We start from the raw sequence: 114,190 nt of genomic DNA on the forward strand, positions 1-114,190 counted from the left end.
CGATTTTGAAAGCCGGCTAGGCGAAAACCGCAGTCGTAGCCATAGCTACGGCGAGGATTTTCAACGACGCGGGCTTTCAAAAGCGCCCGGCCCTTAAAGGGTGCGGCTGGAATGGCCGCCGAGGGCGTCAAAATCCTCGCGCGATGCTACGGCATCGCTCTGCGGTGTTTTCCTACTCGGACAGCCATTCCAGCACGCATCATATGAGTCCTAATCATTGACTCTTGGTATGAGACGCGGAAGCGGCCGGAAGGGAAGCCCCGCCGGCCGCGACTTTTAAGGATAGAGATAGTATTTATCCCACTGGGAACGCGGAATTTCGGCGCCGATCCTGAAGCTGAAATCCTTTATCTTCAGCTCGCTCCGGTCGGTCGTGCAATGATAGCTGAGGTGGTACCAGTGCTGATGCGTGCGAAACACGGCGCCGTTGGCATCGATCGTATCGCCCTTCACCACCGGCGGCTCGAACGTATAGGCGATTACCTTATCGGGGTTCATGTCCTTGCGGGCGGCATCGATTCGCGAAAGCGCCTCGACATCACAGCGCTGTTCCAGTTCCTCTTCCGGATCAAGACGCTGAAGCTCGGCGGCAACACGCTTGTTGAGCGCAAAGGCCGGCAGGCCGGTCATCATCACAAGGGCAGCCACCAGAACAGTTCTGAACACGCATATTCTCCCGATTGGACGTAACACTATTACTCTCATATGCACAATGATGCGGGCTGAGGCAAGTCTTCGTCCGGCTGCTTGATGTGACGGGTCAGCCGCCTTATCTTCCGGCAACCTGAAAACAACAAGGCCCGCCACCGTGACTGAATTCAAGAACCTTCCCGCCCCGCCGAAAGCCGCAGCAAGGCCCGTGACCGATACCCGCCACGGCAAGACCCGCACGGATGAATATGCGTGGCTGCGCGCGGAAAACTGGCAGGCGATGTTCAAGGATCCGTCCATCCTCGAAAGCGACATCCGAAACCATCTGGAAGCCGAAAACGCCTATATGAAGGCGGCCATGGTCGATACCGAAGCGTTTCAGAAAAAGCTGTTTGCCGAAATGCGCGGCCGGATCAAGGAAGACGACAGCTCCGTGCCGATGAAGGACGGCGCCTATGCCTATGGCACAGCCTATCGCACAGGCGGCGAGCAGCCCTATTTCTTCCGCATCCCGCGCGATGGCGATCTGCATGACCCGGACCAGCGTTCGGTTCTGCTGGACGGCGACAAGGAGAGCGATGGCAAGGCCTATTTCGACCTCGGCGGTTTCTTCCACACCACCGACCATGCCCGCGCGCTGTGGAGCTACGACGACAAGGGCTCGGAATTCTACACCATCAAGGTGCGCGATCTTGCCGGCGGGCATGACCTTGACGACGTGATTGAAAACACCGGCGGCGGCGGTGTCTGGGCGCCGGACGGCAACAGCTTCTTCTATACCGAGGTCGATGAAAACCATCGCCCGTCCAAGGTCTACCACCATGTCCTCGGCACCGCGCAGAGCGAGGACCGGCTGGTCTATGAGGAAAAAGACCCCGGCTTCTTCGTCGGCATCGGCGGTTCGCTGCTCGATGATTTCATCTTCATCGATGTCCATGATCACCAGACCTCGGAAGTGCACATCATTCCGACGACCGACCTCAAGGCCGCGCCGCATGTCATCGCCCGGCGCGAAACCATGGTCGAATATGACGTCACCGAAGGCGGCGACGTCTTCTTCATCCTCACCAATGACGGCGACGCCAAGGATTTCAAGATCATGGAAGCGCCGGTCTCAGCCCCCGGCAAGGAAAACTGGAAAGAGGTCGTGCCCCATCAGGAAGGCCGGCTGATCCTCTCCCATATGGCCTTTGCCGGTCACCTCATCTGGCTGGAACGGTTCGGCGGCCTGCCGCGCATCGTCATCCGCGACCGCAAGACCGGCGAGGAACATGCAATCGCCTTTGACGAGGAGGCCTATGCGCTGGGACTTCAGGGCGCGCAGGAATATGAGACGGATACGATCCGGTTTTCCTATTCCTCGATGACAACGCCGAGCCAGCTTTACGACTACAACATGGTGACGCGCGAACGCACCTTGCTGAAAACCCAGGAAGTGCCTTCCGGCCACAATCCGGGCGACTATGTGACCCGGCGCATTCAGGCGAAGGCGGAAGACGGCGAACTGGTGCCCGTCAGCCTCGTCTACCGCAAGGATACGCCGCTTGATGGCTCCGCCCCCTGCCTGCTTTACGGCTACGGCGCCTATGGCATTTCCATTCCGGCATCGTTTTCCACCAATTGCCTGTCGCTGGTGGACCGCGGTTTTGTCTACGCCATCGCCCATATTCGCGGCGGCAAGGACAAGGGCTTTGCCTGGTATGAAAACGGCAAGATGTTCTCCAAGAAGAACACCTTCTCCGATTTCGTCGCGGCCGCCGATGCGCTGGTGGCCGATGGCTTTACCTCCTACGGCAATATCGTTGCCGAAGGCGGTTCGGCCGGCGGCATGCTGATGGGCGCCGTCGCCAATATGGCGCCGGAAAAATTCTCCGGCATTATCGCCGCCGTTCCGTTTGTCGATGTGCTGACCACCATGCTGGACGATACCCTGCCGCTGACCCCGCCCGAATGGCCGGAATGGGGCAACCCCATCGCCTCGGAAGAGTCCTACGACTACATTGCAAGCTACAGCCCCTATGACAACGTGGCCGAGAAGCCCTATCCCGCCATTCTGGCGCTTGCGGGCCTCACCGATCCGCGGGTAACCTATTGGGAACCGGCGAAATGGGTCGCCCGACTGCGCGACAAGACCACCGGCACCGCCCCCATCCTGCTCAGAACCAACATGGATGCCGGCCATGGCGGCGCGTCCGGACGCTTCCAGCGGCTGGAGGAAATCGCGCTCGAATATGCCTTCGCGCTGAAGGTTTCAGGCAAGGCGGAGAGCTGAACCGGAAGAATTTGCCGATGACCGTCTTCACCGGACTGTTGAGGGCGGTCAATGTCGGCGGCACCGGAAAGCTTGCCGGGCTTTCTGCGGGAACCGCACGCAACCTCAACACGTTGCACAAGCTGGAGGCTATGGCAAAGGCTGTGGTTGCCGGTTGACCGGCATTGTTCTAGTCATAGAAAGCGACACCGGCAGGAGACGTGACACGCGATCCTGCCGACGATCCTGATCAGTCCGGGAAATCCGCCCTGACAGAAAGAGTGCCATGAAACTTCAGCTGTCCCGGCGGTTATGGGTCCTGTCCCAGGTGATGCGGCAATTGTGGTTCGTTGCCGCAATCTACTGTATCGCCGGCATCGCAACGGCGCTTCTCGGCATCCTCCTCAACCCCTATATTCCCGAAGGTGTCGGCGAGGCGATCGGCGTCGATTCCGTCGGTTCGCTGTTGTCGATCATCGCCAGCAGCATGCTGACGGTGCTGATCTTCTCGCTCAACACCGTGGTGCAGGCCTCGTCTGCGGCCGCTAGCAGCGCGACCCCGCGCGCCGTCGGCACGCTTCTGGAGGATCGCACGGCGCAGGCGGCGCTTTCGACCTTCCTCGGTTCGTTCATCTTCAGCCTGGTCGGGCTGATCGCGCTCAATACCAATCTCTACGGCACCGGCGGACGGCTGGTGCTGTTTGTCGCGACCATTGCCGTCATCGTCCTGATCATCGGCATTCTGCTGCGCTGGATCAACTATCTCGGACGTCTCGGCAAGGTCAGCCGCACCATCGAGCAGGTCGAAGATCAGGCGATTACATCGATGCGCAATTACCGGGCCGAACCGTTTCTGGGCGGGACAGAGTTTGACGGACATATGCCCGGCGGGCTTCAGCTGATCGATCCGCCGGAAACGGGTTATCTGCGCTTCGTCGACATGGCGGCGCTGGATGCCGTTTCCCGCAGGCTCGACGCTGATATCTACGTTCTGGAACGTCCCGGCGCATTCATGGCGGCCGGACGGCATATTGCCGGCATCGAACTTCCGCTGGACAGCAAGGTCGCCGGCGAGGATATCATCGCCGAAATTGCCGGGGCATTTACCATCGGCCACGAACGCAGCTATACGCAGGATCCGCTCTACGGCCTGACGGTGATGTCGCAGATCGCCCTTCGCGCGCTGTCGCCCGCCGTCAACGATCCCGGCACAGCGATCGACGTCACCACCCATCTGGTGCGTATCATGGAGGCAGGCGAGCGGCCGGATGCCGATAGCGAGCCGCGCTATTCCCGCATTCATATGCCGGCGATCAGGGCGGAAGAATTCTTCGACGCCGCCTTCACCGCCATGTCGCGTGACGGCGCGAACATGGCCGAGGTGGTCATCCACCTTCTGCATGCCTGTCGCGCGCTCGGCCGGACGGAAATTCCGGAGTTTTCGGAAATGTCGCGCAAGTTTTCCACGCTGACTGTGGCGCGGGCGCGCGAAACCCTGCGCTTTCAATCGGATATCGAACGTATCGAGCGGGCGGCCGATCGCAACAACGCAAGCTCGCCGGTCACCTTGCGGAAAAACTCGCCGGAGCAATAGCGCTTCAATGAAATTGGCAGCCACCCGGCGGTGCCGGCAGAACCTGCATGCAGGAATGATTCGGCGGCGCGAAAGCCTCGACATCGAACGCGCGCGAGCGCGTCCATCTTGTCATTTCAACACAACGACCGAAGAAAAAGAGAATGGTACGGTTGGGTGGGGTCGAACCACCGACCTCAGGTGCCACAAACCTGCGCTCTAACCAACTGAGCTACAACCGCACAAGGACGATGCGCCTTGGCATCGCGGCTCACATAAAAGGCCTGACAGGATTTTGCAAGCCCCTTGGTGCGCGATCTGCAAAAATCGTATCCTTGCCCACACCCGGGAAGACATCGGCGGCACGCAAATCCGCGTATTAACTGTGCGAAACGAAAAGGCCGCGCGCGATCTGGACCACAATCGCCATAATTATTATTAAGAAAGCGTAAAGGGAAGATGCGTCAAAAGCCGCAGGAAAACGCGTCGACCAGCCCCGAACCCGCAACGGACCGAAATGCCATGAGCACGGCAATTCCCCACTACCTCGCCTTTGCCACCCACCCCGCGCTGCGCGGGCGTTCTCTGGCCGGCAAGGCCATGCTGGCCGTCGATGCCGAGGAAAGGCACGTGGTTTTTGCCAATGCGGCCGGAGCGCGGCTCCTTGGGCAAAGCCTGATTTCGGCTGCAATCGGAACCGATGCGGCGGAAAACATACTTCTGCGCCAGTTCATGGCGGTGGCGGGGCGGCTGGCAGAACCGGGCGACACCCGCAATTTCACCGTCAATATTCCTCAACGTTTTCGAAGGGTTGCCCGGCAGGCCGTTGCAAGCCTTCTCGTTCTCGGCGGACGGCGCTACCTGATTCTGGAATGCGAAAACGATATTGCCGACGATGTCATGCAAGACCTTGTCAGCGGTTTCGGCGAGGATGAAGCGCAGCTGGCACTGGTTGACGGCAAAGGCACGGTCACGCACCGCTCCGCCGGTTTTGACCGCACGGGCCTCGACAGCACGGAGATCGGTCCGGTCATAGAGAGCCTTGCAGCGGGTCCCGAATATTATACCGAGCGGCTTGCGACGACCCAAACCGGCATATGGCCGCTGGCGCTTGGGCGGCTGTCGCGCGCGCCGGGACTGTTCCTGCTGTTTGTATCCGAAGATCTGTCCGCAGACCTGAACCCGGTTGATGAAACAGCCGGGGAAGATGCTGCCCCGGATACCAACATCCGTTCTGCACGCGATGTGATCGCAACAATCGATGAAAGCCTCGGCGCCCTGCTTGGACAGGAAGACACGGCTGCGCAGCCCGCTGAGACGCAAAGCCCCGTCGTACGCCGGCAACCGGCCGATGCCGTCGAAAAGGAGGCGCTGCAGCAGGCTGCGGAAACCAGGCACGCCGAAGCAGACACCCGCCGTCCCGCGCGCTTCGTCTGGCATACGGATGCCGCAGGACGGCTCATCGATGTTTCCGATGAACTGGCCGACGCCGTCGGGCCCGATATGGCCGCGGTCACCGGCCTTGATTTCGCCGAGATCGAAACCCGGTTCAAGGTCGCAGGCGGCAGCGCGATTGCGCGTCTTCTGCAAAGCGCCGACACTTGGTCGGGCCATACGGTTCACTGGCCCGTCTCGGGCACGAACATGGCTGTCCCCGTCGACCTTGCCGCTCTTCCCACCTATACCCGCGAGCGTCATTTCGACGGTTTCCGCGGTTACGGGCTGATCAGGCTCGGCGAGGAAACCCAGGTGCCCGACGCAGCGCCGGCCGCCGCCCATACGGCTGAGCGCACCAAGCAGGCACAGCAACTGACGGAAGCAGAGCGCCACACGCTTGACGAAATTGCCAGCCAGCTTCGCTCGGCAGATACGCAGCCCGTGTCGGCGCCCACCGAACCGGCGGACGTCGAAGAAGAAGCCCCTGCCCCGGCACGGGCTCCGGTTATCCTGCGCCGAACAGCCGAACATGCCCCGCGGAACGCAAGCGGCGCGGAAGATCATGCCTCGGCAATAGACGACAGAAAGGATGCGATTCTCATCCAGTCCGGTGAGCGCATTCTGCACACCAATTCCGCATTCCTGTCGCTTGCGGGCTATGGATCGCTGGATGCAGTCATCGCTGCCGGCGGCACCGATGCCCTTATCGAACGCGGGACGGACGACCGGCTGTTCCTGCATACCGCCGATGGCGGTCGGCTGCCGGTATCCCTGCACCTGCAGGCCATTGTCTGGCATGGCGGACGCGCACTGGCGCTGACATTGCGGCCGGAACATGAAACAGCCGGCAGGACCGACCTGCCGGTCTTCAAACAAGACGCGGACAAGGCCAGCGATGACCCCAAAATGCTGCAGGACGGCGATGTCGCCGAGCTGCATGCCATTCTGGACACATCCACCGACGGTATTCTGATCTTCGATGAAAAGCGGCATATCCGTTCGCTTTCGTCCTCAGCTTCAGCTCTTTTCGGCGTCGAAAGCCAGGATGTGATCGGCGAGGATGCCGGCCTGCTGTTTGCCGAAGAAAGCCACAACGATCTCGAATCCCATCTGGAACGGCTGATCGACGGGCATGGCGGCGATGTCATGCATGAAGGGCTGGAAGTCATTGGCCGGGAAGCGGGCGGCGGGCTTATCCCGCTGTTCATCACGCTTGGCCGTCTGCCCCAGTCGGGCGGCATCTGTGCCATTTTGCGTGATGTCACAGCCCTGAAACGCAGAGAAGAGGATTTGCGTTCGGCCAAGCGGGCAGCGCGTGAGGCCGAGGACGAGCGCGACAGCCTCCGTTCGGCCCTGCGCTATGAGCTGAGCCAGCCACTCGATGCCATTATCTCGCTCTCCGAGACCATGGATCACCAGCCCTTCGGCGCGCTCGGCGATAGTCGTTATCACGGGCTTGCCCGCGAGATTGCAAGCAAAAGCCGCCATGCACGCGGTGTTGTCGGCAGGCTGCTCGAGGAGCCGGCGCCAACAGAGCCGTCCGAAGCCGCCCCCGATCCCGGCGAACTTCTGCCCGAAGAGCAGGTCGCGCCCGCAGCGCACGAAACGGCACAGATCAACGATGCCGTCGCCGAAGCCGTGAGCCTTGTTCAGCCGCGCGCCAATGCCCGGCGGATCATCATTCGCGCGGCCTTGTCTCCGGCTCTTGCCAGAACGCCGAGTGATGCGGAAACGCTGAAGGAAATCGCCTTGCAGCTTTTGCAGGGCGCCGTGCAGTTTACCCCTGCCGGTGGTCAGGTCGTGGTTTCAACGGCGGTCGCGGCAAGCGGAGAAACCGTGCTGCGCTTTCGTGACAACGGCATTGCGCCCGCCAGACGGCGCGCCGCCGGTCAGCATGCGGGAGACACCGCCCCCCAGGAAGAGAACCCGCACCTGCAAAAGGCCCGCAAACTGGCCGAAAGGCTTGGCGCGCGCTTCCTCGTGCATGCCGTTCCAAGCGAGGGCATGCTGGTGGAAGTGTTCCTGCCGATCAGGGAAACACGGCCGCTTCATTACTAGACCGGTTCGTTTCCGTTCCGACCGGTCCGATGTGTCCCTTCCGACACGTCCTTTTCCGCTGACACACCGGGCGCGCCTCAGACAGGCGGCATGCGGCCATATTGCGCAATGCGGCAACAGGCAATAAAACCGGTCGGAACCTGTCCACTTTGGCATTTCGGGCTGATGGCGGGGCTGAGATCAGACACGACCGGAGTAGCATGGCCACCGACCACGCCGCTGAAAGCGCGCCCCTTCCCCGCCCGGCACGGCGTCGTATGCCGCATCCCCTGCCGCTGGCAGCAGGTATCATTTGTGCATTGATGCTGCTGCCACTGGCGGCCATCTGCTGGCTGGCCTTTTCTTCGGATTTCTCCGCCATATCCCACCTTGTCGAAACCGTTCTGCCGCGCGTGGCGGGGCGAACCTTGCTGCTTCTCGTCTTCAATGCCCTCGTCACCGGCACGGTCGGCGTGATCACCGCATGGCTGGTGGTGTCCTTTGATTTCCCGTTCAGGCGGCTGTTTTCGGTTGCGCTCGTGCTGCCGCTTGCCATGCCGATCTATCTGGCGGCCTATGCCTTCGGCGAATTCTTCGATTTCACCGGCCCCGTTCAGACCCTCTACCGCTCCGTCTTCGGCTATCAGTCCGCAAGGGACTATTATTTCCCGGATATCCGCTCGCTTGGCGGCGCGGTTCTGGTGATGTCGGCGGTGCTCTATCCTTATGTCTATCTCACCGCCCGTTCGGTGTTTTCCATGCAGGGGCGCAACGCGGCGGAAGTGGCGCGCACACTTGGCGCCGGACGTTTGCGGGTGCTCAGGGCCGTGCAGCTGCCAATGGCGCGCCCGGCCATCGTCGTCGGCCTGACACTGGTGATGATGGAGAGCCTCAACGACATCGGCGCGGTCAAATATCTCGGCGTCAACACGCTGACATTTTCGATCTACGAGACCTGGCTCAATCGCGGCAACCTGGCAGGCGCTGCCCAGCTTTCCGCGATCATGCTCGTCTTCGTGCTAGCGCTGATCCTGCTTGAGCGGGTCGCCCGGCGCAACCAGCGCTACAGCGCCGGACGCTCGGTGACCGGACAGCCCGAACGGCAGCGCCTTTTGGGCGCCAGAGCCCTTACCGCAAGCCTTGCCTGCCTGTTGCCCGTGCTCATTGGTTTCGCAATTCCCGCACTTGTTCTCGCCGGTTTTGCACTCAGGCGGCTCGATGAATTCCTCTCCGAACGCCTTCTCGATGCGCTGATGACCAGCATCGCGGTCTCGGGTCTTGCCGCGGCTTTCGCCGTCTTGTTCGGGCTGACGCTTTCCTATGCAGTCAGAACCCATCCGGGCCGTAAAATCCGCTCGGTGACCCGCCTGGCATCGCTTGGATACGGCATTCCAGGCACGGTGCTGGCCATCGGCGTGCTGATCCCGCTGGCAGGCCTCGACAACGCTCTCGACGGGGCGCTCAGGGCAAATTTCGGCATTTCCAGCGGTCTGCTGCTCTCCGGCAGCGGTTTTGCCATCGTCTATGCCTGCACGGTGCGGTTCCTCGCCATGGCGGAGGGAAGCGTCGATGCCGGTTTTCACAAGCTCTCGCCCAGCCTCGACATGGCCGCACGCACGCTTGGCCGTTCACCGGCAAAGGCGCTCGTCTCCGTGCTTTTGCCGAACATGCGTCCCGCATTGTGGACGGCAGCCCTTCTGGTGTTCATCGAAACCCTGAAGGAACTCTCGGCAACCATCCTGCTGCGCCCCTTCAACTTCAACACGCTCGCCACGCTCGTCTACGAGGATGCCTCCCGCGCGCTGGTCGAAAGCGCCTCGGTGCCTGCCATGATCATCATTCTCGCGGGCCTCGTGCCGGTGCTGCTGGTCTCGCGCTCGATGGATCGCCGGGCGTAAAAAAGCCGCCGCACAAAGCGACGGCCTTCAACTTCAAACATGCTCCGCGCAGCGTTCAGCCGATCTTCGGGGACAGAGAGCCGTCGGCGTAGCGCTTTGCCATATCCGACAGCGGGATCGGCTTGATCTTTTCGGCGTGGCCTGCCGTGCCAAAGGCCTCGAAGCGCTCGATGCACAGCTTGGTCATCGCCTCCATGGCGGGTTTGAGATATTTGCGCGGGTCGAATTCCGAGGGGTTTTCGGCAAACACCTTGCGGATCGCGCCGGTCATGGCCATGCGGTTGTCGGTGTCGATATTGACCTTGCGCACGCCGTGCTTGATGCCGCGCTGGATTTCCTCCACCGGAACACCCCAGGTCGGCTTCATCTCGCCGCCATATTTATTGATGATCTCCTGCAGTTCCTCCGGCACGGAGGACGAGCCGTGCATGACGAGATGGGTATCCGGCAGGCGGCGGTGGATCTCCTCGATCACGTTCATCGCCAGCACTTCGCCATCGGGCTTGCGGGTGAACTTGTAGGCGCCGTGGCTGGTGCCCATGGCCACGGCCAGCGCATCCACCTGCGTGTCCCTGGCGAACCGGACGGCCTGATCGGGGTCGGTCAGCAGCTGGTCATGGTCGAGCTTGCCCTCGAAGCCGTGACCGTCCTCCTTCTCGCCCTCGCCGGTTTCCAGCGAACCCAGCACGCCGATTTCACCTTCAACCGACACGCCGGCCCAGTGTGAAAAATCGCAGACACGCTTGGTCACGCCGGCATTGTATTCATAGTCAGCCGGGGTCTTGCCGTCGGCTTTCAGCGAACCGTCCATCATCACCGATGTGAAACCGTACTGGATCGCCGTCATGCAGGTCGGCTCGGAATTGCCGTGGTCGAGATGCATGACCAGCGGAATATCGGGGTAGAGCTCGGCAAGCCCGTCGATCAGCTTTGCCAGGATCAGGTCGTTGGCATAGGCGCGCGCGCCGCGGCTTGCCTGGATGATCACCGGCGACGACGTCTTCGCCGCGGCTTCCATGATCGCCAGCCCCTGTTCCATATCATTGATGTTGAAGGCCGGCACGCCATAACCGTATTCGGCGGCGTGATCGAGCAATTGTCTCAAGGTAACCCGTGCCATCGCAAATTCTCCTGTTGCCTGACCAACGCCATAGCGGACGCCGGTCTGAAAGTGATTGCCAAGCGTCAAGCCGGCGCCGGCGCCCATGGCTTTATTCTGCAATGATGATAATGCGGGAATGCGAAATCACAAGATTATTTTACAAATATCATATTAATTGTTATTTTAATCGTTTCTATATGTGATATATACCATAATTCATGCTGTTATATCAAAATTGCGGAAACATCGGACTGAGGAGAGGGCTTTGAGGGCGGACGAAAGACGGGCGGCAATGATGGCGCTGCTGATGGAGCGCGGCCAGGCAGGCGTGGAAGAACTCAGCCAGCGTTTTCACGTGTCGAAGATGACGGTTCACCGTGATCTCGACGAGCTGGAAGCCTCCGGCCAGCTGCGCAAGGTGCGTGGCGGCGCCTCGGTTCAGTCTTCCGCCATGTTCCAGGCCGATTTCCGCTATCGCCAGAAGATCGCGGCGAGCGAAAAGGCGCGAATCGCTGCCGCGGCGGCCGCGTTCATCGAGCCCGGCATGACCATGATGATCGACGACTCTTCCACCGCCGCCAACCTTGCCGGACACCTGCCCCAGCGCCTGCCATTGACTGTGATATCTAACAATCTGAGTGTTATTTCTGAACTGGCCGGTATCGCCGGCATCGAACTGATGGCGCTTGGCGGCCAGTACAGCCGCAAGTTCAACGGCTTTTTCGGGTTGCTGACCGAGGATGCGCTGCGCGGGCTCAGGGCCGATATCAGCTTCATCTCTGCCTCCGCGATCTATCAGGGTGAAGCCTTCCATCAGGACCCCGAAGTGGTGCAGACCAAGCGGTTGATCGTGAAGGGTGCCGAACGCCGCGTGCTTCTGGCCGACCACACCAAATTCGGCCGCCCGGGTCTGCACTTCCTCACAGGGCTCGAGACCTTCAGCGCCGTCTTCACCGGCGACGAACTGGACCCGGCGCAAAGAACCGTGCTGACCGAAAAAGGCGTATCGCTCCATTGCATCCCCGCCTGAAATGTTTACATCGGGAATAGTGTCAACGATCCGGGCAAACGCTTATGAACGCGAGGGAAACGATCAGCCTTTACGAGGCCATCGGTGGCGCCGAGGCGGTCAGGCGTCTTGCCCATCGTTTCTACGAGCTGATGGACAGTCTGCCGGAGGCCGCGCATTGCCGGGCCATCCACCCGGCGGACCTTTCAGGCTCTGAAGAAAAATTCCGCGATTATCTGACAGGCTATCTCGGCGGGCCGCCGGTCTATGTCGAAAAGCACGGGCATCCACGGCTCAGAATGCGCCACATGCCCGCCCCCATCGGACCGGACGAACGCGACGAGTGGCTGCTGTGTTTCCGCCGTGCGCTGGACGAAACAGTGCCGGACATCAAGCTGCGCGCCCTCATCCTGCCGCCGGTCGAAAAGCTCGCCTACCACATGCAGAACAAGGCCTGACCATGAACGCCCTGACAATTTCCGCACGCATCCTGCTGTTTTTCGCGGGCCTGACGGGGGCAGCGGGCATCATGCTTGCAGCAGCGTCCTATCATGGAGACAGCGCGGTGTTGCTGTCGGCCGCGCTCGTATGCCTGGCCAACGGCCCTGCGCTGATCGCGCTGGCGCTGCTTTCCATGCGCACCGCCACGGGCCTTGCCGCCGGCATTCTGATGATTTTCGGAACGGTCTTGTTTGCCGGCGATCTCGTGGCCAGAAACTATGCCGGTTTCGGCTTCTTTCCCATGGCGGCCCCGGTCGGCGGCACGTCGGTGATTGCAAGCTGGCTGCTCGTCGCCCTTGCCGCCATCATGCCGGTGCGCAAAGGCTGACCGGCAACCGTTTGCGACCGGCCTAGTCCCGCTATCAGGGAATGCGCCCGAACCGCAGCAGATTGCCATGCGGATCGTAAACGTAAAATTCCTTCATACCCCAGTCGCGCTCTTCAAAACCGCGCTCATGCACGATGCCGCGCATCGAAAACTCCGAATAGAGCGCATCAACGCCTCCGCCACGGATATAGACCGAACTGTTTTCACAAAATGACCGATTGTCCGTCAGCCAGAAATGCAGTTCGATCCCCGGACGTCTGAGGATCAGATAGTTTTCGGCTGAATGCACGACTTCGGACAGGCCGAGTTTTTCCGTATAAAACGCCTTGGTCTCATCGAGATCGAGCGACGGCAGAACCGGCAATACGGCAATGTCGGCAGGGTCAGCCATTCAAGCACCTTCGACGCTGCTGAACCCTTCGAAGGCCGGATGGCCGAGATAGCTCACATTGCTCTGGCCCGCATTCTTGTGGGCGTCGCGGAACTGCTCGGATTTGGTCCAGGCGGTAAAGGCGTCCTCGTTTTCCCAGACGGTATGCGAGGCATAGAGCGTATAGCCTTCATCCTCGAACGTCTTGCCCTTCAGCAGGTGAAAGGACACGAAGCCGGAAAGCTCGGAAAGCCGCGAATCGCGCCCTTTCCACACATCTTCGAATTCCTGTTCGGATCCGGTGGCAACTTTGAAACGGTTCATCGCGACATACATCTGGGCACCTCAGGCAGTTTCTTTATCGGGAACAATGTGGTTGCGCCAGCGGGCAAGGTCAATCACCGCACCGCAGCGTTTGCCGCCGGATGGCGGTCTTCTGTATCTGGAAACGGGAAAGTCGAGAATGGTGGCGCTCTGCCCGCTCGTGGCAGACAGGCTGTCACCCTGAAGCGTCAGCCCCGCACATCCGCCCGGCCGGTGCAGCCCGATCAGCCCCACCGTGGCACCTTGATAAACGCCGCTGATCAATTGCTGCGCTCACTCATCGTCTGCAGTGCACGCTCGAGCGAGGATTTCGAGCCGTTGCGCAGTGGAATGAAAGCCTTCTTGAACTTCTTGCAGCCACTTTTCACCCGCACACAGGCATCATGACTGATACAGTCGATCGGACAGAACACACAGTCGACCGAGGGCAGAACCCTGTCGATGCGCGACACAGCCTCACGCAGGCCGCCGTCGTGATGGACGAGCTCGGCGCCGTAATCGTCGGCCACCGCCCGCAGATGCGCGACCTGGCAGTCTCGCCCGCCGACATAAAGAAAACTGCGGCCATTCAGCCCCACAGGCGCTTCGGCGACGCGTGTCACATCGTCCTGCCGTTGGTTCGACCGGTTCTTGGTCGACTTGCGCTTGTTTTTCTTCGCCATTTTCACCCTCCCGGTCCAGGCCGATTTGTTGATGACAAAAGGACCCTATAAAACATGATAAAAAAGGTAAAGTATAAATATGACCTTTTTTCTCATGTTTTAATCAATGGGCAAACGGGCCTAAACGGACAAACAGTGAAAGCCGTATCCCCGATCAAGCGTGTTTCGCTGGCATTCGCGCTCGGCCCGCGCTAAAAGAACGCAAAAATGGAGGCCTTATATGCTCGAAAAGATCGAAGACCTGCCGGACAACATCATCGGTTTCACAATTCACAAGGCGCTGAGCGCAAGCGATTATCAGAACGTGCTGCTGCCCGCACTTGAGGAGCACAGCACCCGCGACGACGGATTGCGGCTGCTGCTAGTCACCGCGACGGATTTCGCAGGCTCGGATATCGGCACGGCCATGGGAGGCCAGCCGTTTCGGCGCTCGGAACCGCTCAACTTCAAGAACATCGCGATCGTCAGCGACAATCGCGGTTTTGCCCAGGCCGTCCAGATGTTCGGCATGCTGTTCCACGCCGAGGTGAAGGTCTTCGAAGCCGAACAGGAAGAGGCTGCCGTCACCTGGCTCGAAACGTAGAACTCAGCGGCAGTAGCGATAGCCGCGGCTGCGCTCGATGACATCGAGATGCATGTGATCCTGATGGGTCGCATCGCTGCCGGGGGAAAGAACAGTCGAGAAGAACAGGCATGCAGATGCACTTGCCGTGCGCTGAAACGCGCCGGTAAAGCTGCCGTCCTTGGTGCGCGGCACCATGTCGACCGTCTTGCCGTTCGAAAAACTCAGCGAGCGGATATCAACGGCATTGCCCTTGGCGTGTTCTGAAATCTTGCCATCCGCGCGGCTGTTGCGGTTGCGGCAGACATAGGTCGAGGCCTGGCGCACCTCCGTCAGTTTCGTGTCCGCGCCAAAGGCCAGCGCGGCCGTCGGCTCGACATAGCCGGAAAGCCAGCGGGCGAGCGCAAGCGCAGTCTTGCAGCGCATGGTCCCCGCCGGCTTCAGCGGAACCCCTTCAAGCACCTCGGTAACCTCAAGCGGGCGGCCGATGCCGCACTGCCCCGGGTCGTCGATCGGGTCCAACACCGCGTATTGCGCGCCAAGCGCCGTCAACGCCGCCGTGCAGCGGGCAAAGTCGCCGGTCCCTTCCTTCGATGGCGCCGGATCTGCGGGAGCCTGCTCTGCGGCTTTTTCCGTCTGCGCCTCGGCCGCGGGGGCTTCCCCATCGGGTCGCGGTTCGGGAACCGGCGGATTTTCAGGCATATCGAAGCTCATGGTCACAAGACTTGCTGCAACGAGGATCGGGAGCACGGATAGCGGACGAACAAGCTTCACGGCAATTTCCTCATGATCAATCGTGTTGGTTGAACGCGGAGGCCCGGCGGAGGTTCCCGTTCGCCGACAGTGCAGACAGAAAAACGCCCCGGTCCTATCACAGACCGGGGCGTTGATCACGCGTATGCGAAAACGGTCACTCTATCGACTTGACGATGTCTTCCGTCATCTTCTTGGCATCGCCGAGCAGCATCATCGTGCTGTCCTTGTAAAACAGCTCGTTGTCGATGCCGGCATAGCCGGAGCCGAGCGAGCGCTTGACGAACAGGCAGGTCTTGGCCTTGTCGACATCGAGGATCGGCATGCCGTAGATCGGCGAGGTCTTGTCGTCGCGGGCGGCCGGGTTGGTGACATCATTGGCGCCGATCACATAGGCAACATCGGCCTGCGCGAATTCGGAGTTGATGTCTTCCAGTTCGAACACCTCGTCATAGGGAACGTTTGCTTCGGCCAGCAGCACATTCATATGGCCCGGCATGCGGCCGGCAACCGGATGAATGGCATAGCTCACTTCCACGCCCTTTGCCTTCAGCACGTCGGCCAGTTCACGCAGCGCGTGCTGGGCCTGGGCAACCGCCATGCCGTATCCCGGCACGATGATCACCTTGGAGGCGTTCTCCATCAGGAAGGCGGCATCATCGGCCGATCCGGTCTTGACGTTTCGCTCGACATGTTCGCCGCCGCCGGCTGCCGCGGTTTCACCGCCGAAGCCGCCGAGAATGACCGAGATAAACGACCGGTTCATGCCTTTGCACATGATGTAGGACAGGATCGCGCCGGATGAACCAACCAGAGCGCCGGTCACGATCAGCGCCATATTGCCGAGCGTGAAGCCGATGCCGGCGGCCGCCCAGCCCGAATAGGAGTTCAGCATCGACACCACGACCGGCATGTCGGCGCCGCCGATGGGCACGATGATCAAAACGCCGAGCACCAGCGCGACGATGACAATGAGCCAGAAATGCACCGGGTTTGCCGTGGCCGAAAGCGACACCACAAAGACGATCAACGCCGCCAGAAGCGCGATATTGATCACATGGCGGGCCGGCAGCAGGATCGGCTTGCCGGACATGCGGCCATCGAGCTTCAAAAAGGCGATAATCGACCCGGTAAAGGTGATCGCGCCGATCGCCGCACCGATGGAAAGCTCGATCAGTGCGCGCAGGTGAATGTCGTCCGGCACGCCGATATTGAAGCTTTCCGGCGAATAGAGCGCGGCAGCAGCCACCAGCACGGCGGCAAGGCCGACGAGCGAATGGAAGCCCGCCACAAGCTGCGGCATCGCCGTCATCGGAATGGTGCGAGCGATATAGGCGCCGATACCGCCGCCGATCGCCAGCGCCAGAACGATGAAGATCAGCGCCGAGAAGCCGGGTTTTGCCAGCAGCAGCGTGGTGCCGATGGCAATCGCCATACCGACCATGCCGTAGATATTGCCCTTGCGGCTGGTCGAGGGATGCGACAGGCCACGCAATGCGAGAATGAAGAGAACCGCTGATACGAGGAACAGCAAGGCTGCGAAATTGACTGACATGTTCTGACCGCCTTACTTTTCCTTTTTCTTGTACATCGCCAGCATGCGCTGGGTGACAAGAAATCCGCCGAAAATATTAATAGCGACGAGAATCAGCGCCACAAAACCGAAACCGGTCGCAAGGCCGCTCGCCGAAAGGCCGACGGCCAGAAGCGCGCCGACGACGATGACCGAGGAAATGGCATTGGTGACGGCCATCAGCGGCGTGTGCAGCGCGGGCGTGACCGACCAGACCACGTAATAGCCGACAAACACGGCCAGCACGAAAATCGCCAGCTGGAACACGAATGGATCGATCACCCCACCCGTGGCGCCATGGGCAAGCGATGCCAGCGAACCGTCCTCGAAATTGCCGAGCGCGGTCTTGGCCTGTTCCAGCGAGATGATTGCATCATTGATGGAGGTGGTGACATCTTCAAAAGCCATCAGGCCTCTCCCCCGGCGGCCGCACCGCCGAATTTCGGATGAACGACCGCGCCCTCATGCGTCAGAAGCGTGGCGGCGATGAGCTCGTCCTCCCGGTTGATATTGATTGCTCCGCTTTCCTTGTCGACCAGCGTCTGGAAGAAGGTGAGCAGGTTCTTGGCGTAAAGCAGCGATGCGGATGCGGCGATCCGGCCGGGCAGGTTGAGATAGCCGACAACCGAAACGCCATCGACCTCGACAATCCTGTCCGCTTCGACGCCCTCGATATTGCCGCCGCGTTCCACTGCCAGATCGACGGCGACGGAGCCGAGCTTCATCGACGACAGCATCTCGCGTGTGACCAGCCGCGGCGCCGGACGCCCCGGAATGAGCGCGGTGGTGATGACCACATCCTGCTTGGCGATATGATCGGCGACCAGTTCGGCCTGTTTGGCCTTGTATTCGTCCGACATTTCCTTGGCGTAACCGCCTGCGGTTTCGGCCGCCTTGAACTCGTCGTCCTCGACAGCGATGAACTTCGCGCCGAGCGAGGCGACCTGTTCCTTGGCTGCGGGGCGCACATCGGTTGCAGACACCACGGCGCCAAGCCGGCGGGCCGTGGCAATTGCCTGAAGGCCTGCAACACCGGCGCCCATGACGAACACGCGGGCAGCCGGCACCGTGCCTGCCGCCGTCATCATCATCGGCATGGCGCGGTCGAACACGGAGGCTGCCTCGATCACGGCCTGATAGCCGGCAAGGTTTGCCTGAGAGGAAAGAACGTCCATCGACTGCGCGCGCGTGATGCGCGGCATAAGCTCCATCGCGATCGTCGAAATTCCCTTTTCAGCCATCGCCGCAAGCGCGTCTTCATGGCCATAGGGGTCCATCAGCGCCACAATGATGGCGCCGCTTTTATAGGCGGATAATTCCTGCTCTTCCGGCCGGCGCACCTTGAAGATCACATCGGCTGTCGATGCCGCGTCCGACCCGGCAATTTCGGCACCGGCATTGCGGAACGCATCGTCATCAATCCCCGAGGCAAGGCCCGCGCCGCTTTCGATGACGATATCGAGGCCGAGCGCTTTCAGTTTTTTCACTGTGTCGGGTGAGGCCGCCACCCGCGTTTCCGCGGCGGCCGTCTCTTTCGGCACAAATAATATCTTGCTCAAGCTTGTCTCCCAAAGACAGATCGAAACGCGCAACAAAGGTCGGCAGCAATGCGTCTGTCTTGCCGCGTTTCAAAGAAAAGATACGTCCGGACGGACGCTCAACGAAGAATATAGATGCCGATGGCACTGATGAGAATGAAAATGATCAAGCTGCTGACAAAACCGAACGGCCCCACAAGCCCGGCCGCCATGGCCACCAGCAGCGCGGCCACCAGAACCGTCCCGTATTTAGCACCGCTCAAAAACAGCTTGTAGGTGTTTGCGTGTTCCGCATAATCGACCTCGTCAGCCGGTTGCGTGGCGTTGGTTTCGGCATTGCGCATGAAGTCCCTCCTGTTCGGTTCGGTGACGCACCCCTCCATGGTCAGCGCGTCACACGGACAAACGTCCCGATCCCTTCTCCGATTACCACACAGGGCGCGCGTGCGGCAACATTGCACTCAAACGGGTCACGTCGCAAAAACAGTGCCAGAAGGAATTTAATGTCGGCGTGCCGGTGCAAAACAGATGTAAAAATACAATCCGGCAGGCGTTTTCATCCCATATTGTACCAAAGGCAGGTTGCGTGGCCTTGACAACTTCCATTAAGGAAGTCGGACGGTATGGAGGCCCCAATGAAACCACTGATAACAATAAGCCGTACCATCGACAGGCTGAATGAAATCATCGGACATTCCGTGTCCTGGCTGCTTCTGGTGGCCGTCCTCGTCAGCGCCGGCAATGCGGTGAGCCGAAAGCTGTTTTCGCTTTCGTCAAACGCCATGCTGGAACTGCAATGGTACCTTTACGGCGCCGTTTTCATGCTGGCTGCCGCCTATGCGCTTTTGAAAAACGAGCATATCAGGATCGACATCCTGTCGTCTTCGTGGAGCAAGCGCACGCGCGACTGGATCGACCTAGTGCTGCACATCATCTTCCTCGTGCCCTTCGCCGGGATGATGGTCTATCTCGCCTGGCCCTGGTTCTGGCGCTCGTTCGAGAGCGGCGAACATTCGACCAATGCCGGCGGGCTGATCCTGTGGCCGGCGAAATCCTTCATCCTGATCGGTTTCATCCTGCTTCTGCTCCAGGCTTTCTCCGAAATCATCAAACGCGTCGCCGTTCTCTCCGGACACCTCAAGGAAGATGAGGAGCTTTATTCCGAAGCCGGCAATGCCGCACACATGATGGCAGAGGATATGCCGAATGACTGATCTCATCGCGCACAACCTCGCGCCCATCATGTTCGTCACCGTGATGGCCTTGCTGCTTTTAGGCTATCCCGTTGCCTTCACGCTCGCCGCCGGCGGTCTTGCCTTCTTTGTCCTCGGCGTTGAATTTTCGTCGATCTCGCCTGAAATCCATCTGTTCTGGCCGCTCCTGCAATCCCATCCCGACCGCTTCTTCGGCGGCATCATGTCGAACGAGACGCTGCTGGCGGTGCCCTTTTTCACCTTCATGGGCATCATTCTGGAACGCTCGCGCATGGCCGAGGACCTGCTGGACACGATCGGCCAACTTTTCGGCCCGGTGCGCGGTGGCGTGGCCTATGCCGTGGTTCTCGTCGGCGCGCTGCTTGGCGCGACCACCGGCGTTGTCGCCGCTTCGGTGATGGCCATGGGGCTGATCTCGCTGCCGGTCATGCTGCGCTACAGCTATGACCGCTCGTTTGCCACCGGCACGATCGCGGCCTCCGGCACGCTGGCGCAGATCGTTCCGCCGTCGCTGGTTCTGATCGTCATGGCCGACCAGCTCGGCCGTTCGGTGGGCGATATGTATATCGGCGCGCTCTACCCGTCACTGCTGGTGATTGCCGCCTACTGCCTCTATGTCTTCGTGATGACGCTGATCCGCCCCAAGGCGGCGCCGGCCATGCCGGCGGAAGCGCGCACGCTCGGCAACGGCGTCATCTCGCTGTTCGTGATGGTTGCCGTTGCCGTCGCGCTCTATTTCATCGGCTATCATTTCCTGTTCACCACACTTGGCGATGCCTGGCGGCTGGTGGCGGCCATGGTCTTCGGCGTTCTCGTCGTCTATCTCGTGGCGATTGCCAATGACCGGATGAAGCTCAACCTGCTGTCGCGGCTCAGCCAGCAGGTGATCATCGTTCTGGTGCCGCCGCTGGCGCTGATCTTTCTAGTGCTGGGCACGATCTTTCTCGGGATCGCAACCCCGACGGAAGGCGGCGCCATGGGCGCGACTGGGGCGCTTATCCTGGCGCTCGCCAAGGGCAGGCTCGATCTCAGATCACTGAAAAACGCCCTCGACAGCACCACCAAGCTTTCCGCCTTCGTGATGATGATCCTGATGGGCGCGCGCGTCTTCAGCCTCACTTTCTACGGGATCAACGGCAATGTCTGGATCGAGGACCTGCTCACCGGCCTGCCCGGCGGCGAATACGGCTTCCTGATCGTCGTCACCATCATCGTCTTCATTCTCGGCTGCTTCCTCGATTTCTTCGAGATCGCCTTCATCATGGTGCCGCTTCTGGTGGCGCCGGCACAGGCGCTGGGGATCGACCTGATCTGGTTCGGCATCATTCTCGGTCTCAACCTGCAAACCTCGTTCCTGACGCCGCCCTTCGGCTTCTCGCTGTTTTACCTGCGTTCGGTCACGCCGGCCGGCGAATGGACCGACAAGGGAACGGGACGGATCATGCAGGGTGTGCGCACGCTCCAGATCTACAAGGGCATCATTCCCTATATCGCGATCCAGTTCCTGGTCATCCTGGCCGTGATCTTCTTCCCGAAGCTCGTGACCCACTACAAGGATGATGTGGTGACCGTCGATCCCGATTCCGTCACCATCGAGATGCCCTCCTTCGGCGGCAATGTCGATGACCCGTTCAGCCTCGATTTCGGCGACAGCTCCGAAGGCAGCGGCGGCGACGATCCGTTCGCACTGCCGGACCTCGGCGACAGCCCGTCCGACAGCGGTGCGGGCAGCGATGACGGTTTCAATCTGGATGACCCGCCAAGCCTCAACTTCAACTGAGGTCTCCAGACAAGCAAAACGACCAAAACCCCGGAAGCAACCGCTCCCGGGGGTTTCGTTTATTGACAATAATTGTCCCCTTGCGCTGCGTCATCCTCGTGCTTGACACGAGGATCCAGGCCACTCGGCAGAGGGGACGAAAAGTATTCAGTCGTTCAATGGTTCAAGCCGCATGGATGCTCGGGTCAAGCCCGAGCATGACACAGGGGAACGAAGTGCCGAGGACAACATGAGCGGCAAAAAACCCGGAAGCGGTCGCTTCCGGGTTTTGTTTTAATCGCGAGGCCCTCCGGGATCAGCTCAGTGGCTTGATCTGGCCGGCGTTCTGCAGCGCCATCATGAACTGGTCATAACGGAATTCGCAGGTCTTCAGCCAGCCATAGGCGGCGTTCTTGTACTCGGTCTGATCGTTGTAGATCTTCTTGAATGTCGGGTTTTCGGCGCCGAGCTCGGCATAGACTTCCATGGCCGCATTGTAGCAGGCCTGCATGATCTCGGTGCTGTAGCCCTTCATGACCGCGCCGTCGCCGATCAGCTCGCGGATCGCAACCGGGTTTTTGACGTCGTATTTCGCCATCATGTTGGTATTGGCGAAGGCACAGGCGTCGTCGAGCGCGGCCTGATAATGTTTCGGCAGTTCCTGGTACTTCTGCTTGTTGAAGAAGGCGTGGATCGCCGGGCCGCCTTCCCACCAGCCGGGATAGTAGTAGTATTTGGCGACCTTGTAGAAGCCGAGCTTCTGGTCGTCATAGGGGCCGACAAATTCGGCGGCATCGATCGTGCCTTTTTCAAGAGCGGGATAGATATCGCCGCCGGCAATCTGCTGGGGAACGACGCCGACCTTCTCCATGACCCGTCCGGCGATACCGGCGATGCGCATCTTCAGGCCTTTCAGGTCTTCTACGGTGTTCACTTCCTTGCGGAACCAGCCACCCATCTGTGCGCCGGTGTTGCCGGCCGGCAGGCCGTAGACGCCGTAACCGTCATAGAACTCGTTCATCAGCGTGTTGCCGTTGCCCTGATAGAACCAGGCATTGGTCAGGCGCGCGTTGAGGCCGAAGGGAATGGCCGTGCCAATGGCGAAAACCGGGTCCTTGCCCCAGAAATAGTATGAGCAGGTGTGCGCGGCTTCCACCGTGCCGCTCTGCACGGCGTCGAGTGCCTGCAGGCCACCGACGATCTCGCCGGCGGCATAGCACTGGATTTCGAAGTTGCCGCCCGTGGCAGCCGAAACGTGATTGGCGATGTCTTCCGCACCGCCATAGATCGTGTCGAGTGACTTCGGAAAGGACGACGTCAGGCGCCATGTCACTTTCGGGTTCTCCTGCGCAATCGCAGGCGCGGCAAGCGCACTGGCCGCAGCAGCGCCGACGCCACCGGCGCCGACCTTCTTGATGAATGAACGACGGTCCATAGATACCTCCCATATATGGTGCGTCCGCGCAACTTCTCCTCCGGCGGACATGCCGGCGAGCAAAGCACTTTGGTCGGTCCGTTTCAACTCCCGCCTGCAAGGGACCGGCGCTTTTGTGACTCCAAACAGGCTCCCCTACGACCAATGTCTAATGCCTCAGGATTGCCGGTAGCTGCCACCAGGCGAAAAACGGTCGCCGGCAATATCGCGGTTTCGTTTGACAGAACCCCGGCAAGGCGACATCACTTCGGAAAAACGTTTGCCGGAGTCCCCATGTCAAAGCCGATCATCGCCGTTCCCGCCGATACCCGTTTTTTCCAGAACACCACCTGGCATGCCGCCCAGCAGCAATATATCGGCGCGGCACTCGACGTCGCCGGCGCGATGAGCTTCATCATTCCCGCTCTCGGCGACGCTCAGGACATCGACGCCATGCTTGACCGGGTTGACGGGGTGATGATTACCGGCTCGCGCTCCAATGTGTCGCCGGCGCTTTACGGCAAGACACCGGAGGAACGGGACGGCCCATTCGACCCCGGCCGCGACGCCACCACCCTGCCGATGATCCGCCGCGCGATCGAACGCGGCCTGCCGCTGTTGTGCATCTGCCGCGGCATTCAGGAGCTCAATGTCGCGCTCGGCGGCACGCTGGTCAGCGAGGTGCAGGAACTGGATGGGCGGATCGATCATCGCCAGCCGCCCGAGGGGGACCGCGATGCGCTGTTCGTCATCCGCCAGCCGGTTCACATCGGCGAAGGCTCCTGTCTTGCCGGCATTCTCGGCGCCGGAGAGGTGCAGGTGAATTCGCTGCACCGGCAGGCAATCAGCGATGTCGCGCCCGGCCTTGCCGTCGAAGCCATCGCCCCGGACGGCACGGTCGAGGCTGTCTCGGTCATCGACGCCAAAAACTTTGCCGTCGGCGTCCAGTGGCATCCGGAATACTGGGCCAGAACCGACGATACATCACGCAAGCTGTTTGAGGCCTTCGGCGAGGCGGTGCGGGCCAGTCAGGCGGCCCGCACCGCGCCCTGATGTTGTGTCTTATCCCTTGAGCGGAACCGGCGTCTCCGGCACAGGCGTTACCGGGCGCTTTTCGGCAAACCAGCCTTTCAGATTATCCGCGACCAGTTGCGCCATGCCCTGCCGTGTCGGAACCGAGGCGGAAGCCACATGCGGCAGCAGGCTGACATTGTCGAAGGCCAGCAGCTTTTCGGGGACATGGGGCTCGTCGTAAAACACGTCGAGACCTGCCCCGCCGATCGTACCGGCCTCAAGGGCTGCGATCAGGGCATCTTCGTCAACGCTCCAGCCACGCCCGACATTGATGAGAATGCCTTTCGGCCCCAGCGCCGACAGGATTTCGGCATTGACCACCTTGTGGGTCTCGGGCGTTTTCGGAACGATGCAGATCAGCGTATCGACGGCTTCGGCAAGCGATGCCAGTGTCGGATGATAGGCATAATCGACACCCTTTTTCGGGCTGCGCGTGTGATAGGCGATCTCGACCTTGAACGGCTCCAGCCGGCTTGCAATCTCAAGACCGATCCGGCCGAGCCCGTAAAGGCCGACCTTGCGGCCTTTCACGGAAAAGGGCGAAAGCGGGAAGCCGCCTTCGTTTTCCCAACGCCCCTCGCGCAGCCATGTTTCGGCGGCATAAAAACGGCGGACCGTGTTCAACATCAGCGCCACGGCGGTATCGGCCACCTCGTCGTTCAACACATTCGGCGTGTGGGTGACGACAATGCCGCGTTCGGCAGCATGCGCGGTGTCGATGCCGTCATAGCCGACGCCCGGGCAGGTGACGATTTCCAGATTGGGCAGCTCATCCATCTGGGCAGCGGAAAAGCCCCCGAAAGCCACAACGGCCTTGATGTCGGCCGCCTTGTCGCCGAGTGCGGCGGGGCCGCCCTGCGGCATGGTGACCAGATCGTAGTCGTCCTTCAGCAGGCTCTGAACATAAGGGTTCAGGTTTTGCGAAAGCATGACCGCTTCTTTGGACATGGTTTGTCTCCCAAAATATCTCTGGTGATCGGAAAGAGGATGATGAATAAAACTGCGGCTTACAGCGTGAGATAGCTTTCGGCGGTCTCGCGGTATGGCCCGGTCGACTGGCGGATGCGCATTTCCGGCTTGATGAGATGCATGCCGTTTGGCGCGCTGGAGCCGGCCAACCTGTCGAGCAGCGCGCGCGCGGCAAGCCTGCCGACCTCGGCCTGACCGTTCCAGACGGTGGTCAGCGAGGGCGTGGAAATCGAGGCTTCCTCCAGATCGTCATAGCCGGTCACGGAAATATCCGCCCCCGGCGTCAGCCCGGCGCGCGAAATCCCGTTCATCAGGCCAATGGCGACCAGATCGTTCCAGCACACGGCCGCCGTCGGCTTTTGCGGCAGCGACAGAAAATGAACCGCCGCCTCAAAGCCCCCCTGCTTGGTGCGCGGGCCCGGAATGCGCAATCCCGGATCAACGGCGATTCCGGCCTTTTTCAGGGCGTTGACATAACCGGCATAACGATCCCGCCCGGTCGACGTCTGATCCGTACCGCCAATCATCGCGATGCAGCGATGCCCGAGGCCGATCAGATGGTTGGTCGCAAGCGCAATGCCATAGCTGTCGTCCCCGCGATAGGTCGGCAGGTCCAGTTCTTCCATCGAGCGGGCCACGAAAATGGCCGGCATGCCATTGTCTTCCGCCAACTGGACATCGGCCGGCGGCGTGCCGATCGCGGGAGACATGATGACGCCATCGCCACCGAGCTGCAGCAGCGTTTCGATGAAATTACGCTGCTTTTCGACCGAGTCGTAATGATTGGACAGGATGAAGGTGTGCTGGTTGCGGTCCAACTCGCTTTCGATCGCCTTGAGGATTTCGCCGTAAAACGGGTTCATGATGTCGTGAACGACAACGCCGATAATGCCTGACCGCGAGGTTCTCAGACTGGCCGCACGGCGATTGTAGATATAGCCGAGTGCACGGGCCTGTTCCTTGATGCGTTCGCGCGTCGCGCTCGCCACCAGCGGGCTGTCCCGCAGCGCCAGCGAGACAGTCGCGGTCGAAATCCCGAGGGATTCGGCGATTGTGGAGAGTTTGACTTTCTGGGCCACGGCATGCCTCCCGATGAATGAACGCCTGGCGCATCGCGCTTCGGTTTCTGATTTAAAAATTTAATTCAAAAACCATCAGGATTTCAACATAAAAGGCACAATCGGTTTAAATTCGTCGAAAAATGACAGCGGAAAAGCTCATACATGTCATAACGCAAGCCAGCATTCCGCCCGCCTTGCTGCCCGCCGCCATCATCCTTATATAGGCGGAAAATCCTTTAAAGGAACGATCATGACTGATACGCAAGCAGCTTCGCCCATCCCCGTTACTGTGCTTACAGGTTATCTGGGATCGGGAAAAACCACCCTGCTCAACCGGATCCTCTCCGAAAATCACGGCAAGCAATATGCGGTCATCGTCAACGAGTTCGGCGAGATCGGCATCGACAATGACCTGATCGTGGAATCCGACGAGGAAATCTACGAAATGAACAATGGCTGCGTGTGCTGCACGGTGCGCGGCGACCTGATCCGGGTTGTCGAAGGCCTGATGCGGCGCCCGCGCTTCGATGGCATCATCGTGGAAACCACCGGCCTTGCCGATCCGGTTCCCGTTGCCCAGACCTTCTTCATGGATGATGACGTGCGGGCGAAAACCGCACTCGACGCGGTCATTGCGCTGGTCGATGCCAAGCACCTGCCGCTGCGCCTGAAGGACAGCCGCGAGGCTGAAGACCAGATCGCCTTTGCCGATATCGTGCTTCTCAACAAGACCGATCTCGTCAGCGCCGAGGAACTGGCCGAAGTCGAAAGCCTGGTTCGCGCCATCAATCCGGCCGCCCGGATCTTTCGCACGGAACGCTCCGGCATCGAGCTTGAACGGATCCTGAACCAGAATGCCTTTGATCTGAAGCATGTTCTGGAAGATGACCCGCACTTCCTCGATCACGACCATGATGATCATGTCTGCGGTCCCGATTGCGACCACGACCATCATCACCATGATCATGACCACCACGATCATGATCACCACCATCATCATGGCCTCTCCGACCATCACGATGTCACGGTGCAGTCGGTGTCGTTGCGCGGCGGCCAGCTGGATCCGAACCGGTTCTTCCCGTGGATCCAGTCGGTCACCCAGAACCAGGGGCCGAATATCCTGCGCCTGAAAGGCATTCTGGCTTTCAAGGGGGATACCGACCGCTATGTGGTCCAGGGCGTCCACATGATCATCGAGGGCGACCATCAGCGCCCTTGGAAGGAAGGCGAGAACCGGGAAAGCCGGCTGGTGTTCATCGGCCGCGATCTTGACCGTGAAAAGCTGGAGAAAAGCTTCCGCGCCTGCGAGGTTCAAAACTGATGCCGAGCGTTGCGCCCGTCGATATCGATGATCACGTCATCGCCGCCGCCTTTCTGGGCGGCGTCCCGTTCTTCGCCACGGCAGCGGGAAACATTCACCGGCTCGATGAGGGTGAAAAGGTCACAGAGGCCCATGACGGCCTGCTGACCTGCATTCGCGATCCCTTCAGTCAGTCGCTGCTGACCGGCGGCGAAGACGGCCGGGTGCTGCGCATTTCAAAGGACGGTTCGACCGAAGAACTGGCAAGCGTGCCGCGCAAGTGGATTTCGGTGGTCGCAGGCGGGCCGCACGGCGCGGTTGCCTATGCCGTCGGCAAGGAAACCCGTGTCATCGCCAGCGGGGCGACGCACCTTTTCGCAGAGGAACGCAGCGTCGAGGCGGTGACCTTCGCGCCCAAGGGTCTCAGGATTGCCGCCGCGCGCTACAACGGCGCCTCGCTGCACTGGGTCGCAGGTTCGGCGCCACCGGTCGATCTGGAGTGGAAAGGCGCCCATATCGGCATCACCTTTTCGCCGGACGGACGCTTTCTCGTCACCTCAATGCAGGAAAACGCCCTGCATGGCTGGAAGCTCGACAGCAAGCTTTCGGCCGAAGCGCGCCACATGCGCATGAGCGGCTACCCCGCCAAGGTCAAATCCTGGTCGTGGTCGCCGAAGGGCAAATGGCTTGCCACCTCCGGCGCGCCGGCGGCCATTGTCTGGCCGTTTTCCGGCAAGGACGGGCCAATGGGCAAGGCGCCGCTTGAGCTTGGCACCCGCGCCAATATCATGGTCACCCAGGTTGCCTTTCACCCGTCGGAAGAAATGCTCGCCATCGGCTTTATCGATGGCATGGTACTGGCCGTGCGCATCTCCGACAGCAAGGAGGCGCTGCTGCGTCGCCAGGGCAAGGGCGCAATCACTGCACTTTCCTGGGACGAATCCGGCCAACGTCTGGCCTTTGCCTCGGAAGCGGGCGACTGCGGCATCGTCACGATCGCCGGCTAACGAGCATCAGGCCTTGCGCCGGAAGACCGCGGCAATGCCGCGGTTATATCTTCCGCCGGCGCCGGTTTTCCGTTAAAATACCCCTGCACGGCATCGGCTCCGTGGGCACAGACCCAGTCGAACTGCTGCTTGTCCTCAATGCCCTCGGCAACTGTTTTCATACCCAGCACCCGACAGAGTTTCAGGGTCGAGGCGACGATCTCCTCGCTTTGCGGATCGGTTCCCAGACCCGAAATAAACCCTCGGTCTATCTTGACCCTGTCAAACGGCAGCTCCCTGAGTTGTCGCAGACTGGAATAGCCCGTACCGAAATCATCAAGCGCAATGCGAATGCCGGCGGCCTTCAACTTGCTGATGTTCTTTCGCGTCATGTCCAGTTCCACAACAAGCGCATCTTCCGTGACCTCGATCTCGAACCGCTGTGGCGAAAGCCCATTCTCGCGCAGAATTTTGAGGACACCGGCGGCGAAATTGCGATCGCTCAGTTGATACGGCGTGACATTGACGGCAATGGATGTGGTGGCCGGCCAGGCACGCGCATCCCGGCAGGCCTGTGTCAGGATCACGGTGAAGAGTTCCGGTATCAATCCGGCCGCTTCAGCATGTGGGATAAAATCGCTCGCACTCAATACGCCAAGTTCGGGATGTTTCCAGCGCGCCAGCACCTCGAGCATCACGATCTCGCCCGAACTGCAACTGCGGATCGGCTGATAATAGGGGATGATCTGACCGGATGACAAAGCCGCCGGCAGATCAAGCTCCAGAGCCTGTGCGGTCCTGGAACCGCTGTCCACTTCGGGATCGAAGGAAATAATGCGGCGACGCCCCTCTTCCTTGGCCCGGTACATGGCCGAATCGGCCTTTTTCAAAAGAGTCTCACGGTTTTTCCCGTCTTCCGGATACCGCGCTATGCCGATGCTGGCCGAAGGAAAAATCTCGCGGCCAAGAAGCACCGCCGGTTTCGAAATTTCCGTCAACAGTCTGGAGGCAATCTGTTCGAACGACGGTCCGCCGGCAGCGTCCTGAACGATAATGGCGAATTCATCGCCGCCGAGACGGCCCAGAAAATCATCCGAACGAACGCTTTTTTTCAGCCGTTCCGAAATGATCTGTAAGAGCCTGTCTCCGGTCTCATGCCCCAGTTTGTCATTGATCTGCTTGAAACGGTCGAAGTCGATGAACATCAGCGCAAAGCGGTCGGACTGCCGCCGGGCACGCGCCAGCCGCCGCTCGCATTCCTCTTCGAAAGAGCGCCGATTGGCAACACCGGTCAGCGAGTCCTGCCGCGCCAGCGCAAGCGCCAGCCGTTCGGCCTCGCGACGGCGTGTGATTTCCTCACGCAGCGCCCGAGACCTGCGGAACAGGAGAACGGACAACCCCAAACTTGCGACCATGAAGGCAGTGAAGAACTCGTCGATCTCCCAGTTTTCATGAGCCCGTGAAAACTCGTAGAGATGTTCAAAAGACTCGACCGAAATCAGGACCACCAGAGCGAAAACGCCAATGATGATCGCGACCGTCATATCGCTAAGGTTCCTAAGCTTCAGCAACCAGTTCTTCAATACCGCACCTTTTCACCGGTTTTACCAATATTACCGACATCAACTTAATCGCGCCCGGCAGGTTCCACTATTCTTCGCGTATACGGCCGGCAAAAGCTGCCAGATGACAAGATTATGTCAAAAAACGAAAAAAGCCGCAGCAAAATCGCTGCGGCTTCAATCAAAATACTATTTGTCGTTAACAGGTCAGCCCGGCAGAACTGTCTGGTTGAGATGCGTCAACTCGTTCATCATCTGCTCAATGGCGCTCTTGTGATCGCTATGGCTTGCATCATCCAGTTCCTTGCGCAGCGTCTTGATGCGATGCTCGATCGCATCAGCAGCTTCACCGATCGGAACTGCGGTTTCAGCCAGAAGCGTGCAGGCATTGCCCTGAACATCTGCAAAGCCGTGAAACACCAGAAACTGGAATTCCTTGCCTTCGCGGTTCTTGAACTTCACCACGCCGGGACGGATCGTTGTCATGGTCGGCGCATGATCCGGCATGACCGTCATCTCGCCTTCCGTTGCCGGAATGACAATCCCATCCGTTTCAGCAGAGGCCAGAAGCTTTTCGGGGGTCACCAGCTCGAAAATCATCGTATCAGCCATGACATTCCAATCTCTTGTCTTTCAAAACGCACCGGTCGCGAAGGGCGGCGCTCAGGCCGCCCGCCGCAAGGGATCAGGCAGCTTCGGCGAGCTTCTTGGCCTTTTCGACGGCATCGTCGATCGTGCCGACCATGTAGAAGGCCGCTTCCGGAAGGTGGTCGTATTCACCTTCGACCAGACCCTTGAACGAGCGGATCGTGTCTTCCAGCGAAACCAGAATGCCCGGCGAACCGGTAAAGACTTCAGCAACATGGAACGGCTGCGACAGGAAGCGCTCGATCTTGCGGGCGCGGGCAACCGTCAGCTTGTCCTCTTCGGAAAGCTCGTCCATGCCGAGGATGGCGATGATGTCCTGAAGCGACTTGTAGCGCTGCAGCGTCGACTGAACCGCACGGGCAACTTCGTAGTGCTCTTCACCGACGATCATCGGGTCGAGCATGCGCGAGGTCGAATCGAGCGGGTCAACAGCCGGGTAGATACCCTTTTCAGCAATCGAGCGCGACAGCGTCGTCGTTGCGTCCAGGTGAGCAAACGAGGTGGCCGGCGCCGGGTCGGTCAGGTCGTCGGCAGGCACGTAAATGGCCTGAACCGAGGTAATCGAACCCTTGGTCGTCGTGGTAATGCGCTCCTGCAGGGCGCCCATGTCGGTGGCCAGCGTCGGCTGATAGCCCACAGCAGACGGAATACGGCCCAGCAGAGCCGAAATTTCGGAACCGGCCTGGGTGAAGCGGAAGATGTTGTCCACGAAGAACAGCACGTCCTGGCCCTCGTCACGGAAGTTTTCCGCAATCGTCAGCCCGGAGAGCGCCACGCGGGCACGTGCGCCGGGCGGCTCGTTCATCTGGCCGTAGACCAGCGCGCATTTCGAACCTTCGGCCGAACCGTTGTTTTCGGCCGGGTCGACGTTCACGTTGGACTCGATCATTTCGTGATAAAGGTCGTTGCCTTCACGCGTACGCTCGCCAACGCCGGCGAACACGGAATAACCGCCGTGCGCCTTGGCGATGTTGTTGATCAGTTCCTGAATCAGAACCGTCTTGCCCACGCCGGCGCCGCCGAACAGGCCGATCTTGCCGCCCTTGGCGTAAGGCGCCAGCAAGTCAACAACCTTGATGCCGGTGACCAGAATTTCGGCTTCCGTCGACTGATCGACATAGGGCGGAGCGTCCTGGTGGATACCGCGCTTTTCCTTGGTCTTGATCGGGCCGACTTCATCCACCGGCTCACCGATGACATTCATGATGCGGCCGAGTGTCTCGACACCAACCGGAACCTGGATCGACGATCCGGTATTCTTGACTTCCTGGCCACGAACCAGACCTTCGGTCGCGTCCATGGCAATGGTGCGGACTTCGTTCTCGCCGAGGTGCTGTGCGACCTCGAGAACCAGCCGGTTGCCGTTGTTTTCGGTTTCAAGCGCATTCATGATGGGCGGCAGTTCGCCGTCAAAGGCAACGTCCACAACGGCGCCAATAATCTGCGTCACTTTACCGATAGAGGCCTCAGCCATGATAAAACCCTCTTTTCAAGCTCTTACAGCGCTTCCGCGCCGGAAATAATTTCAATCAGTTCCGTGGTGATCTTTTCCTGGCGCTGACGGTTGTAGGAAAGCGTCAGCTTGTCGATCATCTCGCCGGCGTTGCGCGTCGCATTGTCCATTGCGGTCATCTTCGCGCCCATCTCACCTGCGGAATTTTCCAGCAGAGCGTGGAAAATCTGCACGCGGATATTCAGCGGCACGATTTCGGAAAGAATGGTTTCCGCATTCGGCTCATAGTCGTAAAGCGCCGTTTCCGAACGCTTTTCCTGACCCTCGGGAGGCGCAGCCGGAATAAGCTGAATGTCGGTCGGAACCTGCGAAATCACCGACTTGAACTCGGAATAGAACAGGGTGCAGACGTCGAATTCGCCTGCGTCGAACATTTCCGTCACGCGATTGCCGATATCCTCGGCATTCTCGAAGCCGATCTTGCGGACATCGCGCAATTCGACACGTTCGACGATCAGGTCGGCGAATTCGCGGCGCAGTGCGTCATAACCCTTGCGGCCGACGCAGAACAGCTTGACGGTCTTGCCTTCCGAAATCAGCTTGCGCGTATGCAGCCGGGCGTGACGCGCGATCTGCGCGTTGAAACCGCCGCAAAGGCCGCGTTCGGCCGTGCAGACCACCAGAAGATGAACGTCATCCTTGCCGGTTCCGCTCATCAGCTTCGGCACTTCCTCGCCCTCGCCGACAGCAGCCGTCAGGTCAGCCATGACGGTGGCCATACGTTCGGAGTAAGGCCGGGCGTGTTCCGCGGCCTCCTGCGCGCGACGCAGCTTCGCCGCGGCGACCATCTGCATCGCCTTGGTGATCTTCTGCGTCGCCTTCACCGAGGCAATGCGAAGCTTCAGATCCTTCAATGAAGCCATGGGTATAAAATCCCCGCTAAGATTACCTGGTTACTTGGAGAAGTTCTTCGCAAAAGCGTCGATTGCCGCTTTCAGCTTGCCCTTCAGATCGTCACTCAGCGCCTTTTCGGTGCGAATACCGTCCAGCACGTCGCTGGCCTCGCCACGCACATAAGACAACAGGCCCTGTTCGAACTTGCTGACATCGCCAACCGGCAGCTTGTCGAGATAACCGTTCACACCGGCGAAGATCACAACAACCTGCTCTTCCGTCTTCAGCGGCGAGAACTGCTGCTGCTTCAGAAGTTCGGTCAGACGCGCACCGCGGTTCAGCAGGCGCTGGGTCGCGGCATCAAGGTCGGAACCGAACTGCGCGAAGGCGGCCATTTCACGATACTGGGCAAGCTCGCCCTTGATCGAACCGGCAACCTGTTTCATCGCCTTGATCTGGGCCGACGAACCAACGCGCGACACCGACAGACCGACGTTAACAGCCGGACGGACGCCCTGGTAGAACAGGTCGGTTTCCAGGAAGATCTGACCGTCGGTGATCGAGATCACATTGGTCGGAATAAAGGCCGAAACGTCGTTACCCTGGGTTTCGATCACCGGCAGAGCCGTCAGCGAACCTCCGCCGCGCTCGTCGGAGAGCTTGGCAGCGCGCTCCAGAAGACGCGAATGCAGGTAGAAAACATCACCCGGATAGGCTTCACGGCCCGGCGGGCGGCGCAGCAACAGCGACATCTGACGATAGGCAACGGCCTGCTTGGAAAGGTCGTCGTAAGCAATCAGCGCATGCATGCTGTTGTCGCGGAAATATTCACCGATGGCGCAGCCGGCAAACGGCGCGATGTACTGCATCGGAGCCGGATCGGAAGCGGTCGCGGCGATCACGACGGAATATTCAAGCGCGCCGCGCTCTTCCAGGGTCTTCACGAACTGGGCAACGGTCGAACGCTTCTGACCAACGGCGACATAGACGCAGTAAAGCTTGTCATTGTCCGGGCCGTTGTCGTGGATCGGCTTCTGGTTCAGGAAGGTGTCGAGAATGATCGCGGTCTTGCCGGTCTGACGGTCGCCGATGACCAGCTCGCGCTGGCCGCGGCCGATCGGGATCAGCGCATCGATAGCCTTGAGGCCGGTCGACATCGGCTCATGAACCGACTTTCGCGGAATGATGCCGGGCGCCTTGACGTCGACAGTGGCGCGCGTATCCGAAGCAATCGGGCCCTTGCCGTCAATCGGATTGCCGAGCGCGTCGACAACGCGGCCGAGCAGGCCGGGACCGACCGGAACGTCCACAATGGCACCGGTACGCTTGACCACATCGCCTTCACCGATCTCACGGTCGGAACCGAAGATAACGACACCGACATTGTCGCTTTCGAGGTTCAGCGCCATGCCGCGCACACCGCCTTCGAATTCGACCATCTCGCCGGCCTGGACATTATCGAGACCATAGACGCGGGCGATGCCGTCGCCGACCGAAAGCACCTGACCGACTTCCGAGACCTCAGCCTCGTCGCCGAAATTTTTGATCTGCTCTTTCAGAATTGCGGAAATTTCCGCGGCCCGGATATCCATCAGCCAACCTCTTTCAGTGAAAGCTTAAGTTTGGAGAGTTTCGTGCGCAGCGACGTGTCGATCTGACGCGAACCGACCTTGACGATCATTCCGCCGAGAAGCGACGCATCTTCGGTAATATGAAGGGTCACATCCTTGCCCGTCACATCCTTCAGCGCAGTCTTCAATTCCTGTTGTTGTTCGTCAGACAGGGCATGCGCCACTGCCACTTCGGCCGTCATCTGTCCGCGATGGGCAGCAACCTCGCCGCGATAGGCCAGGATCATGCCAGGCAGGACAAACAGACGGCGGTTTTTCGCAACCAGCTTGACGAAATTGGCGACATAGCCGCCGATCTTCGCCTTGGCGAGAATGGCGGTTACAGCCTTCAGCTGCTCGTCCGCGCTGAACACGGGACTCACCACCAGACGCCTGAAATCGTCGCTTTCGTTCAACAGCGTCTCGACTCGGTCGATATCGGCGCCCAACGCGTCGATGCTGTCTTCATCCTTGGCAAGTTCGAACAGGGAGACAGCATAACGCTGCGCAACGTTCGAAACAGATTGGGATAGGTCTGCCACAGGCACAAATTCCCCTTAAAAATCGGCTCGGGCGGTATCCATGACAGGCACTGCCCGAAGCCCTCAAAACTTCACGATATCCCCGGGAAACAGCATAAAAACATGCTGGCCCTCCCAATAGTTGGGGTTCGTCTAGCACAGGTAAAAGCTCTCCGCAACACGCTCAAAGCCCGTTTGGAGCATTGGCCTGCGTTTCTTGTCACAAAGTCTGAAATCCCTGAAACGCAGTACTTTTGAAAGCCTTGCCGTTCACGCCCAGCCAAGACCGTAGAGCAGCATGAACACACCCGCTACCGCCTGGCAGACGAGGAATATGCCGCCCTTGATCGACCGGCTTCCCGTCGTGGCCATCCACAACAGCCTTGTCAGGAATCCGAAGATCAGCGCCAGACCGAATGTGCGGTAGATCATCGGCTGATCGAACAGCAGCGCCATCAGCGACATCGCCGCATAGGTTCCGCCGATCATCGAGCGGATATGAATGCTGGCGCCGCTTTCCTCCTTCAGTCCCGAAAAACCGGCCAGCCCCATCAGTTTCAATGGCGCAAGCGCCACCACCAGCCCCCAGATCAGGATGACCACCGCCATGAACAGGGCGACCTGCCCGACAAAACTCTCCGGCCAGTAAAAACTCATCTGAAAGCTCCTTCCCATCGTCGGCACGCGATACCGCACGCCTTTCAGCTTATCTAGAGAAAGCTCTGCGGGTCAATGTCAAGCTGCACACGGACCGTGCCACGTTGTCGCGGCCCGTTTTCGAGCATTTCCCTCAAAAAAGCCTGGATATCATCCGCGCGGCTGCCGTGAACAAGCAGGCGGAAACGGTAGCGCCCGCGCACCAGCGCAAGCGGCGCCTCGGCAGGTCCCAGCACCGATATCGAGCGACCGGCAGGCGCTGCCGCCCTCAGCCCCCGCGCATGCGCCTCGGCATCGCCACGGTTATCGGCGGAAATGATGACGGCGGCAAGCCTGCCGAAGGGCGGCAATCCGCTCTTTTCCCGCTCGGTGATCTCGCGTTCGTAAAACGCATCGGCTTCACCGGAAACAATTGCCTGCATCACCGGATGGGCCGGCTGGTAGGTCTGGATCAGCCCCTTGCTGGCAAGCCCCGTGCGCCCGGCCCGCCCGGTCACCTGCGCAAGCAGTTGAAATGTGCGTTCGGCCGCGCGCGGATCGCCGTTTGCAAGGCCGATATCGGCATCGACCACGCCGACAAGCGTCATCAGCGGAAAATTATGCCCCTTGGCCACCAGTTGCGTGCCGATGATGATGTCCGCCTCGCCATTGGCAACTGCCTCCAGCTCGAGCCGCAACCGCTTGACGCCGCCGGCCATGTCCGATGACAGGATGATCGTGCGCTTTTCCGGGAAATGCTGCTCGACCTCCTCGGCGATCCGCTCCACCCCCGGCCCGCAGGCCACGAGATGATCGAGCGTTCCGCATTCGGGGCAGGCCTCCGGCACCGGCTCGGCATGGCCGCAGTGATGGCACATCAGCCGCCCGCGAAACCGGTGTTCAACCAGCCAGCTTGAACAATTGGGGCACTGGAAGCGATGACCGCAGACCCGGCAGAGCGTCAACGGCGCATAGCCGCGACGGTTCAGGAACAACAGCGCCTGTTCACCGCGCCCGACGGTCTTGTCGATCTCCGACAGCAACATCGGCGACAGAAACCCGCCGCGCTTCGGCGGATCGCGCCTGAGGTCGACCGTCTTCAAGCTTGGCAACGCCGCTTCGGCAAAGCGGCCCGGCAGATGGATGCGCTGATACCGCCCGGCCAGCGCATTGACCTGGCTTTCCACAGACGGCGTGGCCGAAGCGAGAACGGCCGGAAATCCGCCGATGCGGGCGCGCACCACCGCCATATCACGGGCATTGTAGAACACCCGGTCTTCCTGCTTGTAGGCGGTATCGTGTTCCTCATCGACCACGATCAGGCCGAGGTCCTCGAAGGGCAGGAACAGCGACGAACGGGCACCGGCGACGACGCGGACAGCCCCTTCGGCCGTCTGCCGCCAGACCTTTTCGCGCATGCGCGGGGCGAGATCGGAATGCCATTCGCCCGGACGTGTGCCGAAACGCGCCTCGAACCGGTCGAGGAAACTGGCGGTGAGCGCGATTTCCGGCAGAAGGATCAGCACCTGCTTGCCCTTGGCAAGGGTTTCGGCCACGGCCTCGAAATAGACTTCCGTCTTGCCGGAACCGGTCACGCCGTCAATCAGCGTCACATGAAAACGATCGGCCGCAACGGCTGCACGCAGATCGTCGGCCGCTGCCGCCTGGTCGGGTGACAGGTCGGGCGGCGCATAGTCGGGATCGGGCGTGCCGAACGCCGGTGGCGGCGGCATGAAAACGGTGTCGAACACGCCCTGTTTCATCATGGTTTCGACCACGCTGGAGCTCACGCCTGCCGCGCGCGCCAGACCGAGCCGCGTCCACCCCGCACCGTCTTCGGCCAGTTCCAGCACCCGTTTTCTGGCAGGCGTCATCCGCTCCGGCACGGTGCCCGTCAGCGTCAGCCCCTCGATCATCGGTTCCGGCTCAAGCGCTGCCGGCGCGCGCACGGCCATGCGCGCCACAAGCCCCGGCGGCGACAGCGTGTAGGCCGACATCCAGGCAATGAACCGACGCATGTCATCGGCAACCGGCGGGCAGTCGAAGACGTGCTCGATCGGCCGCAGCTTCTTCGGATCGACCGTGTCGCCTGACGCTTCATCCCAGACAATGCCGATCACCTTGCGGGGGCCGACGGGCACCTGCACCACGGAGCCGGGCATCACCGCCATGCCTTCGGGAACAGCATAGGAATATGGTCCTGCCACGGGCAGCGGCACCATCACAGGCACGCTGCGCATCACGGCAGGATCAATCGGTTTTCCGAAAAGGTCGAGCGAATCTCGGGTCATGGCTGGCAAGCTTGCCTGCCGCATCCTTTAAAGTGAAGTGCAGAATTCAAGAGGCGTCCGACACCACCGAAGCCGACTTGCCGTTTTCCAGAACAAAGGCGGCATCGGGATCATCGGCCAGTGCATGCACGGTATGGTGCTCAAGAGCAGCGGTCACATCCGCCGGCGCGCCCTGCAATTGATCGGGCATGATCATGTTACCGATGGTGAAGTCGAATCGATCGCCCTGCTTGTTCAGAAGTTCGTGGAAGACCGTCATGTCGCGCAGTTCGGTCGACCACTTGGCGAACCAGTAGAACAGGCCGGAATTGCGCGCCTTCAGGTGCACCGGCAGGATCGGCAGATCGTATTTGCGGGCAAAACCGATGGCCGAGGTCTTCCATGGGCGTTCATTCAGCTTGCCGTCGGCCCAATAGGCGATGCGCCCCGAGGGAAACAGCACCATCGCCTTTTCTTCCCTGATGGCATTGTTGGTGACCTGCAGGGTTTCGCGCGCCTTGAGCTTGCTCTTGAACTCTTCGCGCCATTCAACCGGAATGATCATCTCGACCAGACGCGGGTTGACGCGCACGGCGTCCCGGTTGGCGAAGAACATCATGTCGGGACGGCGTTCCTTCAGAAGATCGAACACGGCGACACCGTCGGCAATGCCGGTCGGATGATTCGAAACCATGACGAAGCCGCCCTTTTCAGGGATGCGCTCACCGCGAATGCAATTGATATCGAGTGTCAACCGCTCGGAGATGTACTGGAAAACCTGGTAACCATCCATGGACTGGATGTCATTGGCGAAATCGATCGCCTTCCCGTATCCGAGAAGCAGATGCAGAAACGGCCGCATGACCGGCCAGAACGGATTGTGGACAATCTTCTGGCCGCGCTCGGCGATCAGCGTATCGACGATGTGCCCCGGCTGCCCTTGCGATACAAGCGCCACAGCCTCAGCAAACTGCGCCAGAGCGGATGATGAATCACGACGCGCCATATAAATTCCTGCTTTTGCCGAGCGGCCTATATCGCAATTCCGTATGAAAAGACAATGACACCTCCCGGAACCCTTAGCGTTTTTGTAACCCAATTTACTGTAAAATCGCGTCGCGGCAAGAAGTTCCTTGGACGGTGACCCCATGAGCGAAATACTGGTGCCTGCTGATGATACATTGCTTGCATTGCGTCAAGAGTGGCTGCAGGCACTGGCCGGCGAACGCCGGCTTTCAGCCAAGACGGCGGAGGCATACGAACGCGATACGCGGCAATTCCTCGCCTTTCTGTGCGGCCATATCGCACGGCCGGTCCGGCTTGACGACATTGATTCGCTGCGTCCTGCCGATGTGCGTGCCTATCTCGCCTTCCGGCGTCGCGAGGGTGCCGGCGCGCGCACGCTCGGCCGCGATCTGGCCGGCATTCGCTCGTTTCTGCGCTGGCTGGAAAAACGCGGCCTGGCCAATGCCGCCGGCGTGCGGGCCATGCGGGCGCCGAAGCAACCGAAATCCCTGCCCAAACCGCTGAGCGCCGAGGAAGCGCTCGCCGTCTCGGGCAATGATGCTCAATTGGCGGAAGAACCATGGATCGCCGCACGCAATGCGGCCGTCTTCTGTCTGCTTTACGGCTGCGGATTGCGCATTTCGGAAGCCATCGGGCTGACACCGGGCGATTTTGCCGGTGAGCCGACAAGCCTCAGAATTACCGGCAAGGGCAACAAGACCCGCATCGTGCCGCTGCTGCCGGCAGCTCTTGCGGCGGTGCGGCACTATATCGCGCTCTGCCCCCACCATCTGGACGCAGCCAAGCCGCTTTTCCGGGGCCTGCGCGGCAAGACGCTGCAGCCGGCGATCATACAGCGGGAAATGCAGGCAATGCGCGGCGCGCTCGGCCTATCGGACAAGGCCACGCCCCATGCGCTGCGCCATTCCTTCGCAACGCATCTGCTGGCCGCCGGCGGCGACCTCAGAACCATTCAGGAATTGCTGGGCCATGCCAGCCTGTCGACCACACAGGTCTATACCGGCGTCGACACCGGACGGCTTCTGGAGATCTACGACAAGGCGCATCCGCGCGCCTGATCGGTCCAGCGGGCAGAACAGGCCCCGCCGACAAAGCGGGACCTGCGGGAAAAACGCGATCAGGCGTTATTGTCGTAGCTGAAGCTGATCAGTTCGGGCGAACCGTCGGGACGGACCTTGAAGGTCTTGACCGCATGCCAGTTGGCACCGTTGTGGACACTGGTGGAGAAGATATCGCCGGGCTGGGCAAGCTGGGCAATATCCCTGTCGGCAGCGGTGATCTTCGGGCCGTACATCGCCGGATTGAGCGGTTCGCCGGCAAAGGCAGCGCCTGCACCCACCATCAGGGTCGCAAGCGAAAGCGCGATTAGTTTTTTCATCGGATTGGTCCTTGGGATGTTTTCAGTGTTCTTTTGAAACCGGAAAGGATCATCCCTTTCCATTCCCATTTTACGCCCAGCGATGGCGGAAACGATACTCAATTCTTGGTAATGAATACATTAAATTACTGTAAATATTATATTTTTCTGAATTCAGATTTACGGGAAACGCAATTGGCATCGTTGTGACGGCGGCCACGCCCCACGGCGCATTACCGCCCCTCGACAGCCTATCCCAAGGGATCATGTTCGGGGACTGAGACAGGGCCAGTATTGTTACCAACAAAAAATGCGGCCCCGCGAGGAGGCCGCATCCAATTTTCCGGAATGGCTCCAGGAGCAACCGGTCTTACATGTGGATCGGCTTGAAGAATGCCGCCATGGCGGCCTCCTTGACCGCTTCCGACATGGTCGGGTGTGCGTGGCAGGTGCGGCCGAGGTCTTCCGACGAACCACCGAATTCCATCAGCACCGACGCTTCCTGGATCATTTCGCCAGCGCCGAAGCCGACGATGTGAACGCCGAGCACGCGGTCGGTTTCCTTGTCGGCCAGCACCTTGACGAAACCATCGGTGGTTTCCATGGCGCGAGCCCGGCCATTGGCCATGAACGGAAACTTGCCGACATTATAGGCGACGCCGTCCTTCTTCAGCTCTTCCTCGGTCTTGCCGACGGAGGCGACTTCCGGCTGGGTGTAGACGACGCTCGGGATCACGTCGTAATTCACATGACCGGCCTGACCGGCGAGGATTTCGGCCAGCGCCACGCCCTCGTCTTCGGCCTTGTGCGCCAGCATCGGGCCCTTGACCACATCGCCGATGGCATAAATGCCCTCGACATTGGTCTTGAAATGGCCGTCGATCTCGACCCGGCCACGCTCGTCGAGCTTGACGCCGGCGTCTTCGAGGCCAAGACCTTCGGTATAGGGCTTGCGGCCCGTCGAAATCAGCACGATATCGGCGTCCAGCGTTTCCGCATCGCCGCCCTTGACCGGCTCGAAGGTCACCTTCGCGCCCTTCTTGCCCTTTTCAACGGCCGTGACCTTGGCCGACAGCTTGAAATCAAGGCCCTGCTTGGCGAGCAGCTTCTGGGTCTGTTTGGAAACTTCGCCATCCATGGTGCCGAGGATCTTGTCGAGGAATTCCACGACCGTGACCTTGGCGCCCAGCCGTGACCAGACCGAGCCCAGTTCCAGCCCGATAACGCCGCCGCCGACAACGATCATCTTTTCCGGCACCTTCTTCAGCGCAATCGCTCCGGTGGAGGAGACGATGGTTTCCTCGTCAATGGCAACATCGACGCCGGGAATGCCGGCAACATCCGAACCGGTGGCAATCACGATGTTCTTGGCTTCCAGATCCTCGGTGGAGCCGTCTTCCTTCGTCACCTGCACCTTGCCGGCGGAAACGACCTTGCCGGTGCCCTGAAAACCGTCGATCTTGTTCTTCTTGAACAGGAAGGCAACGCCTTCGACATTCGACTTCACCACCGCATCCTTGTGGGCCAGCAGCTTGTCGTGATCGAGTTCGACGCCGGAAAGCTTCACGCCGAGGCTTTCCATGCCATGGGCGGCGTGGGCATACTGTTCGGAAGCATGCAGCAGCGCCTTGGACGGAATACAGCCGACATTGAGGCAGGTGCCGCCATAGGTCGCGCGCTTTTCAACGACAGCGACCTTCATGCCGAGCTGCGAGGCCTTGACCGCGCAGACATAGCCGCCGGGGCCGGAACCGATTACGATAAGATCATAGGACATCAGATTTCCTTCTCTTTTGTGCGGTCATGGCCGGTGCGAAGGATGGGCGCATATGACCGTGATGGGTACGGGCCGAGGGGCCGGTTTGTTTCTTCAGGGGCCGCTCAGCCCGCCTTTTCGGTTGCCAGTTTTAGGCCGAAAGCGATGAACACCGCGCCGCTGGCGCGGTTGATCCACACACTCGCCTTTTCAAACGCATGGCGCATGGTGGGCATGGTCAAAAACAGTGATACGCCGACGAACCATGCAATCAGGCAGGTGGCCATGACGAGGCCGTAGCCGAACTTCACGCCCGCCGGGGTTTCGTGGCTGACCACGGTTGAGAATATCGACAGGAAGAACAGTACCGGTTTCGGGTTCAGCGCATTGGCGAGAAAACCGAGCGAAAAGGCCTTCGCCGCCCCCTGCCTCGCCGTCACCGCGGTTTCCGCAACGGGCGAGACATTGGCCTTGCCGGAGCGGAACGACTGGATGCCGAGATAGATCAGATAGGCAGCGCCCATCCACTTGATGACGTTAAACAGCATGATCGACTGCGAGATGATGAGACCAAGCCCGAGGATCGTGTAGCTGACATGAAACATCAGCGAGGTGCCGATGCCGAAACTGCTCAGTATCGCCGAACGTCGCCCATGCACCAGCGCCTGCCGGATAACCATGGCGGTGTCAGCCCCGGGGGCAACGATGGCGAAGGAAAAAATCGCCATGAGGGATGCCAGTTCGACCAGATATTGATGATTCACGATATGCTGCTCCGCCTGTCCACGTTTTATTGTCTGCTGAGCGCCAGCTTCAGGCCGAAGCCGGCAAAGGCCATGGCGACCGAGCGGCGCATCCAGGCCATTGCCCGTTCACTGGAAAACACACGGTCGCGCATCAGCGCCGCGAACTGGCCGTAGATGACAAAGACGACCAGCGTCATCAGCATGAAGATCCCCGAAAGCATCAGCATCTGGAAAACGGCATGACCGGCGGCGGGATCGACGAATTGCGGCAGGAAGGCCAGGAAAAACACGGACAGTTTGGGATTGAGGATGTTCAGCAGAAAGCCGTCTCGCACGATCGCGAGCGTCGAGCGTTTCGCCCGCGGCTCGGCGGAAATCGACAGCGTGCCGTGTTCCTTCAGCACCTGCCAGGCGAGATAAAGCAGATAGGCGACACCGGCGAACTTGACCGTCTGGAACAGGACCGCACTGGTGTGAAACAACGCCGCCAGCCCGAAAACCGAAGCCAGAATGGCCGGGACGATACCAAATGTGCAGCCGACGGCCGCCGCAACAGATGCGCGCCGGCCTGAAGACAGGCCGGTCGCCAGCGTATAGACAACGCCGGTACCGGGAACCAGGACCACAATCAATGCGGTTATGAAAAACGCGATGCTCATGGTCCTGCCCCCTTTAGCGGATGATCAGAGATCGAGAACCAGACGTTCCGGATCCTCAAGCGTTTCCTTGACGCGGACCAGGAAGGTTACGGCCTCCTGACCGTCGACCATACGATGGTCGTAGGAAAGCGCAAGATACATCATCGGGCGAATGACCACCTGACCGCCGATCGCCATCGGGCGTTCCTGGATCTTGTGCATGCCGAGAATGCCCGACTGCGGCGCATTCAGGATCGGCGACGACATCAGCGAGCCGTAGACACCGCCATTGGTGATGGTGAAGGTGCCGCCCTGCATGTCGGCCATGGAAAGCTGACCGCCGCGCGCCGCCTTGGCAAGACGGGCAATCTCGGCTTCAATCTCGGCAATCGACATCTGGTCGGCATCGCGCACGACCGGAACGACGAGGCCCTTGTCGGTGCCAACGGCCATGCCGATGTGGCAGAACTTCTTGTAGATGATGTCCGTGCCGTCGATTTCGGCGTTGACCGCCGGAATTTCCTTCAGGGCATGACAGACAGCCTTGGTGAAGAAGCCCATGAAGCCCAGCTTGACGTCGTGCTTCTTCAGGAACAGGTCCTTGTATTTCGACCGCAGCTCCATCACGGCCGTCATGTCCACCTCGTTATAGGTGGTCAGCATGGCCGCCGTGTTCTGCGCATCCTTCAGCCGCTTGGCGATGGTCTGGCGCAGGCGGGTCATCTTGACGCGCTCTTCGCGATCGGCGTCCTCAACCTTGGACGGCGCGCGCTGCGGGGCCTTGGCCGGTTCGGCGGCCGGAGCGGACGTGCCCTTGGCGGCAGCGGCGATGACATCGCCCTTCAGCACCTGGCCGCGCTTGCCCGAACCTTCCACCTGATCGGCGGAGATGTTCTTTTCTTCCATCATCTTGGCAGCAGACGGCGCTGCCGGCATGTCGGAGCCGGATTTTGCAGCCGGTTCTTCGGCTTTCGGCGCTTCTTCCTTCGGCGCTTCGGCCTTGGGTTCTTCCTTTTCGCCACCGCCCGCAGCCGGGGCGTCGCCCTCGGCGATCTGGCCGAGCAGCGCGTCGAGCTCGACGGTCTCGCCTTCGCCGGCGACGATTTCGGAAAGCGTGCCGGCAGCCGGGGCCGGGACCTCGATGGTCACCTTGTCGGTTTCCAGTTCGACAATCGGCTCATCGGCGGCGATAGCGTCGCCGACCTTCTTGTACCAGGTGCCGACCGTTGCCTCGGTAACGGATTCACCCAAAGTGGGAACGCGGATTTCAGTGGCCATGTCAAAAGTCCCGATATTGATAAACTTTGTGTCCGGATCGCCTTTTAAGCGGTCGTTGCGCGCCGGGCGTCAAGGTCCGGCGCGCTTCTGTTGGTTTCATTCGCCGAGCGCGTCGTCGAGGAAGGCGGCAAGCTGAGCCTGGTGGCGCGACATCAGCCCCGTCGCCGTCGAAGCGGCTGCGGCACGTCCGGCATAGCGAACCCGCGAATGCTTGGCATCGATATGCGTCAGCACCCACTCCAGATAGGGCTCGATGAACGACCATGCACCCATATTCTTCGGTTCTTCCTGGCACCAGACCATTTCCGCGTTCTTGAAGCGCGAAAGCATGTTGATCAGCGCCTTGGCCGGGAACGGATAGAGCTGTTCGACGCGCAGCAGGTAAATATCGTTGATCCCGCGCTTTTCGCGTTCCTCGAACAGGTCGTAATAGACCTTGCCCGAGCACAGGACGACGCGGCGGATCTTGGAATCCCTGACCAGCTTGATCGGCGTATCGTGCTCGACGGCATCATCCCAGAGCAGACGGTGGAAGGCGGTTTCGCCGGCCATTTCCGAAAGCGTGGACTGGGCGCGCTTGTGGCGCAGCAGCGACTTCGGCGTCATCAGGATCAGCGGCTTGCGGAAGTCGCGCTTCAACTGGCGGCGCAGAATGTGGAAATAGTTCGCCGGCGTGGTGCAGTTTGCGACCTGCATGTTGTCTTCCGCACACATCTGCAGCCAGCGCTCCAGACGGGCCGAGGAATGCTCCGGTCCCTGCCCCTCATAGCCGTGCGGCAGCAGGCAGACGAGACCGGACATGCGCAGCCATTTGCGTTCGCCCGAGGAGATGAACTGGTCGAACACCACCTGGGCGCCATTGGCGAAATCGCCAAACTGCGCTTCCCAGAGCGTCAGCGCGTTGGGACGGGCCAGCGAATAGCCGTATTCGAAGCCAAGCACGGCTTCTTCCGACAACATCGAGTTGATGACCTCGTAGCGACCCTGGCCGGAGCGGATATTCTGCAGCGGCAGGTAGCGTTCCTCGGTCTCCTGATCGTAGAGCACCGAATGGCGCTGCGAGAAGGTGCCACGCTCGACATCCTGACCGGACAGGCGAACCTTGAACCCTTCATAGGCGAGCGACCCGAAGGCCAGCGCCTCGGCCATGGCCCAGTCGATGCCCTCGCCGGTCTCCATCATCTTGGCGCGGTTGTCGAGGAAACGCTTGACCGTGCGGTGAACGTTGAAGCCTTCCGGCACTTCCGTCAGCTTCTTGCCGACTTCCTTCAGCGTCTTCATCGGCACCGAGGTCTTGCCGCGGCGCAGCTCATCGGCGTTGTCGGCAGCCCGCAGCCCCGACCATTCGCCATCCAGCCAGTCGGCCTTGTTGGGCTTGTAGGAGGAGCCGGCCTCGAATTCCTGCTCCAGGAAGCTCTTCCAGTCGGCCAGCATGCCGTCGAATTCTTCCTTGGTGATCAGGCCTTCCTTGATCAGCCGGTCGGCATAGAGCTTGGTGACGGTCTCGTGGCCGCGGATGACCTTGTACATCTTCGGCTGGGTGAACGCCGGCTCGTCGCCTTCGTTATGGCCGAAGCGACGGTAGCAGAACATGTCGATAACGACCGGCTTGTGGAACTTCATCCTAAACTCGGTCGCGATCTTGGCCGCATAGACCACGGCTTCCGGGTCGTCGCCATTGACGTGGAAGATCGGCGCTTCGATCATCTTGGCCACATCCGACGGATAGGGCGAGGAGCGCGAGAACGCCGGATTGGTGGTGAAACCGATCTGGTTGTTGACGATGAAATGCACCGTGCCGGCAACGCGGTGGCCGCGCAGGCCGGACAGGCCGAGAATTTCGGCAACCACGCCCTGGCCGGCAAAGGCGGCATCGCCATGCAGCAGCAGCGGCATGACCTTGGAGCGTTCGTCGAGCGGCACAATCTCGCCCTCGCGGCGGGTCGCGATGATATCCTGCTTGGCGCGGGCCTTGCCCATGACCACCGGATCGACGATTTCCAGATGCGAGGGGTTTGCCGTCAGCGACAGATGGACATTGTTGCCGTCGAATTCGCGGTCGGAGGAGGCGCCGAGGTGGTATTTCACATCGCCCGAACCTTCGACATCGTCAGGCTTGAACGAACCGCCCTTGAATTCGTGGAAGATGGCGCGGTGGGTCTTGGCCATCACCTGGGACAAAACGTTGAGGCGGCCGCGATGCGGCATGCCGAGCACGATTTCCTTCAGGCCCAGCGATCCGCCGCGCTTGATGATCTGTTCCATCGCCGGGATCAGCGATTCCGCACCGTCGAGGCCGAAACGCTTGGTGCCCTTGTATTTGGTGTCGAGAAACTTTTCGAAGCCCTCGGCCTCGACCAGCTTCTGCAGGATCGCCTTCTTGCCGTTCTCGGTGAAGGTGATGCTCTTTTCCGGTCCCTCGATCCGCTCCTGAATCCAGGACTTTTCTTCCGGGTTGGAAATATGCATGAACTCGACGCCGAGCGTGGTGCAATAGGTACGCGTCAGGATGTCGAGCATTTCCGGGATAGTGGCGTATTCCAGCCCCAGAACATTGTCGAGGAAGATACGGCGGCCGTAATCGGCCTCGGTAAAGCCATAGGCCTTGGGCGACAGCTCGTTGTAATCGTCATCCGCCATGCCGGCGAGACCGAGCGGGTCAAGATGGGCATGCAGATGGCCGCGCATGCGGAAGGCGCGGATCATCATCAGCGCGCGGACGGAATCGCGGGTCGAGCGCAGCACGTCCTCGTTGGAAACCGCAGCGCCTTCGGCTGCCGCCTTGCCGCGCAGCTTCTTCTCGACCACCTGTTCGACATCGGCCCAGTTGCCGTCAAGAGCGGCCGTCAGGTCGTCATTGGGTTTCTGCGGCCAGTTGTCCTTTTTCCAGGACGCACCTTCGGCGGCCTTGCGCACGGCATCCGGATCGTCGCCAAGCGCCTTGAAGAAATCGCGCCACTCTTCAGAGACGGCATTGGGGTTTTCTTCATAGGCCGCGTACAGATGCTCGATATAGGTCGCATTGGCGCCATCGAGAAACGAGGTCAGAAGAAATTGTTCGTTGGCTTCTTGCCTGGACATATGCACCGCGCGGACCGAAGCCCGCCTCCCGCTTGAAACGACGAAACCGGCTTTTTCAGCCGGACCATCCGATGAAACACCATTCTCGTCACGGTGAAACCGCCACAAAAACGGTAAATTCGTGACGGCCGTTCAAGAAAGGCCGTCACGCATAGTTTATTAAGTGGTTCAGCCCTTCAGGACGTCAACCAGCGTCTTGCCGAGACGCGCCGGGGACGGCGACACCTTGATGCCGGCCGATTCCATTGCCTCGATCTTGTCTTCAGCACCGCCCTTGCCGCCGGAAATCACGGCGCCGGCGTGGCCCATGGTGCGTCCGGGAGGCGCCGTACGACCCGCGATGAAGCCAACCATCGGCTTCTTGCGGCCCTTTTTGGCCTCGTCCTTGAGGAACTGGGCGGCTTCTTCTTCAGCCGAACCGCCGATTTCACCGATCATGATGATGGATTCGGTGGCATCGTCCGCCAGGAACATTTCCAGCATGTCGATGAACTCGGTGCCCTTGACCGGATCGCCGCCAATGCCGACAGCCGTGGTCTGGCCGAGGCCCTCATTGGTGGTCTGGAACACGGCTTCATAGGTGAGCGTGCCCGAGCGCGACAGAACGCCGACGGAGCCCTTCTTGAAGATCGAGCCCGGCATGATGCCGATCTTGCATTCTTCAGGGGTCAGAACGCCGGGGCAGTTCGGGCCGATCAGCCGCGACTTCGACTTGTCGAGCTTCGCCTTGACCTTGACCATATCGGCCACCGGAATGCCTTCGGTGATGCACACGATCAGCGGAATTTCGGCATCAATGGCTTCCAGGATCGCAGCGCCCGCGCCTGCCGGCGGAACGTAGATCACGGATGCATCGGCGCCGGTCTTTTCCTTGCCTTCGGCAACGGAAGCGAAGATCGGCAGATTGGTGCCGTCGACGCCGGAGGACCACTCGGTTCCACCCTTCTTCGGGTGAATACCGCCGACCATCTTGGTGCCGTAATAGGCCAGCGCCTGCTCGGTGTGGAAGGTGCCGGTCTTGCCGGTGAGGCCCTGAACCAGAACCTTGGTGTCTTTATTGACCAGAATGGACATGGATACTCAGGCCTCCTTCACGGCCGCAACGATTTTCTGCGCCGCGTCGTCGAGATCGTCGGCGGAGATGACATTCAGACCGGATTCGTCGATGATCTTCTTGCCGAGGTCGACATTGGTGCCTTCCAGGCGAACAACCAGCGGCACCTTGAGGCCGACTTCCTTGACGGCCGCGATCACGCCTTCGGCGATCACGTCGCAACGCATGATGCCGCCGAAGATGTTGACCAGAATACCCTTCACAGCCGGATCGGCAGTGATGATCTTGAAGGCCGCCGTGACCTTTTCCTTCGAAGCGCCGCCGCCGACGTCGAGGAAGTTGGCCGGCTCTGCGCCGTAAAGCTTGATGATGTCCATCGTCGCCATGGCAAGACCGGCACCATTGACCATGCAGCCGATATTGCCGTCCAGCGCCACATAGGCGAGGTCATATTTCGACGCTTCGATTTCCTTGGCGTCTTCTTCCGTCGTGTCGCGCAGTTCGCGGACATCGTCGTGGCGGAACAGCGCATTGCCGTCAAACGACACCTTGGCATCGAGCACGCGCAGATGGCCGTTTTCCATGACGATCAGCGGGTTGATCTCGAGAAGGCTCATGTCCTTTTCAACAAAGGCCTTGTAGAGGATCGGGAACAGACGCTCGGCATCGGCAACCGCATCGCCCTCAAGCTTCAGCGCTTCGCACAGCGTCCGGACATTCGAAGCGGTGACGCCGGTTTCCGGATCGATCGCCACGGTAACGATCTTGTCCGGGGTTTCTTCCGCCACCGTTTCGATGTCCATGCCGCCTTCGGTGGAAACCACGAAAGCAACCTGACCGACCGCACGGTCGACCAGCAGCGAGCAGTAGAGTTCGCGGTCGATATCGGCGCCGTCTTCGATGTAGAGGCGGTTGACCTGCTTGCCGGCCGGGCCGGTCTGCTTGGTCACCAGCGTGTTGCCGAGCATCTCGTTGACGAAAGCCTTGACCTCGTCGGCCGACTTGGCCAGCCGCACGCCGCCCTTGGCGTCTGCCGGCAGTTCCTTGAACTTGCCCTTGCCGCGCCCGCCGGCGTGGATCTGGCTCTTGACCACGTAAAGCGGACCGGGAAGCTTGCCGACCGCGGCCTCGACCTCATCGGCGCTCAGGATGGCAACGCCATCGGCAACCGGCGCGCCATAGCTCTTGAGAAGAGCCTTGGCCTGGTATTCATGAATATTCATGCGGATATCCGTCCTTTTTAAAGAAAGCGGCTTATTTCAGAGCGGGGGCGATGTCCTTGCAGGCGTCGCAAAGACCCTTGACGGCGTCCACCGACTTTTCGAAGCCGGCCTTGTCTTCGCCCTTGAGGTCAATCTCGACAACGCGTTCAACGCCGCCTTCACCGATGACGATCGGCACGCCGACATACATGCCGTCAACACCATACTGGCCGGTCAGCAGCGCAGCAGCCGGCAGAACGCGCTTCTTGTCCTTCAGGTAGCTTTCGGCCATGGCAATGGCGGAGGCTGCCGGGGCGTAATAGGCCGAGCCGTTCTTCAGAAGCGCAACGATCTCGCCGCCGCCCTTGCGGGTGCGATCGATGATGGCGTCGAGCTTTTCCTGGGTGGTCCAGCCCATCTTGACCAGATCGGGCAGCGGAATGCCGGCAACGGTCGAATACTGCGCGACCGGCACCATGGTGTCGCCGTGGCCGCCCAGAACGAAGGCGGTGACATCTTCGACGGAAACGTTGAATTCCTCGGCGAGGAAGTAGCGGAAACGGGCCGAGTCGAGCACGCCGGCCATGCCGACAACCTTTTCAGCAGGCAGGCCGGAGAACTTCTGCAGCGCCCATACCATGGCGTCGAGCGGGTTGGTGATGCAGATCACGAAGGCGTTCGGGGCATATTTCTTGATGCCCTCGCCAACAGCTTCCATGACCTTGAGATTGATGCCGAGAAGATCATCACGGCTCATGCCCGGCTTGCGCGGGACACCGGCGGTGACGATGCAGACATCCGCACCTTCGATAGCCGAATAGTCGGAAGCGCCCGAAAGCTTTGCATCAAAACCATCGACCGGCGACGATTCCGCGATGTCCAGCGCCTTGCCCTGCGGCAGACCGTCCGCGATATCGAACAGAACGACATCGCCCAGCTCCTTCAAACCCGCCAGATGCGCGAGCGTCCCCCCGATCATGCCTGAACCGATCAATGCGATTTTATTGCGCGCCATGAATGTATCCTCTGAAAACTCATTTCTGGACGATGGTCAAAACCGTGCCCATGACGATGTTGGGATATCGGCAAACGCGCCAATTTTCAACCGGTTTTTCCACCCTCAATATTTTCAATCGGTTAGATACGAATTACTTTACGTATACGTCAAATAATACCGAAAGCCTGCCCTTATTTTGCCCATTTCTCCCTGTGGGCGGCCAGGTAATCGGTACTGCGCATTTCAAAAAGTCGTGAAGCCGTGCGCTCGAATTCAAACCCCTCTCGCCCCTGCCGCTCAACCAGAAGTTCCTCCGGCAGGGTTTCTGCGGAAATCACCGTGCGGATCGTCCGGTCGTAGAGCGTATCGACGAGAATGATAAAGCGTTTGATTTCATTGCGTTGCCCCGCCGCTAGCACCGGCACCTCATCAATGAACACGGTGCTGAACCGGTCCGTGATGGCCATGTAGTCGGCAGCGCCCAGCGGCTTCTTGCACAGATCGTCAAAGGTAAACCGCGCAAAGCTGCCGCTTGCCTGCGGCACATGCAGCTTGCGTCCGCGCAGCTCGATTTCTTCCGGTTTGCCTGCTGCACCGCCCGTCGCCACCTTCCAGGTCTCATCCATTTTCTGCCGCGTTTCCGCGTTGAGCGGCGTGAGGTAGACCGGCCGCCCCTCGAACTTTTCCATGCGATAATCGGTATCGGAATCGAGTGTCGTTACCGTGACATTTTCCTTCAGCGTCTTGATAAACGGCAGGAACAGGCCACGATTGAGCCCATCCTTGTAAAGATCGTCCGGCGCCACATTCGAGGTCGCCACCAAGACGCAGCCGCGTTCGAACAGAGCGGAAAACAGGCGCGACAGGATCATCGCATCGGCGATGTCCGTGACCGTGAACTCATCAAAGCACAGCAGCCGGTTTTCGCCGATGATCTGCTCGGCAACCGGCCCGATCGGGTCGGCCTCCTTCACCTCACCGGCCTTCAGTCTGCGCCGGTGCTGGCTTATCCGTTCCTGAACATCAGCCATGAAGGCATGAAAATGGGCGCGGCGCTTGTCGGCAATCGGCGCGGCCTCGAAGAACATGTCCATCAGCATGGTCTTGCCGCGACCGACACTGCCGTAGATATAGAGCCCCTCCGCCAGCGGCCCGTCGGAACGGCGCGAACGCCCGAACAGCCGTGACAGTTTGCCGCTGCCCTTTCCGGCCGGCTTCACATCGGCCAGCGCCTCCAGAACACGGTCAAGCGCACCTGCGACGGCAAATTGCGCGGGATCAGCCTTGAGTGTGCCTTCATCGGTCATCGTCTCAAGACGTTGGGTAACGGACGTCGCGGCCATGAAATATTTCCGGATAAAATAGGGATATGCCGCGGGAAATCGCGGCTGAAAGCCTGACACGGCTTTATCCGAGGAATCAGAAACGGGAAAGGGCCCGTCCTAGACGAGCCCTTGAAGATTTTCGGATTTAGCGGCTGAGGACGACCTGCTGGCCGGCACTGCCCTGGCCTTCAATGCGATTGTCGGCTGTCTTGTAAAGCCGGGCGATCGCGTAGCCATTGGCATCATTCAGCACGACCTGATCGCCGTTGATGCCCCAGGACTTCATCTGGGAAAGACCGCCGGTGCAGCCGCGGGTGCCGCCGCGAAGACCGTCACCGAGATTGGTGAGCGTCAGGAACATGTCGCACTGGACACCGCCTTCATTGACCTTCCAGCTGCCAACCAGCGCGGAATTGGACAGAGGCATCGCGCCGGCCGGCGCGGCGACATTGCCCATGCCGCCACCGCCTGTCGGTGCGCCGGGCGCTGCCGGGAACTGGCCGGTATTACCGGAATTCGCGGTATTGGCCGGCGCCTGCCCGGACTGATAGGTCCCGGAATTATAGGTGCCCTGCTGGCCACCCGGCGGCGGCAGATTGCCACTTTGCACCTGCCCGGCGGGCGCCGGCGTCAAGGGCTGCGGCTGCGGTGCGGGCTGATTTTGATAATAACTCGTCCGCTGGCAGGCGCTGAGCGCCAGAACCGAGGCAACCGCTGTTGCGATCAGAACCTTTTGAACCATCTATTCGAAACTCCCGTTCGTCCTCGGCCATTTACGATTGACAGCGATCATATCGTGCGTTTTCGCAAGGCCGCAAGAGGCCGGGACGAAAAGACCCGCTTCCGTGGCTGTTTCCCGCAGACCAAAACGGTTATCAGACCGCACGTTCGACCATCATCTTCTTGATGCCGGCGATTGCCTTGGCCGGGTTCAGCCCCTTCGGACAGGCCTGGGTGCAGTTCATGATCGTGTGGCAGCGATAAAGCCGGAAGGGATCTTCCAGATTGTCGAGCCGCTCGCCGGTGGCTTCGTCGCGGCTGTCCATCAGCCAGCGATAGGCCTGCAGCAGCACGGCCGGGCCGAGATAGCGCTCGCCGTTCCACCAGTAGGAGGGACAGGAGGTCGAGCAGCAGGCGCACAGGATGCACTCGTAAAGCCCGTCCAGCTTGGTCCGGTCCTCATGGCTCTGCTTCCATTCCTTGGCCGGCGGCGGCGAAACCGTCTTCAGCCAGGGCTCGATGGAGCGGTGCTGCGCATAGAAGACGTTGAGATCCGGAACCAGATCCTTGACCACCGGCATGTGCGGCAGCGGATAGATCTTCACCGCACCCTTGATCTCGTCCATGCCCTTGGTGCAGGCGAGCGTATTGGTGCCGTCGATATTCATCGCGCAGGAACCGCAGATGCCCTCGCGACAGGAGCGGCGCAGCGTCAGCGTCGGGTCGATATTGTTCTTGATGTACAGCAGTGCATCGAGAACCATCGGCCCGCAATCGTCGAGATCGATATAATAGGTATCGATGCTCGGATTTTCGCCGTCATCCGGGTTCCAGCGATAAATCTTAAACTCGCGCAGATTGGATGCCCCGTCCGGTTTCGGCCAGGTCTTGCCCTTCTTGATCCTCGAGTTCTTTGGAAGAACTAAATCAGCCATTTCCTTTTCCTCTCGATCAGTACACGCGGGCTTTCGGCGCGATCTTCTTGATGTCGATGCCCTCGGCAATCAGGTCCTGATGAACCGGGCGGTAGTCGAGTTTCACCTCGCCGGCCTCGCTGACCCAGGAGAGCGTGTGCTTGCGCCAGTTCTCGTCGTCGCGACCGGAAAGCGGCCCCTCGGCATAGTCCTCACGCGCATGGGCGCCGCGGCTTTCCTTGCGCGCTTCCGCGCCGTAGACCGTGGTGATTGCGCAGGCCATCAGGTTGTAAAGCTCCAGCGTTTCGACGAGATCGGAGTTCCAGATCATCGAACGGTCGGTGACCTTGACGTCCGGAAGTTCGCCCCAGATTGCGCTGATGCGATCGCAACCCTGTTCGAGCGATTCCTGCGTGCGGAACACGGCCGCATCTTCCTGCATGGCGCGCTGCATCTTGTCGCGCAGCACAGCCGTCGGCTGCGAGCCGCTGGCGTGGCGGATGGTGTCGAAACGCTCCATGATCTTATCGCAGGCCGCCGTGTTGAGCGCCGGAATGGGCGCTTCGCGGTCGATGACCTGTGCTGCGCGGATGGCGGCGGCGCGGCCGAAGACCACAAGATCGATCAGCGAGTTGGAGCCGAGACGGTTGGCACCGTGAACCGAGGCGCAACCGGCCTCGCCCACAGCCATCAGGCCGGGTGCGACGCGTTCGGGGTTTTCGGCATCGGCGTTCAGCACCTCACCCCAGTAATTGGTCGGGATGCCGCCCATATTGTAGTGAACCGTCGGCAAAACCGGGATCGGCTCACGGGTGACATCGACGCCGGAGAAGATGCGCGCGCTTTCCGAAATGCCCGGAAGGCGCTCGGCGAGAATGGCCGGGTCGAGATGGTCAAGATGCAGGAAGATATGATCCTTGTTCTTGCCAACACCGCGGCCTTCGCGGATTTCCAGCGTCATGCAGCGCGAAACCACGTCACGCGAGGCCAGATCCTTGGCCGACGGCGCATAACGCTCCATGAAGCGTTCGCCCTCGGAATTGGTGAGATACCCGCCCTCGCCGCGTGCGCCTTCGGTAATCAGGCAGCCCGCACCGTAAATGCCGGTCGGATGGAACTGCACGAATTCCATGTCCTGCAGCGGCAGGCCGGCGCGCGCGATCATGCCGGCTCCGTCACCCGTGCAGGTATGCGCGGAGGTAGCGGAGAAGAAGGCGCGGCCGTAACCGCCGGTCGCCAGCACCACCATCTTGGCGGAGAAGCGATGGATCGTGCCGTCGTCGAGGTTCCAGGCAACAACGCCGGTGCAAACGCCGTCATCGTTCATGATCAGGTCGAGCGCGAAATACTCGATGAAGAATTCGGCATTGTGGCGCAGCGATTGGCCGTAAAGCGTGTGCAGGATGGCGTGGCCGGTACGGTCGGCGGCAGCGCAGGTGCGCTGCACCGGCGGGCCGTCGCCATAATTCTGCATATGGCCGCCGAACGGGCGCTGATAGATCTTGCCTTCTTCGTTTCGCGAGAACGGAACGCCGTAATGTTCCAGCTCGTAAACCGCCTTCGGCGCTTCCATCACCATATACTGCATGGCATCGACATCGCCGAGCCAGTCGGAGCCCTTGACGGTGTCATAGAGATGCCACTGCCAGCTGTCGGGCGTCATGTTCTGCAGCGAAGCGGCGATGCCGCCCTGGGCTGCGACCGTGTGCGAGCGCGTCGGGAAGACCTTGGTAATGCAGGCCGTCTTGAAGCCCTGTTCGGCCATGCCGAGGGTCGCGCGCAGGCCCGAGCCGCCCGCGCCGACGACAATCACGTCATAGGCATGGTCGACATATTTGTAGGCCTTGCCGCCATTGGCGGCGTTATTTGTTTCCGTTGCCATCTGCAATCACCCCATAAATGCCAGCTTCACGATGGCAAGCAGACAGATCGCGCCGATCAGAACCATGAAGCATGTATTGGCCATCAAGGTCAGGAACTTGATGAGATCATTTTGAATGTAGTCGAAGATAATTTCCTGCATCCCGATATGGACATGGACCAGCCCAGCAAGAACCATCAGACCGATCAGAACCGCCACGAACGGATTGGAAAGCGCGCCGGCCACTTCGGCATAGGGCGCTCCGGCATAACGGATCAGGAAAATAATGAAGAAGATAACCAGCGGCACGAGCGCAAGCGCCGTCAGGCGCTGCATCCAGAAATGCTCGGTCCCCTTGCGGGAGGCTCCAAGGCCGCGAACGGTTTTCAGCGGTGTACGCATATTCATCGAAAGTCTCCCTGCCTCAGACCGCCAGCCCGACAATCCAGATCAGCACGGTCAGACAGACCGATACGAACGGAAGCGCAGTGGCAACTTTGATGGCGAAGTGTTTTTCAAGCCCGTAGCCCAGGTCCCAGCCGAAATGACGCAGGCCGCCGAGCATGTGATGCACCAGAGACCACGTGTATCCGAACAGGACGAAAAGCCCCAGCCAGGACCCGAAGAACCAGTTGACACAGTCAAAGGCACCCTCGCCCATGGCGGTGGCAATCAGCCAGGCTGCAAGAAGGACCGTGCCGAAATACATCACGGCGCCGGTAATGCGGTGCACACCGGACATGACGTAATTCGGGATAAATTTGTAGACCTGAAGGTGCGGCGACATGGGTCGGTTGCTTGTCGGGTTGGCCATCAAAACCTCGCGGGTGTTTCAAAAGGCGCATTCTGTGTGCGTCCCACCCCTTGCTAGTCTTACCGACAACGCTGGGCGGCGCCGATGCTCTCCTGTGGTTTAATCGCCACAAACGCCCGCGACAAGCCCATTCGCGGGCGCAAAATAATTTAATCGGTTTGACAAAAACCAGTTTATGACAAAATCGCGGCCTGAACCGCTGAAATTCATGGATATTCGGACGCCCCGCCGAACCCGGCTTTGAGATTCGTTAAATTTCAACGACTTAATATGAGTGCAATTGTCATATTTATAATTCGGGAGCGTTATCGGTTAACGGTGCGAATCGCCACACGGTTGTTTTCTTCACATCCGAATCTTCCAGAACGCGTGTGACCGGCACCTGATAGTCGCAAAGCTTCACCAGCCGCTCTTTCGGACAATAGGCCCGCCCCGGATCGCCGACCAGAACCGTGATCCCGGCTTTCACCAGCGTTTCCAACCACGGTATCAGCCGCGCCGCCCAATCGGCGTCATAGAATACATCGCCCGCCAGCAAGACGTCACAGGAAGGCATCGTGCCCATCAGATTGTCGCCGGTATATTTGATGGAAACATCGTTGAGCGCGGCATTGAGTCTGACGGCTTCGCCGGACCAGTGGTCGATATCGGCAGCCAGCACGGAAGCAGCGCCAGCCTTCGCCGCCGCGATGGCAACGAGGCCGGAGCCGGTGGCAAAATCGACGACACGTTTCCCCTTCACGCATTCGGGGTGATCGAGCACATAACGCGCCAGCCCCTGCCCGCCGGCCCAGGCAAAGGCCCAGAACGGCGGCGGCAGCCCGATTGCCTCAAGCTCCTCCTCCGTCTTCAGCCAGAGATCATGCACCTCGCTTGCCAGCCGAAGCCGGACTTCCGGCACATGCGGCGGGACAAGGATATCGGTGTTTTCGAGAATGAAATGCTGTTTCGGCGTGGTCATGGGCCTGATTGTACGCTTGGACGGGCCTTTGGTGTCCGGGTTAATAGCTCAGCCGGCAAACCGCCCTCTTGGAAGCACACAGCCCCCCAACTTGCGTCATGCTCGGGCGTGACCCGAGCATCCAATCATGAGCAATTTGCCTGGATCCTCGGGTCAAGCCCGAGGAAGACGCAGATAGATGAAGGGTGATGCAGGTGGAGAGGATGAAAAGCCCGCATCCCCAAATCCCCGCATAAAAAACTCACATCGGCGGGTTGTCGAGTCCGCCCATACGGCAGACTTCCAGCCATTCGTCTTCCTTCACCGGCTGTACGGAAAGCCGCATCGAGGTGACGAGCGACATGTCGGCGAGCTTTGGGTTGGCTTTCACATCCTTCAGCGTCACCGGTTTGGGCATTTCGGTCACGGCGCGGATATCGACGCATTCCCAGCGCGGGTCGTCGGTGGTGCTGTCGTGATGGGCGAGTGCGCAAACCTCGCAGATGCCGACGACTTCCAGCCCCTCATTGGAGTGGTAGAAGAAGCCCCTGTCGCCGATCTTCATGGCCCGCATATTGTTGCGGGCCTGATAATTGCGCACGCCGTCCCATTCCTCGCCGGCTTCGCCTTTTGCCTTCAGCATCTCCCAGGAGAATTTGAACGGCTCGGATTTGAAAAGCCAGTAGGCCATCGGCATCAGACTCCCGGATTGTTGTAGAGCCACTTGAACGGCTTGACCTCGACCTTTTCGAAGAGGCCGGCCTTGCCATAGGGATCCTGTGCGGCAATCGCTTCCGCCGAGGCCTGGTCCTGCGCCTCGATCAGCAGCATGGAACCGCAGGGCTTTTCCTGCGCGTCGAGAAACGGGCCGGCAATCTTCAGCGTGCCCTTCTCGTTCAGCCCGTCGACCCATTCGAGATGCAGCGGACGGTTTTCCATGCGCACATGAAGATGGTCGGGCTTGTTCTTGCACAAAACAGCGAAAATCATCTGGTTCTCCTCTTTCTTGGTTCTCACTCGGTCGTAATCGGCCGGGTCATCAGTTCGTCAAGCGCCTGAGCGATATCGAGCTTGCCGTCAAGCACACGGGCGACAGCACTCGAAATCGGCATCTGCACGCCATGGTCGGATGCAAGTTCGCTGGCAACGGAAGCACTGTAGACGCCCTCGACAAGCGCTGCATTGACGCTGTCGAAATTACCCTCCGCCAGCGCCACGCCATAGCGAAAATTGCGCGACTGACGCGACGAGCCGGTCAGGACGAGATCGCCAAGCCCGGAAAGGCCCCGGACCGTTTCCGCCTCTCCGCCCATGGCAACAGCCAGCCGCGACATTTCGGCAAGCCCGCGCGAAATCAGCGCCGCCCGTGCCGATTCACCATAATCCGCACCTTCGACAATACCGCAGGCAATCGCCAGCACATTCTTGAGCGCGCCGCCGATCTGCACACCGACCGGATCGCCGGAGGCATAGATGCGGAAGGTGCGGCCCGAGAGAATTTCGGCGGTTTCGCGGGCGATTTCACGACTGCGGAAGGCCAGCGCCATGGCAATCGGCTTTCCGCGGGCAAGGTCGATGGCAAACCCGGGGCCGGAAAGCGCGCCGGCATGATGATGCGGCAGTGTTTCGTTCAAAACATCGGTGATCAGCCGGCCGCTCGCCCGCTCGATCCCCTTGGCGGCGGAAACGATAACAGCCTCGCGGTTCAGATAGGGCGCGTAGTAAAGTGCGGCAGCGCGCTGCGCCTGAGCAGGAACGGCAAGCACAACGGTATCGGCCTGACCGAGAATATCGGGATCAATGGTGAAATCCAGCGCCGCCGGCAGCTCGACACCCGACAGAACCGCCTCATGCCGGCGGGTTTCGCGCATCGTTTCGATCAGCCCGGCATTGCGGCCAAGCAGTGTCACGGCATCCTCGCCTTCATGGGCAAAAACGGCAGCAAGCGCGGTCCCGAAGGCACCCGAGCCGATCACGACGGTCTTTTTCTGTTCACTCATGCTTTCGCACCTTTCTTTCCGCTGCCGATCAGCGCGCTCGCCTTGGCATCAAGCGGCCAGCGCGAACGCACGGCGGCATCAAGCCCGTCGGCGGGAAAACCGGCAGCCTCACGTTCGAGCCCGGCCCAGGCGATCATCACCGCATTGTCCGTGCATAATTTGAAAGGCGGCGCCACGAAGGCAAAACCCTGCCTGTCACATAATGATGTCAGCATGGCCCGGATCGCGCTGTTGGCAGCAACGCCGCCGGCAACAACCAGCGCGGGGCGCTGATCTGCGGCAAGCCCTTCCGCCTTGAACCGGGCGAGCGAACGGCCGACACGATCCCGCAAGGTCTCGGCAACGGCGAGCTGAAAGGCCGCACACAGGTCGGCGACATCCTGATCCTCCAGCGGCGCCATCCCCTGCGCGGCCTGCCGGACGGCCGTCTTGAGGCCGGAGAAGGAAAAATCAAGCCGCGTCTCGCCCTTCATCGGGCGCGGCAACGGAATGCGCTTCGCGTCACCGGTCTTTGCCGCCTCTTCCACCTGCGGGCCACCGGGATATCCCAGCCCGAGCAGTTTTGCGGTCTTGTCGAAAGCCTCGCCCAGCGCATCGTCGATGGTCGTGCCCCAGCGCTCATACTGCCCGACGCCGCGCACCAGCACGATCTGGGTGTGCCCGCCGGAGACCAGCAGCATCAGAAAGGGAAAGGAAACACCATCGGTCAGCCGCGCCGTCAGCGCATGGCCTTCCAGATGATTGACGCCGTAAAACGGTTTTCCGCTTGCATAGGCAATCGCCTTGCCGCTCATCGCGCCGACGATCAGCCCGCCGATAAGGCCGGGGCCGACGGTTGCGGCAATGCCGTCAAGGTCTTCCAGCGCGACGCCGGAGCGCGCAAGCGCCTCGGCAATCAGCCGGTCCATCGCCTCCACATGGGCGCGCGCGGCGATTTCCGGCACCACGCCGCCAAAGGCTGCATGTTCTTCCAGCTGGCTCAGCACCACATCGGCCAGGATTTCACCACGGCCATCGACGTCGCGCGCAACAATGGCGGCGGCGGTTTCATCACAGCTCGATTCAATACCGAGAAAGACAGTCTTCTTGTTCATGGGCCCAGGCGACATTTGCGGCGGCGCGCAATCCGGTTTACGACACCTCCGGTAACAACGGTGGACGCAGGATGCAAACGAAACCTTACAGGATCGGCACGCGTGGCAGCCCGCTGGCGCTGGCCCAGGCCCATGAAGCACGCGACCGGCTGATGGCCGCGCATGATCTTTCGCAAGACATGTTCGAGATCGTGGTGCTTTCCACCAAGGGCGACCGGATCACCGACAGGGCGCTGTCGGCGATTGGCGGCAAGGGACTTTTCACCGAAGAGCTGGAAGAACAGCTCACCTCCGGTGAACTCGATTTCGCCGTGCATTCGTCAAAGGACATGCCGACGGCCCTGCCGGACGGGCTCGAACTCTCCACCTTCCTGCCGCGCGCCGACCCGCGCGATGCCTTTATCGGCCGGGACGTCAAAAAACTCGCCGATCTGCCGCAAGGCGCCGTCGTCGGCTCTTCATCGCTGAGGCGACAGGCGCTGATTCGCCGGTTGCGGCCGGATATCGAAGTGGTGATTTTCCGCGGTTCGGTGCAGACACGATTGCAGAAACTTGCAGACGGCGCGGTCGATGGCACGTTTCTCGCCAATGCCGGGCTTCAGCGCCTCGGCATGGAGGACGTGGCAACCGAGGTTTTAAGCGTGCGTGATTTTCTGCCCGCCCCCGCCCAGGGCGCCATCTGCATCGAACAACGCAGCGGCGACGCCCGCATCGACGCATTGCTGGCGCCGGTCAATGACGAGGATACGGCCGTGGCGGTTTCCTGCGAGCGCGCGTTTCTGGCCGCGCTCGACGGCTCCTGCCGCACGCCGATTGCCGCTTACGCCCGCTGTTTTAACGAACGTATTTCCTTTTCCGGGATGATCCTGACGCCGGACGGCAAAACCGCGCACGACATCGTCACCGACGGTATGCAGACCGAGGCCGAAAAGCTCGGTCGCTGGGCCGGAGAAACGCTGAAGAAACGCGCGGGCCCCGGCTTTTTCGAAGACTGGACATGACACGATGCGCGTTCTGGTGACCCGTCCCGAGGCAAAGGCAGCGCGCACTTGCGCGCGTCTCGAGGCCATGGGGCACCAGGCTTTTCAGCTTCCGCTGTTCCAGCCGGTCCATGCCGAAGGCGCGGCGCGCAGCAGCATGGAATCGAGTCATTGGTCTGCACTGGCGGTCACCAGCACCGAAGCCCTTCATGATGTCGTTGCCGAACGCGACGCAACGTCGATGAAGGACCGGCCGCTGTTCGCCGTCGGCAAGAAGACGGCAGAGGCCGCAAGGAAGGCGGGCTTTACCCGTGTTATAGAAGGCAGTGGCAACGGAGAACGTCTTGCCGAAACCATCGCCGCCTCCGATTTCGACCGGAACGCGCCGCTTCTCTATCTTGCCGGCTGTCCGCGGGCGCCGTTTTTCGAGCAGGCGCTTGAGAGGCTCAAGGTCGATTTCGAGACGGTGACAGTCTATGTCATGCAACCGGCCATCAATGTCCCGGCACAAGCCGAAACACTGCTGAAAAAGGCTAAGCCGGATGCGGTTCTGTTTTACTCGACGGCAGGTGCATCCCGCTTTTTCGATCTTGTCCGCTGTGAATTGATGGCGGAATTCGGCCTTCATCCGCAATTCCTGTGCCTGAGCGCGGCGGTTGCCGCAGCCATTCCGGAGGCAATGTCATCGGTCGTGCGGATTGCCGAAACGCCGGATGAAACCAGCCTGCTTGCCCTTTTGAACTGACGGTTTTGTCCCCGCTTTTGCATAGGCAGGGAACAACAACGCCACAAAGATCTTTTCTAAACAGCGCGCGCCCTCTAACCTAGCGGCAGCAAGCGCAAAAGAGGTACCCATGGTTTCGGACACGCCGTCACAGCCCCCGAAGAACGAAAAACACGACGAAAACGCCGTGACGCCAGCAGATGAGGCCGGTCGCGAAGCCGGCACGCCGCCTGTTGCACCGGAGGAGAATGACGCCGCCGTCAAGACGGCGATGGCCGATGTCGCAGCCGCGATCAAGCGCCATGAAGAACATGGTGCCGAAGAAACGCCCGCCGGAACGGACGGAGAGACAGACGAAACCGCAGTGGGTGAGGACAAGCCCGAAACGGCATCCGGCGACGGCAATGCCGCCCCGCCACCGCCCCCGCCGGCAGACGAAACGCCGCAGGGCAAACGCGGCCCGGGCATTGGCGCTTTTCTGGCCGCAGGCGTTGCCGGCGGCATCATTGCGCTTGCCGGCGCCGCAGCGCTTTCCTACGCCGGCCTGCTGGGCCCGCTTTCCTCATCCTCCGACGAGCTTGAGGACGAGCTTGCGTCCCTGCGCCAGGAGATCACGGCGCTCAAATCCGGCGATCAGTCGAATGCCGTCAGCAGCTTTCAGTCCGACCTTTCGGCGCTCAAGAGCCAGGTTGAAAGCCTGTCTTCCGGCAGCGACAGCAGTGACAGCGTTGCCGCCCTTCAGCAGCAGGTCGCAAAACTTCAGTCCACCGTGCAGTCCGATGCAAACCGCCTGCAATCGCTTGCCCAGGAAAACGAAACCCTGAAAAGCGATATCGGTTCCGCCCGGCAGACCATGCAGCAGAAGCTCACAGCGCTCGAGCAGAAGGTGAACACGCCCGGCAAGGATCTGGCCGTGGCCCGCGCCATTGCGGCCGCCGGTCTGAAATCGGCCATCGACCGGGGGCAGAATTTCGAGACGGCTCTTTCGACCTATGCGCAGGTGGCGCCGCAGGGCACCGACCTTTCCGCGCTCAAATCGCTTGCGGCAAGCGGCGTGCCGACGCGCGAGGCGCTCACCGAGCAGTTTTCGTCAATTGCCAACAGCATTATCGCAGCCGCCGACCAGCCGCCGCCTGATACCGGCATCTTCGACCGTCTGGTCGACAGCGCCAAGGGCCTCGTCAATGTCCGTCCTGTCGGCGATGTCGAGGGCGACAGCACGCCGGCGATTGTCGCGCGCATCGAAAATAACCTGAAACTGGGCAATCTCGAGCAGGCCGAGCAGGAATGGCAAACCCTGCCGGAGGACGCCAAAACGGTTTCGGCAGATTTCGAAAACGCATTGTCTGCCCGCATCAAGGCCGATGCACTGGTGTCGGAAACGCTTTCGAGCGCGCTCGGCAGCACCGCCGGCGCACCGGCTGCCGCCCCCCAGTCCACACCGGCCAATTAAGGAGGGTACGATATGATCAGACTGCTCATCGGACTGCTGTTTTTCCTGATCGCCGTTCTCGCCTTCGCACTCGGGTTCGCATGGCTTGCCGACCGCCCCGGGGAACTGACGCTGACATGGCAGGGCCAATTGTTCCAGACCCCGCTGACCACAGCCCTTGCATTGCTGATCGCGCTGATTTTCGTGGTCATGGTGGTGTGGTGGCTGATCAGTGCGCTGTGGACCTCGCCCAACAGCGTGCGTCGCTATTTCCGCGCCCGCAAACGCGATCGCGGCTATCAGGCGATTTCAACCGGACTGATTGCCGCCGGTTCCGGCAATCTGGTGATGGCCCGCAAGATGAGCACCCGTGCGCATGCCCTGCTCAGTGTCGATCAGGAACCGCTGATCCATGTCCTCGACGCGCAAGTGGCCCTGATCGAGGGCAACCACGACAAGGCCCGGCAACTGTTTGAAACCATGGCGGACGACCCCGAGACCCAGGAACTCGGCCTGCGCGGCCTTTATCTGGAAGCCAAACGGGTTGGCGCCGATGAAGCAGCACAGCAATATGCCGAACGCGCGGCCGACAAGGCGCCCTATCTCGCATGGGCGGCGAAGGCCACGCTTGAAAGCCGCACCCGACAGGGCCGCTGGGACGATGCCATTCGCCTGCTCGACCAGCAGCGCTCCGCCAAGGTGACCGACAAGCAGGAATCCGCCCGCCTCAAGGCCGTGCTGCTGACGGCTCGCGCCGAAAGCAAGCTCGATACCGACCAGAAGGGCGCTGCCGCCGATGCGCTTCAGGCGCTCAAGCTGCGCGACGATTTCCACCCCGCCGCGATCATCGCCGCAAAGGCCTATCTTGCGCAGGGCAATCTCAGGAAATCCGCCGGTGTTATTGAGATGGTGTGGAAGAAGGAACCGCATCCGCAGACCGGCGCGCTTTACGTGCGGGCACGCGGTGGCGACACCGCCGTCGACCGTCTGAAGCGGGCCGAAAAGCTTGAAGGGATGAAGCCCAACAACCCGATCTCTTTGATGGTGGTGGCCCGCGCGGCGCTGGACGCCCGCGAATTTGAAAAGGCCCGGACCAAGGCGGAAGCCGCAGCGCGCATGCAATCGCGCGAAAGCGCCTTCCTGCTGCTCGCCGATATCGAGGAAGCTGAAACCGGCGATCAGGGGCGCATACGCCACTGGATGGCTCAGGCGCTGCGGGCCGAACGCGACCCGACATGGGTCGCCGACGGTCTCGTTTCGGAATATTGGCGCCCCTATTCGCCGGCAACCGGCAAGCTCGACGCCTTCGAATGGAAGGTGCCCTACGGCGCCATCGAAGGCCCGGTCGAGGAAGGATCGGCATCGCGTCTGGATGAAGCGCTGAAAAGCCTGCCGCCCGTCGGCGGTGTCAAGCCGGATGAGGAGAAGCCAACCGACGACACAGCGCCGATCTTCGAAGATGCCGCGGAGACCAAAGCAGAGGCCAGCGCAGGCGATGAACCGCAAGCGCCGACCGGTGACAGGCCGGCCGGGCCGACGGTGATCGACGCAGCAGCCGCAGCCCCTGCAGCCGTTGCCGAAGCTGCGCATATCGCCGACACAGAAGAAACGGACCGCGACGCAAAAGCCGTTGAGGATGACGAGGAAAAGCCGCAGCCGGCAGAACCGCAAGAGACCGAGACGTCTCCAGTTGTTTCCGGAACGGAAGACGCATCCGATACCACGCAGACGGCGGAAGACGACATTGCCCCGCCGCGCCCGGCCGAAAGCGGAGCCGACGAAACGGATGACGACACCGATGAAAAGTCCGGCCTTTCGCCTTTCGGAGGCCGGACACCCGATGACCCCGGCATTTCCGACAGTGACGACGACGATGCACCGCCACCGAAAAAACGCAGGTTTTTCTGAAGACCTGCCATAACAATTATCATAACTGTAATTTGACCGTGCGGGTGTAATTCGCCTATTGGCGAATGACCGGCCGCGCGCCATGATGTTTTCCGATCCAAGAGCAAGGCATTTTCCCGTATGTTCGAAAAAATCAGCAGGTTCCTGCAGGACATCACCACCGACGCCGAGGACGGCAATGACCGCCCGAATGATGCCCGCGTTGCCGTGGTCGCGCTCTGCTATCAGGTGATGGAAGCCGATGGCGTGATCAGCGAAAGCGAACAGAAACGCCTCAGGGAGCTGATGGAAAACCAGTACGGGCTGCGTGGTTCCGGTCTGGACGATCTGATTGCAGCTGGTGAGGAAGCCGGCAGCGAGGCTGTCGACTTCTACCGCTTCACCTCCGATGTGAAACGGCATCTCGATGAAGACCAGCGCATCAAGCTGATCGGCCTGCTCTGGGACATCGCCTATGCCGATGGCAGCCGCAGCGAGATGGAAGACAATGTCGTGTGGCGCATTGCCGAGCTGATCGGCGTTTCGGGCCGTGACCGCGTGCTGGAACGGCAGGATGCCTTGAAGCGTGCATCGATTTCGGACGAGAAAGACATCAACACCCAATGACCGACAGAAGAAAACCTGTTCTGATCATTCTCCATCAGGAGCGCTCGACGCCCGGCCGGGTCGGCCAGCTCCTGATGCAGAAGCATTTTGCCCTCGACATCCGCCGCCCTGCCCTCGGCGATCCGCTGCCCGAAACACTGGTAGATCATTCCGGCGCCGTAGTGTTCGGCGGCCCGATGAGCGCCAATGACAATGAGGACTATGTCCGGCGCGAAATCGACTGGCTTGACATTCCGCTGAAGGAAAACCGCCCGTTTCTCGGCATCTGTCTCGGTGCGCAGATGCTGGCGCGTCACCTTGGCGCCAAGGTCTATGCCAATCATGACGAGTCGGTGGAAATCGGCTGGTATCCGATCGAGGCCACCAATAATGGCCGCCTGCTGATGAAACAGTGGCCGTCCATGGTCTACCAGTTTCACCGCGAAGGCTTCGAGCTGCCGCACGGGGCCGAACTGCTGGCGCGCGGCGATCTCTACCCCAACCAGGCCTATCGCTACGGCAAAAAGGCTTATGGTGTGCAATTCCACGCCGAACTGACCCGGATGATGATGCAGCGCTGGGTGGTGCATGGCGCAAGCCGTTTCACGCTGCCCAAGGCCCAGCCCGGCAATCAGCATCTGGAAGGCCGCATGCTGCATGATCGCGCGCTGAAAGCCTGGCTCGACGGTTTCCTCGACATCGTCTTCGAGGAAGCCGGCTGAACCTGACGGCAGCCTTATCGACCGACAAGATGATCGGGCGTTTCCAGACTGTCGATTTTCCTCAGCTTGGTGAACTTCATCGCCCAGATGCCGGCAACGGCCAGCGACCCGACACCACCGAAGAGCACGGCAGGCACCGCACCGATGACATGGGCCATGGAACCGGCACGGAATTCGCCGAGCTCGTTGGAGGCGCCGACAAACACCATGTTGACGGCATTGACGCGGCCACGCAGCTCATCCGGGGTCCACAGCGCGATCAGGGTTTCGCGTACATAAACCGAAATCATGTCCGCCCCGCCCATGACCGCAAGGGCCGCAATCGAAATCCACGGACTCGCCGAAAGGCCGAAGACAATCGTCGACAGGCCGAACACGGCAACGCCGGCAAACATGTAATAGCCGGCATGGTGGCGGATCGGCACGCTGGCAAGCACAAGCGCCACAAGCACCCCGCCGACACCCGGTGCGGCACGCAGCAGGCCAAGCCCCCAGGGGCCGAGTTCCAGAATATCGCGCGCAAAAACCGGCATCAGGGCCACCGCACCGCCAAGCAGGACCACGAAGAGATCGAGCGAAATGGCCCCGAGCACGACCTTTTCCAAGGTGATGAAACGAAACCCGGCAAGGATGCTCTGCATAGATACGGCGGTATGCGGCCTGCGGCTTTCGGGCCTCGGCACCATGACCATCAGCACCGTGCCACCGGCGAAAAACACAAGGGCGGTCGAATAGGCAAGGGCTGCGCCGCCGCCATAGAGCAAACCGCCGGCCACCGGCCCGACAATCGATGCGATCTGCCATGACGACGAATTCCAGGCGATCGCATTTGCCAGGTCCTTTTCCGGCACGAGGTTCGGCGCAAGTGACTGCAGCGCGGGACCGGAAAAGGCACGCTCGGTTCCAAAGACCACCAGCAGGGCAAAGACCGGCCAGGGCGAAAAGAGGCCAAGGACCGTGATCGTCAGCAATGTCGCGGCGCAGGCCGTCGCCACGCCGAAGCAGATCGCCGCAATCATGCGGCGGTTGTAGCGATCGGCAACCGTGCCGGTCACCAGTGTGAGAAACAGCGACGGCAGGAACTGAAACAGCCCGATCAGGCCAAGATAGAAGGCGTTTCCGGTCTCGTCGTACATCTGCCATCCGACAGCGACCGAAACGATCTGGACGGCAAACGTGCCAAGGAAACGCGAAAAGAAATAGAGAGCATAGGCTCGGTGGCGAAAGGCATCGAAACGCGCGCCGGTCTCTGAGTTGAGCATCTGTATTCAGGCTTTCCGGAAAAGACGAGAAACAGGGCCGTCACCGGTCTTCGATCGATCAAAACCAATGAAAACCGTCCCCCCCTTGCCCGTTTAGATTTGAATGTCTAAATGATTGCAAGGAAAAAACAGGAGTTATTCATGATCGCGCTATTCGAGACGATTTTCTACGCACTTGAGATATATAAGTGGGTAATCATCGCCAGCGCCATATTCTCCTGGCTCTATGCGTTCAACATCATCAACGCCCACAGCGAGTTCATCAACTCGATCGGCCGTGCGCTCTACGCCGTCACCGAGCCGGTCTACCGCCCGATCCGCAACTTCCTGCCGAACCTCGGCGGCATCGACATTTCGCCGGTGATCGTGCTGCTGATCGTGTTCTTCCTGCAGCGCCTGATCCTGACGGGCGTGATCCCGCGTCTTTACTGAGATCCCGACACAGAAATGTCCGGGAGATCAAACCCGGACATGACAGTGCGGCAGGCGAACTGCGACGCCAATAACGGCCGAAAGACTACCAATCGGCCGTTATATTATCAAAGGGCTCAGCCCTTTTGTTTGGCGCGTTCGATGGCTTCGACGATCAGCTTCTTGGATTCGTTGACATCGTGCCAGCCGAAGATCTTGACCCACTTGCCGGGCTCCAGATCCTTGTAGTGTTCGAAGAAGTGCTCGACCTGCTTCAGCTGAATTTCCGGAATGTCGGTGAAATTCTCCACCTTGTCGAAGCGGGCGCTGACTTCCTGGGAGGGAACGGCAATGATCTTTTCGTCCTTGCCGGAGTTGTCTTCCATCATCATCACGCCGATCGGGCGGACATTGATCACGCAGCCGGGCATCAGCGGACGGAAGTTACAGATCAGAACGTCGATCGGGTCGCCGTCGTCGGACAGAGTGTGCGGCACAAAGCCGTAATTGCCGGGATACATCATCGGCGTATAGAGAAAACGGTCAACGACCAGTACGCCTGCGTCCTTGTCCATTTCGTACTTGATAGGCTGGCCGCCCATCGGCACTTCAACAATAACGTTGATATCGTCCGGCGGGTTATTGCCGATGGAAATCGCTTCAATACGCATTCGTGCCTCCAAACAGGGAAAATATCGCGCCTTGGATAATCAACTTGGCCCGACAAAGCAATAACGCGAAATGACTTCTGCCAATTTCGAAGCGCGAAGATCTGTGCGGTGCACAAAAGCAGGTAACCTGCCGTCAATCCCAGACGTAGGCAATCTTGCCGATCTGCCGGTCGCCATAGCGCGTCTCGGCAAAGGCCAGCGGTGTGCCGCCAAGACCGGAAAAGAACAATGCCGCCTGATCGAGCGTGTCGATACTCCAGCAGATCGTGCCCTTGCAGCCCAGTGACTGCAACAGCCCGCGCGCCTCGGCAAACAGCTCCCGGCCGAAGCCCAGCCCCTGATATTCGGGCAGAAGGTAGATTTCGTAAATTTCGCCTTCCTGGGGCAGCGTCTTCACCCGGTTGAGCCCGACGCTGGCATAGCCGACCGGTTCTCCCTGAACCGCGAGCACCAGAAGCGTCTCCTCACTGGCGATGGCGTTGCGCCACCATGCCATATTGCGTTCCGAGATCATCTCCTGCAACGCGCGGTGCGGAATGACGCCGGCATAGGTATGTTGCCATGCGCGCCAGTGAACAGTCGCAATCTTTTCCGCATCGTCCGCTTCCGCGGGGCGCACATCGCCAGACAGTATTCTCATCGCAGCCTACCGATAATATTCTGGTTTCGGCACACGGCGAGAATACGACAAACAAAGCCGAATGCCCACACAAAATCGAGCGGGCCCGGCCTGGATCACCTGAGCAAGGCGTTACGGCGCGGCGTCAAATCGTTTTGCAAAGGCATCGATAGTAGCCTGAACCAGCCGCTCGGGCACCGCCTCGTCCCTGAAAACGGCAGTGATTTCCAGAACGGCGCTGATGTCCCGCAGCGCCGCGATTTCGGTTTCCTGCACACCGGAAAGCCGCGCCATATCCTTTGCCGTGGTGACGGGCAGAAGGTCATCACGCCCGCTGCGGTCAAGCAGTTTTCGCGCCAGCGCGGTTGTCATCGGGGCGTGATCGGCAAGCGGAACGCCTTCCACGACGTCAGCGCCGAGCGCTTCCAGCGTGTCGAAAAACTTCTGCGGGTCGCCGATCCCGGCATAGGCCAGCACTTTGCGGCCTGAAAACTGTGCAGCTTCGCCCACGGGCTGCTGGCGTACATGCTCGACCGGCACGCCTGCTGCACCGGCAAGGTCGATGACCACGCCGGCCTTCTCCCCCTCGCCGTTCAGCAAAATCATATCGGCTTTCGGAAACTGCGCTGAAAGCGGCGCTCTGAGCGGCCCGGCAGGCAGGCAATAACCATTGCCGAAACCGCGCTTTGCATCCACGACCACCACCGAAAGATCGGGCCGGAGCTTCCCGCTCTGCAGACCGTCGTCCATGATGATGAAATCAACGCCCTCGTTTTCGAGAAGCCGCGCGGCATCGACCCTGGCCGGCGACACCGCCACGGGCGCGGTGCGTACCAGCATCAGCGCCTCGTCACCGACATCGGCATGGGTATGGCGCGCCGGGTCCACCAGAAGCGCCTCGGTGATCCTGGCGCCGTAGCCACGCAGCACGAAACCGGGCTTTCGGCCTTGTGACGCCGCCGCTTTGGCCAGCCTCTCCGCAATCGGCGTCTTGCCGGTTCCGCCAACGGTGAAATTGCCCACACACAGCACCGGAACCGAAACGACCGCACCTTGCGCCTGGGCCATCCGTCGCCCCGCAACAGCCCCGTAAACGCAGGAAAACGGCCATAAAAGCCGGCTCAGGACATGCCCGTCCCGCCACCAGAATGACCCCGCTTTCAGCATGGATATGACCGTCTCCGTTTCGGCGACGCGACAGACGGGCAAGAGGCTTTAGCGAAGAGCCTTGCGCAGATCCCCGTTCGCGATCTTTTCCTGGATGTTGATGGCGTGCTTTTTCTCCGGAACCGGTCTCGGCCGCGCAAAGAAACGGGCCTCCAGCCTGAGCGGCGCCAGAAAACGTTCCAGCCCCTTCATGGTCCGGACCAGAGCCCCGCGCATGTCCCGCACACCCGCATAGCCGGCGGAAATCATGTGATTGCGCGCCTCTTCGTCACGCAGAAGAAGATCAACAGACTGCGTCAGCGCCTCCACGCCGTCAACGGTGCGTACCGCGCCGTGCTGACGAAGCTGCTTGTAGGTATCGCGGAAGTTTTCGATATAGGGCCCGGTGAGCACGGCCGTGCCCAGCATGGCCGGCTCAAGCGGATTTTGTCCGCCCCTGGCAGTCATCGAGCGGCCCACGAAGGCAATTTCGCTCAAACGCAGATAAAGGCCCATGTCCCCCATCGTATCGCCGAGGAGAACATCGACGTCATCCGTCGGCACCTCGCCGAGCGAGCGGCGGCAGACCTTCAGGCCCTTGCCGGCAAGCTGGGCCGCAACGGCATCGCCGCGATCGGGATGGCGCGGAACGATGACCGACAACAGTCCCTGATGCTGCTTGGACAAGGCAACATGCACGTCGCCGGCAATATCTTCCTCACCATCAAATGTCGAAATCGCCGCCCATACCGGCCGGTTGCCGATGGCCTGCCGGAGCAGTTGAACAACCTGATCATCGGCCGGCGGCGCGCTGCGGTCGACCTTGAGATTGCCCGTCACCTGAACATGCAGTGCGCCGAGATCGGCAAACCGCTCGGCATCGAGGTCGGTCTGGGCCATCACCAGCGAAAAACGCGAAAACAGGGTTCGGGCAAGCTCGCGCCGCTGCATCCAGCGCTCGAAGGAACGGTCGGAAATCCGGCCGTTGACGATAATCTGCGCAATTTTGCGGCGGGCAAGTTCGGAAATGGTGGTCGGCCAGACCTCCGTTTCCACGTTGATCGCAAGATCCGGACGCCAATGGTCGAGAAACCGCGAAACGGCCGGCACCACATCAAGCGGCACATATTGATGGATGACGTTGTCGCCGAAACGTTCAACCGCAAGCCGTGCAGATGTGACCGTGCCTGTCGTCAGCACGATGGAAATGCCGTAATCCCGGATACTTTCGATCACTTGAGAAACCGCCAGTGTCTCACCGACACTGGCCGCATGAATCCAGACCACCGGGCCATCCGGCCGCGCAACCGCTGTCCGTCCGAAGCGCTCACCGATACGGGCGCGCTCTTCCTTGCCTTTTCTGACGCGATAATAAAGTACAGGCTTCAGCAGCGGATAGCCGAGAATTCCTCCCAGCCAATACCCGTTTTGGGCGAACCAAACTGATATGCCAGTTTTCATATCTTATTCCGCATCCCCGTTCAAAACCTAAGGACAGGCAGCCGCACCGCTACCACTACGCGAATCATATATACACACAAGTATCATCAAGCGGGAATATGTGGCATGCATACAATTTCAAAAAAATCGTCCAGCCATACAATTTCCACGAGAAATGTGAAGTAATTTAGTATTATTCTAAAATAATACAGCTGAATTGCGCGTATATCAGCAAAACCACAGCCATGCGGCAAAAAGATGGAGAAACCGGCAGCCGGTGATCAGTCTTCGGGATCGAGCAGGCGATGAAGGTGGACGATGAAGTAACGCATATGAGCGTTATCGACGGTCTGCTGAGCCTTGGATTTCCAAGCGACATGGGCGCTGGCGTAGTTGGGGTAGATGCCCACGATATCGAGCGCGTCGAGGTCCGAGAACTTGACGCCCTTCAGGTTTTCCAGTTCTCCGCCGAAGACGAGATGCAGGAGCTGTTTGTTTTCGACTGTATCAGCCATTTTGAGCCTCACTTTTTTGTTGCCCAGATTTGAGCGATCATGGTGTCTCGGGTTTGCATGTTATTGTCAAGATTGTCGGGACGGGCCGAATTGACGCAACAGCGTCCCGACAAGTTGCCGGTTGCCGGCAAACAGCGTGCCGTGCTGCACGGAGGGTCGGTTATAGCAAAGCGCCTTGCCTTCATCATCCAGAAGCGCGGCACCGGCGCGTGCCAGAATGATATCGGCAGCGGCGAGATCCCAGTCATGTGAATCCGGCCTCACCAGCGTGCCATCGAGCCGGCCTTCGGCCACCAGTGCAAGCCGGTAGGCCAGCGACGGTATATAGGCAGAGCGCCTCAACCGGGCGCTGAATGCCGCATCGAACCGGCCGGCAAGGCTGGCCGGAAGACAGAGCTCCAGCGGGTCGCTGCCGGACTCGCCATCGGCAAGCGAGGTCATGATCGGCTTTCCGTTGCAAAGCGCCGGACCGCCTTCCATCGCGGTATAGACATCGCCAAGCGCCGGGGCCACCAGAACCCCTGCAACCGGACGGCTGCCGCTGACAACGGCGACGCTGACCACCCAGTTTGTCTTGCCGCCGAGAAAGCCGCGCGTTCCGTCGATCGGATCGACGACGAATGTGCACTCCGCTTCAAGGCGGCTCAGATCGTCGCGGCTTTCCTCCGAAAGCCAGCCATAGCCGGGACGCGCCTTCCTCAGAATGGTTTCAAGACATTCATTGGCGGCATAGTCCGCAGCACTTACCGGCGATTGACCGCCATTCTTCCACCAGACTTGCGGGTCCTGCCCGAAATGGGAAAGCGCAAGCGCACCCGCCTCCCCCGCTGCCGCCTCGATGAGCGCCAGATCGGCAGACCAGTCCCTGCTGGCGGTTTCATCCTCGGTCAATCGTATCTGCCTTTCCGGGTGGTTTCGTGATCCGGCCTGCCTGACCGGACGTGCAAAGAAGAAATAGCGTCGTCTTGAAATTCAGCGTGGCGAGCGACTAGCGCCCGGCAAGTGTCAGCCCTTCGACCAGAATGCTGGGCGCGGCAATCGAGTAAAGCCGGTCGATATCGCTGGCGGGCGTCATCGCCATGAACATGTCCTTCAGGTTTCCGGCAATCGTCACCTGCGCCACCGGATAGGCAATTTCGCCGTTCTCGATCCAGAAACCGCTGGCCCCGCGGGAATATTCTCCCGTGACCATGTTGACGCCCTGACCGATCAGTTCGGTGACGTAAAGACCGCTGCCGATTTCCTTCATCAGCTCTTCCGGTGTCCTGTCACCCGGCTCGAGGCTGAGATTGGTCGGCGAGGCCGACAGCGAATTGCCCGACCGCGTGCCACGACCATTGGTCTCGAAGCCCAGTTCGCGCCCGAGCGCCGTCGACAGGAACCATTGCTGCAGAATACCGTCTTCGACCATCGCCAGCCGGCGACTTTCGACACCTTCGCCATCGAAGGGCTGAGAGCCTGCGCCGCGCGCAATCGCCGGATCATCGATCAGGTCGATTCCCGATCTGAGCACCTGTTTGCCAAGGCTGTCACGCAGAAAGCTTGTCTTGCGGGCGACAGCCGAGCCGGAAATGGCACCGGCCAGGTGACCGACGAGACTTCGCGCCTGTCTTGCCTCAAACAGCACCGAAGCGCCACGGCGGGTTTCCATCTGGCGCGGTGAAAGCCGCGCAACCGCGCGTTCGCCGGCCTGCCGGCCGATCTCCTCCGGCGGCCGCAAATCGCTGTTATGCGCGCGCGCATCATAATCATGGTCGCGCTGCATGCTGCTGCCTTCACCGGCAACGACGGAAACCGAAGTAGAGAAATAGGAACGGCGATAGCCACCGGTAAACCCGTCCGACGTCACCAGCGCGAAGCCGATCTCGCCATGCCCGGCGCCGGCGCCGGAACTCTTGGTCACGCCGGCGACAGACAGCGCAGCCTCTTCGGCGGCCAGCGCACGCTCCGCAAGAGCTTCGGTGGAAACCGCAGTCGAATCATAAAGTTCGAGATCGGCCGCGTCTCGGGCAAGCCGGTCCTTGTCGGCAAGGCTGGCATAGGGGTCTTCCGGCGATACCCGCGCCATGGCCAGCGCGCGGTCGACCAGACCTTCGACATCATCATCGGTATTGGTCGAGACACTTGCCACCCTGGCGCCGGAAAACACGCGCAGCGAAAAGCCGCGGTTTTCGGATGCCTGGGCGTTTTCGCGCGCGCCGTCGCGCACCGAAACACTGTTCGATACGCCTTCGGAGACAACCACATCGGCTGCATCCGCACCTTTCCGCTTCGCGACCTCGACGATCCGCGCCGCAGTTTCGATCAATTGACCGGAATGTTTATTCGATGACATGGCATTGGCCTTTCCTTGCGCTTCCATTTATTGTTCACTTTCCATCGCATCAAGTACCGTTCACCCGGGCCATCCTTTTTCTTATCACGCTGGGACCATCATATGGCGACTTCGCAGAGCCTGTTTACCGAAACCGTGTGGATGCTGGGTGCAGCCACCATAGCCGCGCCGATCTTCAAGCGGCTCGGGCTCGGAACAGTGCTCGGCTATCTGGCCGGCGGCGTCATCATCGGCCCGGTCCTGCAGCGCATCACCAATGGCGAAGAGGTCCTCCACGTCGCCGAACTCGGCATCGTCTTTCTGCTGTTCATCATCGGGCTGGAACTCAAGCCTGCGCGGCTGTGGACCATGCGCAAGGATATTTTCGGTCTCGGTCTCGCCCAGGTGGTCGTCACCGGCGCCATACTGGTGCCGCTGGCGTTTTTCGGCGGTGTCGGCAACTGGAGCGCGGCGGTCATCGCCGGGTTCGGCCTTGCGCTGTCCTCCACGGCTTTTGCCATGCAGATCCTCGATGACAGCGGCGACGTCAACACCCGCTACGGCCAGCGATCCTTTTCGATGCTCTTGTTTCAGGACATCGCCATCGTCCCGCTTCTCGCCCTTGCCAGTATTCTGGGTGGCGGCGTTGAGGAGGCGAGCACGACCGACATGCTGACCAGTGCCGCACTGGCGCTTCTGGTCATCGCGCTGATGATCGCCGCCGGTCGCTACATCTTGACGCCGGTGTTCCAGATCATCGCTGCCACCGGCGCGCGCGAGGTCATGATCGTCGCCGCACTGTTTCTTGTCATCGGCTCGGCCATGGCCATGCAGATGGTTGGCCTGTCGATGGCAATGGGCGCATTTCTGGCCGGCGTCATGCTTGCCGAATCTTCCTACCGGCACGAGCTGGAAGCCGATATCGAACCGTTCAGAGGCGTGTTCCTCTCGATTTTCTTCATCGCCGTGGGCCTTTCTCTCGAACTCGACGTCGTTTACGAAAACCTTGTTCTGATCATCATTGCCGTGCCGGTGCTGATCGCCGTCAAGGCCGCCGTCATCTACGGGCTTTGTCGCATTGCCGGGTCGGCCCATGACGATGCCGTTCGCATTGCCGCCCTTCTGCCACAGGGCGGCGAATTCGGTTTCGTGATGTTCTCGACGGCAGCGGCTGCCGGCATCCTCTCCAATGCGACCGCCTCGGTGCTGATCGCGGTGGTCACGCTTTCGATGGTCGCGACCCCGCTATGCGTGCGCATGGCCGAGCGGCTCACCACCCGCTATGAGGGCCACGAGGAGATGGAGGAGGATTTCGACGGCGCCGATGCCGATGTGCTGATGGTCGGTTTTTCGCGCTTCGGCCAGATTGCCGCGCAGATCCTGCTCGCCAGCGGCCGCGATGTCACCATCATCGACTATTCGGCCGAACGCATCCGTCAGGCGTCCGCCTTCGGCTTCCATATCTATTTCGGCGACGGCACCCGCAAGGAGGTGCTGGTTGCAGCCGGTATCGAAAAGGCCAAGATCGTGGCGGTGTGCACCCAGAAGCGCGAAATCACCGATCGTGTCATTGACGTGGTGCAGGAGAATTTCCCGCGCGCGCACATCTATGCCCGCTCCTATGACCGAGGCCACACGCTGGCGCTGCGCCAGCGCGGCGTGGAATTCGAAATGCGCGAGACGCTGGAATCCGGTCTTGTCTTCGGCAAGGAGACCCTGATCGCGCTCGGCACCAGCGAGGACGAAGCAACGGCGATTACCGACGATATTCGCAAGCGCGACGCCAAGCGGCTGGAAATTCAGGCGGTCGAGGGCATCATGGCCGGTTCCGACATGCTGCACACCCATCCCGTCAGCCCGGAACCGCTGATGCGCCCGAAGCGCAACCGCCTCGACCCGACGGTGAAGGTTACCGGCAAGGACATGGCCTGAGCGAGGAGCGCCCCGGGATCATGTCGTGGAAGCCGGCCCCTCCTCCTTGTCGGCGTCGGCCAGATCGTCGAAGGACGAATAGTTCAGGTTATAAAGCCGGGAATACAACCCGCCCTGTTCCATCAGTGCTTCGTGATTGCCGGTCTCGGCGATCCGGCCATCCTGCAGCACCACGATCCTGTCGGCGCCGCGAATGGTGGCCAGACGATGGGCAATCACCAGACCCGTGCGCCCTTCCAGCAACTTGACCAGCGCCTTCTGGATCAGCATTTCCGTATAGGAATCGATATTGGCGGTCGCCTCGTCGAGCACCAGTATCTTCGCATCGGCAATCAGCGCGCGGGCGAAACTCAGGAGCTGGCGCTGACCGAGCGAGAGGTTTTCGCCACGCTGGCCAAGTTCGGTGTCATAGCCATGTTCAAGCCGCATGACGAAATCATGCGCGCCGACGGTCTTGCAGGCCGCGATCACATCCTCACGGGTCGCCTCGCTCTTGTTGTAGCGCACGTTTTCCAGAACCGAGCCGGTGAACAGAAACGGCTCCTGCAGCACCATGGCAATGTTGCGGCCAAGCGATTCCTGCGTGACGTCACGCACATCCCGGCCGCCAACGGTCACCGAACCCCGCTGGACATCATAGAAACGATGGACCAGAGCCATGGCGCTCGATTTGCCGGAGCCGGTTGGCCCGACAAGGGCGACCGTCTCACCCGGTTTGACTTCGAAGCTCACATTCTGGAGCACCGGATGGCGGGGATCGTAACCGAAGACGACATCGTCGAAGACCACCGATCCGTCATTGTCGCGCGGCAGCGGTTCGGCACCGGCCTTGTCCCGGACGGCAACCTCGACATCGAGCACCTCGATAATGCGCTGGCCCGATGCCATGGCCCGCTGCATCACGGAATACTGCATGGTCAGCGAGCGGATCGGGTCGAAGAAACGCTGGATGTAGAACAGGAAGGCGACCATGATGCCGACATCGAGGCTGCCGTTGAGCACCAGCGACCCGCCGCCGACGATGACGACGGCCATGGCGAAACCGGTCAGCGAATCGACGATCGGCACCATGATCTGGGCAAAGCGCGCCGCCCTGAGATGGGTCTGGAGATTGGCATGGGCCTTGTCGTCGAACAGGGTGAAATTGACCTTCTGGCGCGCCATGCTCTGAATGGCGCGAACGCCGTTGATGGCCTCGGCCAGCGCGCCATTGGTGATCGAATTGGTTTCATGCGCATCCATGAAGGCGCGGCGGGCCCGCGGCAGCCAGAATATCCGCACGATAAACAGGATCGGGATCACGGCAAGCGTCAGAAGCCCGAGACGCGGATCGAGGTAGAGCATCACGAAGATGATGCCGATCAGAAGCGCCAGATCACCGACGGCCAGCACCGAGGTTTCCAGAAACTCCTGCATCGAATTGACGTCCCCCTGCAGGCGCGACATCAGGCGGCCGACCTCGGTCTTGTCCATGAAGGACAGCGATACATGCTGCAGATGCGCAAACATCGCCCGGCGCAGATCGAACAGCACATTCTCCGCCGTCTTGCCGACTGTGCTCTCCTGCACATAGGACGCCACATAATTGATCAGGATGACGGCGACAAAGGCAATTCCGGCCAGAACCAGCGGCCGTCCCCCTTCCGCCTGCGGCGCCATGCCGTGGTCGATGGCATAACGGATGACCAGCGGCAGGATCAGCTGGGTGGCTGTGAACACCAGTACAGCAATCACCGACAGAATGATCTGACGACGATAGGGGCTGACAAACGACCATATCCGTCCGACGACCTTGCCGTCGAACACCTTGCCGAACATGATTTCCTCGCTGTCGAGATGCGACCCGACAACAGCGCGCGGTGGCCGTGTATCAGGGCCGCCGGCGGCTCCATCAGCTTCACGAAGCGTTGCCATCTTTGCCCTCCTCGGTCTCGTTCAGCATTTCGTCACCGGGGCGAACCTGCAATTCGTAAAGCGCGTGATAGCGGCCGCCCTTTGCCAGAAGCGCCTCATGGGTGCCGCGTTCAACGATCTCGCCATCCTCCAGAAACAGTATTTCGTCGGCATGCATCAGCGACGACAGGCGGTGGGCAATGACGATCATGATGCTGTCACCCGCCATCCGGTGCATGGCCGAGCGGATGCGCTGTTCGGTCCCGGCATCGATGGCTGCCGTCGAATCGTCGAAAACCAGGATTGGCGGCCTGAGCATCAGCACACGGGCAATCGAAAGCCGCTGGCGCTGGCCACCGGAAAGCGACACGCCACGCTCGCCGACAACCGTGTTGTAGTCCTGCGGCAGGCCAAGCACATAATTGTGGAGCTGGGCCGATTCCGCCGCCCGTTCGATGCGCTGATCGGAAGCCCACGGATCGCCATAGGCGATGTTGTTTTCGATCGTAGTGGTAAACAGGAAGGAATCCTGCTGCACCACGCCGACAGCACTTCTGAGCGATTCCAGCGTCACATGGCGCACATCCTGGCCATCAATGGTGATCGCGCCGCCTGTCACGTCGTAAAAGCGCGGCAGAAGGCTTGCTATCGTCGATTTACCGCTGCCCGGCGGGCCAACGATGCCGATCGTCTGGCCCCTGCGGGCGGTAAAGCTGACCTTCTTCAAAACCGGCCGGTCGGGCGCATTCGGATAGGCAAAATCGACATTGTCGAAGCGCAGCACGCCCTCTTTGACGTCCAGAGACTTGGCATCGTCGGCATCGCGAATATCCGGTTCGATATCGAGAAGCTGGAACAGGCGATAACCGCAGGTGGAGGCGCGGGCAAACGAGTTCACCATCATGCCAATCTGGCGCACGGGCATCTGCAATATCGTCATGAAGGTGAGAAAGGATGTGAGCGTGCCGACACTCGTCTGTCCCGTTTTCACCTGATAGCCGCCAACGACCAGCACCAGCCCCATGGCAATGAAAAAGGAAAACGTCATCACACTGGTATTGCGCACGCGGATATCGACGCGCTCGTGCTGAAGGCCGAGCGTCACCTTCGAGGCGCGGTCAAACTTCGCCAGTTCGAAAGCCTGCGCGGCGAAGGCCCGGACCACGCGGATGCCACTCAGATTTTCGTCCATCACCTGGGTCAGCACTGCGAGCCATTCCTGCAGCCGCAGCCATGCGGCCCGCAACTGAAGCCGCGAGACCGCCGAGCGCCAGCCCACAAACGGCACAAAGCTCAGCGCCAGCAATCCGAGCACAAGATCGGTCGACAGCAGCATGAAGGCGCCGATACCGATCAGCAGCGTGAGGAGGACAACGCGAATGAGCCCGGTGGAAAAGAACATCCGCACACCCTCGACATCCAGAAGGCCGACAGTGATCAGATCCCCGGAATGAACCCGGCCGTGAAAGCTGAAACTCAGATGCTGGATCTTTTCATAACACATCAGCCTGATCTTGTAGGCGACATGGTGGCCGACCGATTCGGCGTAATAGTTCTGCACCATGGTGAAGATGCCGCGCGCGACGCTGACGAAAAGCAGCATCCCGGCTGTTGCCCAAAGCGCCTGTTCGGCCGCTTGCCCCTGGGTCCCGCCGGTGATCACCTGCTGGGCCTGATCGACGGCGCGGCCGAGCAGCAGGGGGATCGACAGCTGCATCATGACGGCGGCGACAGTTCCCGCAACGGCAAGTCCGACCTGCCAGGGATAGGCCAGGGTCATCCTGGTGATGCGGGTGAGCACGCCAAGCCCTTCGGAGACGTCCGATGGTTTGGATGAAAAGCTGGAGGCACGGGGTTTCAATGAGGCAGTTGCGGCTTCGCTCGACACGGCAGTTGCGTCCAATGGCTTGGTTCAAAAATGCGGAGAATGGTAATCGGGGGAGAAACGCAAAACAGAACGGAAAACGCGGATACGCGAAAACTGTTTTCCTCCAAGACCTTCGGGAACGCGTGGTCTCCTCTCCCGCACGTCCGATGTCTCGATGTGAGTCCTTGCGAACCTATCATAAATCGCAGGCGTCGTCGCCCGGGCGCAGCGCATTTTATGCGTAATGCTGCTTTCACAGGGCCACCGCCCGCATTGGAGACCGCGCCTGCTGGCGCGGCCATCCCGTCATCTCAGGCGGCCTTGCGAAGTGCGCCAACCAGCGGCACGCCAGAGCGTTCGGCCATGCGTGTGCGGTAGGTCTCTACCGGCTCGGGCACGGCAAAATCCGGTACGGTCGAAAGCGCGCGCAGAACCGGAAACAGCATGATATCGTCGATCGACGCGCCCTCGGGATCGGGCAGGAACCCGGCCAGCGCCGCAAGTCCCTTCAGCATCTCGGCCTTGTGCGTCTCCGTTTCGGCCAGCAGCGCATCGAAGGAGCCGAAATTCGCTTCCTTCTTCCCGGTAAAATAGGCACGGGCGGCTTCGGTCCTGAACTCGGGAAACACCGGATCCGGCGTGCGCGGGATCACAAGCGCATCGATGGTGCTGCCCCAGGCTTTGAGCCAATCGGTAATTTCCTTGCGCGGCGTGCCGTCAAACAGGCGCTCGCCGGAAACGCCATCAACCCTGGCAACGATATCGAGGCTTTCAGCCATGTAGCCGTTTTCGTCCTCGAGGATCGGCGCCATCTTCTTGCCGATCATACGGATCGGCGTTTCCTCATCGTCATTGAGCAGAAAGGCGAGTTCAAAAGGGATATTCTTGAGGCCAAAGGGCATCCGGGCGCGGACGCAAAACGGGCAATGGTCATAAACATAAAGCTTCATTGGTATTTCCTTACCGCTTGACGGTGACCGGAACGCCTTGCGGCGAACCACCGTCGCATTTCAGGTCAGTCAACTGCGAGCCGGCTTCGGGAGGAAAGCGTCGACCGACAGCAACGCCTGCCAGCGTAAGCAAGTCCGCACCTTCGCACCAGCCCCCCTGCCTTGCTCAAACGGCGAGCGCCGTTGCACCGCTCGAAGCGCCCGTGCTGCCCGGAGCGGTCCACGGGTTGAAGGCAGGCCACGGGTTAATATGGCGCGCACTTCGGAAATGTCGAGTTCGTCAGCGGTATGGCCGGCCGGATTATCAGCCCGCCGCGGCGCGGTGGCCGAACCGGAACATCAGCACCATGCCGGCAAGTGTGAAAAGCGACGTGGCCAGGATGGCGGCATACCAGCCGAAAAACAGGCCTTCGCTGCCGGCTGCGGAAATCAGCACGGAGCTGATGGCAATGCCGATGGATGAACCGAGATAACGCGCGGTGTTGTTGGCTGCCGAGCCCATTGCCGCGCGTTCGGGCGGGACGCTTTCGACGGCGGCCTGACCCAGCGCGCCATTGAGAATGCCGTTGGCAATGCCTGCGACAAGAAGGCCGGGAAAAACCAGCCACCAGAAGGCGCCATCTGTCAGCAGAAGCAGCAGGAGCTGCCCGGCGAGGCACCCGGCCATCGACAGAAGAACCCGGTTGCGGGAGGAAAGCGAAGCCGGCAGGAAACGGGCGGTGAAAGGCGAAATCGCCGTGATCCCCGACCAGCCCAGCAGAACGACCGCGGCCACGATCGGGCTCATGCCATAGGCGCGCTCCAGCACTGTCGGCACCATGGTCATCAGCGCCAGCACGCCCGCGCCCGAGGCAAAGGCGGCAACCGTTGCACCGACAAAATCGGGGCGGCGGAACAGCGCAAGCTGGATGATCGGATTCTCGACCCGTTTCTCAAGCCGCACGAAGATGAAAAGCAAAACGACACTTGCGACGAAAAGCGCCACAATAGAGGGCGTCAGGCCCAGCCGGATCTCGGTCAGCGCCGACAGCAATGCCCCCAGCCCGGCCATCAGCAGGATTGATCCCAGAATATCGATCCGGGCCCGATCGCCGAAGCTTTTGGGCAAAGGTTTCATCGCAGCGATCCCGAGTGCTGCGGAAACAAGCGCGATCAGCCAGTGGTCGGCGCGCCAGCCGCCGATGACCAGCGTCAGCGACGCAATGATGGGGCCGACGGCAACCCCGGCACCGAGAGCCGCAGCCCAGACAGCGGCAGCGGATTTCAGACGCGAACCGGTAAAAACCTGCCCGATCAGCCCGAGACCGCAAGCCATGATGCCGGCGCTGCCGAGCCCCTGCAGGACACGGCCGATAATGAGAACAGTGGCATTCGGGGCCAGAGCGGATACGAGGGAGGATGCCGCCGTCAGCCACAGACCGGCCAGAAACGTTTCCCGCCGCCCGCGGCTGTCGCCAAGCGCACCGGCCGTCAACAGCCCGACGGCCGCGCCCAGCGGCATGCCGCTCATGACCCAGGCCTGCGCACCGGCGGAAAGGTCCAACCCTTGCGTCATCGCGTTCAGTGTCGTCAGCGGCGCGGTGAAAACCACCAGTGCCAGACAGGTCGCAAGCGCGACAATGATCAGCGTTGCACCGGCGCTGTCCCTTGCAGTCGTATTTTCCAAGTCAGTATCCGATTTTTCCGGGAGGTCATCACGCACAGACAAACCGGTGATCGCCAGATTATTGGCCACGACCACCGGTTTGGTTGATTTTTCGCAGTGCGCGCATGCTGTCTCAATACAGCAGGGCCCGGGCGAAGTCCTCGCCCGGACGGGTTCCGTCAGCCGTTATAGTCGGCGTCGGAAACCTTCTCCATCCAGGTCACGGGCGAACCGTCAATGCTTTCCTGAATGGCAATATGGCTCATGGCCGTTTCGGGGGCAGCGCCATGCCAGTGCTTTTCGCCTGCGGGGAACCAGACGACATCACCCTGCGAAATTTCCTCGATCGGTCCGCCCTCGCGCTGAACGCGGCCCTTGCCGAAGGTGACGATCAGTGTCTGGCCTGCGGGATGGGTATGCCAGGCTGTGCGCGCACCGGGCTCGAAGGTGACATGCGCACCGCCGGTGCGGCCGGGCTCTTCGGCGGCAAACAGCGGATCAATACGCACCGTGCCGGTAAACCAGTCTTCCGGGCCTTTCATGGAAGGGGCGGATCCAGAACGAATAATTTTCATGACAAGTCTCCTTTAAACACGTTCAATCTTGCAGTTTTTCAAATCGATAGACCAATGCTGCACCGCCGGGCTGCCCATAGGCGAGTTCGGCGGTGACCATGGCGAAGGGTTCGACAAACCGGCCGGTCCTGAGCCCGCCGGCTTCCAGCGGTTCAAAACCGATGTCGCGGATCAAACCGCCGGCCAGTTCCTTTGCGCCGCTGTCGTCACCATAAACCAGAAGGTTCGAACGCGGGGTCTCGGTGCGGCGGGCAAAAACCTTCGCAAAACTCTCCGACGGCGCGGTATTGAAACACGACACCCAGCGCGCCTTCGGGCGCTTGCGGGCCAGTTCTTCCGCACCGGATGTGGTCATGCCGACCACAAGTTGGCTGTCGCTGTCGTTGAGCGGCACGCAGCAGTTCAGAACAACAGTTCCGGCCAGATCGCCCGTCTGGCCGAGCACATCGTTGACGCGCGACCAGTGGACGGCGAGAAGAACGGCATCCGCGCCGCTGACGGCGTCTGCGACCGTTGCCGTCGCCGCATTCGCCTGTGCTGCCAGTCGTTCCAGCTTTTGCGGGCTTCTGGAATAGGCGAACGTGACCGAATGACCGCACTGCGCCCAAAGCGAACCGAGCTTCGCACCGATCAGGCCGGATCCGAGAATCGCGATGTTCATGTCGATCTCCTTGCGCCCCGATATAGACCCCGGCCCGGTATGGAAAAAGGCCCGCTCATTCCTTGCAGCCATGAAAATAATTCATGGCTGCAAAAGGCAATACGCCGTCTTTCCATTCGACTTTCAATGGCAATCAGCCTTCGCGCGATTCAAACACGTCCTTGGCCACCGGCATTGCGGAAAACACCTTCGGCCAGCCGGTATAGAACGCAAGGTGGGCCAGAACGGCGCCGGCTTCTTCCTGTGTCAGGCCGTTGTCCATGGCCTTGTTGAGGTGGAAGCTCATCTGATCGGGCTGACCGGACGCGATCAACGCGGCAACGGTCACAAGGCTGCGGTCGCGCGGCTCAAGGTCCGGACGCAGCCACAGATCGAGGAACAGAAGCTGCTGGGTGTTGTCGACGACGCCCTGGCTGACATTACCGTAATTGGTCGACACAAGTTCCTGGCGCGCCGCCTCGGCTTCCTCGTCCAGCGACAGCAATTCCGGGTCCGGCGATGGCAGGTTTTCCGCAGTGACGCCGCGTTCGGCAAAAACAGGCTCCATGGCGGTCGCCGCAGCTGTGGCGTTGCCCCAGCCGGTGTAAAACGCCAGATGGGTGATGGTTTCAGCCAGTTCGGCAGGTTCGACGCCGGCATCGAGCGCAACGGCAGTAAACGCCGCCAGCTCTTCGGTCTGGTGCATGGTCATCATGGCGGCAAAGGTGACAAGCGCGCGATCGCGGGTGGAAAGCTCTTCACCTTTCCAGACCGTGCCGATCAGGTCCTTGCTCGAATAGTCCTGCAATGCCGGAGCGACCTTGCCGACAGCATCGGGAATCGTGGTCGAGACATCCTGTGCAGCGGCGCCGGTTGTCATGAAGGCAAGGGCGGAGGCTGTGATATATTTCTTCATTTCAGGTTTCCTCAAGATCCAGTGTCGGTCGCTATAATGGTTGTGACACTCATGATCTGGGGCGGGAACGACCACAGATAATACCCGGCTGCGCGAATACACTCATGCCTGAGGTTCATGAATGGGTTCAGGCCCGCTCGCGCAAGGCATCCAGCACGACCTGGAAGGCCGAAGACGGCCGTTCGCGGCTGGGATAATAAAAGTGAAAGCCCGGGAAATAGGGGCAATACTGCTCAAGGCAAAGCTCCAACTGGCCAGATGCGATCTCGGCATCGACAAGCCCTTCGGGCACAAGCGCAAGGCCATAACCGTCGCATGCAGCCCGCGCGACCGGGTTGATCGTGTTGAAACATATCTGTCCGTCGACCTTGACCCGGATATCCTTGCCGTCCTCATCCTCGAATTCCCAGGCATAAAGCGCACCATGGGTGGACAGGCGCAGGTTGATGCAGCGATGCTCGCTGAGCTGTTGCGGCGTTTCAGGCCTGCCGCGCGCGGCGAAATATGCGGGCGAACCGACGCAAACCATGCGTTCGTCGGGGCCGATGCGAATGGCAATCATCCCCTCGCTCACCTGCTCGCCGTAGCGCACGCCGGCATCGCACTGGGCAGAGGCCAGATCGGTAAAGCCATAATCCACCACGAATTCGACATTGACCCTGGGATGGTTTTCGAGCACCGGCGCAAGCTTCGGCCACATCAGCTTGTCGATGGCATAATCCGTCGACACGATCCGCACCGTGCCGGAGGGCTCCCCCCGGCTGTCGGTCAGGGCTTGCAAGCGCGCTTCGATGGTCTCGAAACACGGGCCCAGCGTCAAAAGCAGGTCCTCGCCCTCGATGGTCGGCGCCACGGAGCGCGTCGTTCGGGTCAGAAGCCGCAGGCCCAGCCGGGTTTCGAGCGCCTTGATGGTGTGGCTGAGCGCCGACTGGGAGACATTGAGCCGGGCCGCCGCACGGGTGAAACTGCGTTCCTCTGCGACAACCGACAATGCAATCAGATCATTGATATTCTCACGCAGCATGACTGTCTCCGAACGTTAAGGCGGGATGGCCGGATCGTATATATGTGCTCCGTTCATGAAAACCCACATTTATGTACAAGACAACACAGTGCCTCGGCCTGTTTGCGGTGTTTCTGCAAAACCGGCGACCGGAACATGAACCGGCTTCATTGTTGTCATGAACGTGATCCGCTGGTTTCAGCAGCGCACCGCCCCCAAATTCAAACAGGGGCGTCGGTGTGCCTGAACGGCATCGACCGATTATGCCGTCTGAACAACGGGAAGGAGCAATCATGCAGAAGCGAAAGCTTGGAAGCGGACTGGAAGTGTCTGCGCTGGCACTGGGTGCCATGGGATACGGCAAGGGCCGTGAAATCGACGACAGGCCGCAGATGATTGCGCTGCTGCGCGCAGCCGTCGACCATGGCATGGACTTTTTTGATACAGCCGAAGTCTACGGCCCCTGGAGCAACGAGGAGATGGTCGGCGAAGCCTTTTCCGGCATGCGCGACAAGGTGAAGATCGCGACCAAATTCGGCTGGGATATCGATCAGGAAACGGGCGAGCACCGCGGCGGCGTCAACAGTCGCCCCGAACAGATCCGCTCGGTGGCCGAAAAAAGCCTGAAACGGCTCAAGACCGATTATATCGACCTGTTCTATCAGCACCGCGTCGACCCCGATGTGCCGATGGAAGATGTCGCCGGAACGGTCAAAGACCTGATCGCGGAGGGCAAGGTTCGCTGGTTCGGCCTTTCGGAGGCCGGCGCCGGTTCCATCCGCCGCGCCCATGCGGTGCAGCCGGTCGCCGCACTTCAGAGCGAATATTCGCTGTGGACCCGGGAGCCGGAGGACGAGATCATCCCGACACTTGAGGAACTGGGTATCGGGCTGGTGCCGTTTTCGCCGCTCGGCAAGGGTTTCCTCACCGGCAAGATCGATACCGGCACGCAATTTGCGGACAACGATCTCCGCGCACAGATTCCCCGTTTTCAGGGGGATGCCCGAACAGCCAATCTGGAAATCGTCGATCTGCTGAAGCGGATGGCAAAGCGGCATGGCGCGACACCCGCTCAGGTCGCGCTGGCGTGGCTGCTGGAGCAAAAGCGATGGATCGTGCCGCTTTTCGGCACCCGGCGGATAGAGCGGTTTGAGGAAAATATCGGCGCGCTCCACATACGCCTGTCTGCTGCCGATCTGGCCGAGATCGATGCCGCCGGTTTCCGCACGACAGGGGAACGTTACCCCGAGGCAATCCTGAAACGCTCAGGGCTGTAGATGTAGGCGATCAGCACGGCCCGCCGCCCGAAAGGACGGCTGGCGTGTGTTGTTTCAGCCCTTGGCTGCAGCCGACTTTTCAATCACGTCCAGCACTTCGTGCAGGGCCACGCCATCTGCAAATGTCGGCGCGGTGCGGGTGACCGCCTCCATTCTGATCGGAAAACGGAGTGCGAAACAGAATTCCGCACACACGGATGTCTTGCGCCGCTGCACAAGATCAAGCGCAACCGGCAATCAACAAGCCCCCGCCGCATGGTTTCCGATCGTCAGTTCAGTCCGCCAGCCTTATTTGCACGGGGACCTCGCCGGCCTGCGTCAGGGCATCGATCGGGCCGTCGAATTCGCCGAGGCGGAGCAGGCCGCGTGAATCGGAAAATGGCTTGGTGAAGATCGCGATATTGCTCCACGGCACATATTGCGTGATATCGCCCTTTTTCGGCTTGTAGCTGGCCGGTGCATCGGTCGTATCGAGCTTGCGCGGCAGATCGGCGGTCTTTTCCACGCCGTTATAGTCGCTCAGTGTCAATTCGAGCGGCAGTAGCGAGGCGAAATCCCGGCCCGCTGGCGTATCGTCAAGCGTTGCGGGCAACACCTGGTCGCCGGCGATAACTTCTATTCTGATCATTTCGGCTCCTTTTGTAGTCCTGATCCCGGCATTCGGAAAACCGGCAGCAAGGAAGACGAATGCCAGCATGGCAACGGTTGCGTACACACGATATCGAATCATCATCTCTCCCTTTGCCTCTTTGAGGGTTAGATGGAGTATTTGAGTCCCGGGATAATACCCCGCAAGGCACAACCACTCATGAACAAGTCTCATCAATTATACAGAAATCGCTGCAGGATGCGCTATCCGGTGCGTCCTTTATTGTCGTAGCGCCTCTCCCATCGGTAGGGCTACCGCAGTTGGCCCTGAACCTCGCTCCATATACTCTCTCCCGCGTGCGGGAGAGATGCCCCGAAAGGGGCAGTGAGGGTGAAGCAGCGTGTCAATTTCGTGAGGGCGTCCGCGTGGATAGGCTCCCCCCTCACTGTCGCTTTCGCGACATCTCTCCCCTCCGGGGCGAGAAGACTTGGGGGCTGTGCGGCAAAGCCATATGCGATAGCCCTCCCGGCAAATGTTTGCCGGGAGGGAGGTTGTGCGTTTCGCAAGTTCAGAGGGTTTCAGTCCTCTGCATCGTCGTCATCGCCGAAGGCGACGAGTTTGGAACTGTAGGTCTTTTCGCCCAGACGCTCGATCAGGTCGAGCTGAAGCTCGAGCCAGGCCTTGTGGCCTTCCTCGTCCAGCACGATCTTTTCAAACAGGGTGCGGGTGCCGATATCGCCAAGATCTGCGGCAAGCCGGGCGCCCTCCGTATAGACCTTGATAGCCTCTTCTTCGTCGGCCATATCCGATTTGAACATTTCCGGCAGGGAATTGGCCTTCTTCGGCGCCTTGTCAAAGCCGAGTTCCGGCGCTTCCTTGAGGAAAAACAGTCTTTCCATGAACAGATCGGAATGGCCGAGTTCCTCGGTCATTTCCTCGCGCATCTGTGCAGCAAGCTTTGTCAGCCCCCAGTCGTCAAGCGTATGCGCGTGCAGCTGATACTGATGTGCAGCAGTCATCTCCATGTTGACGGCCCGCTGCAGATATTCAATCAACTTGTTGTTCGTCATCGCTTTACTCCTTTTGGTTCAGATATTCGGGCCAACCCGTTTGCGCCGCTGCATCTCAGACAGCACCGCATGCCCCATCCCGCCGACGTGAATGCCGCACCGAACGCACCGGCGCTCGTCACAGCAAACGCTTCGTCACGTCAGGCTTCGGGCCGGCGGCAGGCTATCACCACGGACGTGGCGCCGAAATGATCGCGGACAAGCAGCCGAAAATTCTTCGGTTCCTTCATCCCCGGCACGGACACTTGCGTCGGCCGTGTTCAGTTCGTCAAACGCATACTTCCTTGTATTTGTTGCATAGTTTCTCAGCTATTTCGCCTAGCCGCGAAACGCCCTGAGATAGTGTTTTTCAAAATACCGTTTCAACCAATGGAAGATTCTGCTTCTCGGCAGAAGGATGTTGCGCCGGAGATTGCGGAAAACCAGCACGCCGGTGTCCAGCATATCGACGATGCAGATCAGTTCGGGCTTGAAGTCACGGCGCGGTTGTTTGCCTTCAAGGGCAAGAGCGATATTTTCCGCAGCCGCAATCCCCTGCAAATCTGCCTGATGGGCCTGTTTCGGCATCCAGTCAGGTCCGGGATAGGACCCGGCGTCGCCAACCACCCAAAGACCGGGCCGGTCCCTGACGCGGCATTTTTCATCCGCCGCAACCATGCCGCCGGGCGACAGCGGCAAATCTGTGTTCTCCAGCCAGGACGGTCCCGTAAGCCCCGGCATGAACAGGATCAGATCCGCATCAAACGCGCCGCCTTCGGTGATGACCTTGTGTTCCTCGAAACCGACCATCTTGTGTCCAAGGCGGGTTTCGATATCGCGCCTTTCCATTTCCTTCAGCAAGGCATCGACGGCCTTGTCGCCGAGGCGTTGACCGGGCCGGTTGGACGGATTGAAGAACACCAGCCGGAATTTTTCGTGCCGCTTCTGCTTTCGCAACATCGTGTCGATGATAAACAGAAATTCGAACATCGGCCCACCGCGCACGGCGCCCTGCTCCTTTGGATTGGAGGCAAAGCCGATGGCAATGGTGCCGCCCTCCATATCGGCAAGGCGGCGGGCGATCTCCTCACCGACCGCGATCCCTTCACACGGCACCAGAGCATGCTCGATGCCGGGCAGTTTCCGGATGAACCGACCACCGGAGGCAATCACCACCTGATCGGCCTGATACGTGCCGTTATCGGTCAGCACCGTGCGGCCATCCCCTTCAAGACCCGTGACGCGTGCCCGAACATAATCAAGACGGTGTCTGGCGAAGAAGCCCGCCAACGGCACTTTCAGCTCGCCCCCTGAGCGCAGCCCGGCAGGCAGCCAGATCGCGCTTGGAAGATAGTGCAGCGTATCGCGCGGCGAGATCATCGTGATTGTCACCGCACTGTCCCGCTTGCGCAATTCACGCGCCGTGGTGAGCGCCGCAAACCCTGTTCCGATAATGATTACACTGGCCATCGCGTCGATCTTCCATAAATATACGATAATTCATACATACGTATTAATATCGCGAAAGACAAGGAAAGAGTGACCTTTGCAGGGTCGCTGCAGACTGCTGACAAAGCGCGTCCCGCGTTCTTTCATTATGCCGGCCTTGAGCCGGTATCCAGGGCCGCTTGTTGTGCGCTTCCCAAAAGAGTCTTTGCGCGCAAGGACTTGGCCCTTGCTGAATTCCGGCTCAAGGCCGGCATGACGGCGGAGCATAGCTGTGATTGCTGACAGGGCTTGCCAAGCGCGTTTCGCACTATTATGTAGCAGGCTACCTAATAGCCCAACATAGAATAGGCAGCTATAATTATGTCCGCACAGATCGACAACCGGCATGTGGCCTTCATGGAAAACCTGACGGTGGCGAGCCGGAAAATGCGGACCTATTACAACGCTCGGGTCGCCCGCTATGGCCTGACCTTTGCCAGGGCGCGGGTCATTCTTCTGCTTTCGAAAAACGAAACCATGAACCAGAGCGAGCTTGCATGCGAACTCGAACTGGAAAAACCGACCGTGGTGCGGTTGCTGGACCGCATGGAAGCACATGGCTTCATCGAGCGCCGGGCCGACCCGAACGACCGGCGCGCCAAGCTCATCGCGCTTTCGGCACATGGCACCGACATGGCGCGGGAGCTCGATATCATGCGCGCCGAGTTCTACGAGGCGGTGCTGGGGCCTGTCGGACCGGACGAACTTTTGATCGCGACCACCGTTTTCGAAACGATCATCGCCAAGGTCGACCAGATTATTCAGGACCGCCCCGATGACTGATCAAACCAGCGAAACCGCACCACAGGCCGCACCGCAGCCGGGGCCGCTTTATCCCGGCGCGCCGCCGCCCCAGCCACCCAAGCCGCTGCCGCAGCTTCTGGCCTACATGTTCGCCGCAACCGTAGTCGGCCTGACGCAGGGGCTGGGCATGTCGTTCATCACGGTCACGATCCAGCAGATCGCGGGACCGCTGAAGGCGACGACAGCGGAGGCAAGCTGGCTAATGGCGGCCTATCTGGCGCCCAATGCCTGCCTGACGCTGCTGTTGTTCAAGGTGCGCCAGCAGTTCGGCATCAGGCATTTTGCGGAAGTGTCGATCATTGTCTACGTGCTGATCAATCTCGGGCATTTGTGGGTCGACAGTTTTCAGACGGCACTGATCGTGCGCTTCTTCGCGGGCATTGCGGCGGCACCGATGACATCGATTTCGATCCTGTACATGCTCGAGGGCCTGCCGCGCGAAAAGAAGATGAGCATCGGCCTTTCCGGCGGCATGACCGTGATGCTGGCATCGACCCCGCTTGCCGGCGTCATTGCCCCCTATCTTTTCGATCATGGCGGTTTCCGGTCGCTCTATATCTGCGAAATCGGGATGGCGCTGCTTTCGCTCGCCCTGATCTTTCGCCTGCCTCTGGTTTCGGGCGAGCGCGTCAAGGTGATCAGCCGGGCCGACCTCATTTCGTTTTCCTTTCTCGCGCTCGGCATGGGAGCAATCACGGTGGCCCTGTCACTGGGGCGTATCTACTGGTGGACGGAGGTGCGCTGGACGGGAGCACTGCTGATCCTGGGCGTCGTCGCGCTGATGATCATGGCCATCATCGAGCTCAACCGCGAAGAACCGCTGCTTGATATCCGCTGGCTGACGTCTGCGGAAATTATCCATTTCACCGGCGCACTGATGGTTTTCCGGCTCATCCTGTCGGAGCAGTCGACCGGGGTGCGCTCCTTCTTCATCATGCTCGGTCTTTCCAACGAGCAGTTTGTCGGCCTTTACACGGTCATTCTCGTGGCCACCGTGGCAGCCGGCGTTACCTGTGCCGTCATACTGAAACCGGGCCGTGTTGCGCTGATGCATGGCATAGCGCTGGTGCTTCTCATCATCGGGAGCTGGCTCGACAGCCACGCGACCAGCATGTCACGCCCGCAGGACATGTTTCTCAGCCAGATCCTGATTGCCTTTGCCTCGGGACTGTTCATGCCGGCGGCCATGATGGTTGGGTTTATCGCCGCGCTGAAACGCGGACCGAATTACATCCTCAGCTTCATCATCGTGTTCGTGACCACCCAGCGGCTGGGTGCGATCATCGGCTCGGCCCTTTTCGGAAGTTTCGTTACCTGGCGTGAACAGGTGCACTCGGCAGCCCTCGTGCAGTCGTTGACACCGGATAATCCGCTGGTCGCAGAACGCATGCGGCAGCTTTCGGGCGCCTATGCCTCGACCATTTCCGATGGCGTCATTCGCACCGCAGAAGGTGCTGCGGCGCTGGCCAGGCAGACCACCCAGCAAGCCTATGTGCTGGCCTATGACGATGCTTTCCGTTTCACCACTCTGCTGGCCCTTCTGGCGCTGGTCGTTCTCATTCTCGACGTTGCCTTCGAGAAATGGGAAAGCGCGCGCATGCGCGCCCAGGCCGAAGGTCTTCCAGCCTGATTTTCAGGGATAACAAAAATGACACGAGCCCTACGTTCACTTGCGACCTATGCCGTTTTCGGCATTGGACTTCTCGGCATTCTGGCGCTGCTGTTCGCCTGGCGGTTCCCGCCCTTTGATTTTGCCGATCCGCGAACCGATGATGCCTATGTGCAGGGACAGGTGACGCTGCTTTCCCCGCAGCTTTCCGGTGTCGTGGCCGACGTTCCGGTGCACGATTTCCAGCACGTCAGCAAGGGCGATCTGCTGGTACGTATCGACGACAATATCTTTGCCCAGCAACTGGCCGAGACCGAGGCCGCGCTCGAGGCCGCCCGCACCGCGCTTCGCGGCAATGCCCAGGCGCAGGAAACCGCCCGGGCACAGATCACGTCATCGCAGGCCGGCGTGGCAAGCGCCGAAGCCGCACTCGACAACGCCACCTCCCAATGGCAGCGCAAGCAAAGGCTGAGCAAGCAGCAGGTCGTCTCCGAGAGCAGTCTCGAAACGGCGCGCGCAACGCTCGACCAGGCAAAGGCGGCCCTTGATCGGGCCAAGGCAGAACTCGACGTCGCCAGACAGTCACTCAAATCCGCCGTCATCGACAGGGACACGCTGAAATCGAAGGTCAGCTCGGCGGAAGCTGCCCGCGCTCTTGCGCAGATCAACCTTGAAAACACGCAGATCACGGCACCACGGGACGGAACCCTCGGTCAGGTGAAGGTTCATGTCGGGCAATATGTTTCGGCCGGTTCCCAGCTCGTCGCGCTCGTTCCCGAGGATGTATGGGTGATTGCCAACTACAAGGAAACACAGCTTTCCGGCATGGAAATCGGACAACAAGTCACCTTCAGCGTCGATGCACTCGACGGCGAACGGTTCACCGGCCGGGTGGAACGTTTTTCGCCTGCCGCAGGCTCCGAGTTCGCCGTCATCAAGCCGGACAACGCGACCGGCAATTTCACCAAGGTGGCCCAGCGGGTGCCCGTTCGCATTGCCATCGATCCCGGTCAGAAAGATGCCGACAAGCTGGTCCCCGGCCTTTCGGTCATCACCACGGTCGACGTGGGAAAGGGATGAAAACAGGCGGCAGAAAAGCGCCCTGAAACCATTGCAGAAAACAGATCGGTCCGCGGCTTATTGCCGTGGACAGTGCCCGCTTGCGCGATGCAACGCGATAGAAACATCAACAACGCGATATAAAGATTTTAAGACCTAGCATTTGACATTTTCATACATCCGTTAAAACATGTTCAAAAAAAGGGAACAGATGGATGTATGACGACAATTCGCCGTTTTCGCCGAAGGACCGCCAGAAGACGCCGGAGCCGCTGAAGCCGGTTCAGAAGGCGGCGTTTGCGGAGGAACGGCTGACGCAGGCGATATTGTGGTGCGAGCTGGAACCGGGGCTGACGATTACCGAGGCCGCGCTTGCCACACGGTTCGGCCTTGGCCGGGCAGCAACGCGGGTGGCGCTGGCGAGGCTTTCGACGCTGGGTTTCATGCTGTCGATCCCGCGCGAGGGCTGGCGGGTTCTGCCGATGAGTGGCGCCCTTGTCGGCCAGGTCGTCGATGCACGCCGGATGGCCGAACCGGCGCTTGCCTCACTCACCCTCGACGCGCAGAAGAGCGCGCGGCTTTTCGAACTGGCCGACATGATCGAAGCCGTCGGCGGCGCGCACGAAGAGGCCGCCCGGACCACCCGCACCGGCTATGAGCGGACATTCCGGGCCGAACTTTCATCCGAGCTCAATCCGTTTGTCGCGACATTCGTGGAGCGGCTCTGGGACCATTCGGACCGGATCGTCCATTTCTTTGAAAAACAGGGCGCGGCGCCAATGCCTGCGCTCAGGGCATCGGCCATTGCCGCCGCCCTTCGTGACGGCCGCGCGGATGACGCGCGTGCTTTTCTTGACGAGGCCATCGAACAGTTCAGAAGCTTTGCCAGCGACGCTCTCCTGAACAATCAAAGCGAGCTGGCACTGACCGGAGGCACAAAACCTCAGGAGAAAGCGCCGACACAAAAACAATACGGCGTATCTCCTCAAACAGGTCCTGACCGTGCGGCCTCCCGCGGCTGGACCTCCAGCAAGGGGAATAGTTCATGACATACGTATTCGGCGTGGGGCGGCGCATTGCGCCCGTTCTGTTATCGCTCGCTGTCGCGCTGACGGGCGCAATTGCAGCGCAGGCGAAAGACACACTCACCATCGATCTGGTCAACGAACCGGCCACACTCGACCCGCAGAAACAGTGGAACCCGGACAGTTACTACGTCTACCGCAACATCTTCGACAACATGCTGACCCGCGACAATGACGGCGAAATCGTGCCGCAGGTCGCGACCGAATGGGAACAGGTCAGCGATACCGAAGTGGTATTCACACTGCGCGACGACATCGTCTTTCACGATGGCGAGAAGCTGACCGCGGACGATGTGGTCTACACGATCGAACGCATCACCGATCCGGATTTTGCCAGCCCCCAGCTCAGCCAGTTCAACAAGATCATCAAGGCCGAGGCGATCGACGATCACACGGTCAAGCTGACGACAGACGGGTCCTATCCGGCTCTTCTGGCGCAACTGGTCAAGCTCTCGATCATTCCCGAACATGTCGCCTCCGCCATGACGCCGGAAGAGTTCAACGCCCATCCGGTCGGCAGCGGTCCTTATGCGCTTGAAGCCTGGAACCGCGGCGTCGATGTCGTGCTGAAACGCAATGACGATTACTGGGGCGACAAGGGCCCGTTTGCAACCGTGATCTTCAAGGGCGTTCCGGAAGCGGCAACCCGACTTGCCAATCTTCAGGCCGGTGCGGCCGATTTGGTGGTAACGCTTGATTCCGATCTTGCCACCCAGCTTGAAACCAGCGGCAAGGGCAAGCCGCTCGCCGTCAACACCGAACGCGTCGCCTATTTCGCGCTCAACAGCCAGCAGGCCCCGCTCGACAATCCCGAACTGCGCAAGGCCATCGGCTATGCCATCGACCGCGAAGGCATCGTCGAAGGCGTGCTTGCCGGTTATCCGAAGGTGGTCGACGAAATGCTGTCGCCGGCGCATTTCGGCTACAGCGGCGAGATTGACGGCTATGCCTATGATCCCGACAAGGCCGCGGAGATGATTGCCGCAATCGGCCCGGATGCGGAGGTCGAGATGCAGCTTGCAACAGCGCCCGTCTACGACCAGCGCGTGGTGCAGGCCGTCCAGCAGATGCTCAACGATGCGGGCATGAATGTCTCGCTGAAGATGACCGACATGGCCACATGGCTGAAGGACCAGCAATCCTCCAACGATGTCGCGCCGATGCTGACATTCTCGCGCTGGTCATGCGCCTGCCAGGACCCGGACGGCATCATGTATCCGCTGCTGCATTCCTCTTCCAACTGGTCGCGCGTTTCCGATCCCGAGATCGACGCACTTCTGGATGAGGCCCGCAGCGAGCTGGACGAGGAAAAGCGTGCCGATCTTTACAGACAGGTGAACGAAATCGCCGTCGACAATGCCTATATCCTGCCGCTCTATCAGGCCGCCATCATCTATGGCGCGGCCGAAGCGCTCGAATGGCAGCCGACCTCGAACGAGAGCATGTTCCTCAACCGGATGAGCTGGACGGAATAGTTTTTCCCGCACCCGCTCATTCGCTCATGTTGATGGCTGGCGTTCGCCGCCGGCCATCGCCATCCTCCATCCCGAACCATAAAGACCCCTTTCAGAACACGGAGTCAGATCTTGTCTATCAGAACGACTGTTGCCATCGCCGCCATTGCTGCCGCGCTGAGTGCCGGTGTCGCACAGGCGAAAGACCAGCTCGTGGTCGATCTCGTCAACGAGCCGTCGACGCTCGATCCGCACATGCAGTGGAACCCGGACAGCTATTACGTCTACCGCAATATCTTCGACAACATCGTCACCCGCGACAATGACGGCGAGATCGTTCCGCAGGTGGCCACCGCCTGGGAATGGCTGTCGGACACCGAGCTGGAACTGACGATCCGCGACGACATCACCTTCCATGACGGCGAGAAGCTGACGGCCGACGACGTGGTCTATTCGGTCAAGCGCATCACGGACCCGGACCTCGCCAGCCCGCAGATCGGCCAGTTCGCCGCCATCATCGATGCGGAAAAGACGGCCGACAACAAGGTCGTGCTGACAACCGACGGCCCCTATCCGGTTCTTCTGGCGCAGCTCGTCAAACTCTCGGTCGTGCCCGAACATGTGGTTGCCAATGAGAGCGAACAGGACTTCAACGCCAACCCGATCGGTTCCGGCCCCTACACGTTCGAGACATGGGATCGCGGCGTCTCCGTCACGCTCGACAAGAACGATGATTACTGGGGCGATCAGGGCGCATTCGAAACCGTCAACTTCAAGGCCGTTCCGGATGCCTCCACCCGCGTTGCCAATCTGCGAGCCGGCACAGCCGACCTGATCGTTTCCATCGACAGCGACCAGGCCATGCAGCTTGAAACCGCAGGCAATGTGAAGGTGCTGACGGCGCCGACCGAACGCGTCGCCTTCATGGGCATGAACACGCTGGTGCCGCCGCTCAATGATCCGGAACTGCGCCGTGCTGCGGCCATGGCAATTGACCGCGAAGGCATTGCACTCGGTCTTCTCGGCGGCGGCGAGCAGGTCGTCGGCCAGATGGCGACGTCCGCGCATTTCGGCTATGTCGACGGCATTGACCCTATCCCCTACGACCCGGAACAGGCAGCCGAAATCATCGCCGCCAAGGGCGATGCGGCCACGGTTCCGATGACATTCGCCACCTCGCCGGTCTTCGATCAGCGCATTGTCCAGGCGATCCAGCAGATGCTGAACGAGGCCGGCTTCAACGTCGAAATCGGGCTCACCGACATGGCAACCTATCTGAAAAAGGCACAGAACGCCGATCCCGAGCAGCGTCCGCAGCTCAATTTCGGCCGCTGGTCCTGCGCCTGCCAGGATGTCGACGGCGTCGAGTTCCCGCTGCTGCACTCCTCGTCCAACTGGTCGCGCGTCAACGATCCCGAACTCGATGCGCTTCTGGAAGACGCCCGCACCACGGTCGACAGCGACCAGCGGCTGGATGACTATGCCAAGGTGGCTGAGATCGTGAAGGACAACACCTATATCCTGCCGCTCTATCAGGCGACCGCCCTTTATGGCGCGGCCGGTGCGCTGGAATGGCAGCCGACGGCCAATGAAAGCATGTTCATCAATCGCATGAGCTGGTCCGAATAGGCTTTACCCATGGGCTATTTCCTCCTGCGTCGCCTCTGGCAGTCTCTCATCACGCTGTTCGGCGTGATGACGCTGATCTTCTTTATTCAGCGGCTGACGGGCGACCCGACCTATCTTCTGGTCCCGGAAACGGCGACGCAGCAGGATATCGAGGCGCTTCGCCATGCGCTGGGCCTCGACCGCCCGCTTGTCGTGCAATATCTCGACTTTCTCTGGCAGATGGCGCGTTTCGATCTCGGCACCTCCTATGTCCAGAACGTGCCGGTCTCGACCATCATTTTATCGCGCCTGCCCTATACGCTTGAACTTGCCGGCGGTGCGCTGCTGGTCGCGCTCGCCATCGGCCTGCCGCTGGGCCTGATCCTGGCCATCGGCAGCAAGTCGCGGCTGACCAGCCCGCTGATGGGCATGGTTCTGGCCGCGCAAAGCCTGCCGACCTTCTGGAGCGGCATTCTGATGATCATGTTTTTCGGCGTGTTTCTCGGCTGGCTGCCGCCATCGGGCACCGGCTCGTGGCTCAACCTGATCATGCCGTCGATTGCGCTCGGGCTTTTGTCGATGGCAACCTTCGCGCGGATCATGCGTAGTTCGGTCATCGACGAAATGTCCAAGGACTATATCCGTTCGGCCCGCGCGCGCGGCGTCGGCACACGGCGGCTGGTGATCCGCCATCTCCTCAGGAATTCTGCCATTCCGGTGATTTCGATTACCGCGATTGAAATCTCGCAACTGCTGGCCGGCGCGGTGATTGTCGAAACGGTGTTCGCATGGCCGGGCCTCGGGCTCTTAACCGTGCAATCGGTTGTCGCCCGCGACTTTGTCATCGTTCAGGGCGTCGTCATGCTCGGTGCGGTGGTGACGATTGCCATGAACTTCTTCGCCGACCTGCTCTACAGCCTCGTCGACCCCAGAATCCGGCTTGATGGAGCGACCCGTTGAAATCCTCTGCCCGTTTCATCAAGACCCTTTTCATTCCCGCCTCCGGCCGGTCGATCCCGGTCGGTGTCTTCGTCATCATCGTGCTCTGTCTGGTGGCCATGGCCGCCTTTGCGCCGTGGCTTGCCCCGGTCGATCCCAACAAGCAGAACCTGCTCGGACGGCTGAAGCCGCCGGGCACGGAAATCCGCGGCACATATTTCCTGCTGGGCTCCGACGAGCTTGGCCGCGACCTCCTAAGCCGGGTCATCTACGGCGCACGGATTTCGCTGTCGGTCGCCGTGCTCTCGGTGCTGCTTTCCGGCATCACCGGCACGCTTCTCGGCATGGCCGCCGGCTATATGCGCGGCACGGTCGAAACCGTCATCATGCGCCTTGTCGACATCTTCCTGTCGATCCCGGCCATTCTTCTGGCGATCATCACCGTTGCCGTTCTCGGCCCCGGCTTCATCAATGTGGTTCTGGTTCTGGGGCTGACCCGCTGGCCGCGCTATGCCCGCGTGGCCTACGGCCAAACGCTGTCGGTCGCCAACATGCCCTATGTGCGGCTTTCGCGCGCCATGGGGGCAAGCTGGATACGGGTGCTCGGCCTGCATGTCCTGCCCAACATCGTGGCCGCCCTTTCCGTCGTCGCCACGCTGGAATTCGGCCTGATGGTGCTGTTCGAGGCCGGGCTTTCATTCCTAGGGCTCGGCGTCCAGCCGCCGACGGCAAGCTGGGGCGCGATGCTTTCGGTCGGGCGCAACTATGTCTCCAATGCCTGGTGGATCGCCACCTTCCCCGGCATCTGTCTCTTTCTTCTGGTGCTGTCGATCAACCTGATCGGCGACGCGCTGAGCGATTATCTCAATCCAAAATCACGGTAGAAAATCATGGAAACAGCAAAACAGTTTGATGGAAAAGGCGTGGTCGTCACCGGCGCGCTCGGCGTTTTCGGGCGCGGCATCGCCAAGGCCTTTGCCGAGGCCGGCGCAAGGGTCTGCGTCACCGACCGCGACCAGTCCGCACTCGATGCGCTGGCGGGAGAACTCGGCACGCAAGGCTCGTTCGGTTACGCCGCCGAACTGACCTCGAAAGAAGAACTGGAAGCCCTGATCGCCGCCGTCGGCGACAAATGGGGCCATGCCGATGTGCTGGTCAACAATGCCGGCGTCTACCCGAGCGGCTTTCTGCTCGATATCGACGCCGATGAATGGGACCGCATCTTCGACGTCAACCTGCGCGCGCCCTTCATCCTCACACGCGGCTTCGCCCTGCAGATGATCGACAAGGGCGCGAAAGGCTCGATCATCAACATCTCCTCGGGGGCTGCCCGCAAGATGCGCCGTACGGTCGTGCCCTATTGCACCTCCAAGACCGCGCTTGACCGGATGACCAAGGGGTTTTCGCTGGAACTTGCCGAATTCGGCATCCGCGTCAACGCGCTGGAACCCGGCTTTGCCGCCGGCAGCACTGCAAGCCCGCTCACCGACGCGCATGTTCAAAACACCGTCTCCAACATTCCGCTGGGCCGCGCCAGCACCATCGAGGATATCGCGCCGGGCCTGTTCTATCTGGCCTCCGACGCCTCGTCCTATGTCACCGGCGCGACGCTGACGATTGACGGCGGCAATTCCGCCGGCACCATGACTGTCACCCAGGACAAGAAGACACCGCTATGAGCATGCTTGACCTTCCCGCTCCCTACCCGTGGCCGGACGGCAAAAAATCGGCCTTCTGCTTTTCCATCGATGTCGATGCCCATTCGCCATGGATGTGGAACAACCGCAATGATGTGCCCGAACTGCTCTCGCATCTGGAACAGCGCCGCTACGGCCCGCGCATCGGCATCAGGCGGATCGCCGACCTGCTGGCCCGCCATGACATCAAGGCGAGCTTCTTCGTGCCCGCCGCCGTGGCGGAAGAAAACCCGTGGATGCTGCCCGCGCTGGTGGAGGCAGGCCACGAAGTCGGTCTGCACGGTTATTTCCACGAACTGGTCAGCCAGACGCGCGATGATGAATTCACCCGCGTTCTCGAGGCATCGATTGCGCTTTTCGAACGCCAGACCGGGCAAAAACCGGCAGGTTTCCGCTCGCCCGCATGGGAAATGACGCCGCATATGCTGGCCGAGGTCAAACGGCACGGCTTTTACGACAGCTCGCTGATGGGTTCCGACACGCCCTATGCGGTGCATGACGTCACCGAAGTTCCGGTCAACTGGGCGACCGATGACGCGATCTTCTTCAAGTTCCTCGATGGCAGCGACACCCGCGCGCCGCTCGGCACCAACCAGATGCTCGACGCCTGGAAAGAAGAACTCGCCGCCAGCCGCCGGTTTTCGACGCTGTTCATGCTGACTGTGCATGACTGGATCTCCGGCCGGGGTTCGCGCATCGCCATGCTCGACCGGCTCGTCGAAGACGTGCTTTCCGATGACAGCATCTGGGTTGCCACGGCTGGCGAGATTGCCGCCCATTACCGCGACCATGCCGCCGGTCGCGATGCCGTTTCGCCGGAAATCCCGGCCTCGCTTTATGACCACCCGGCCTGGAAAGGCGAATAATGCAGACCTGGAATATCAAGAAACCCGCCGTGACGACCGACAAGGGCATTGTCGCCGCCCAGCATTTTGAAGCGGCGGAAGCCGGAGCAAAGGTGCTTGCCGCAGGCGGCAACGCCATGGATGCGGCGATCACCGCCGCCTTCGTGCTTTCGGTGGTCGAGCCGTGGCTGAGCGGTGTCGGCGGCGGCGGATTTCTGCTGTGGAGCGATGCCGATGGCAGCCCAGTCGAAGCGCTCGATTTCAACGTGCGCTCCAGCCGCAACATGGCCGCCGAGCAATATCCGCTGATCGGCGGCAATGACGGCGACTGGTTCGACTGGCCGGCAGTCGAGGACGACCGCAACATTACCGGCTATTCCTCGATCTGCGTGCCGGGCTCGGTCGCGGGGCTTGCCGAAGCGCTTGAAAAGCACGGCACGCTGTCGCTTGCAGACGCGCTGCAACCGGCCATCGCCATTGCCGAGCGCGGCATGCTGGTCGACTGGTTCACCTCGCTCTGCCTTGCCATCGACCAGCGCGGGCTGTCGATGTTTCCCGAGACCGCGCGGCTGTTCCTCGATGAGGACGGTCATGCGCTGAAAGCAAAAAACGGCGAGGAAACCTACCGCCCCATGCCCGCCAAGGCGAAGCTTCTGAGAAGACTGGCCGAAGCCGGCGCGCGTGATTTCTACGAGGGCGAGATCGCCGCCGGTCTGGTGCGCGACCTCAATGACGGCGGCTCGGTCATCGATGCCGCCGATCTCGCCAACTACCGGCCCGAATGGATCGCCGCCGAAGCGCAGGACTACCGGGGCCATGAAATCAACGTCGCCTCCGGCCTCGGTGGCGGCCCGAGCCTGCTCGCCACGCTGGAAAAGCTTGAGACCACGCTGCCGGTTGCCGCCATTCCGGGTGCGGCGGCGGCGAAAGCCTATGCCCGCGCTATTCGCGCCACCTATGCCGACCGGCTGACCCATATGGGCCATGCCGGGCAGGGGCAGGACTGCACCAGCCATCTCTCCGTGGTTGATGCGGCAGGCAACATGGTCTCGCTCACCAACACGCTGCTGTCGCGCTTCGGCTCCAAGGTCGTGCTGCCGCAAAGCGGCATCTTGATGAACAACGGCATGATGTGGTTCGACCCGCGCCCCGGCGTTCCCAACCGCATCGCGCCGGATGTGAAGCCGCTTGCCAATATGGCGCCGGTGATCATCCGCAAGGCCGGGCGTCCGTGGATGGCGATCGGGGCTGCAGGCGGGCGGCAGATCTTCCCGGCGCTGACGCAGATCATCTCCTATGTCATCGATGGCGGCATGGCCCTGTCGGATGCCTTCCACACGCCGCGCATTGACGCCAGCGCGCCGACCATTGCTGTCGACCGCGCGGCCGATGCCGATGTCGCGGCGGCGATTGCCGATGATTTCTCGGTGAAACTGGTGACCAACACGCTGCACCCGGTCAATTTCTCTATCCCGTCTGCGGTGATGGCCGAAAGCGATCGCCATATCGGCATGGTCCACCCGGTCAATCCCTGGGCAAAGGCGGTCGCGGAGGATGGTTGCGATGGCTGAAACCGAAGCAGCCCCGACCCTTGCGGTCTCCGATCTGGAAATCTCCGTCGGCCCCTACAGGGTGGTCGACGGCGTCGATCTCGATATCGGGCGCGGCGAGATTGTTGCGCTGGTCGGCGAATCCGGTTCCGGCAAGAGCCTGACGGCGCTGGCGCTGATGGGGCTGCTTGGCGGGCGCGTGAACCAGACGGGCGGCGACGTCCGCCTCAACGGCGCCGCCCTCGACACCACCGACGACCGGGCGATGCGCAAACTGCGCGGCACGGCGATGTCGATGATCTTTCAGGAGCCGGTGGCCTCCCTCAACCCGCTGATGAGCGTGGGTTCTCAGGTGGCCGAAAGCCTGATCGTTCACGGCCGGGCCAGTGAGCGCGACGCCTATGACAAGGCCGTTGCCATGCTCGCCGATGTCGGCATTCCCGAGCCGGCAAAGCGCGCGAAACAGTTCGCCTCCTCGCTTTCGGGCGGCATGTGCCAGCGGGTGATGATCGCCTCGGCGCTGATTGCCCGCCCGGACCTGCTGATTGCCGACGAACCGACGACCGCGCTCGACGTCACGGTACAGGCGCAGATCCTGCAACTGATGCGCCGGCTGCGCGATGAAACCGGCACCTCGATCCTGATCATCACCCACGATATGGGCGTTGTCGCCTCCGTCGCCGACCGCGTCTGCGTCATGTATGGCGGCCGCATCGTCGAGCAGGCCGATGTCGAGACGCTTTTTGCCGCGCCCCGCCACCCCTACACAAAGCTGCTTTTAACGACGATCCCGAAGATCACCGACGAACCGAAGCGCGAACTCTATTCTATCAGCGGCACCGTGCCCGATATCAGCGCCTTTCCGGAAGGCTGTCGCTTCCGCACCCGCTGTCCGCTGGCAGATGACCAATGCGCGGAGACGCCGCCGTTTGTTCCGCCATCGGCAACGGAAACCGGCCGCAAGGTCGCCTGCTGGCACCATGACAAAACCGAGGCCCTTCAATGAGCGCGACACGGAACGGCAATGGCCCGCTGCTGCGGGTCGAGGAACTGAAGGTCCATTTTCCGGCCGGCCAGAAGAGGCTTTTCGCGCGCGAGCCGCAGCAGGTGGTGAAGGCCGTCGACGGCGTGTCGTTTCACGTCCACGAAGGCGAGACGCTGGCCATTGTCGGGGAATCGGGCTGCGGCAAGTCGACCACCGGCAACGCCATTCTGGGTCTGGAACCGGCAACCGAGGGACGGATTTTCTTTCGCGGCCGTGATCTCACCGAGATGAACGCGAAGGAACGCGCGGCGATGTGGCGCAATCTTCAGGTCGTGTTTCAGGACCCGGTTTCCGCCCTCGACCCGAAGCGCACCATTGCCCAGTCGATTGCCGAACCGCTTGCCATTCACAATGTCCCCGCGCGCGAACGCAAGGCCCGCGTCGACGAGCTTCTGGAACAGGTCGGCCTTAATCCCGGCCAGCGCGACCGCTACCCGAACGAGCTTTCCGGCGGCCAGCGCCAGCGGGTGGTCATTGCCCGGGCGCTGGCGCTGAAACCCGACGTGATCATCTGCGACGAGGCGGTTTCCGCGCTCGACGTGTCGATCCAGTCACAGATCCTCAACCTGCTGATGCGGCTGCAGCGCGAACTCGGCCTTGCCTATATCTTCATCTCCCACGACCTCTCCGTCGTCCGCCATATCGCCGACCGGGTGGTGGTGATGTATCTGGGAACGGTCGTCGAGGAAGGCCCGGCAACAACGCTTTTCGCCGATCCGCGCCACCCCTATACCGAAGCGCTTCTGGCCGCCATTCCGCTGGCCGACCCGGTGGCCGAGCGCGCCAAGACCGTGCAGCTTCTGGAAGGCGACCTGCCAAGCCCGCTCAACCCACCCAAGGGCTGTCCCTTCGTCACCCGCTGCCCGATTGCCGAAAGCCGCTGCGCCGAGGAACGACCGCTCGCCCGGCGCACGGACGACGGCACGCGCCGGCTGGCCTGTTTTTTAAGGTAACTGAAGAACAAACGAGAGGGGCTGAACGCCCCTCCCCGCTTTTGGTTACATTTTCAAACCGTCCGGTTCCTCAGCACGTCGCTCTGCGGCGAGCGGCCGGACATCATCATGCAGCCCAGTTGGCGTACCAGGTCTTGAACTGGCTATACTGTGCTTCGACGAACGCTTTCTGCGGGGCTGAAAGGGCGTCGGTTTCGTTGAAATGCAGCGTATATTCGGCGTCGCCGTTCAAAACCATCAGGTATTTGTAAAACAGCACGAGGTCGACGCCCTCGTCGAATTTCGACAGCACCATCAGCGCTTCTTCCAGTTCACGCGCCTTGACCCGCGCCTCACTGTCGCCTTCGGCAGCCGCCTTGCACAGTGCGACCAGATGCAGGACTTCCTTCGGGAGCGCGTTGCCGATACCGGTGATCGCGCCGGTGGCGCCGCATTTCACGAAACCGTGGAAGACCTGTGTGTCGACGCCGACCATCAGCGTCAGATCGTCATCGCCGGACGTGATATTCTCGGCGGCATAGGACAGGTCGGCAGCGCCGCCAAATTCCTTGAAACCGATCAGGTTGGGATAGTCGGCGCGCAGGCTGAAGAACAGGTCGGCACGCGTGGCAAAGCCGTAATAGGGGCTGTTGTAGATCACGGCGGGCAGGCCGTTTGCGGCCTCAAGAATGGCGGAAAAATGCGCCCTTTGCGCCGATACCGACGTGCCCCGTGACAGAACCCGCGGAATGACCATCAGCCCCGCCGCACCGACACGGGCGGCATGCGCGGTGATCGCCACTGCGGATTTCGTGTTGATGGCGCCGGTTCCGACAATCACCGGAACGCCCGCCTCAACCAGCGCTTCGACACCCTGCATGCGCTGCTCATCGGTCAGAAGCGGCCAGTCGCCCATCGAACCGCAATAAACGACAGCCGACATACCGGCATCGACAAGCGCGCGGCCCTTGCGCGCAAGGGCTGCAAAATCCGGCGTACGATCCGCCTTGCACGGTGTCATCAAAGCCGGAATACAGCCGGTGAAAATCGTATCGCTCATCTCTGGGGCCTTTCAAATTCTGAAGCAAACCGGGTCGGCAGGCCGCGGGAGAACACCCGATCACGGGCATATTCCGAAGGTCAGCCATTATTCAAGAATTTCACTAGCACCAACAATGATCATTGTCGACAAAGAAAATACAATATGGCAAAACGGCTTCGCCCGATGGCCGCACCGCCAGCCAGCCTATAGCGAAATCGAGGAAACGCTGCGCGAATCTGCCGAAATATACGAACGGATCTGACGCACGATCTGATCGGCATGGGCCGTTGCCAGCCGGTCGGACTCCTCTCCGTCGCGCGCAATCATTGCGCTGACAATGTGCTCATGCTCGGCCACATACTGACGCGGCAGATCGTCGTCATAAGAGCGGTAGTAAAGACGCAGGATCCGGCGCCCGTCATCCAGCAGGCGCCGGAACAGATCGGTGTAATACTTGTTTCGCCCGGCCTCGGCGATGGCGATGTGAAAATCGCGATTGGTCGCGATCATGCCCAGCACATCCCGGGTTTCCACGGCCCGCGCAAACGCGTCCTGATGACGGCGAATATCGGCGAGATCGGCCTCTGTATAATGGATCGCCGCCAGCCTTGCGGTCACGCGATACATCAATGTCAGAGCGTCGAAGAATGCGCCCAGCTGCACGAAATCGATGTTGGACACGATCGTCGTGCGGTTGGTCAGCGCGGTGATCAGCCCTTCGGCGGACAGCCGCACGAGCGCCTCCCGGATCGGTGTACGCGACATCGAAAACCGCTCCGACAATTCCGTCTCATCGACGGGGCTGCCCGGTTCAAGCTTGAGTTCGATGATCTCGTTGCGGAGGGTTTCATAGACATATGCAACGCCGCCGCCGCGCCTGACATGCAGGTTCTGCAGCGCGCCGTGCTCTGAAGAGGTCTTGACCATTATGTTCTGTTTTCCCGAATTTTGATCACTATGCCCGACTCCGTGCGTACAATCCATGACGCGATTCAAATTTTTGTTGTCGACAAAACTGCAACCTGATTGTATTCTGCCAGCCGGTTCCCGACGGGCCGATGGACGCGCCGGTTTTGCGGCGGGGTTTGCCATGGCGGCCGTAGCCGCCGGCGCCACGGCTCTCAGGATTGAAACCACCGGCTATGTGCGCGCGGTCCGCCCGAAGGTCTCCATGCCAGTCATTGGCATCGTCAATCGCGATGATGTCGGCGGGCCGGAGCCTGAAGACCCGGATATCGGGCTGATCACCGCGATAACCGCCGTCACCCTGTCTGATTGAGATGTGGCACTGTGTCGTTGCGGAGGGGAGCCCCCCCCCGGGCTTGACCCGAGGATCTAACCACCGCTCAGCACGAGTTGCGTTGGCGGTCCGTAATGGATTGTTTAGATTTACTTTTTGCTCGATACGCTTGTCGCCTTCATGCGCGCTTGGACCCTCGGGACAAGCCCGAGGGAGACGAAGGAGAGTGGGGCTAGCTTTGTCAGAAGTCTGAGGCGAATGATCACATCCGCCTGATACTCCAAGCCATGCTAAAGCCGCGCACCCGTTTTCTCTTCAAAGAAGGATGCCTTGATGACATCGACGGTGACCGAGACGGGCTGACCCGTTTCACAATGCTGCTCCTGATGCAGTCGATGCGAAATGTTGATTCCGTCGAAATCCGACCACGCCAGAATGTCGCTTCCCATGGGTTCCACAAGCGAGATCGTGCCGTTCCACGCCGCCTTGTCCTGTTCGGCAAGATGGATATGTTCCGGGCGCAGGCCGAGCGTCGCCTTCTGGCCGTCAACAACCTTGCCGGCAAAGGGATACGCGCTGACATCGAGGCTGAAAGAGCCGGATTTGAACACCAGCCCGTCATTTTCCGCGGCAAACGCACCGGCAATCTTGTTCATCGCCGGCGAACCGAGGAAGGTGCCGACAAACTCATTGGCCGGCTTGTTGTAGACATTCAGCGGCGTGTCGAGCTGCTGGATGATGCCGTCCTTCATCACCGCGATCCGGTCGGCAAGCGTCAGGGCCTCGATCTGGTCATGAGTCACATAGATCATGGTCGAGCCAAGCGCCTTGTGCAGCTTCTTGATTTCAAGCCGCAGTTCGGCACGCAGCTTGGCATCGAGGTTGGAAAGCGGCTCGTCGAACAGGAAGATGTCGGCATCGCGCACCAGCGCGCGGCCAATGGCGACGCGCTGGCGCTGGCCGCCGGAGAGCGCAGACGGCTTGCGGTCGAGCAGCTGCGTGATCTGCAGAAGCTCGGCTGCCCATTTCACCTTCTTGTCGATTTCCGCGCGGGGAATACCGGCAATCTTCAGCCCGAACGACATGTTCCGCTCGACGCTCATGGTCGGATAAAGCGCATAGGACTGGAACACCATGCCGATGCCGCGGTCCTTCGGATCGATCCAGGTCACATCCTTGTCGTTGAAATGGATCGACCCGCCGCTGACATCGGTCAGCCCGCCGATTGCGTTCAGCAGGGTCGACTTGCCGCAGCCGGACGGGCCGAGCAGGACCAGAAATTCGCCGTCCCTGATCTGAAGGTCGAGGCTTTTGACGACATGCACATTCCCGTAGCGAATGTCGAGATTTTCAATGGCTACAGAACTCATGATGTTATCCTTTCACGGCGCCGGAAGCGATGCCGCGCACGAACCAGCGGCCGGAAACCAGATAGACGACAAGCGGGACCAGTGAGGTCAGAATGGTTGCCGCCATATTGACGTTGTAGGCGCGCTCGCCCGTAGTCGTGTTGACGATATTGTTGAGCTGGACGGTCATCGGCAGGTTGTCGCGGCCGGCAAAGACCAGACCGAGCAGGAAGTCGTTCCAGATCGCGGTGACCTGCATGATCACGGCAACGATGGTGATCGGAACCGACATCGGCAGGATGATCGAGAAGAAGATCTTCCAGAAACCGGCGCCATCGATGCGGGCGGCTTTGAACAGCTCCACCGGCAGGCCCATGTAGTAATTGCGAAACAGCAGCGTCATCACCGGCATGCCGAAGATGATGTGGGTCAGCACGATGCCGGGCAGCGAGCCGTAGATGCCGGCCTGCGCATAAAAACGCACCAACGGATAGATGAACACCTGATAGGGAATGAACGAGCCCATCAACAGGCAGGCAAACAGCACATTCGCCCCCTTCACCCGCCAGAACGACAGGGCATAGCCGTTGACTGCGCCAAACAGGATCGACAGCACCACGCTCGGGATCAAAATCTTGACCGAGTTGAAAAAGCCGACCTGAAGACCGGTGCAATCGAGACCGGTACAGGCGCTGGTCCATGCCTTGATCCAGGCATCGAGCGAAAAGTTCTGCGGCAGTGCGAAGATCAGGCCGAGACGGATTTCGTCCATGCTTTTGAACGAGGTGACCAGCATCACGTAAAGCGGCAGGAGAAAGAACAGCGCCACGAAAAACAGGAAGCCGTAGACGCCGAAACGGCCCCAGACGTCCTGCCAGCTGCGCGGACGCTTGACAGCGGATGACTGCGTCATGACGCCCTCCCGTTCTTGCGGAAATACTGGGAATATAAAACCGGCACCATGATCAAGAGAACGGTGATCAGCAGCACAGTCGAGGCGGCGGTGGCAAGGCCGATATTGGCGCGCTCGAACAGGTTATCCATGATGAACTTGGCCGGCACTTCACTTGCCGTTCCGGGCCCGCCATTGGTCATGGCCACGACCACGTCGTACATCTTGACGATCGAGATCGACAGCAGCACCAGCGAGGTGATGATCATCGGGCGCAGCATCGGCAGAACGATCGAAAGGTAGACCCGCCACGGCGGAATGCCGTCAATGCGGGTCGCCGACCATATCTGGGTATCGATACCGCGCAGCCCCGCCAGAATGAGCGCCATGACCAGCCCGGAACCGTGCCAGACGGTTGCCAGAATGATGGCATAGAGCACCGTATGCGGATTGACCGTCCAGTCGAGCACGAAATTCGGGAACCCGAGATCGCGCATGGTCGCCTGAATGCCGAGATCGGGATTGAGGATCCACTGCCAGATCAGGCCCGCCACCACGAAGGACATGGCATAGGGATAGAGGAAAACCGTTCTGAACAGGCTTTCGGCGCGCACATTCTGGTCGATGAAGATCGCCAGCAGCGTACCGAGCACGAAACAGATCAGCAGAAAGAAGAAAGCGATGATCGCCAGGTTTTCCAGCGACGTGATCCAGCGCGAGGTTTCGAAAAGCCTCGTATATTGGGCAAAGCCGACAAAGTCGTCTTTCGGCAGAAGCCTCGAGCTGGAAAACGACAGCCGGACGGACCAGAGCATCGTACCCAGATAGGCAAAGATGACCACGATGGCCATCGGCAGCAAGGCGATATAGGCAAGCAGATTTCGCCTGATGTGCCGGGTGAAGGCGGCGGCGTGCAACGGGACCTCCCTTGAAACGGGAAGGGAACATAACGCCCCTTCCCGCCTTCTTGTTTTTGATCGGTGAATTAGCCGTTGAGAGCCTGGTCGAAACGATCGACCGCTTCGTCGACCGACATGTCGGTGTTCCACAGTTCGGTCACGACATCCTGGACGGAGCCATAGATGTATTCGGCCATCATTTGCGAAGCATCAGGCGCCTGGCGGCTCGGGTCCGACATGATTTCGAGACCGAGCTGTGCGCAGGCATCGAGCTTGGTTTCATCAACGTCCGAGCGGATCGGGATCGAGCCCTTGAGGTTGTTGAACGCGACCTGGGTTTCCGGATCGGTCATGACCTCGACCAGTTTGTGCTGGGCTTCGACCTGTTCGGCATCATCGGTTTTCGGGAACACGAAGACGTCGCCGCCGAGAACATAGGGGCTGTCGGGACGAAGACCCGGCAGGCAGCCATAGTCGGTTCCGATTTCCTTGCCTGCCTGCTTGAACTCGCCCTTGGCCCAGTCACCCATGACCTGGAAGCCGGCCTCGTCATTGATCAGCATGGCGGTGGTGTCGTTCCAGTTGCGGCCCGGAGAGGCAGCATCGACATAGGGTTTCAGCGCGATGAAGGTTTCGATGACTTCGCGGAATTCCGGCGAATGGATCGCGTCTTCATCCTTGTCGGCATAAACCGCTTCCCAGAGTTCGCCGCCGCCGACATTGGTCAGCACGGCCGAGAACAGCGAGTTTTCCTGCCAGCGCTGACCGCCGAGCGCCAGCGGCGTGATGCCGGCTTCCTGCAGCTTGTCGAGATCGGCGAAGAATTCGTCGACGCTTTCCGGCGGGTTTTCGATGCCGGCCTGTTCCAGTGCGTCGATCGAGTACCAGAACCACAGCGGCATATGGATGTTGACCGGAGCGGCATAGTATTTGCCGTCGATCTTGACGGCGTTGATGATCGGCTCGGGCAGGATTTCATCCCAGTTGTGTTCCTGCGCGACGGCATCGATATCGTTCAGCAGGCCTTCTTCAACGATCTCGTGATACTGCTGCGAGGTGTTGAACAGCGCGGCCGTCGACGGATCGCCACCGATGATACGGTTGATCGCGGCGCTGCGTGCGGCCGAACCGCCGGCCACGGCGCTGTCCTGCCAGTTGCCACCCTGGGCGTTATAGGCATCGGCGAAGACGCCGATAGCGGCGGATTCGCCGCCGGATGTCCACCAGTGAATAACCTCGGCGTCAAGCGGCTCCTGCGCGCTGGCAGCGCCAGCCATTGCCACGGTCAGCGCAAGGGCTGATGCGGTCACCGCATTCTTCAGAATAAACATGTGTCCTCCCCGAAAGGGTCGTCTGAGGGACCGAACGGTCCGGTCAAAAGTGATACTGACCCCAAAAGTGGGATCGGTTCCAATTACAACGACAGGGACTTGATTTTGTCAATGGCAACTGCAAAAAATATCAAACCAATCGCAAGTGACGTTGCTTTTGCGTGAAAGCCGTTGAATAATAATGCGATATGGCGTTCATGCCGAAAACAACATGGCGGGGAGTTGAAACATGGCTACGGTAAAGGACGTCGCAAAACTGGCTGGCGTTGGCTCCGGAACTGTATCCCGGTACATTTCTGGAAACGGTTCCGTTTCTGCCAAAGCCGCCGAAAAGATCGAACGCGCCATCCAGCAGCTCAACTACCGGCCCAACAGCATGGCGCGCTCGCTGTCATCGCGGCGCTCCGACCTGATCGGCGTATGGGTGCCCTCGCTCGAAGGGCCGTATTATCACATGATCATCCGCGCCGTTGAGCAGGAGCTGCGCCTCTACAACAAGCACATGATCCTCGCCAATGCCGAGGACGCCCAGTCGGACGCCGACCGCCGTGCCCATTTCGACTATCTGGTCAACCGCGACTGCGACGGCATCCTGATGTCCTGTTCTCTGCAGGGCACGTTCGAACTGGCGCGCACGTCCGAACATTTCGCCAACCTCGTCCTGCTCAACCACCAGGCCGACGCGCTGGCCGGCCGGTGCTTCTTCATCGACCACGAACTGGGCGGGCGGCTCGCCGCGCGCCATCTTGCCGAACTCGGCCACGAGAAGATTGCGGTGATCACCGGACGCCTTTCCGCGCAGGACGCCCGCCAGCGCCATGGCGGTTTTCTAGACGAAATGGGCAAGCTCGGACACTCCATTCCCGAAAACCATGTTGTCGAGGGCGCGTTCAGCTATGCCGCCGCCGAACGGCTGGTCAGCGCTTTCCTCGACATGAAGCTCGATTGTTCGGCCGTGTTCTGCGGAAACGACAAGGTGGCCATGCTGCTGCTGTCGGAACTTTACAACCGCGGCATTTCGGTTCCGCGCGATGTCTCGGTTCTCGGCTATGACGATGTCGATTTCGCTGCCTATACGGCCCCGCCGCTGAGCACCATCCACGCCCCGATCGAGGAGATGGCCCGCTCTGCCTGCCGGCAACTTCTCAACCTCACCTATGACATGGACCTTCCGTTCCAGGAGCGGTTCGCGCCGTCGCTTTGTGTGCGACGTTCGACCGCCGCGCTGGGCTGAGGGCCAAACGCAAACACCAACGCAATGAGAGCAGGATGACTTCCTTCATCGACAGCGGACAGCGCTTCCGCCTGACCGACCCGACACTGGCGCCCAATGCGGCAAGCTATCTGTGGAACCGCAAGATGATGATCCAGTTGAGCGCCCGCGGCTATGCGGTCAGCCAGTATATGGATCCTGAACCGCGCAAATATGCCCATGTTCCGACCATTGCCGCGCAGACCTTCATGCAGCCGGAACAGGATTATTTTCCGCACCACCCCGGCCGCTTCTTCTATAT

Annotated in this window: 109 protein-coding genes and 1 tRNA gene (1 of these 110 cut by a window edge); 40 read left to right on the top strand and 70 right to left on the bottom strand. The window is 60.5% G+C overall.

Features of this window, described 5'->3' with window-relative positions:
- Positions 1-276 precede the first annotated feature (276 nt).
- Positions 277-633 carry a DUF930 domain-containing protein gene (locus tag ABID12_RS15520; RefSeq protein ID WP_435528245.1) on the bottom strand — a complete coding sequence of 119 codons (357 nt, stop codon included), beginning with the start codon at positions 631-633 and terminating at the stop codon, positions 277-279.
- Positions 634-808: 175 nt separating this feature from the next.
- Here ABID12_RS15520 and ABID12_RS15525 point away from each other — a divergent pair, with 175 nt between their 5' ends.
- The 3 genes from ABID12_RS15525 (at position 809) to ABID12_RS15535 (ending at position 4,496) form a co-directional block, all read left to right on the top strand.
- Positions 809-2,923 (top strand): S9 family peptidase, encoded by a 2,115-nt coding sequence (locus tag ABID12_RS15525; RefSeq protein WP_354435018.1) that lies wholly within the window; start codon positions 809-811, stop codon positions 2,921-2,923.
- 17 nt (positions 2,924-2,940) lie between these two features.
- A complete protein-coding gene (locus tag ABID12_RS15530; protein WP_354435019.1) occupies positions 2,941-3,081 on the top strand; it encodes a hypothetical protein in 141 nt (46 codons plus the stop codon).
- Between the two features lie 107 nt (positions 3,082-3,188).
- Complete coding sequence (locus ABID12_RS15535) at positions 3,189-4,496, top strand: DUF2254 domain-containing protein (RefSeq protein ID WP_354435020.1); 1,308 nt, start codon at positions 3,189-3,191, stop codon at positions 4,494-4,496.
- Between the two features lie 144 nt (positions 4,497-4,640).
- On the opposite strand, the gene ABID12_RS15540 is transcribed toward ABID12_RS15535, so the two are convergent.
- A tRNA-His gene (locus ABID12_RS15540) sits at positions 4,641-4,717 on the bottom strand.
- Positions 4,718-4,997: 280 nt separating this feature from the next.
- Between ABID12_RS15540 and ABID12_RS15545 the strand changes: the two genes are divergently transcribed.
- Both ABID12_RS15545 and ABID12_RS15550 read left to right on the top strand, forming a co-directional pair.
- Entirely contained in the window at positions 4,998-7,970 is a 2,973-nt protein-coding gene (locus ABID12_RS15545) for a PAS domain S-box protein (RefSeq protein ID WP_354435021.1), read from the top strand.
- A gap of 257 nt (positions 7,971-8,227) precedes the next feature.
- Positions 8,228-9,847: an ABC transporter permease gene (locus ABID12_RS15550; RefSeq protein ID WP_354435136.1), complete on the top strand. Its 1,620-nt coding sequence runs from the start codon at positions 8,228-8,230 to the stop codon at positions 9,845-9,847.
- Positions 9,848-9,902: 55 nt separating this feature from the next.
- Here ABID12_RS15550 and fba read toward each other — a convergent pair whose 3' ends face one another.
- Positions 9,903-10,967, bottom strand: coding sequence for a class II fructose-bisphosphate aldolase (gene fba / locus ABID12_RS15555; RefSeq protein WP_354435022.1), 1,065 nt, complete (start codon positions 10,965-10,967; stop codon positions 9,903-9,905).
- 247 nt (positions 10,968-11,214) lie between these two features.
- Here fba and ABID12_RS15560 point away from each other — a divergent pair, with 247 nt between their 5' ends.
- Genes ABID12_RS15560 through ABID12_RS15570 form a run of 3 tightly spaced genes read left to right on the top strand, consistent with a single transcriptional unit; the run spans position 11,215 to position 12,787 of the window.
- Positions 11,215-11,979, top strand: coding sequence for a DeoR/GlpR family DNA-binding transcription regulator (locus ABID12_RS15560; RefSeq protein ID WP_319519128.1), 765 nt, complete (start codon positions 11,215-11,217; stop codon positions 11,977-11,979).
- Between the two features lie 44 nt (positions 11,980-12,023).
- Positions 12,024-12,416, top strand: a complete 393-nt coding sequence (locus ABID12_RS15565; RefSeq protein ID WP_354435023.1) for a group II truncated hemoglobin — start codon at positions 12,024-12,026, stop codon at positions 12,414-12,416.
- Between the two features lie 2 nt (positions 12,417-12,418).
- On the top strand, positions 12,419-12,787 hold the full coding sequence (locus ABID12_RS15570) for a DUF423 domain-containing protein (protein ID WP_394706057.1): 369 nt from the start codon (positions 12,419-12,421) through the stop codon (positions 12,785-12,787).
- A 34-nt stretch (positions 12,788-12,821) separates the two neighbouring features.
- Here the strand turns inward: ABID12_RS15570 and ABID12_RS15575 are convergent, their stop codons facing one another.
- Genes ABID12_RS15575 through ABID12_RS15590 form a run of 4 tightly spaced genes read right to left on the bottom strand, consistent with a single transcriptional unit; the run spans position 12,822 to position 14,143 of the window.
- Positions 12,822-13,178, bottom strand: coding sequence for a bleomycin resistance protein (locus tag ABID12_RS15575; RefSeq protein ID WP_354435024.1), 357 nt, complete (start codon positions 13,176-13,178; stop codon positions 12,822-12,824).
- The gene (hmuQ, locus tag ABID12_RS15580; RefSeq protein WP_106302377.1) at positions 13,179-13,493 is read right to left on the bottom strand and encodes a heme-degrading protein HmuQ; all 315 of its coding nucleotides are present in this window, start codon (positions 13,491-13,493) and stop codon (positions 13,179-13,181) included.
- A 9-nt stretch (positions 13,494-13,502) separates the two neighbouring features.
- The gene (locus tag ABID12_RS15585; protein WP_354435025.1) at positions 13,503-13,745 is read right to left on the bottom strand and encodes a hypothetical protein; all 243 of its coding nucleotides are present in this window, start codon (positions 13,743-13,745) and stop codon (positions 13,503-13,505) included.
- Complete coding sequence (locus ABID12_RS15590; protein WP_106302383.1) at positions 13,742-14,143, bottom strand: DUF2325 domain-containing protein; 402 nt, start codon at positions 14,141-14,143, stop codon at positions 13,742-13,744. The genes ABID12_RS15585 and ABID12_RS15590 overlap by 4 nt, the downstream gene beginning before the upstream one ends.
- 220 nt (positions 14,144-14,363) lie before the next feature.
- Here ABID12_RS15590 and ABID12_RS15595 point away from each other — a divergent pair, with 220 nt between their 5' ends.
- Positions 14,364-14,726, top strand: a complete 363-nt coding sequence (locus tag ABID12_RS15595; protein ID WP_319519125.1) for a SpoIIAA family protein — start codon at positions 14,364-14,366, stop codon at positions 14,724-14,726.
- A 3-nt stretch (positions 14,727-14,729) separates the two neighbouring features.
- Here the strand turns inward: ABID12_RS15595 and ABID12_RS15600 are convergent, their stop codons facing one another.
- From ABID12_RS15600 to ABID12_RS15620, 5 genes are all read right to left on the bottom strand, one after another.
- Positions 14,730-15,479 (bottom strand): extensin-like domain-containing protein, encoded by a 750-nt coding sequence (locus ABID12_RS15600; RefSeq protein WP_354435026.1) that lies wholly within the window; start codon positions 15,477-15,479, stop codon positions 14,730-14,732.
- Between the two features lie 136 nt (positions 15,480-15,615).
- Positions 15,616-17,013 (bottom strand): NAD(P)(+) transhydrogenase (Re/Si-specific) subunit beta, encoded by a 1,398-nt coding sequence (locus tag ABID12_RS15605; RefSeq protein ID WP_319519123.1) that lies wholly within the window; start codon positions 17,011-17,013, stop codon positions 15,616-15,618.
- A 12-nt stretch (positions 17,014-17,025) separates the two neighbouring features.
- A complete protein-coding gene (locus ABID12_RS15610; protein WP_106302392.1) occupies positions 17,026-17,439 on the bottom strand; it encodes a proton-translocating transhydrogenase family protein in 414 nt (137 codons plus the stop codon).
- The gene (locus ABID12_RS15615) at positions 17,439-18,590 is read right to left on the bottom strand and encodes a Re/Si-specific NAD(P)(+) transhydrogenase subunit alpha (protein WP_354435027.1); all 1,152 of its coding nucleotides are present in this window, start codon (positions 18,588-18,590) and stop codon (positions 17,439-17,441) included. The genes ABID12_RS15610 and ABID12_RS15615 overlap by 1 nt, the downstream gene beginning before the upstream one ends.
- Before the next feature lie 98 nt (positions 18,591-18,688).
- Positions 18,689-18,913, bottom strand: a complete 225-nt coding sequence (locus ABID12_RS15620; protein ID WP_106302398.1) for an aa3-type cytochrome c oxidase subunit IV — start codon at positions 18,911-18,913, stop codon at positions 18,689-18,691.
- Positions 18,914-19,204: 291 nt separating this feature from the next.
- Between ABID12_RS15620 and ABID12_RS15625 the strand changes: the two genes are divergently transcribed.
- Together ABID12_RS15625 and ABID12_RS15630 are read left to right on the top strand one after the other, a co-directional pair.
- Positions 19,205-19,783: a TRAP transporter small permease subunit gene (locus ABID12_RS15625; protein WP_354435028.1), complete on the top strand. Its 579-nt coding sequence runs from the start codon at positions 19,205-19,207 to the stop codon at positions 19,781-19,783.
- Positions 19,776-21,563 (top strand): TRAP transporter large permease, encoded by a 1,788-nt coding sequence (locus tag ABID12_RS15630; RefSeq protein WP_354435029.1) that lies wholly within the window; start codon positions 19,776-19,778, stop codon positions 21,561-21,563. The genes ABID12_RS15625 and ABID12_RS15630 overlap by 8 nt, the downstream gene beginning before the upstream one ends.
- A gap of 295 nt (positions 21,564-21,858) precedes the next feature.
- Here ABID12_RS15630 and ABID12_RS15635 read toward each other — a convergent pair whose 3' ends face one another.
- Positions 21,859-22,977: a TRAP transporter substrate-binding protein gene (locus ABID12_RS15635; RefSeq protein WP_354435030.1), complete on the bottom strand. Its 1,119-nt coding sequence runs from the start codon at positions 22,975-22,977 to the stop codon at positions 21,859-21,861.
- Positions 22,978-23,250: 273 nt separating this feature from the next.
- Here ABID12_RS15635 and ABID12_RS15640 point away from each other — a divergent pair, with 273 nt between their 5' ends.
- The gene (locus ABID12_RS15640; RefSeq protein WP_354435031.1) at positions 23,251-24,009 is read left to right on the top strand and encodes a gamma-glutamyl-gamma-aminobutyrate hydrolase family protein; all 759 of its coding nucleotides are present in this window, start codon (positions 23,251-23,253) and stop codon (positions 24,007-24,009) included.
- Positions 24,010-24,018: 9 nt separating this feature from the next.
- On the opposite strand, the gene ABID12_RS15645 is transcribed toward ABID12_RS15640, so the two are convergent.
- Both ABID12_RS15645 and ABID12_RS15650 read right to left on the bottom strand, forming a co-directional pair.
- Positions 24,019-24,978: a 2-hydroxyacid dehydrogenase gene (locus ABID12_RS15645; protein ID WP_354435032.1), complete on the bottom strand. Its 960-nt coding sequence runs from the start codon at positions 24,976-24,978 to the stop codon at positions 24,019-24,021.
- Between the two features lie 59 nt (positions 24,979-25,037).
- A complete protein-coding gene (locus tag ABID12_RS15650; protein ID WP_106302413.1) occupies positions 25,038-26,078 on the bottom strand; it encodes a LacI family DNA-binding transcriptional regulator in 1,041 nt (346 codons plus the stop codon).
- Positions 26,079-26,310: 232 nt separating this feature from the next.
- On the opposite strand from ABID12_RS15650, the gene ABID12_RS15655 reads away from it, so the two are divergent.
- Positions 26,311-27,381, top strand: coding sequence for a CobW family GTP-binding protein (locus ABID12_RS15655; protein ID WP_319519116.1), 1,071 nt, complete (start codon positions 26,311-26,313; stop codon positions 27,379-27,381).
- Positions 27,381-28,367 carry a WD40 repeat domain-containing protein gene (locus ABID12_RS15660; protein ID WP_354435033.1) on the top strand — a complete coding sequence of 329 codons (987 nt, stop codon included), beginning with the start codon at positions 27,381-27,383 and terminating at the stop codon, positions 28,365-28,367. Before ABID12_RS15655 ends, ABID12_RS15660 begins: the two co-directional genes overlap by 1 nt.
- Here the strand turns inward: ABID12_RS15660 and ABID12_RS15665 are convergent.
- From ABID12_RS15665 to ABID12_RS15705, 9 genes are all read right to left on the bottom strand, one after another.
- On the bottom strand, positions 28,364-29,890 hold the full coding sequence (locus tag ABID12_RS15665; protein WP_319519114.1) for a putative bifunctional diguanylate cyclase/phosphodiesterase: 1,527 nt from the start codon (positions 29,888-29,890) through the stop codon (positions 28,364-28,366). The two genes, ABID12_RS15660 and ABID12_RS15665, sit on opposite strands and share 4 nt — an antisense overlap.
- A gap of 225 nt (positions 29,891-30,115) precedes the next feature.
- Positions 30,116-30,520: a F0F1 ATP synthase subunit epsilon gene (locus ABID12_RS15670; RefSeq protein WP_106302425.1), complete on the bottom strand. Its 405-nt coding sequence runs from the start codon at positions 30,518-30,520 to the stop codon at positions 30,116-30,118.
- Positions 30,521-30,593: 73 nt separating this feature from the next.
- Positions 30,594-32,030, bottom strand: coding sequence for a F0F1 ATP synthase subunit beta (gene atpD / locus ABID12_RS15675; protein WP_106302428.1), 1,437 nt, complete (start codon positions 32,028-32,030; stop codon positions 30,594-30,596).
- A 23-nt stretch (positions 32,031-32,053) separates the two neighbouring features.
- Positions 32,054-32,932, bottom strand: a complete 879-nt coding sequence (locus tag ABID12_RS15680) for a F0F1 ATP synthase subunit gamma (protein ID WP_354435034.1) — start codon at positions 32,930-32,932, stop codon at positions 32,054-32,056.
- 30 nt (positions 32,933-32,962) lie between these two features.
- Positions 32,963-34,495 (bottom strand): F0F1 ATP synthase subunit alpha, encoded by a 1,533-nt coding sequence (gene atpA, locus ABID12_RS15685; protein WP_106302434.1) that lies wholly within the window; start codon positions 34,493-34,495, stop codon positions 32,963-32,965.
- Entirely contained in the window at positions 34,495-35,061 is a 567-nt protein-coding gene (locus tag ABID12_RS15690; RefSeq protein ID WP_354435035.1) for a F0F1 ATP synthase subunit delta, read from the bottom strand. Before ABID12_RS15690 ends, atpA begins: the two co-directional genes overlap by 1 nt.
- A gap of 243 nt (positions 35,062-35,304) precedes the next feature.
- Entirely contained in the window at positions 35,305-35,691 is a 387-nt protein-coding gene (locus ABID12_RS15695) for a hypothetical protein (protein ID WP_106302440.1), read from the bottom strand.
- Positions 35,692-35,744: 53 nt separating this feature from the next.
- A complete protein-coding gene (locus tag ABID12_RS15700) occupies positions 35,745-37,961 on the bottom strand; it encodes a primosomal protein N' (protein ID WP_354435036.1) in 2,217 nt (738 codons plus the stop codon).
- A 46-nt stretch (positions 37,962-38,007) separates the two neighbouring features.
- Entirely contained in the window at positions 38,008-38,946 is a 939-nt protein-coding gene (locus ABID12_RS15705; RefSeq protein ID WP_354435037.1) for a GNAT family N-acetyltransferase, read from the bottom strand.
- A gap of 142 nt (positions 38,947-39,088) precedes the next feature.
- On the opposite strand from ABID12_RS15705, the gene ABID12_RS15710 reads away from it, so the two are divergent.
- Positions 39,089-40,024 (top strand): tyrosine recombinase XerC, encoded by a 936-nt coding sequence (locus ABID12_RS15710; protein ID WP_354435038.1) that lies wholly within the window; start codon positions 39,089-39,091, stop codon positions 40,022-40,024.
- 59 nt (positions 40,025-40,083) lie between these two features.
- Here the strand turns inward: ABID12_RS15710 and ABID12_RS15715 are convergent, their stop codons facing one another.
- From ABID12_RS15715 to tsaD, 20 genes are all read right to left on the bottom strand, one after another.
- Positions 40,084-40,344, bottom strand: coding sequence for a hypothetical protein (locus tag ABID12_RS15715; RefSeq protein WP_354435039.1), 261 nt, complete (start codon positions 40,342-40,344; stop codon positions 40,084-40,086).
- Positions 40,345-40,693: 349 nt separating this feature from the next.
- A complete protein-coding gene (gene lpdA / locus ABID12_RS15720) occupies positions 40,694-42,100 on the bottom strand; it encodes a dihydrolipoyl dehydrogenase (protein WP_354435040.1) in 1,407 nt (468 codons plus the stop codon).
- 104 nt (positions 42,101-42,204) lie between these two features.
- On the bottom strand, positions 42,205-42,807 hold the full coding sequence (locus ABID12_RS15725; RefSeq protein ID WP_106303217.1) for a LysE family transporter: 603 nt from the start codon (positions 42,805-42,807) through the stop codon (positions 42,205-42,207).
- A gap of 62 nt (positions 42,808-42,869) precedes the next feature.
- Positions 42,870-43,484, bottom strand: a complete 615-nt coding sequence (locus ABID12_RS15730; protein WP_354435041.1) for a LysE family translocator — start codon at positions 43,482-43,484, stop codon at positions 42,870-42,872.
- 24 nt (positions 43,485-43,508) lie between these two features.
- Positions 43,509-44,741, bottom strand: a complete 1,233-nt coding sequence (gene odhB, locus ABID12_RS15735; protein WP_106302461.1) for a 2-oxoglutarate dehydrogenase complex dihydrolipoyllysine-residue succinyltransferase — start codon at positions 44,739-44,741, stop codon at positions 43,509-43,511.
- Between the two features lie 96 nt (positions 44,742-44,837).
- On the bottom strand, positions 44,838-47,822 hold the full coding sequence (locus ABID12_RS15740; protein WP_354435042.1) for a 2-oxoglutarate dehydrogenase E1 component: 2,985 nt from the start codon (positions 47,820-47,822) through the stop codon (positions 44,838-44,840).
- A 168-nt stretch (positions 47,823-47,990) separates the two neighbouring features.
- The gene (sucD, locus tag ABID12_RS15745; RefSeq protein WP_354435043.1) at positions 47,991-48,896 is read right to left on the bottom strand and encodes a succinate--CoA ligase subunit alpha; all 906 of its coding nucleotides are present in this window, start codon (positions 48,894-48,896) and stop codon (positions 47,991-47,993) included.
- Positions 48,897-48,902: 6 nt separating this feature from the next.
- Positions 48,903-50,099, bottom strand: coding sequence for an ADP-forming succinate--CoA ligase subunit beta (gene sucC / locus ABID12_RS15750; protein ID WP_106302467.1), 1,197 nt, complete (start codon positions 50,097-50,099; stop codon positions 48,903-48,905).
- A gap of 31 nt (positions 50,100-50,130) precedes the next feature.
- On the bottom strand, positions 50,131-51,093 hold the full coding sequence (gene mdh / locus ABID12_RS15755; RefSeq protein ID WP_354435044.1) for a malate dehydrogenase: 963 nt from the start codon (positions 51,091-51,093) through the stop codon (positions 50,131-50,133).
- 173 nt (positions 51,094-51,266) lie between these two features.
- Positions 51,267-52,418: a cell division protein ZapE gene (gene zapE, locus ABID12_RS15760; protein ID WP_354435045.1), complete on the bottom strand. Its 1,152-nt coding sequence runs from the start codon at positions 52,416-52,418 to the stop codon at positions 51,267-51,269.
- 127 nt (positions 52,419-52,545) lie between these two features.
- Complete coding sequence (locus ABID12_RS15765) at positions 52,546-53,142, bottom strand: protease inhibitor Inh/omp19 family protein (RefSeq protein ID WP_354435046.1); 597 nt, start codon at positions 53,140-53,142, stop codon at positions 52,546-52,548.
- 133 nt (positions 53,143-53,275) lie between these two features.
- On the bottom strand, positions 53,276-54,055 hold the full coding sequence (locus ABID12_RS15770) for a succinate dehydrogenase iron-sulfur subunit (protein ID WP_354435047.1): 780 nt from the start codon (positions 54,053-54,055) through the stop codon (positions 53,276-53,278).
- Between the two features lie 16 nt (positions 54,056-54,071).
- Complete coding sequence (gene sdhA / locus ABID12_RS15775; protein WP_354435048.1) at positions 54,072-55,916, bottom strand: succinate dehydrogenase flavoprotein subunit; 1,845 nt, start codon at positions 55,914-55,916, stop codon at positions 54,072-54,074.
- A gap of 6 nt (positions 55,917-55,922) precedes the next feature.
- On the bottom strand, positions 55,923-56,303 hold the full coding sequence (sdhD, locus tag ABID12_RS15780; protein WP_106302482.1) for a succinate dehydrogenase, hydrophobic membrane anchor protein: 381 nt from the start codon (positions 56,301-56,303) through the stop codon (positions 55,923-55,925).
- 16 nt (positions 56,304-56,319) lie between these two features.
- Positions 56,320-56,709, bottom strand: coding sequence for a succinate dehydrogenase, cytochrome b556 subunit (gene sdhC, locus ABID12_RS15785; protein WP_354435049.1), 390 nt, complete (start codon positions 56,707-56,709; stop codon positions 56,320-56,322).
- 289 nt (positions 56,710-56,998) lie between these two features.
- Complete coding sequence (locus tag ABID12_RS15790; protein ID WP_354435050.1) at positions 56,999-57,670, bottom strand: class I SAM-dependent methyltransferase; 672 nt, start codon at positions 57,668-57,670, stop codon at positions 56,999-57,001.
- Between the two features lie 241 nt (positions 57,671-57,911).
- Positions 57,912-58,340 (bottom strand): EVE domain-containing protein, encoded by a 429-nt coding sequence (locus tag ABID12_RS15795; RefSeq protein ID WP_354435051.1) that lies wholly within the window; start codon positions 58,338-58,340, stop codon positions 57,912-57,914.
- Between the two features lie 5 nt (positions 58,341-58,345).
- A complete protein-coding gene (locus ABID12_RS15800) occupies positions 58,346-58,639 on the bottom strand; it encodes a YciI family protein (protein WP_354435052.1) in 294 nt (97 codons plus the stop codon).
- Positions 58,640-58,662: 23 nt separating this feature from the next.
- Positions 58,663-59,649 (bottom strand): NAD(P)H-dependent glycerol-3-phosphate dehydrogenase, encoded by a 987-nt coding sequence (locus tag ABID12_RS15805; RefSeq protein WP_354435053.1) that lies wholly within the window; start codon positions 59,647-59,649, stop codon positions 58,663-58,665.
- Complete coding sequence (gene tsaD, locus ABID12_RS15810; protein ID WP_354435054.1) at positions 59,646-60,743, bottom strand: tRNA (adenosine(37)-N6)-threonylcarbamoyltransferase complex transferase subunit TsaD; 1,098 nt, start codon at positions 60,741-60,743, stop codon at positions 59,646-59,648. Before tsaD ends, ABID12_RS15805 begins: the two co-directional genes overlap by 4 nt.
- A 71-nt stretch (positions 60,744-60,814) precedes the next feature.
- Between tsaD and hemC the strand changes: the two genes are divergently transcribed.
- The 6 genes from hemC to ABID12_RS15840 all read left to right on the top strand — a co-directional run bounded on the left by hemC (position 60,815) and on the right by ABID12_RS15840 (position 67,094).
- On the top strand, positions 60,815-61,744 hold the full coding sequence (gene hemC, locus ABID12_RS15815; RefSeq protein ID WP_354435055.1) for a hydroxymethylbilane synthase: 930 nt from the start codon (positions 60,815-60,817) through the stop codon (positions 61,742-61,744).
- A gap of 4 nt (positions 61,745-61,748) precedes the next feature.
- Positions 61,749-62,468: a uroporphyrinogen-III synthase gene (locus ABID12_RS15820; protein WP_354435056.1), complete on the top strand. Its 720-nt coding sequence runs from the start codon at positions 61,749-61,751 to the stop codon at positions 62,466-62,468.
- A gap of 109 nt (positions 62,469-62,577) precedes the next feature.
- Positions 62,578-63,900: a COG4223 family protein gene (locus ABID12_RS15825; RefSeq protein ID WP_354435057.1), complete on the top strand. Its 1,323-nt coding sequence runs from the start codon at positions 62,578-62,580 to the stop codon at positions 63,898-63,900.
- Between the two features lie 21 nt (positions 63,901-63,921).
- Positions 63,922-65,787: a heme biosynthesis protein HemY gene (locus ABID12_RS15830; RefSeq protein ID WP_354435137.1), complete on the top strand. Its 1,866-nt coding sequence runs from the start codon at positions 63,922-63,924 to the stop codon at positions 65,785-65,787.
- A gap of 120 nt (positions 65,788-65,907) precedes the next feature.
- Positions 65,908-66,393 (top strand): tellurite resistance TerB family protein, encoded by a 486-nt coding sequence (locus ABID12_RS15835; protein WP_106302511.1) that lies wholly within the window; start codon positions 65,908-65,910, stop codon positions 66,391-66,393.
- Entirely contained in the window at positions 66,390-67,094 is a 705-nt protein-coding gene (locus ABID12_RS15840) for a glutamine amidotransferase (RefSeq protein WP_354435058.1), read from the top strand. The genes ABID12_RS15835 and ABID12_RS15840 overlap by 4 nt, the downstream gene beginning before the upstream one ends.
- Positions 67,095-67,108: 14 nt before the next feature.
- On the opposite strand, the gene ABID12_RS15845 is transcribed toward ABID12_RS15840, so the two are convergent.
- Positions 67,109-68,356 (bottom strand): MFS transporter, encoded by a 1,248-nt coding sequence (locus ABID12_RS15845; RefSeq protein WP_354435059.1) that lies wholly within the window; start codon positions 68,354-68,356, stop codon positions 67,109-67,111.
- A 141-nt stretch (positions 68,357-68,497) separates the two neighbouring features.
- Between ABID12_RS15845 and ABID12_RS15850 the strand changes: the two genes are divergently transcribed.
- Positions 68,498-68,788: a YggT family protein gene (locus tag ABID12_RS15850; RefSeq protein WP_181190667.1), complete on the top strand. Its 291-nt coding sequence runs from the start codon at positions 68,498-68,500 to the stop codon at positions 68,786-68,788.
- A gap of 116 nt (positions 68,789-68,904) precedes the next feature.
- Here ABID12_RS15850 and ppa read toward each other — a convergent pair whose 3' ends face one another.
- The 7 genes from ppa to ABID12_RS15885 form a co-directional block, all read right to left on the bottom strand.
- Positions 68,905-69,438 carry an inorganic diphosphatase gene (gene ppa / locus ABID12_RS15855; protein WP_106302523.1) on the bottom strand — a complete coding sequence of 178 codons (534 nt, stop codon included), beginning with the start codon at positions 69,436-69,438 and terminating at the stop codon, positions 68,905-68,907.
- Between the two features lie 133 nt (positions 69,439-69,571).
- The gene (locus ABID12_RS15860; RefSeq protein WP_319519088.1) at positions 69,572-70,078 is read right to left on the bottom strand and encodes a GNAT family N-acetyltransferase; all 507 of its coding nucleotides are present in this window, start codon (positions 70,076-70,078) and stop codon (positions 69,572-69,574) included.
- Between the two features lie 111 nt (positions 70,079-70,189).
- Positions 70,190-71,224 carry a tetraacyldisaccharide 4'-kinase gene (gene lpxK / locus ABID12_RS15865; protein WP_354435060.1) on the bottom strand — a complete coding sequence of 345 codons (1,035 nt, stop codon included), beginning with the start codon at positions 71,222-71,224 and terminating at the stop codon, positions 70,190-70,192.
- 48 nt (positions 71,225-71,272) lie between these two features.
- Positions 71,273-72,664: a lipid IV(A) 3-deoxy-D-manno-octulosonic acid transferase gene (gene waaA, locus ABID12_RS15870; protein ID WP_354435061.1), complete on the bottom strand. Its 1,392-nt coding sequence runs from the start codon at positions 72,662-72,664 to the stop codon at positions 71,273-71,275.
- Positions 72,665-72,924: 260 nt separating this feature from the next.
- On the bottom strand, positions 72,925-73,158 hold the full coding sequence (locus ABID12_RS15875) for a DUF4170 domain-containing protein (RefSeq protein ID WP_106302535.1): 234 nt from the start codon (positions 73,156-73,158) through the stop codon (positions 72,925-72,927).
- Positions 73,159-73,224: 66 nt separating this feature from the next.
- Positions 73,225-74,049 carry a 3'(2'),5'-bisphosphate nucleotidase CysQ gene (locus ABID12_RS15880; RefSeq protein WP_354435062.1) on the bottom strand — a complete coding sequence of 275 codons (825 nt, stop codon included), beginning with the start codon at positions 74,047-74,049 and terminating at the stop codon, positions 73,225-73,227.
- A gap of 97 nt (positions 74,050-74,146) precedes the next feature.
- A complete protein-coding gene (locus ABID12_RS15885; protein WP_354435063.1) occupies positions 74,147-75,493 on the bottom strand; it encodes a TldD/PmbA family protein in 1,347 nt (448 codons plus the stop codon).
- Between the two features lie 102 nt (positions 75,494-75,595).
- Here ABID12_RS15885 and ABID12_RS15890 point away from each other — a divergent pair, with 102 nt between their 5' ends.
- Positions 75,596-77,404, top strand: a complete 1,809-nt coding sequence (locus ABID12_RS15890) for a monovalent cation:proton antiporter-2 (CPA2) family protein (RefSeq protein WP_354435064.1) — start codon at positions 75,596-75,598, stop codon at positions 77,402-77,404.
- Positions 77,405-77,422: 18 nt separating this feature from the next.
- Here the strand turns inward: ABID12_RS15890 and ABID12_RS15895 are convergent, their stop codons facing one another.
- The 8 genes from ABID12_RS15895 to ABID12_RS15930 form a co-directional block, all read right to left on the bottom strand.
- Positions 77,423-79,318, bottom strand: coding sequence for an ABC transporter ATP-binding protein (locus tag ABID12_RS15895; RefSeq protein WP_354435065.1), 1,896 nt, complete (start codon positions 79,316-79,318; stop codon positions 77,423-77,425).
- Complete coding sequence (locus ABID12_RS15900) at positions 79,302-81,185, bottom strand: ABC transporter ATP-binding protein (protein WP_354435066.1); 1,884 nt, start codon at positions 81,183-81,185, stop codon at positions 79,302-79,304. Before ABID12_RS15900 ends, ABID12_RS15895 begins: the two co-directional genes overlap by 17 nt.
- Before the next feature lie 290 nt (positions 81,186-81,475).
- Positions 81,476-82,114: a glutaredoxin 2 gene (gene grxB / locus ABID12_RS15905; protein ID WP_354435067.1), complete on the bottom strand. Its 639-nt coding sequence runs from the start codon at positions 82,112-82,114 to the stop codon at positions 81,476-81,478.
- Positions 82,115-82,418: 304 nt separating this feature from the next.
- A complete protein-coding gene (locus tag ABID12_RS15910; protein WP_354435068.1) occupies positions 82,419-83,780 on the bottom strand; it encodes an MFS transporter in 1,362 nt (453 codons plus the stop codon).
- A 158-nt stretch (positions 83,781-83,938) separates the two neighbouring features.
- Positions 83,939-84,334, bottom strand: a complete 396-nt coding sequence (locus ABID12_RS15915; RefSeq protein ID WP_354435069.1) for a (R)-mandelonitrile lyase — start codon at positions 84,332-84,334, stop codon at positions 83,939-83,941.
- Positions 84,335-84,356: 22 nt separating this feature from the next.
- The gene (locus tag ABID12_RS15920) at positions 84,357-84,995 is read right to left on the bottom strand and encodes an NADPH-dependent F420 reductase (RefSeq protein ID WP_354435070.1); all 639 of its coding nucleotides are present in this window, start codon (positions 84,993-84,995) and stop codon (positions 84,357-84,359) included.
- A gap of 133 nt (positions 84,996-85,128) precedes the next feature.
- Positions 85,129-85,890 (bottom strand): carboxymuconolactone decarboxylase family protein, encoded by a 762-nt coding sequence (locus ABID12_RS15925; protein WP_354435071.1) that lies wholly within the window; start codon positions 85,888-85,890, stop codon positions 85,129-85,131.
- 127 nt (positions 85,891-86,017) lie between these two features.
- Positions 86,018-86,914 (bottom strand): LysR family transcriptional regulator, encoded by an 897-nt coding sequence (locus tag ABID12_RS15930; protein ID WP_354435072.1) that lies wholly within the window; start codon positions 86,912-86,914, stop codon positions 86,018-86,020.
- A gap of 272 nt (positions 86,915-87,186) precedes the next feature.
- Between ABID12_RS15930 and ABID12_RS15935 the strand changes: the two genes are divergently transcribed.
- On the top strand, positions 87,187-88,170 hold the full coding sequence (locus ABID12_RS15935) for an aldo/keto reductase (protein WP_354435073.1): 984 nt from the start codon (positions 87,187-87,189) through the stop codon (positions 88,168-88,170).
- Between the two features lie 54 nt (positions 88,171-88,224).
- On the opposite strand, the gene ABID12_RS15940 is transcribed toward ABID12_RS15935, so the two are convergent.
- The 4 genes from ABID12_RS15940 to ABID12_RS15955 all read right to left on the bottom strand — a co-directional run bounded on the left by ABID12_RS15940 (position 88,225) and on the right by ABID12_RS15955 (position 91,278).
- Entirely contained in the window at positions 88,225-88,407 is a 183-nt protein-coding gene (locus ABID12_RS15940; protein ID WP_354435074.1) for a hypothetical protein, read from the bottom strand.
- Between the two features lie 37 nt (positions 88,408-88,444).
- Positions 88,445-88,798: a cyclophilin-like fold protein gene (locus tag ABID12_RS15945; RefSeq protein ID WP_354435075.1), complete on the bottom strand. Its 354-nt coding sequence runs from the start codon at positions 88,796-88,798 to the stop codon at positions 88,445-88,447.
- Between the two features lie 539 nt (positions 88,799-89,337).
- A complete protein-coding gene (locus ABID12_RS15950; protein ID WP_106302571.1) occupies positions 89,338-89,829 on the bottom strand; it encodes a bacterioferritin in 492 nt (163 codons plus the stop codon).
- A 318-nt stretch (positions 89,830-90,147) separates the two neighbouring features.
- Positions 90,148-91,278, bottom strand: coding sequence for an NAD(P)/FAD-dependent oxidoreductase (locus tag ABID12_RS15955; protein WP_354435076.1), 1,131 nt, complete (start codon positions 91,276-91,278; stop codon positions 90,148-90,150).
- Positions 91,279-91,617: 339 nt separating this feature from the next.
- Between ABID12_RS15955 and ABID12_RS15960 the strand changes: the two genes are divergently transcribed.
- The 13 genes from ABID12_RS15960 to ABID12_RS16020 all read left to right on the top strand — a co-directional run bounded on the left by ABID12_RS15960 (position 91,618) and on the right by ABID12_RS16020 (position 105,944).
- Complete coding sequence (locus ABID12_RS15960) at positions 91,618-92,079, top strand: MarR family winged helix-turn-helix transcriptional regulator (RefSeq protein ID WP_354435077.1); 462 nt, start codon at positions 91,618-91,620, stop codon at positions 92,077-92,079.
- Positions 92,072-93,730, top strand: coding sequence for an MFS transporter (locus ABID12_RS15965; RefSeq protein WP_354435078.1), 1,659 nt, complete (start codon positions 92,072-92,074; stop codon positions 93,728-93,730). Before ABID12_RS15960 ends, ABID12_RS15965 begins: the two co-directional genes overlap by 8 nt.
- Before the next feature lie 18 nt (positions 93,731-93,748).
- On the top strand, positions 93,749-94,789 hold the full coding sequence (locus tag ABID12_RS15970; protein ID WP_354435079.1) for an HlyD family secretion protein: 1,041 nt from the start codon (positions 93,749-93,751) through the stop codon (positions 94,787-94,789).
- A gap of 194 nt (positions 94,790-94,983) precedes the next feature.
- Positions 94,984-95,817 (top strand): GntR family transcriptional regulator, encoded by an 834-nt coding sequence (locus ABID12_RS15975; RefSeq protein WP_354435080.1) that lies wholly within the window; start codon positions 94,984-94,986, stop codon positions 95,815-95,817.
- Complete coding sequence (locus ABID12_RS15980; RefSeq protein ID WP_354435081.1) at positions 95,814-97,328, top strand: ABC transporter substrate-binding protein; 1,515 nt, start codon at positions 95,814-95,816, stop codon at positions 97,326-97,328. Before ABID12_RS15975 ends, ABID12_RS15980 begins: the two co-directional genes overlap by 4 nt.
- A 111-nt stretch (positions 97,329-97,439) precedes the next feature.
- Positions 97,440-98,936, top strand: coding sequence for an ABC transporter substrate-binding protein (locus ABID12_RS15985; protein ID WP_354435082.1), 1,497 nt, complete (start codon positions 97,440-97,442; stop codon positions 98,934-98,936).
- Positions 98,937-98,945: 9 nt separating this feature from the next.
- The gene (locus tag ABID12_RS15990) at positions 98,946-99,875 is read left to right on the top strand and encodes an ABC transporter permease (RefSeq protein WP_354435083.1); all 930 of its coding nucleotides are present in this window, start codon (positions 98,946-98,948) and stop codon (positions 99,873-99,875) included.
- A complete protein-coding gene (locus ABID12_RS15995) occupies positions 99,872-100,738 on the top strand; it encodes an ABC transporter permease (RefSeq protein WP_319519063.1) in 867 nt (288 codons plus the stop codon). Before ABID12_RS15990 ends, ABID12_RS15995 begins: the two co-directional genes overlap by 4 nt.
- A 6-nt stretch (positions 100,739-100,744) precedes the next feature.
- Positions 100,745-101,533: an SDR family NAD(P)-dependent oxidoreductase gene (locus ABID12_RS16000; RefSeq protein WP_354435084.1), complete on the top strand. Its 789-nt coding sequence runs from the start codon at positions 100,745-100,747 to the stop codon at positions 101,531-101,533.
- Positions 101,530-102,417 (top strand): polysaccharide deacetylase family protein, encoded by an 888-nt coding sequence (locus ABID12_RS16005; RefSeq protein WP_354435085.1) that lies wholly within the window; start codon positions 101,530-101,532, stop codon positions 102,415-102,417. Before ABID12_RS16000 ends, ABID12_RS16005 begins: the two co-directional genes overlap by 4 nt.
- Entirely contained in the window at positions 102,417-103,967 is a 1,551-nt protein-coding gene (locus ABID12_RS16010; protein WP_354435086.1) for a gamma-glutamyltransferase family protein, read from the top strand. The genes ABID12_RS16005 and ABID12_RS16010 overlap by 1 nt, the downstream gene beginning before the upstream one ends.
- Positions 103,960-104,952: an ABC transporter ATP-binding protein gene (locus ABID12_RS16015; RefSeq protein WP_354435087.1), complete on the top strand. Its 993-nt coding sequence runs from the start codon at positions 103,960-103,962 to the stop codon at positions 104,950-104,952. The genes ABID12_RS16010 and ABID12_RS16015 overlap by 8 nt, the downstream gene beginning before the upstream one ends.
- Positions 104,949-105,944 (top strand): ABC transporter ATP-binding protein, encoded by a 996-nt coding sequence (locus ABID12_RS16020; RefSeq protein WP_354435088.1) that lies wholly within the window; start codon positions 104,949-104,951, stop codon positions 105,942-105,944. The genes ABID12_RS16015 and ABID12_RS16020 overlap by 4 nt, the downstream gene beginning before the upstream one ends.
- Positions 105,945-106,050: 106 nt before the next feature.
- Here the strand turns inward: ABID12_RS16020 and ABID12_RS16025 are convergent, their stop codons facing one another.
- On the bottom strand, positions 106,051-106,983 hold the full coding sequence (locus ABID12_RS16025) for a dihydrodipicolinate synthase family protein (protein WP_354435089.1): 933 nt from the start codon (positions 106,981-106,983) through the stop codon (positions 106,051-106,053).
- Between the two features lie 186 nt (positions 106,984-107,169).
- Positions 107,170-107,892: a GntR family transcriptional regulator gene (locus tag ABID12_RS16030; RefSeq protein WP_354435090.1), complete on the bottom strand. Its 723-nt coding sequence runs from the start codon at positions 107,890-107,892 to the stop codon at positions 107,170-107,172.
- Between the two features lie 163 nt (positions 107,893-108,055).
- Here ABID12_RS16030 and ABID12_RS16035 point away from each other — a divergent pair, with 163 nt between their 5' ends.
- Positions 108,056-108,244 (top strand): hypothetical protein, encoded by a 189-nt coding sequence (locus tag ABID12_RS16035; protein WP_354435091.1) that lies wholly within the window; start codon positions 108,056-108,058, stop codon positions 108,242-108,244.
- Between the two features lie 251 nt (positions 108,245-108,495).
- Here ABID12_RS16035 and ABID12_RS16040 read toward each other — a convergent pair whose 3' ends face one another.
- From ABID12_RS16040 to ABID12_RS16055, 4 genes are all read right to left on the bottom strand, one after another.
- Complete coding sequence (locus ABID12_RS16040; RefSeq protein WP_435528243.1) at positions 108,496-109,575, bottom strand: ABC transporter ATP-binding protein; 1,080 nt, start codon at positions 109,573-109,575, stop codon at positions 108,496-108,498.
- Positions 109,576-109,579: 4 nt separating this feature from the next.
- Positions 109,580-110,467: a carbohydrate ABC transporter permease gene (locus ABID12_RS16045; protein WP_227023556.1), complete on the bottom strand. Its 888-nt coding sequence runs from the start codon at positions 110,465-110,467 to the stop codon at positions 109,580-109,582.
- Positions 110,464-111,363 (bottom strand): carbohydrate ABC transporter permease, encoded by a 900-nt coding sequence (locus ABID12_RS16050; RefSeq protein ID WP_354435092.1) that lies wholly within the window; start codon positions 111,361-111,363, stop codon positions 110,464-110,466. Before ABID12_RS16050 ends, ABID12_RS16045 begins: the two co-directional genes overlap by 4 nt.
- Before the next feature lie 68 nt (positions 111,364-111,431).
- A complete protein-coding gene (locus tag ABID12_RS16055; protein ID WP_106302628.1) occupies positions 111,432-112,676 on the bottom strand; it encodes an ABC transporter substrate-binding protein in 1,245 nt (414 codons plus the stop codon).
- A 229-nt stretch (positions 112,677-112,905) separates the two neighbouring features.
- Here ABID12_RS16055 and ABID12_RS16060 point away from each other — a divergent pair, with 229 nt between their 5' ends.
- Entirely contained in the window at positions 112,906-113,910 is a 1,005-nt protein-coding gene (locus tag ABID12_RS16060; RefSeq protein WP_354435093.1) for a LacI family DNA-binding transcriptional regulator, read from the top strand.
- Between the two features lie 35 nt (positions 113,911-113,945).
- Positions 113,946-114,190 carry the 5' end (the start) of a GH36-type glycosyl hydrolase domain-containing protein gene (locus ABID12_RS16065; RefSeq protein ID WP_354435094.1) on the top strand. The gene runs 2,116 nt beyond the window's last position, so the window shows 245 of its 2,361 coding nt (coding positions 1-245); its start codon is at positions 113,946-113,948; the stop codon falls past the right edge of the window.

It is taken from the genome of Martelella mangrovi (assembly GCF_040545495.1).
GTDB lineage: Bacteria > Pseudomonadota > Alphaproteobacteria > Rhizobiales > Rhizobiaceae > Martelella > Martelella mangrovi.

Bases quoted from the DNA above. Each gene is read 5' to 3' on its own strand.
- ABID12_RS15640 (WP_354435031.1), top strand. From the start codon at position 23,251: ATGTCAAAGCCGATCATCGCCGTTCCCGCCGATACCCGTTTTTTCCAG.
- ABID12_RS15710 (WP_354435038.1), top strand. From the start codon at position 39,089: ATGAGCGAAATACTGGTGCCTGCTGATGATACATTGCTTGCATTGCGT.
- ABID12_RS15725 (WP_106303217.1), bottom strand. From the start codon at position 42,807: ATGGCGATTTTTTCCTTCGCCATCGTTGCCCCCGGGGCTGACACCGCC.
- ABID12_RS15795 (WP_354435051.1), bottom strand. From the start codon at position 58,340: ATGGCCTACTGGCTTTTCAAATCCGAGCCGTTCAAATTCTCCTGGGAG.
- ABID12_RS15550 (WP_354435136.1), top strand. From the start codon at position 8,228: ATGCCGCATCCCCTGCCGCTGGCAGCAGGTATCATTTGTGCATTGATG.
- ABID12_RS15975 (WP_354435080.1), top strand. From the start codon at position 94,984: ATGTATGACGACAATTCGCCGTTTTCGCCGAAGGACCGCCAGAAGACG.
- ABID12_RS15945 (WP_354435075.1), bottom strand. From the start codon at position 88,798: ATGATCAGAATAGAAGTTATCGCCGGCGACCAGGTGTTGCCCGCAACG.
- ABID12_RS16040 (WP_435528243.1), bottom strand. From the start codon at position 109,575: ATGAGTTCTGTAGCCATTGAAAATCTCGACATTCGCTACGGGAATGTG.
- ABID12_RS15990 (WP_354435083.1), top strand. From the start codon at position 98,946: ATGGGCTATTTCCTCCTGCGTCGCCTCTGGCAGTCTCTCATCACGCTG.
- atpD (WP_106302428.1), bottom strand. From the start codon at position 32,030: ATGGCTGAGGCCTCTATCGGTAAAGTGACGCAGATTATTGGCGCCGTT.
- ABID12_RS15895 (WP_354435065.1), bottom strand. From the start codon at position 79,318: ATGGCAACGCTTCGTGAAGCTGATGGAGCCGCCGGCGGCCCTGATACA.
- ABID12_RS15700 (WP_354435036.1), bottom strand. From the start codon at position 37,961: ATGACCCGAGATTCGCTCGACCTTTTCGGAAAACCGATTGATCCTGCC.
- sucD (WP_354435043.1), bottom strand. From the start codon at position 48,896: ATGTCCATTCTGGTCAATAAAGACACCAAGGTTCTGGTTCAGGGCCTC.
- ABID12_RS15840 (WP_354435058.1), top strand. From the start codon at position 66,390: ATGACCGACAGAAGAAAACCTGTTCTGATCATTCTCCATCAGGAGCGC.
- ABID12_RS15565 (WP_354435023.1), top strand. From the start codon at position 12,024: ATGAACGCGAGGGAAACGATCAGCCTTTACGAGGCCATCGGTGGCGCC.
- ABID12_RS16015 (WP_354435087.1), top strand. From the start codon at position 103,960: ATGGCTGAAACCGAAGCAGCCCCGACCCTTGCGGTCTCCGATCTGGAA.
- ABID12_RS16060 (WP_354435093.1), top strand. From the start codon at position 112,906: ATGGCTACGGTAAAGGACGTCGCAAAACTGGCTGGCGTTGGCTCCGGA.
- ABID12_RS16020 (WP_354435088.1), top strand. From the start codon at position 104,949: ATGAGCGCGACACGGAACGGCAATGGCCCGCTGCTGCGGGTCGAGGAA.
- ABID12_RS15915 (WP_354435069.1), bottom strand. From the start codon at position 84,334: ATGAAAATTATTCGTTCTGGATCCGCCCCTTCCATGAAAGGCCCGGAA.
- ppa (WP_106302523.1), bottom strand. From the start codon at position 69,438: ATGCGTATTGAAGCGATTTCCATCGGCAATAACCCGCCGGACGATATC.
- sdhD (WP_106302482.1), bottom strand. From the start codon at position 56,303: ATGAATATGCGTACACCGCTGAAAACCGTTCGCGGCCTTGGAGCCTCC.
- ABID12_RS16030 (WP_354435090.1), bottom strand. From the start codon at position 107,892: ATGGTCAAGACCTCTTCAGAGCACGGCGCGCTGCAGAACCTGCATGTC.
- odhB (WP_106302461.1), bottom strand. From the start codon at position 44,741: ATGGCCACTGAAATCCGCGTTCCCACTTTGGGTGAATCCGTTACCGAG.
- ABID12_RS15950 (WP_106302571.1), bottom strand. From the start codon at position 89,829: ATGACGAACAACAAGTTGATTGAATATCTGCAGCGGGCCGTCAACATG.
- ABID12_RS15545 (WP_354435021.1), top strand. From the start codon at position 4,998: ATGAGCACGGCAATTCCCCACTACCTCGCCTTTGCCACCCACCCCGCG.
- zapE (WP_354435045.1), bottom strand. From the start codon at position 52,418: ATGGCCGCGACGTCCGTTACCCAACGTCTTGAGACGATGACCGATGAA.
- ABID12_RS15605 (WP_319519123.1), bottom strand. From the start codon at position 17,013: ATGTCAGTCAATTTCGCAGCCTTGCTGTTCCTCGTATCAGCGGTTCTC.
- tsaD (WP_354435054.1), bottom strand. From the start codon at position 60,743: ATGAACAAGAAGACTGTCTTTCTCGGTATTGAATCGAGCTGTGATGAA.
- ABID12_RS15660 (WP_354435033.1), top strand. From the start codon at position 27,381: ATGCCGAGCGTTGCGCCCGTCGATATCGATGATCACGTCATCGCCGCC.
- ABID12_RS16000 (WP_354435084.1), top strand. From the start codon at position 100,745: ATGGAAACAGCAAAACAGTTTGATGGAAAAGGCGTGGTCGTCACCGGC.
- ABID12_RS15845 (WP_354435059.1), bottom strand. From the start codon at position 68,356: ATGCTCAACTCAGAGACCGGCGCGCGTTTCGATGCCTTTCGCCACCGA.
- lpdA (WP_354435040.1), bottom strand. From the start codon at position 42,100: ATGTCCTATGATCTTATCGTAATCGGTTCCGGCCCCGGCGGCTATGTC.
- ABID12_RS16055 (WP_106302628.1), bottom strand. From the start codon at position 112,676: ATGTTTATTCTGAAGAATGCGGTGACCGCATCAGCCCTTGCGCTGACC.
- sdhC (WP_354435049.1), bottom strand. From the start codon at position 56,709: ATGGCCAACCCGACAAGCAACCGACCCATGTCGCCGCACCTTCAGGTC.
- sucC (WP_106302467.1), bottom strand. From the start codon at position 50,099: ATGAATATTCATGAATACCAGGCCAAGGCTCTTCTCAAGAGCTATGGC.
- ABID12_RS15825 (WP_354435057.1), top strand. From the start codon at position 62,578: ATGGTTTCGGACACGCCGTCACAGCCCCCGAAGAACGAAAAACACGAC.
- ABID12_RS15860 (WP_319519088.1), bottom strand. From the start codon at position 70,078: ATGAGAATACTGTCTGGCGATGTGCGCCCCGCGGAAGCGGACGATGCG.
- ABID12_RS15740 (WP_354435042.1), bottom strand. From the start codon at position 47,822: ATGTCCAGGCAAGAAGCCAACGAACAATTTCTTCTGACCTCGTTTCTC.
- ABID12_RS15520 (WP_435528245.1), bottom strand. From the start codon at position 633: ATGATGACCGGCCTGCCGGCCTTTGCGCTCAACAAGCGTGTTGCCGCC.
- ABID12_RS15635 (WP_354435030.1), bottom strand. From the start codon at position 22,977: ATGGACCGTCGTTCATTCATCAAGAAGGTCGGCGCCGGTGGCGTCGGC.
- ABID12_RS15875 (WP_106302535.1), bottom strand. From the start codon at position 73,158: ATGGCTGATACAGTCGAAAACAAACAGCTCCTGCATCTCGTCTTCGGC.
- ABID12_RS15595 (WP_319519125.1), top strand. From the start codon at position 14,364: ATGCTCGAAAAGATCGAAGACCTGCCGGACAACATCATCGGTTTCACA.
- ABID12_RS15705 (WP_354435037.1), bottom strand. From the start codon at position 38,946: ATGGCGCGTCGTGATTCATCATCCGCTCTGGCGCAGTTTGCTGAGGCT.
- ABID12_RS15715 (WP_354435039.1), bottom strand. From the start codon at position 40,344: ATGAAAAAACTAATCGCGCTTTCGCTTGCGACCCTGATGGTGGGTGCA.
- ABID12_RS15965 (WP_354435078.1), top strand. From the start codon at position 92,072: ATGACTGATCAAACCAGCGAAACCGCACCACAGGCCGCACCGCAGCCG.
- ABID12_RS15670 (WP_106302425.1), bottom strand. From the start codon at position 30,520: ATGGCTGATACGATGATTTTCGAGCTGGTGACCCCCGAAAAGCTTCTG.
- ABID12_RS15730 (WP_354435041.1), bottom strand. From the start codon at position 43,484: ATGAGCATCGCGTTTTTCATAACCGCATTGATTGTGGTCCTGGTTCCC.
- ABID12_RS16025 (WP_354435089.1), bottom strand. From the start codon at position 106,983: ATGAGCGATACGATTTTCACCGGCTGTATTCCGGCTTTGATGACACCG.
- ABID12_RS15850 (WP_181190667.1), top strand. From the start codon at position 68,498: ATGATCGCGCTATTCGAGACGATTTTCTACGCACTTGAGATATATAAG.
- ABID12_RS15680 (WP_354435034.1), bottom strand. From the start codon at position 32,932: ATGGCTTCATTGAAGGATCTGAAGCTTCGCATTGCCTCGGTGAAGGCG.
- fba (WP_354435022.1), bottom strand. From the start codon at position 10,967: ATGGCACGGGTTACCTTGAGACAATTGCTCGATCACGCCGCCGAATAC.
- ABID12_RS15980 (WP_354435081.1), top strand. From the start codon at position 95,814: ATGACATACGTATTCGGCGTGGGGCGGCGCATTGCGCCCGTTCTGTTA.
- ABID12_RS15570 (WP_394706057.1), top strand. From the start codon at position 12,419: ATGAACGCCCTGACAATTTCCGCACGCATCCTGCTGTTTTTCGCGGGC.
- ABID12_RS15695 (WP_106302440.1), bottom strand. From the start codon at position 35,691: ATGAGTTTTTACTGGCCGGAGAGTTTTGTCGGGCAGGTCGCCCTGTTC.
- ABID12_RS15625 (WP_354435028.1), top strand. From the start codon at position 19,205: ATGAAACCACTGATAACAATAAGCCGTACCATCGACAGGCTGAATGAA.
- ABID12_RS16045 (WP_227023556.1), bottom strand. From the start codon at position 110,467: ATGACGCAGTCATCCGCTGTCAAGCGTCCGCGCAGCTGGCAGGACGTC.
- ABID12_RS15935 (WP_354435073.1), top strand. From the start codon at position 87,187: ATGCAGAAGCGAAAGCTTGGAAGCGGACTGGAAGTGTCTGCGCTGGCA.
- ABID12_RS15805 (WP_354435053.1), bottom strand. From the start codon at position 59,649: ATGAGTGAACAGAAAAAGACCGTCGTGATCGGCTCGGGTGCCTTCGGG.
- ABID12_RS15655 (WP_319519116.1), top strand. From the start codon at position 26,311: ATGACTGATACGCAAGCAGCTTCGCCCATCCCCGTTACTGTGCTTACA.
- ABID12_RS16005 (WP_354435085.1), top strand. From the start codon at position 101,530: ATGAGCATGCTTGACCTTCCCGCTCCCTACCCGTGGCCGGACGGCAAA.
- ABID12_RS15645 (WP_354435032.1), bottom strand. From the start codon at position 24,978: ATGTCCAAAGAAGCGGTCATGCTTTCGCAAAACCTGAACCCTTATGTT.
- ABID12_RS15665 (WP_319519114.1), bottom strand. From the start codon at position 29,890: ATGACGGTCGCGATCATCATTGGCGTTTTCGCTCTGGTGGTCCTGATT.
- ABID12_RS15790 (WP_354435050.1), bottom strand. From the start codon at position 57,670: ATGACCACGCCGAAACAGCATTTCATTCTCGAAAACACCGATATCCTT.
- ABID12_RS15970 (WP_354435079.1), top strand. From the start codon at position 93,749: ATGACACGAGCCCTACGTTCACTTGCGACCTATGCCGTTTTCGGCATT.
- grxB (WP_354435067.1), bottom strand. From the start codon at position 82,114: ATGAAGCTTTATGTTTATGACCATTGCCCGTTTTGCGTCCGCGCCCGG.
- ABID12_RS15930 (WP_354435072.1), bottom strand. From the start codon at position 86,914: ATGCTGCGTGAGAATATCAATGATCTGATTGCATTGTCGGTTGTCGCA.
- mdh (WP_354435044.1), bottom strand. From the start codon at position 51,093: ATGGCGCGCAATAAAATCGCATTGATCGGTTCAGGCATGATCGGGGGG.
- ABID12_RS15770 (WP_354435047.1), bottom strand. From the start codon at position 54,055: ATGGCTGATTTAGTTCTTCCAAAGAACTCGAGGATCAAGAAGGGCAAG.
- ABID12_RS16010 (WP_354435086.1), top strand. From the start codon at position 102,417: ATGCAGACCTGGAATATCAAGAAACCCGCCGTGACGACCGACAAGGGC.
- ABID12_RS15590 (WP_106302383.1), bottom strand. From the start codon at position 14,143: ATGGCGAAGAAAAACAAGCGCAAGTCGACCAAGAACCGGTCGAACCAA.
- ABID12_RS15835 (WP_106302511.1), top strand. From the start codon at position 65,908: ATGTTCGAAAAAATCAGCAGGTTCCTGCAGGACATCACCACCGACGCC.
- atpA (WP_106302434.1), bottom strand. From the start codon at position 34,495: ATGGATATCCGGGCCGCGGAAATTTCCGCAATTCTGAAAGAGCAGATC.
- waaA (WP_354435061.1), bottom strand. From the start codon at position 72,664: ATGAAAACTGGCATATCAGTTTGGTTCGCCCAAAACGGGTATTGGCTG.
- ABID12_RS15925 (WP_354435071.1), bottom strand. From the start codon at position 85,890: ATGAAGAAATATATCACAGCCTCCGCCCTTGCCTTCATGACAACCGGC.
- ABID12_RS15630 (WP_354435029.1), top strand. From the start codon at position 19,776: ATGACTGATCTCATCGCGCACAACCTCGCGCCCATCATGTTCGTCACC.
- ABID12_RS15820 (WP_354435056.1), top strand. From the start codon at position 61,749: ATGCGCGTTCTGGTGACCCGTCCCGAGGCAAAGGCAGCGCGCACTTGC.
- sdhA (WP_354435048.1), bottom strand. From the start codon at position 55,916: ATGGCAACGGAAACAAATAACGCCGCCAATGGCGGCAAGGCCTACAAA.
- ABID12_RS15535 (WP_354435020.1), top strand. From the start codon at position 3,189: ATGAAACTTCAGCTGTCCCGGCGGTTATGGGTCCTGTCCCAGGTGATG.
- ABID12_RS15765 (WP_354435046.1), bottom strand. From the start codon at position 53,142: ATGGTTCAAAAGGTTCTGATCGCAACAGCGGTTGCCTCGGTTCTGGCG.
- ABID12_RS15955 (WP_354435076.1), bottom strand. From the start codon at position 91,278: ATGGCCAGTGTAATCATTATCGGAACAGGGTTTGCGGCGCTCACCACG.
- ABID12_RS15890 (WP_354435064.1), top strand. From the start codon at position 75,596: ATGGCGACTTCGCAGAGCCTGTTTACCGAAACCGTGTGGATGCTGGGT.
- ABID12_RS15530 (WP_354435019.1), top strand. From the start codon at position 2,941: ATGACCGTCTTCACCGGACTGTTGAGGGCGGTCAATGTCGGCGGCACC.
- lpxK (WP_354435060.1), bottom strand. From the start codon at position 71,224: ATGCTGAAAGCGGGGTCATTCTGGTGGCGGGACGGGCATGTCCTGAGC.
- ABID12_RS15800 (WP_354435052.1), bottom strand. From the start codon at position 58,639: ATGATTTTCGCTGTTTTGTGCAAGAACAAGCCCGACCATCTTCATGTG.
- ABID12_RS15575 (WP_354435024.1), bottom strand. From the start codon at position 13,178: ATGGCTGACCCTGCCGACATTGCCGTATTGCCGGTTCTGCCGTCGCTC.
- hmuQ (WP_106302377.1), bottom strand. From the start codon at position 13,493: ATGTATGTCGCGATGAACCGTTTCAAAGTTGCCACCGGATCCGAACAG.
- hemC (WP_354435055.1), top strand. From the start codon at position 60,815: ATGCAAACGAAACCTTACAGGATCGGCACGCGTGGCAGCCCGCTGGCG.
- ABID12_RS15610 (WP_106302392.1), bottom strand. From the start codon at position 17,439: ATGGCTTTTGAAGATGTCACCACCTCCATCAATGATGCAATCATCTCG.
- ABID12_RS15885 (WP_354435063.1), bottom strand. From the start codon at position 75,493: ATGTCATCGAATAAACATTCCGGTCAATTGATCGAAACTGCGGCGCGG.
- ABID12_RS15920 (WP_354435070.1), bottom strand. From the start codon at position 84,995: ATGAACATCGCGATTCTCGGATCCGGCCTGATCGGTGCGAAGCTCGGT.
- ABID12_RS16035 (WP_354435091.1), top strand. From the start codon at position 108,056: ATGGCGGCCGTAGCCGCCGGCGCCACGGCTCTCAGGATTGAAACCACC.
- ABID12_RS15620 (WP_106302398.1), bottom strand. From the start codon at position 18,913: ATGCGCAATGCCGAAACCAACGCCACGCAACCGGCTGACGAGGTCGAT.
- ABID12_RS15960 (WP_354435077.1), top strand. From the start codon at position 91,618: ATGTCCGCACAGATCGACAACCGGCATGTGGCCTTCATGGAAAACCTG.